Annotated in this window: 103 protein-coding genes and 1 pseudogene (1 of these 104 only partly in view); 61 read left to right on the forward strand and 43 right to left on the reverse strand. The window is 71.7% G+C overall.

All coding sequences use genetic code 11. From position 1 onward, the window contains the following. The first annotated feature begins 42 nt into the window (after window positions 1–42). The 3 genes from ACGFML_RS12680 to ACGFML_RS12690 all read left to right on the forward strand — a co-directional run bounded on the left by ACGFML_RS12680 (window position 43) and on the right by ACGFML_RS12690 (window position 3,795). Window positions 43–1,386 (forward strand): hemolysin family protein, encoded by a 1,344-nt coding sequence (locus ACGFML_RS12680; protein WP_393542859.1) that lies wholly within the window; start codon window positions 43–45, stop codon window positions 1,384–1,386. Further along, window positions 1,383–2,405: a hemolysin family protein gene (locus tag ACGFML_RS12685; RefSeq protein WP_393542861.1), complete on the forward strand. Its 1,023-nt coding sequence runs from the start codon at window positions 1,383–1,385 to the stop codon at window positions 2,403–2,405. The genes ACGFML_RS12680 and ACGFML_RS12685 overlap by 4 nt, the downstream gene beginning before the upstream one ends. A gap of 112 nt (window positions 2,406–2,517) precedes the next feature. Further along, window positions 2,518–3,795, forward strand: a complete 1,278-nt coding sequence (locus ACGFML_RS12690; RefSeq protein WP_393542863.1) for an FAD-dependent oxidoreductase — start codon at window positions 2,518–2,520, stop codon at window positions 3,793–3,795. Here the strand turns inward: ACGFML_RS12690 and ACGFML_RS12695 are convergent. Further along, a complete protein-coding gene (locus tag ACGFML_RS12695) occupies window positions 3,770–4,393 on the reverse strand; it encodes a TetR/AcrR family transcriptional regulator (protein ID WP_393542865.1) in 624 nt (207 codons plus the stop codon). The genes ACGFML_RS12690 and ACGFML_RS12695 overlap by 26 nt on opposite strands. 97 nt (window positions 4,394–4,490) lie before the next feature. On the opposite strand from ACGFML_RS12695, the gene ACGFML_RS12700 reads away from it, so the two are divergent. The 3 genes from ACGFML_RS12700 (at window position 4,491) to mug (ending at window position 7,338) form a co-directional block, all read left to right on the forward strand. Further along, window positions 4,491–5,261, forward strand: coding sequence for an SGNH/GDSL hydrolase family protein (locus tag ACGFML_RS12700; protein ID WP_393542867.1), 771 nt, complete (start codon window positions 4,491–4,493; stop codon window positions 5,259–5,261). Between the two features lie 93 nt (window positions 5,262–5,354). Then, the gene (gene purB / locus ACGFML_RS12705; RefSeq protein WP_393542869.1) at window positions 5,355–6,788 is read left to right on the forward strand and encodes an adenylosuccinate lyase; all 1,434 of its coding nucleotides are present in this window, start codon (window positions 5,355–5,357) and stop codon (window positions 6,786–6,788) included. A 1-nt stretch (window position 6,789) separates the two neighbouring features. Further along, window positions 6,790–7,338, forward strand: coding sequence for a G/U mismatch-specific DNA glycosylase (gene mug / locus ACGFML_RS12710; RefSeq protein ID WP_393542871.1), 549 nt, complete (start codon window positions 6,790–6,792; stop codon window positions 7,336–7,338). On the opposite strand, the gene ACGFML_RS12715 is transcribed toward mug, so the two are convergent. Continuing rightward, window positions 7,325–7,795 carry a hypothetical protein gene (locus tag ACGFML_RS12715; protein ID WP_393542873.1) on the reverse strand — a complete coding sequence of 157 codons (471 nt, stop codon included), beginning with the start codon at window positions 7,793–7,795 and terminating at the stop codon, window positions 7,325–7,327. The two genes, mug and ACGFML_RS12715, sit on opposite strands and share 14 nt — an antisense overlap. Before the next feature lie 227 nt (window positions 7,796–8,022). Between ACGFML_RS12715 and ACGFML_RS12720 the strand changes: the two genes are divergently transcribed. Continuing rightward, window positions 8,023–9,180 (forward strand): ROK family protein, encoded by a 1,158-nt coding sequence (locus ACGFML_RS12720; RefSeq protein ID WP_393542875.1) that lies wholly within the window; start codon window positions 8,023–8,025, stop codon window positions 9,178–9,180. Window positions 9,181–9,240: 60 nt separating this feature from the next. On the opposite strand, the gene ACGFML_RS12725 is transcribed toward ACGFML_RS12720, so the two are convergent. Both ACGFML_RS12725 and ACGFML_RS12730 read right to left on the reverse strand, forming a co-directional pair. Further along, entirely contained in the window at window positions 9,241–9,987 is a 747-nt protein-coding gene (locus ACGFML_RS12725; RefSeq protein ID WP_393542877.1) for a GntR family transcriptional regulator, read from the reverse strand. A gap of 451 nt (window positions 9,988–10,438) precedes the next feature. Continuing rightward, on the reverse strand, window positions 10,439–11,323 hold the full coding sequence (locus ACGFML_RS12730; RefSeq protein ID WP_393542879.1) for an RNA polymerase sigma-70 factor: 885 nt from the start codon (window positions 11,321–11,323) through the stop codon (window positions 10,439–10,441). A gap of 252 nt (window positions 11,324–11,575) precedes the next feature. On the opposite strand from ACGFML_RS12730, the gene ACGFML_RS12735 reads away from it, so the two are divergent. From ACGFML_RS12735 to ACGFML_RS12750, 4 genes are all read left to right on the forward strand, one after another. After that, complete coding sequence (locus ACGFML_RS12735) at window positions 11,576–12,406, forward strand: alpha/beta fold hydrolase (RefSeq protein ID WP_393542881.1); 831 nt, start codon at window positions 11,576–11,578, stop codon at window positions 12,404–12,406. A gap of 127 nt (window positions 12,407–12,533) precedes the next feature. Beyond that, window positions 12,534–14,105 carry an alkaline phosphatase D family protein gene (locus tag ACGFML_RS12740; protein ID WP_393542883.1) on the forward strand — a complete coding sequence of 524 codons (1,572 nt, stop codon included), beginning with the start codon at window positions 12,534–12,536 and terminating at the stop codon, window positions 14,103–14,105. A gap of 83 nt (window positions 14,106–14,188) precedes the next feature. After that, window positions 14,189–15,586, forward strand: a complete 1,398-nt coding sequence (locus tag ACGFML_RS12745) for a GNAT family N-acetyltransferase (RefSeq protein WP_393542884.1) — start codon at window positions 14,189–14,191, stop codon at window positions 15,584–15,586. A gap of 137 nt (window positions 15,587–15,723) precedes the next feature. Continuing rightward, window positions 15,724–17,418, forward strand: a complete 1,695-nt coding sequence (locus tag ACGFML_RS12750) for a DUF885 domain-containing protein (protein ID WP_393542886.1) — start codon at window positions 15,724–15,726, stop codon at window positions 17,416–17,418. A gap of 52 nt (window positions 17,419–17,470) precedes the next feature. Here ACGFML_RS12750 and ACGFML_RS12755 read toward each other — a convergent pair whose 3' ends face one another. Next, a complete protein-coding gene (locus ACGFML_RS12755) occupies window positions 17,471–18,301 on the reverse strand; it encodes a class I SAM-dependent methyltransferase (RefSeq protein WP_393542888.1) in 831 nt (276 codons plus the stop codon). Between the two features lie 379 nt (window positions 18,302–18,680). On the opposite strand from ACGFML_RS12755, the gene ACGFML_RS12760 reads away from it, so the two are divergent. Beyond that, window positions 18,681–19,127: an Lrp/AsnC family transcriptional regulator gene (locus tag ACGFML_RS12760; protein ID WP_393542890.1), complete on the forward strand. Its 447-nt coding sequence runs from the start codon at window positions 18,681–18,683 to the stop codon at window positions 19,125–19,127. Between the two features lie 5 nt (window positions 19,128–19,132). Here the strand turns inward: ACGFML_RS12760 and ACGFML_RS12765 are convergent, their stop codons facing one another. The 3 genes from ACGFML_RS12765 to ACGFML_RS12775 form a co-directional block, all read right to left on the reverse strand. Further along, window positions 19,133–22,243 carry an AAA family ATPase gene (locus ACGFML_RS12765; protein ID WP_393542892.1) on the reverse strand — a complete coding sequence of 1,037 codons (3,111 nt, stop codon included), beginning with the start codon at window positions 22,241–22,243 and terminating at the stop codon, window positions 19,133–19,135. A 28-nt stretch (window positions 22,244–22,271) separates the two neighbouring features. Further along, complete coding sequence (locus ACGFML_RS12770; RefSeq protein WP_393542894.1) at window positions 22,272–23,438, reverse strand: exonuclease SbcCD subunit D; 1,167 nt, start codon at window positions 23,436–23,438, stop codon at window positions 22,272–22,274. 305 nt (window positions 23,439–23,743) lie between these two features. Next, the gene (locus tag ACGFML_RS12775) at window positions 23,744–25,189 is read right to left on the reverse strand and encodes a glyceraldehyde-3-phosphate dehydrogenase (protein ID WP_393542896.1); all 1,446 of its coding nucleotides are present in this window, start codon (window positions 25,187–25,189) and stop codon (window positions 23,744–23,746) included. A 644-nt stretch (window positions 25,190–25,833) separates the two neighbouring features. Between ACGFML_RS12775 and ACGFML_RS12780 the strand changes: the two genes are divergently transcribed. Continuing rightward, window positions 25,834–26,346 (forward strand): hypothetical protein, encoded by a 513-nt coding sequence (locus ACGFML_RS12780; protein WP_393542898.1) that lies wholly within the window; start codon window positions 25,834–25,836, stop codon window positions 26,344–26,346. A gap of 475 nt (window positions 26,347–26,821) precedes the next feature. Continuing rightward, window positions 26,822–28,333 carry a glycine betaine/L-proline transporter ProP gene (gene proP / locus ACGFML_RS12785; protein ID WP_393542899.1) on the forward strand — a complete coding sequence of 504 codons (1,512 nt, stop codon included), beginning with the start codon at window positions 26,822–26,824 and terminating at the stop codon, window positions 28,331–28,333. A 496-nt stretch (window positions 28,334–28,829) separates the two neighbouring features. Here proP and ACGFML_RS12790 read toward each other — a convergent pair. Together ACGFML_RS12790 and ACGFML_RS12795 are read right to left on the reverse strand one after the other, a co-directional pair. Continuing rightward, window positions 28,830–29,420: pseudogene (locus ACGFML_RS12790) on the reverse strand (CBS domain-containing protein); the annotation flags it as partial. Window positions 29,421–29,780: 360 nt separating this feature from the next. Then, window positions 29,781–30,239, reverse strand: a complete 459-nt coding sequence (locus ACGFML_RS12795; protein ID WP_393542901.1) for an SRPBCC family protein — start codon at window positions 30,237–30,239, stop codon at window positions 29,781–29,783. A gap of 279 nt (window positions 30,240–30,518) precedes the next feature. Here ACGFML_RS12795 and ACGFML_RS12800 point away from each other — a divergent pair, with 279 nt between their 5' ends. Then, window positions 30,519–31,007 carry an ATP-binding protein gene (locus ACGFML_RS12800; protein ID WP_393542903.1) on the forward strand — a complete coding sequence of 163 codons (489 nt, stop codon included), beginning with the start codon at window positions 30,519–30,521 and terminating at the stop codon, window positions 31,005–31,007. 142 nt (window positions 31,008–31,149) lie between these two features. Here the strand turns inward: ACGFML_RS12800 and ACGFML_RS12805 are convergent, their stop codons facing one another. The 4 genes from ACGFML_RS12805 to ACGFML_RS12820 all read right to left on the reverse strand — a co-directional run bounded on the left by ACGFML_RS12805 (window position 31,150) and on the right by ACGFML_RS12820 (window position 36,598). Next, window positions 31,150–32,523, reverse strand: a complete 1,374-nt coding sequence (locus tag ACGFML_RS12805; RefSeq protein ID WP_393542905.1) for a cryptochrome/photolyase family protein — start codon at window positions 32,521–32,523, stop codon at window positions 31,150–31,152. A gap of 79 nt (window positions 32,524–32,602) precedes the next feature. Continuing rightward, the gene (locus tag ACGFML_RS12810) at window positions 32,603–34,129 is read right to left on the reverse strand and encodes an SDR family oxidoreductase (RefSeq protein ID WP_393542907.1); all 1,527 of its coding nucleotides are present in this window, start codon (window positions 34,127–34,129) and stop codon (window positions 32,603–32,605) included. A 222-nt stretch (window positions 34,130–34,351) separates the two neighbouring features. After that, window positions 34,352–35,830: an APC family permease gene (locus ACGFML_RS12815; protein ID WP_393542909.1), complete on the reverse strand. Its 1,479-nt coding sequence runs from the start codon at window positions 35,828–35,830 to the stop codon at window positions 34,352–34,354. Between the two features lie 141 nt (window positions 35,831–35,971). Then, entirely contained in the window at window positions 35,972–36,598 is a 627-nt protein-coding gene (locus ACGFML_RS12820) for a YigZ family protein (RefSeq protein ID WP_393542911.1), read from the reverse strand. A gap of 245 nt (window positions 36,599–36,843) precedes the next feature. Here ACGFML_RS12820 and ACGFML_RS12825 point away from each other — a divergent pair, with 245 nt between their 5' ends. The 3 genes from ACGFML_RS12825 to ACGFML_RS12835 all read left to right on the forward strand — a co-directional run bounded on the left by ACGFML_RS12825 (window position 36,844) and on the right by ACGFML_RS12835 (window position 38,955). Then, the gene (locus ACGFML_RS12825) at window positions 36,844–37,629 is read left to right on the forward strand and encodes a type VII secretion system-associated protein (RefSeq protein WP_393542913.1); all 786 of its coding nucleotides are present in this window, start codon (window positions 36,844–36,846) and stop codon (window positions 37,627–37,629) included. 350 nt (window positions 37,630–37,979) lie between these two features. After that, window positions 37,980–38,387, forward strand: a complete 408-nt coding sequence (locus ACGFML_RS12830) for a CoA-binding protein (RefSeq protein ID WP_393542915.1) — start codon at window positions 37,980–37,982, stop codon at window positions 38,385–38,387. Between the two features lie 25 nt (window positions 38,388–38,412). Continuing rightward, the gene (locus ACGFML_RS12835) at window positions 38,413–38,955 is read left to right on the forward strand and encodes a GNAT family N-acetyltransferase (protein ID WP_393542916.1); all 543 of its coding nucleotides are present in this window, start codon (window positions 38,413–38,415) and stop codon (window positions 38,953–38,955) included. On the opposite strand, the gene ACGFML_RS12840 is transcribed toward ACGFML_RS12835, so the two are convergent. Beyond that, on the reverse strand, window positions 38,915–39,712 hold the full coding sequence (locus ACGFML_RS12840; protein ID WP_393543745.1) for a MerR family transcriptional regulator: 798 nt from the start codon (window positions 39,710–39,712) through the stop codon (window positions 38,915–38,917). The genes ACGFML_RS12835 and ACGFML_RS12840 overlap by 41 nt on opposite strands. A gap of 32 nt (window positions 39,713–39,744) precedes the next feature. Here ACGFML_RS12840 and ACGFML_RS12845 point away from each other — a divergent pair, with 32 nt between their 5' ends. After that, window positions 39,745–40,224: a DUF6194 family protein gene (locus ACGFML_RS12845; RefSeq protein ID WP_393543747.1), complete on the forward strand. Its 480-nt coding sequence runs from the start codon at window positions 39,745–39,747 to the stop codon at window positions 40,222–40,224. Window positions 40,225–40,399: 175 nt separating this feature from the next. On the opposite strand, the gene ACGFML_RS12850 is transcribed toward ACGFML_RS12845, so the two are convergent. Further along, window positions 40,400–41,113 carry a TetR family transcriptional regulator gene (locus ACGFML_RS12850; protein WP_393542918.1) on the reverse strand — a complete coding sequence of 238 codons (714 nt, stop codon included), beginning with the start codon at window positions 41,111–41,113 and terminating at the stop codon, window positions 40,400–40,402. Window positions 41,114–41,211: 98 nt separating this feature from the next. Between ACGFML_RS12850 and ACGFML_RS12855 the strand changes: the two genes are divergently transcribed. Beyond that, window positions 41,212–42,933 carry a hypothetical protein gene (locus ACGFML_RS12855; RefSeq protein ID WP_393542920.1) on the forward strand — a complete coding sequence of 574 codons (1,722 nt, stop codon included), beginning with the start codon at window positions 41,212–41,214 and terminating at the stop codon, window positions 42,931–42,933. A gap of 25 nt (window positions 42,934–42,958) precedes the next feature. On the opposite strand, the gene ACGFML_RS12860 is transcribed toward ACGFML_RS12855, so the two are convergent. Both ACGFML_RS12860 and ACGFML_RS12865 read right to left on the reverse strand, forming a co-directional pair. Continuing rightward, on the reverse strand, window positions 42,959–43,516 hold the full coding sequence (locus ACGFML_RS12860; protein WP_393542922.1) for a YbaK/EbsC family protein: 558 nt from the start codon (window positions 43,514–43,516) through the stop codon (window positions 42,959–42,961). 54 nt (window positions 43,517–43,570) lie between these two features. Continuing rightward, window positions 43,571–44,143, reverse strand: coding sequence for a helix-turn-helix domain-containing protein (locus tag ACGFML_RS12865; protein ID WP_393542924.1), 573 nt, complete (start codon window positions 44,141–44,143; stop codon window positions 43,571–43,573). Window positions 44,144–44,259: 116 nt separating this feature from the next. On the opposite strand from ACGFML_RS12865, the gene ACGFML_RS12870 reads away from it, so the two are divergent. Further along, window positions 44,260–45,129, forward strand: a complete 870-nt coding sequence (locus tag ACGFML_RS12870; RefSeq protein ID WP_393542926.1) for an EamA family transporter — start codon at window positions 44,260–44,262, stop codon at window positions 45,127–45,129. 68 nt (window positions 45,130–45,197) lie between these two features. On the opposite strand, the gene ACGFML_RS12875 is transcribed toward ACGFML_RS12870, so the two are convergent. Next, window positions 45,198–45,983: an acyltransferase gene (locus ACGFML_RS12875; protein ID WP_393542928.1), complete on the reverse strand. Its 786-nt coding sequence runs from the start codon at window positions 45,981–45,983 to the stop codon at window positions 45,198–45,200. 144 nt (window positions 45,984–46,127) lie between these two features. On the opposite strand from ACGFML_RS12875, the gene ACGFML_RS12880 reads away from it, so the two are divergent. From ACGFML_RS12880 to ACGFML_RS12895, 4 genes are all read left to right on the forward strand, one after another. Beyond that, entirely contained in the window at window positions 46,128–46,667 is a 540-nt protein-coding gene (locus tag ACGFML_RS12880; protein ID WP_393542930.1) for a gamma carbonic anhydrase family protein, read from the forward strand. Between the two features lie 149 nt (window positions 46,668–46,816). Further along, window positions 46,817–48,832, forward strand: coding sequence for an ATP-binding protein (locus tag ACGFML_RS12885; protein ID WP_393542931.1), 2,016 nt, complete (start codon window positions 46,817–46,819; stop codon window positions 48,830–48,832). 111 nt (window positions 48,833–48,943) lie between these two features. Continuing rightward, window positions 48,944–49,153 (forward strand): hypothetical protein, encoded by a 210-nt coding sequence (locus tag ACGFML_RS12890; RefSeq protein WP_393542933.1) that lies wholly within the window; start codon window positions 48,944–48,946, stop codon window positions 49,151–49,153. Window positions 49,154–49,293: 140 nt separating this feature from the next. Then, the gene (locus ACGFML_RS12895) at window positions 49,294–50,010 is read left to right on the forward strand and encodes a hypothetical protein (RefSeq protein ID WP_393542935.1); all 717 of its coding nucleotides are present in this window, start codon (window positions 49,294–49,296) and stop codon (window positions 50,008–50,010) included. 85 nt (window positions 50,011–50,095) lie between these two features. Here the strand turns inward: ACGFML_RS12895 and ACGFML_RS12900 are convergent, their stop codons facing one another. Next, the gene (locus ACGFML_RS12900; protein WP_393542937.1) at window positions 50,096–50,743 is read right to left on the reverse strand and encodes a DedA family protein; all 648 of its coding nucleotides are present in this window, start codon (window positions 50,741–50,743) and stop codon (window positions 50,096–50,098) included. A gap of 194 nt (window positions 50,744–50,937) precedes the next feature. Next, window positions 50,938–51,393, reverse strand: coding sequence for a DUF4442 domain-containing protein (locus ACGFML_RS12905; protein ID WP_393542939.1), 456 nt, complete (start codon window positions 51,391–51,393; stop codon window positions 50,938–50,940). 295 nt (window positions 51,394–51,688) lie between these two features. On the opposite strand from ACGFML_RS12905, the gene ACGFML_RS12910 reads away from it, so the two are divergent. After that, window positions 51,689–52,966 (forward strand): MFS transporter, encoded by a 1,278-nt coding sequence (locus ACGFML_RS12910; protein ID WP_393542941.1) that lies wholly within the window; start codon window positions 51,689–51,691, stop codon window positions 52,964–52,966. A 102-nt stretch (window positions 52,967–53,068) separates the two neighbouring features. On the opposite strand, the gene ACGFML_RS12915 is transcribed toward ACGFML_RS12910, so the two are convergent. The 3 genes from ACGFML_RS12915 to tuf all read right to left on the reverse strand — a co-directional run bounded on the left by ACGFML_RS12915 (window position 53,069) and on the right by tuf (window position 56,231). Next, window positions 53,069–53,860 carry a spermidine synthase gene (locus ACGFML_RS12915; RefSeq protein ID WP_393543749.1) on the reverse strand — a complete coding sequence of 264 codons (792 nt, stop codon included), beginning with the start codon at window positions 53,858–53,860 and terminating at the stop codon, window positions 53,069–53,071. 164 nt (window positions 53,861–54,024) lie between these two features. Further along, on the reverse strand, window positions 54,025–54,867 hold the full coding sequence (locus ACGFML_RS12920; protein WP_393542942.1) for a patatin-like phospholipase family protein: 843 nt from the start codon (window positions 54,865–54,867) through the stop codon (window positions 54,025–54,027). A 191-nt stretch (window positions 54,868–55,058) separates the two neighbouring features. Beyond that, window positions 55,059–56,231 carry an elongation factor Tu gene (gene tuf, locus ACGFML_RS12925; RefSeq protein WP_393542944.1) on the reverse strand — a complete coding sequence of 391 codons (1,173 nt, stop codon included), beginning with the start codon at window positions 56,229–56,231 and terminating at the stop codon, window positions 55,059–55,061. Window positions 56,232–56,661: 430 nt separating this feature from the next. Here tuf and ACGFML_RS12930 point away from each other — a divergent pair, with 430 nt between their 5' ends. After that, complete coding sequence (locus ACGFML_RS12930; RefSeq protein ID WP_393542946.1) at window positions 56,662–57,363, forward strand: TVP38/TMEM64 family protein; 702 nt, start codon at window positions 56,662–56,664, stop codon at window positions 57,361–57,363. Window positions 57,364–57,483: 120 nt separating this feature from the next. Beyond that, a complete protein-coding gene (locus ACGFML_RS12935; protein WP_393542948.1) occupies window positions 57,484–58,356 on the forward strand; it encodes an undecaprenyl-diphosphate phosphatase in 873 nt (290 codons plus the stop codon). Window positions 58,357–58,849: 493 nt separating this feature from the next. On the opposite strand, the gene ACGFML_RS12940 is transcribed toward ACGFML_RS12935, so the two are convergent. After that, a complete protein-coding gene (locus ACGFML_RS12940) occupies window positions 58,850–59,134 on the reverse strand; it encodes a hypothetical protein (protein ID WP_393542950.1) in 285 nt (94 codons plus the stop codon). A 14-nt stretch (window positions 59,135–59,148) separates the two neighbouring features. Between ACGFML_RS12940 and ACGFML_RS12945 the strand changes: the two genes are divergently transcribed. Further along, complete coding sequence (locus ACGFML_RS12945) at window positions 59,149–59,478, forward strand: hypothetical protein (RefSeq protein WP_393542952.1); 330 nt, start codon at window positions 59,149–59,151, stop codon at window positions 59,476–59,478. 261 nt (window positions 59,479–59,739) lie between these two features. Here ACGFML_RS12945 and ACGFML_RS12950 read toward each other — a convergent pair whose 3' ends face one another. After that, complete coding sequence (locus ACGFML_RS12950) at window positions 59,740–61,026, reverse strand: tetratricopeptide repeat protein (RefSeq protein WP_393542954.1); 1,287 nt, start codon at window positions 61,024–61,026, stop codon at window positions 59,740–59,742. A gap of 517 nt (window positions 61,027–61,543) precedes the next feature. On the opposite strand from ACGFML_RS12950, the gene ACGFML_RS12955 reads away from it, so the two are divergent. The 3 genes from ACGFML_RS12955 (at window position 61,544) to ACGFML_RS12965 (ending at window position 66,277) form a co-directional block, all read left to right on the forward strand. Next, the gene (locus ACGFML_RS12955) at window positions 61,544–62,866 is read left to right on the forward strand and encodes a M64 family metallopeptidase (protein WP_393542956.1); all 1,323 of its coding nucleotides are present in this window, start codon (window positions 61,544–61,546) and stop codon (window positions 62,864–62,866) included. 85 nt (window positions 62,867–62,951) lie between these two features. Then, window positions 62,952–63,449 carry a MarR family winged helix-turn-helix transcriptional regulator gene (locus ACGFML_RS12960; protein ID WP_393542958.1) on the forward strand — a complete coding sequence of 166 codons (498 nt, stop codon included), beginning with the start codon at window positions 62,952–62,954 and terminating at the stop codon, window positions 63,447–63,449. Beyond that, on the forward strand, window positions 63,446–66,277 hold the full coding sequence (locus ACGFML_RS12965; RefSeq protein ID WP_393542959.1) for an FUSC family protein: 2,832 nt from the start codon (window positions 63,446–63,448) through the stop codon (window positions 66,275–66,277). Before ACGFML_RS12960 ends, ACGFML_RS12965 begins: the two co-directional genes overlap by 4 nt. 98 nt (window positions 66,278–66,375) lie before the next feature. On the opposite strand, the gene ACGFML_RS12970 is transcribed toward ACGFML_RS12965, so the two are convergent. Together ACGFML_RS12970 and ACGFML_RS12975 are read right to left on the reverse strand one after the other, a co-directional pair. Beyond that, the gene (locus ACGFML_RS12970; RefSeq protein WP_393542961.1) at window positions 66,376–67,314 is read right to left on the reverse strand and encodes an SDR family oxidoreductase; all 939 of its coding nucleotides are present in this window, start codon (window positions 67,312–67,314) and stop codon (window positions 66,376–66,378) included. 176 nt (window positions 67,315–67,490) lie between these two features. Continuing rightward, a complete protein-coding gene (locus ACGFML_RS12975; RefSeq protein WP_393542963.1) occupies window positions 67,491–68,315 on the reverse strand; it encodes a hypothetical protein in 825 nt (274 codons plus the stop codon). Window positions 68,316–68,705: 390 nt separating this feature from the next. Here ACGFML_RS12975 and ACGFML_RS12980 point away from each other — a divergent pair, with 390 nt between their 5' ends. Continuing rightward, complete coding sequence (locus ACGFML_RS12980) at window positions 68,706–69,626, forward strand: hypothetical protein (protein WP_393542965.1); 921 nt, start codon at window positions 68,706–68,708, stop codon at window positions 69,624–69,626. 76 nt (window positions 69,627–69,702) lie between these two features. Here ACGFML_RS12980 and ACGFML_RS12985 read toward each other — a convergent pair whose 3' ends face one another. After that, window positions 69,703–70,587: a hypothetical protein gene (locus tag ACGFML_RS12985; protein WP_393542967.1), complete on the reverse strand. Its 885-nt coding sequence runs from the start codon at window positions 70,585–70,587 to the stop codon at window positions 69,703–69,705. A 33-nt stretch (window positions 70,588–70,620) separates the two neighbouring features. Here ACGFML_RS12985 and ACGFML_RS12990 point away from each other — a divergent pair, with 33 nt between their 5' ends. Continuing rightward, complete coding sequence (locus tag ACGFML_RS12990; protein WP_393542969.1) at window positions 70,621–71,217, forward strand: S41 family peptidase; 597 nt, start codon at window positions 70,621–70,623, stop codon at window positions 71,215–71,217. 4 nt (window positions 71,218–71,221) lie between these two features. Here ACGFML_RS12990 and ACGFML_RS12995 read toward each other — a convergent pair whose 3' ends face one another. Both ACGFML_RS12995 and ACGFML_RS13000 read right to left on the reverse strand, forming a co-directional pair. Continuing rightward, window positions 71,222–71,458, reverse strand: a complete 237-nt coding sequence (locus ACGFML_RS12995) for a hypothetical protein (protein ID WP_393543751.1) — start codon at window positions 71,456–71,458, stop codon at window positions 71,222–71,224. Window positions 71,459–71,460: 2 nt separating this feature from the next. After that, window positions 71,461–71,697, reverse strand: coding sequence for a DUF6400 family protein (locus ACGFML_RS13000; RefSeq protein WP_393542971.1), 237 nt, complete (start codon window positions 71,695–71,697; stop codon window positions 71,461–71,463). 483 nt (window positions 71,698–72,180) lie between these two features. Between ACGFML_RS13000 and ACGFML_RS13005 the strand changes: the two genes are divergently transcribed. Beyond that, the gene (locus tag ACGFML_RS13005; protein ID WP_393542973.1) at window positions 72,181–72,696 is read left to right on the forward strand and encodes a hypothetical protein; all 516 of its coding nucleotides are present in this window, start codon (window positions 72,181–72,183) and stop codon (window positions 72,694–72,696) included. On the opposite strand, the gene ACGFML_RS13010 is transcribed toward ACGFML_RS13005, so the two are convergent. Next, the gene (locus ACGFML_RS13010) at window positions 72,684–73,913 is read right to left on the reverse strand and encodes a PP2C family protein-serine/threonine phosphatase (RefSeq protein WP_393542975.1); all 1,230 of its coding nucleotides are present in this window, start codon (window positions 73,911–73,913) and stop codon (window positions 72,684–72,686) included. The genes ACGFML_RS13005 and ACGFML_RS13010 overlap by 13 nt on opposite strands. A gap of 185 nt (window positions 73,914–74,098) precedes the next feature. Further along, on the reverse strand, window positions 74,099–74,788 hold the full coding sequence (locus ACGFML_RS13015) for a helix-turn-helix domain-containing protein (protein WP_393542977.1): 690 nt from the start codon (window positions 74,786–74,788) through the stop codon (window positions 74,099–74,101). A 180-nt stretch (window positions 74,789–74,968) separates the two neighbouring features. Here ACGFML_RS13015 and ACGFML_RS13020 point away from each other — a divergent pair, with 180 nt between their 5' ends. After that, entirely contained in the window at window positions 74,969–76,492 is a 1,524-nt protein-coding gene (locus tag ACGFML_RS13020; protein WP_393542979.1) for an APC family permease, read from the forward strand. Between the two features lie 113 nt (window positions 76,493–76,605). Further along, complete coding sequence (locus tag ACGFML_RS13025) at window positions 76,606–78,279, forward strand: amidohydrolase (protein ID WP_393542981.1); 1,674 nt, start codon at window positions 76,606–76,608, stop codon at window positions 78,277–78,279. 51 nt (window positions 78,280–78,330) lie between these two features. Here ACGFML_RS13025 and ACGFML_RS13030 read toward each other — a convergent pair whose 3' ends face one another. After that, the gene (locus ACGFML_RS13030) at window positions 78,331–79,647 is read right to left on the reverse strand and encodes an ROK family protein (protein ID WP_393542983.1); all 1,317 of its coding nucleotides are present in this window, start codon (window positions 79,645–79,647) and stop codon (window positions 78,331–78,333) included. A 152-nt stretch (window positions 79,648–79,799) separates the two neighbouring features. Between ACGFML_RS13030 and ACGFML_RS13035 the strand changes: the two genes are divergently transcribed. From ACGFML_RS13035 to ACGFML_RS13050, 4 genes are read left to right on the forward strand one after another with little or no spacing between them, the layout of a single operon-like run. After that, complete coding sequence (locus ACGFML_RS13035; protein WP_393542985.1) at window positions 79,800–81,116, forward strand: ABC transporter substrate-binding protein; 1,317 nt, start codon at window positions 79,800–79,802, stop codon at window positions 81,114–81,116. 9 nt (window positions 81,117–81,125) lie between these two features. Continuing rightward, window positions 81,126–82,052: a carbohydrate ABC transporter permease gene (locus ACGFML_RS13040; protein ID WP_393542987.1), complete on the forward strand. Its 927-nt coding sequence runs from the start codon at window positions 81,126–81,128 to the stop codon at window positions 82,050–82,052. Next, window positions 82,045–82,932 carry a carbohydrate ABC transporter permease gene (locus ACGFML_RS13045; RefSeq protein ID WP_393542989.1) on the forward strand — a complete coding sequence of 296 codons (888 nt, stop codon included), beginning with the start codon at window positions 82,045–82,047 and terminating at the stop codon, window positions 82,930–82,932. The genes ACGFML_RS13040 and ACGFML_RS13045 overlap by 8 nt, the downstream gene beginning before the upstream one ends. A gap of 34 nt (window positions 82,933–82,966) precedes the next feature. Then, the gene (locus ACGFML_RS13050; RefSeq protein ID WP_393542991.1) at window positions 82,967–84,331 is read left to right on the forward strand and encodes a GH1 family beta-glucosidase; all 1,365 of its coding nucleotides are present in this window, start codon (window positions 82,967–82,969) and stop codon (window positions 84,329–84,331) included. Here the strand turns inward: ACGFML_RS13050 and ACGFML_RS13055 are convergent. After that, window positions 84,321–84,731 (reverse strand): organic hydroperoxide resistance protein, encoded by a 411-nt coding sequence (locus tag ACGFML_RS13055; RefSeq protein WP_393542993.1) that lies wholly within the window; start codon window positions 84,729–84,731, stop codon window positions 84,321–84,323. The genes ACGFML_RS13050 and ACGFML_RS13055 overlap by 11 nt on opposite strands. A gap of 148 nt (window positions 84,732–84,879) precedes the next feature. Here ACGFML_RS13055 and ACGFML_RS13060 point away from each other — a divergent pair, with 148 nt between their 5' ends. The 7 genes from ACGFML_RS13060 (at window position 84,880) to ACGFML_RS13090 (ending at window position 90,363) form a co-directional block, all read left to right on the forward strand. Next, on the forward strand, window positions 84,880–85,332 hold the full coding sequence (locus ACGFML_RS13060; protein ID WP_393542995.1) for a MarR family winged helix-turn-helix transcriptional regulator: 453 nt from the start codon (window positions 84,880–84,882) through the stop codon (window positions 85,330–85,332). A gap of 306 nt (window positions 85,333–85,638) precedes the next feature. Continuing rightward, a complete protein-coding gene (locus tag ACGFML_RS13065) occupies window positions 85,639–85,872 on the forward strand; it encodes an acyl carrier protein (RefSeq protein WP_393542997.1) in 234 nt (77 codons plus the stop codon). Continuing rightward, window positions 85,869–87,110, forward strand: coding sequence for a beta-ketoacyl-[acyl-carrier-protein] synthase family protein (locus ACGFML_RS13070; protein WP_393542999.1), 1,242 nt, complete (start codon window positions 85,869–85,871; stop codon window positions 87,108–87,110). The genes ACGFML_RS13065 and ACGFML_RS13070 overlap by 4 nt, the downstream gene beginning before the upstream one ends. A gap of 91 nt (window positions 87,111–87,201) precedes the next feature. Then, window positions 87,202–88,101, forward strand: a complete 900-nt coding sequence (locus ACGFML_RS13075) for an alpha/beta fold hydrolase (protein WP_393543001.1) — start codon at window positions 87,202–87,204, stop codon at window positions 88,099–88,101. 101 nt (window positions 88,102–88,202) lie between these two features. Further along, complete coding sequence (locus ACGFML_RS13080; RefSeq protein WP_393543003.1) at window positions 88,203–88,520, forward strand: ArsR/SmtB family transcription factor; 318 nt, start codon at window positions 88,203–88,205, stop codon at window positions 88,518–88,520. After that, on the forward strand, window positions 88,517–89,365 hold the full coding sequence (locus tag ACGFML_RS13085) for an SRPBCC family protein (protein ID WP_393543005.1): 849 nt from the start codon (window positions 88,517–88,519) through the stop codon (window positions 89,363–89,365). Before ACGFML_RS13080 ends, ACGFML_RS13085 begins: the two co-directional genes overlap by 4 nt. A gap of 437 nt (window positions 89,366–89,802) precedes the next feature. Further along, window positions 89,803–90,363 (forward strand): transglycosylase SLT domain-containing protein, encoded by a 561-nt coding sequence (locus ACGFML_RS13090; protein WP_393543007.1) that lies wholly within the window; start codon window positions 89,803–89,805, stop codon window positions 90,361–90,363. A 97-nt stretch (window positions 90,364–90,460) separates the two neighbouring features. Here ACGFML_RS13090 and ACGFML_RS13095 read toward each other — a convergent pair whose 3' ends face one another. Beyond that, on the reverse strand, window positions 90,461–90,769 hold the full coding sequence (locus tag ACGFML_RS13095) for a hypothetical protein (protein ID WP_393543009.1): 309 nt from the start codon (window positions 90,767–90,769) through the stop codon (window positions 90,461–90,463). A gap of 991 nt (window positions 90,770–91,760) precedes the next feature. Between ACGFML_RS13095 and ACGFML_RS13100 the strand changes: the two genes are divergently transcribed. The 3 genes from ACGFML_RS13100 to ACGFML_RS13110 all read left to right on the forward strand — a co-directional run bounded on the left by ACGFML_RS13100 (window position 91,761) and on the right by ACGFML_RS13110 (window position 94,217). Then, the gene (locus tag ACGFML_RS13100; RefSeq protein ID WP_393543011.1) at window positions 91,761–92,408 is read left to right on the forward strand and encodes a transglycosylase SLT domain-containing protein; all 648 of its coding nucleotides are present in this window, start codon (window positions 91,761–91,763) and stop codon (window positions 92,406–92,408) included. 325 nt (window positions 92,409–92,733) lie between these two features. Then, window positions 92,734–93,591, forward strand: a complete 858-nt coding sequence (locus ACGFML_RS13105) for a lysozyme (protein WP_393543013.1) — start codon at window positions 92,734–92,736, stop codon at window positions 93,589–93,591. A 176-nt stretch (window positions 93,592–93,767) separates the two neighbouring features. Then, a complete protein-coding gene (locus ACGFML_RS13110) occupies window positions 93,768–94,217 on the forward strand; it encodes a spore-associated protein A (RefSeq protein WP_393543015.1) in 450 nt (149 codons plus the stop codon). Between the two features lie 138 nt (window positions 94,218–94,355). Here ACGFML_RS13110 and ACGFML_RS13115 read toward each other — a convergent pair whose 3' ends face one another. Next, a complete protein-coding gene (locus ACGFML_RS13115; RefSeq protein WP_393543016.1) occupies window positions 94,356–94,745 on the reverse strand; it encodes a VOC family protein in 390 nt (129 codons plus the stop codon). Between the two features lie 107 nt (window positions 94,746–94,852). Then, on the reverse strand, window positions 94,853–95,992 hold the full coding sequence (locus ACGFML_RS13120; protein ID WP_393543017.1) for a LacI family DNA-binding transcriptional regulator: 1,140 nt from the start codon (window positions 95,990–95,992) through the stop codon (window positions 94,853–94,855). 232 nt (window positions 95,993–96,224) lie between these two features. Here ACGFML_RS13120 and ACGFML_RS13125 point away from each other — a divergent pair, with 232 nt between their 5' ends. From ACGFML_RS13125 to ACGFML_RS13150, 6 genes are all read left to right on the forward strand, one after another. After that, the gene (locus ACGFML_RS13125; RefSeq protein ID WP_393543019.1) at window positions 96,225–97,517 is read left to right on the forward strand and encodes an ABC transporter substrate-binding protein; all 1,293 of its coding nucleotides are present in this window, start codon (window positions 96,225–96,227) and stop codon (window positions 97,515–97,517) included. A 32-nt stretch (window positions 97,518–97,549) separates the two neighbouring features. Next, window positions 97,550–98,449, forward strand: a complete 900-nt coding sequence (locus tag ACGFML_RS13130; protein ID WP_393543753.1) for a carbohydrate ABC transporter permease — start codon at window positions 97,550–97,552, stop codon at window positions 98,447–98,449. After that, window positions 98,446–99,306 (forward strand): carbohydrate ABC transporter permease, encoded by an 861-nt coding sequence (locus ACGFML_RS13135; protein ID WP_393543021.1) that lies wholly within the window; start codon window positions 98,446–98,448, stop codon window positions 99,304–99,306. Before ACGFML_RS13130 ends, ACGFML_RS13135 begins: the two co-directional genes overlap by 4 nt. A gap of 64 nt (window positions 99,307–99,370) precedes the next feature. After that, complete coding sequence (locus ACGFML_RS13140) at window positions 99,371–100,678, forward strand: glycosyl hydrolase (protein WP_393543754.1); 1,308 nt, start codon at window positions 99,371–99,373, stop codon at window positions 100,676–100,678. Window positions 100,679–100,708: 30 nt separating this feature from the next. Then, the gene (locus ACGFML_RS13145) at window positions 100,709–100,840 is read left to right on the forward strand and encodes a hypothetical protein (RefSeq protein WP_393543023.1); all 132 of its coding nucleotides are present in this window, start codon (window positions 100,709–100,711) and stop codon (window positions 100,838–100,840) included. A 75-nt stretch (window positions 100,841–100,915) separates the two neighbouring features. Further along, window positions 100,916–103,975 carry an alpha-mannosidase gene (locus ACGFML_RS13150; protein WP_393543025.1) on the forward strand — a complete coding sequence of 1,020 codons (3,060 nt, stop codon included), beginning with the start codon at window positions 100,916–100,918 and terminating at the stop codon, window positions 103,973–103,975. Between the two features lie 105 nt (window positions 103,976–104,080). On the opposite strand, the gene ACGFML_RS13155 is transcribed toward ACGFML_RS13150, so the two are convergent. Further along, the gene (locus ACGFML_RS13155) at window positions 104,081–104,365 is read right to left on the reverse strand and encodes a hypothetical protein (protein WP_393543027.1); all 285 of its coding nucleotides are present in this window, start codon (window positions 104,363–104,365) and stop codon (window positions 104,081–104,083) included. Between the two features lie 204 nt (window positions 104,366–104,569). Between ACGFML_RS13155 and ACGFML_RS13160 the strand changes: the two genes are divergently transcribed. Both ACGFML_RS13160 and ACGFML_RS13165 read left to right on the forward strand, forming a co-directional pair. Further along, the gene (locus tag ACGFML_RS13160) at window positions 104,570–104,764 is read left to right on the forward strand and encodes an antitoxin (RefSeq protein WP_393543029.1); all 195 of its coding nucleotides are present in this window, start codon (window positions 104,570–104,572) and stop codon (window positions 104,762–104,764) included. A 102-nt stretch (window positions 104,765–104,866) separates the two neighbouring features. Beyond that, entirely contained in the window at window positions 104,867–105,436 is a 570-nt protein-coding gene (locus ACGFML_RS13165; RefSeq protein ID WP_393543031.1) for a GNAT family N-acetyltransferase, read from the forward strand. A 58-nt stretch (window positions 105,437–105,494) separates the two neighbouring features. Here the strand turns inward: ACGFML_RS13165 and ACGFML_RS13170 are convergent, their stop codons facing one another. The 4 genes from ACGFML_RS13170 to ligD all read right to left on the reverse strand — a co-directional run bounded on the left by ACGFML_RS13170 (window position 105,495) and on the right by ligD (window position 109,931). Beyond that, window positions 105,495–105,698 (reverse strand): cold-shock protein, encoded by a 204-nt coding sequence (locus ACGFML_RS13170; RefSeq protein WP_393543033.1) that lies wholly within the window; start codon window positions 105,696–105,698, stop codon window positions 105,495–105,497. Between the two features lie 487 nt (window positions 105,699–106,185). Then, on the reverse strand, window positions 106,186–107,061 hold the full coding sequence (locus ACGFML_RS13175) for an endonuclease I family protein (RefSeq protein WP_393543035.1): 876 nt from the start codon (window positions 107,059–107,061) through the stop codon (window positions 106,186–106,188). 245 nt (window positions 107,062–107,306) lie between these two features. Continuing rightward, a complete protein-coding gene (gene murJ, locus ACGFML_RS13180) occupies window positions 107,307–108,866 on the reverse strand; it encodes a murein biosynthesis integral membrane protein MurJ (RefSeq protein ID WP_393543756.1) in 1,560 nt (519 codons plus the stop codon). Window positions 108,867–109,034: 168 nt separating this feature from the next. After that, window positions 109,035–109,931, reverse strand: a complete 897-nt coding sequence (ligD, locus tag ACGFML_RS13185) for a non-homologous end-joining DNA ligase (protein WP_393543037.1) — start codon at window positions 109,929–109,931, stop codon at window positions 109,035–109,037. Between the two features lie 40 nt (window positions 109,932–109,971). Between ligD and ACGFML_RS13190 the strand changes: the two genes are divergently transcribed. Next, the gene (locus tag ACGFML_RS13190) at window positions 109,972–111,120 is read left to right on the forward strand and encodes a Ku protein (RefSeq protein ID WP_393543039.1); all 1,149 of its coding nucleotides are present in this window, start codon (window positions 109,972–109,974) and stop codon (window positions 111,118–111,120) included. Window positions 111,121–111,160: 40 nt separating this feature from the next. After that, window positions 111,161–111,433, forward strand: partial view of an RNA-binding S4 domain-containing protein gene (locus ACGFML_RS13195; protein WP_393543041.1) — the 5' portion only. The gene runs 111 nt beyond the window's last position; 273 of the gene's 384 nt are visible here — the first part of the coding sequence; its start codon is at window positions 111,161–111,163; its stop codon lies beyond the right edge, outside the window.

A 111,433-nucleotide genomic window follows, 5' to 3' on the forward strand; every position in this document is an offset into this window, starting at 1 on the left:
GAACCTTCCGATCCTGTTCGATCATGGGACGGAGGTGACCCGATGACCGACCTGCTTCTGCTGGGCGTGGCCCTCCTGCTGACTCTGGCCTGCGGCGTCTTCGTGGCGGCCGAGTTCTCCCTGACGACGGTCGAGCGCAGCGACCTCGAACGCGCCGTCGAGCGCGGCGAGCGCGGCGCGGACAGCGCCCTCAGGGCCGTCCGCGGCCTGACCTTCCAGCTCTCCGGTGCACAGCTCGGCATCACCGTCACCGGCCTGGTCATCGGCATGCTGTCCAAACCGGCCATCGCCACCCTGCTGGCGGGGCCGCTCGCCGCGATGGGCCTGTCGAGCTCCGGCGCCGATTCGGTGGCCCTGGTCCTCGGTACGGCCATCTCCACGGTCGCCCTGATGGTGATCGGGGAACTGGTCCCGAAGAACTGGGCGATTTCCAGCCCGCTGGCCGTCGCCAAGAATGTCGCCACCGCCCAGCGCGGCTTCAGCGCCGCCTTCAAACCGTTCATCCGGCACCTGAACAACACCGCGAACCACATGGTCCGGCGGATGGGCCTGGAGCCCGCCGAGGAGCTGGCCTCCGCCCGCGGCCCCCAGGAGCTGGTGGCGCTGGCCCGGCATTCCGCCAAGGAGGGCGCGCTGGAGCCGGACACCGCCGAGCTGTTCGTCCGTACGCTCAACCTCGCCGACCTGACGGCGGAGAACGTCATGACGCCGCGGGTGCAGGTGGTGGCCCTGGAGGTGCAGTCCACGGCCGAGGACGTCGCCAATGCGACGCGGGCGACCGGCCTGTCCCGCTTCCCCGTCTACCGCGGCAGCCTCGACGCCGTCGTCGGCGTCGCGCACATCAAGGACGTGCTGGCCGTCCCGGCCGAGCGCCGCCCCCGCCATCCCGTCTCCGAACTGCTGCGCGAGCCGCTGCTGGTCCCCGAGACGCTGCCGGTGAACCGGCTGCTGGACCGGCTGTCCGGCAGGCGCACGATGGCCGTGGTCATCGACGAGTACGGCGGCACGGCCGGTGTGGCGACGCTGGAGGACATCGTCGAGGAGGTGGTCGGCGAGGTTCGCGACGAGCACGACCCGCTGGAGACCCCCGACCTCGCACCCGCCGGGGCGGACGCCGACGGCCGCAGCGTCTACCAGGCCGACGGCGCCGCGCGTACGGACCAGCTCCAGCGGATCGGCCTGCGACTGCCGGAAGGCCCGTACGAAACGCTGGCCGGGCTGATCGCCACCGAGCTCGGCCGGATCCCGGTGCCCGGTGACACCCTGCACGTGGCCGGCTGGTCGATGGACGTGCTCGACGCGTCCGGCCATCGCGCCGCGCGGGTGCTGCTGCACGCACCGCCGCCCGGCAGCACCGACGACACGAGGGCGGAGGCAGGCCGATGACCGCCCTCCAGCTCTTCGTGGGCCTGCTGACGCTGGTCGTCAACGCGTTCTTCGTGGGTGCCGAGTTCGCGTTGATCTCGGTGCGCCGAAGCCAGATCGAACCGCACTCCGAGCGCGGTGACCGCCGCGCCACCAGCGTGCTGTGGGGCCTGCAGCACGTCTCGGCACTGCTGGCCGCCGCCCAGCTGGGCATCACGCTCTGCACCCTCGTGCTGGGCGCGGTCGCCGAGCCGGCCATCGCGCACCTCCTGGAGCCGGTGTTCCACGCCGTGGGCGTTCCGGAGGCCCTCACCCACCCCATCTCGTTCGTGATCGCACTGGCCCTGGCCACCTACCTGCACATGCTCTTCGGCGAGATGGTGCCGAAGAACGTCGCCCTTGCCGAGCCGGTGCGCAGCGCGCTCGCGCTGGGTCCGCCGCTGGTCGCGCTGACCCGGGCGCTGCGGCCGGTGATCTTCGCGATCAACGCCCTCGCCACCGCGCTGCTGAAGCTGCTGCGGGTGGAGACCAGGGACGAGGTGGCCGCGACGTTCTCGGACGATCAGCTGGCGAAGATGGTCGAGGACTCCCGGGCCGCCGGCCTGCTGGACGAACGGGCCAAGGAGCGGCTGCGGGACGCCCTGGAGTTGGGCCGCCGCCCGGTGCGGGACGTGGTGCTGCCGGCCGAGCGCGTCGTCGCCGCGCGCATCGGGGTCACCCCCGAGGACCTGGAGAGACTGGCCGCCCGGTCCGGTTTCTCGCGCTTCCCGGTCGTCGACGACAACAGCCGCATCCTGGGCTATCTGCACGTCAAGGACGCGCTGGACGCCGCCCCGCGCGATCTGCCGTTCCCCGTCGGCGCCCTGCGTCCGATCGCCCGCATCAAGGCCGCGACACCGCTCGACGACGTCCTGACGGCGATGCGCGGCTCCCGTACCCATCTGGCGGCCGCGATCGGCGACGACGGAACGCTGGCCGGGATGGTGACCATGGAGGACGTACTGCGGGAGCTGGTGCTGCAACGGCCGCCCGCCGCCTGACCCGCACCCCCCGGAAACGACGACTGACCGATCGGTTAGATTGCTGACCGATCGGTAGGTCGCGCATGCGCGCTCCGGTCGCCGTGTCCGTATGCGCTGAGGGGGCAAGAGCATGGACCGTACGACGTGCTGCATCGTGGGCGGCGGCCCGGCCGGAACGATGCTGGGGCTGCTGCTCGCCAGGGCCGGGGTCGAGGTGACCGTCCTGGAGAAACACGGCGACTTCCTGCGGGACTTCCGCGGGGACACCGTTCATCCGTCGACGCTGCGCCTGCTGGACGAGCTGGGCCTGGGCGAGGCGTTCGCGCGGCTGCCGTTTCCCAGGATGGAGGAGATGCGGGCGCAGATCGGCGGCACCACGGTGGTGATGGCCGACATGCGGAGGATCCCGGGCCGGCACAAGTACTTCGCGATGGTCCCGCAATGGGACTTTCTCCAGCTGATCACCGGCGCCGCCGCCGAGGAGCCGTCCTTCACCCTGCGGATGCGCACCGAGGTCACCGGACTGCGTACCGAGGGCGGCAGGGTGACCGGGGTGCGCTTCGTCGACGAGCACGGCGCACCGGGAGAGCTCGCCGCCGATCTGACGGTCGCCTGCGACGGCCGGGAATCGATGGCCGCCCGCGCGGCCGGCCTGCGGCAGGACCGGTTCGAGGTGCCGATGGACGTCTGGCAGATACGGGTGGACGCTCCGCCACGCTCTCCACTGCGTTCGAGCAGGGGTGACGCCCATTCCGACGCCCTCACGGACGGCCGGGTCCTCGCCCGGTTCGGCGGCGGCCAGGCGGCGGTCACCATGGACCGGGGCACGTACTACCAGACGGCGTATCTGATCGAGAAGGGCAAGGACGCGGAGCTGCGCGCCCACGACGTCCAGTGGCTGCGGGACCGGCTCGGCGCGCTGTTCGGCTGGGACGGCGCGGTGACCGACGCGATCGAATGGGACGGCGTGAAGCTGCTGGAGGTGGCCTTCGGGCGGCTGCGGCGGTGGCACCGGCCCGGCCTGCTGTGCATCGGCGACGCGGCGCACACCATGTCGCCGGTCGGCGGGGTGGGCGTCAACCTCGCGCTGCAGGACGCGGTGGCGGCGGCCCGGATCCTGGCGGAGCCACTGCGCCGGGGCGCGGTCACCGCCGCCGACCTGGCCCGCGTGCAGCGGCGCCGGCGGCTGCCGGTGGCGGTGGTGCAGAAGTCGCAGCAGGGCGAGCACGCCATGATCCGGTCCGCGCTGGCGGACACCCTCGACGAGAACCGGCTGCCGGTGCCGATGCGGCTGCTGCGACGGGTGCCGGCACTGCGTACCGTCACCGGCATCCTGGGCGGGATCGGCATACGCCCCGAGCGCGCCCCGGCGTTCGCCCGTGTCAGTCCCGGCGGTCGATCGCGTTGAGGGTGAAGGTCACCATCTCGGCGGTCGCGGCGTCCAGGTCGAGGTCGGGGTGGACGAGCCAGTGGGCGATCACCGCGTCGATCGCCCCGCCGATCGCCAGGGCCACCGTCTGCGGGGTGAACTCCCGCAGCACGCCCGCTTCTTGGCCTTCGGCGAGCAGAGCGGCGAGGGCCTGCCAACGGCCATTGGTGTCGTGCGAGGAGGGGTTCTTGAGCGTGGTGCCGCCGTGGTCGTCGAGCAGGATCTCGGTGATCACCCGGACGTGCCGGCGGTTGGCCTGCTGGTAGCCGATCATCGCCCGCACATAGGCGACGACGGCGTCCCGGGGGCCTTCCGCCGACGCCAGCCGCTCGGTGACATACGCGCCGAACTCCGCCATCACCTGCTCGAGAGCGGCGCGGGTGAGGTTGTCCTTGGACGCGAAGTGGTAGAGCACCGCGGCCTTGGACAGGCCCGCCCGCTCGGCGATCGCGGAGAGCGAGGTGCCGGGGTAGCCCCGGGTGGAGATCAGGTCGATGGTGCATTCGACGAGCTGCCGCCGGCGGGCCTGCTCGGTGAATGTCGGCGCGGCGGGGCCGTCCCCCCGGCGTGGAGTCATCGCGCGCCCACCCTCGCCCTTCCTCGCCCTGGCCTTCCGGGTCAGAACCGTACACGGCGGATCCGGGCCGGGCGCCGCGGGATAGGATCACCGCGCCATGGAGATGAATGCCCGTTACACCAGTTTCGTCGCGGTCGGCGACAGCTTCACCGAGGGAATGTCGGACGCCCTGCCCGACGGCTCCTACCGCGGCTGGGCCGACCTGCTCGCCGCCCGCCTCGCCGCACACGCACCCGGCTTCCGCTACGCCAACCTCGCGGTGCGCGGGAAGCTCATCGGCCAGATCGCCGACGAGCAGTGCGGGCCCGCCGCCGCGATGGGCGCCGATCTGGTGACGCTGGTCGGCGGGCTCAACGACGTCCTGCGGCCGAGCTGCGATGTGGACCGGGTGTGCGCACAGCTCTCGGACGCCGCCGGGCGACTGGCGCAGGGCGGCGGGCAGCTGGTGCTGATGCGCAGCCCGGGGCGGGAGGGGCCGGTGCTGGAGCGGTTCCGGCCGCGCATGGAGCAGCTGTTCGCCCACCTCGACGAGGTGGCGGCGCGCCACGACGCCGTGGTCGTGGACCTGTACACGTCCAGGGCGCTCGCCGACCCGCGCCTGTGGGCGGACGACCGGCTGCACCTCAACGCCGAGGGACACCGGCGAGTGGCGGAGGCCGTCTGGCAGGCGCTGGGGCTGGCCGCCGAGTCGGACTGGGACACGCCGCTGCCGGCCGCGGCGCCGCCGGGCTGGGGCGCGCGACGGACCGCGGACCTGCGGTTCGCGCGCGAACATCTGGTGCCGTGGATAGGACGCCGGCTCACCGGCCGGTCCTCGGGCGACGGCCGCCCGGCGAAGCGGCCCGAGCTCCTGCCGTACGAAGGCTGACGCCGCGGCGCACACCCCGGTCATCCGGCTGTAGGAAAGCACAGTCCGGGCCGGGGCGCCGGCCTGCGTGAACCGCCAGTAGAATCTGGCCATGTGACTGCTAAGCCTCGCATCCCCAACGTTTTGGCCGGCCGCTACGCCTCCACGGAGCTGGCCGTGCTCTGGTCCCCCGAATACAAGGTGAAGCTGGAGCGGAAGCTGTGGCTTGCCGTACTCCGTGCGCAGAAGGACCTGGGGGTGCAGGTCCCCGAGGAGGCCCTGGCCGACTACGAGCGGGTCCTGGAGAACGTCGACCTGGCCTCCATCGCCGAGCGCGAGAAGGTCACCCGGCACGACGTCAAGGCCCGGATCGAGGAGTTCAACGCCCTCGCCGGCCATGAGCAGGTCCACAAGGGCATGACCTCCCGCGACCTGACGGAGAACGTCGAGCAGCTGCAGGTGCGGCTGTCGCTGGAGCTGATGCGGGACCGCACGGTCGCCGTGCTGGCGCGCCTGGGCTCGCTGGCCGCACAGCACGCCGAGCTGGTCATGGCGGGCCGCTCGCACAATGTCGCCGCGCAGGCCACGACGCTGGGCAAGCGGTTCGCCACCGCGGCGGACGAGCTGCTCGTGGCGTACGGGCGGCTGGCGGACCTGCTGTCCCGCTACCCGCTGCGCGGCATCAAGGGCCCCGTCGGCACCGCCCAGGACATGCTCGACCTGCTGGGCGGCGACGCGTCCAAGCTCGCCGACCTGGAACAGCGGATCGCCGCGCACCTCGGCTTCGGCCAGGCGTTCACCTCCGTCGGCCAGGTCTACCCGCGCTCCCTCGACTACGACGTGGTGACCGCGCTGGTGCAGTTGGCCGCCGCCCCGTCGTCGATCGCCAAGACCATCCGGCTGATGGCCGGGCACGAGCTGGTGACCGAGGGCTTCAAGCCCGGCCAGGTCGGCTCCTCCGCCATGCCGCACAAGATGAACACCCGCTCCTGCGAGCGCGTCAACGGCCTGATGGTGATCCTGCGCGGCTACGCCTCCATGGCCGGCGAGCTCTCCGGCGACCAGTGGAACGAGGGCGACGTCTCCTGCTCCGTCGTCCGCCGCGTCGCCCTGCCCGACTCCTTCTTCGCCCTGGACGGCCTGCTGGAGACGTTCTTGACCGTGCTCGACGAGTTCGGCGCCTTCCCCGCCGTCGTCGCCCGCGAGCTGGACCGCTACCTCCCCTTCCTGGCCACCACCAAGGTCCTGATGGGTGCCGTACGCGCCGGTGTGGGCCGCGAGGAGGCGCACGAGGCCATCAAGGAGAACGCGGTGGCGTCGGCGCTGGCGATGCGCGAACAGGGCGCGGAGCGCAACGAACTCCTCGACAAGCTGGCCGCGGACACCCGGATCCCGCTGGACAAGGCGCAGCTGGACGACCTGATGGCGGACAAGCTGTCCTTCACGGGCGCGGCGGCCGACCAGGTGGCGTCCGTCGTCGGCCGGATCGAGGAGATTGCCAAGCAGCACCCCGAGGCCGCGGCGTACACCCCGGGCTCGATCCTCTGACATGCGCTTCACGCCCGAGGAACTGCAGGCCGCTCGCGACCGCGTCGTCCCGGACGTGGCCGCGAGCGGCCTGCGGGTGCTCTTCTGCGGTATCAACCCCGGGCTGATGACGGCTGCCACCGGCCACCACTTCGCCCGGCCCGGCAACCGCTTCTGGCCCGTCCTGCACGCCTCCGGCTTCACCCCCCGGCAGTTGAGGCCCGACGAGCAGGAGGAACTGCTCGCGCACGGCCTCGGCATCACCAACGTCGTGGCCCGGCCCACCGCCAAGGCGGACGAGCTGACCGCCGAGGAATACCGCGAGGGCGGCCGCCTGCTGGCCGAGAAGGTGGCGCGGCTGCGTCCACGCTGGCTCGCCGTCGCGGGCGTCACGGCCTACCGCGTCGCCTTCGGTGACAAGCACGCCGCGATCGGCCCCCAGGAACGCACCCTCGGCGCCACCCGTATCTGGGCACTGCCCAACCCCAGCGGCCTCAACGCCCATTGGACGCTCGCGACCATGGCGCAGGAGTACGGCCGACTGCGCGCGGCCGCCCTCAAGGACGCCTGACCCCGCGGCCGTCGCCCTCCTCGACCGGCCGCTCCTCGGCCATCGCCGCCAGCACCTGCCAGGGCTGGTCCGGCCCGCCCTGCCCCGCGCCGACCGCCACCCAGGGGCCGTCGGTCCGCCAGCTGTACAGCCGGGGCACCAGACCGCACAGCAGGTCCAGCGGCGGACGGACGGGCAGCCCCATCGCCACCCGCTCCAGCGGGCCGCCGAGATCGAGGACCGCGGGCTCGCCCCACCGTAAGGACAGCACCGCGGTCAGCGCCGTCAGTTCGGCCGCGCAGTCCGCGCGTATCTCCGCCGCCTCCGCCGGGTCGACGTCCCACAGCGGGGCGCTCCGCCACAGCCGCACCACATGGAACCCCGGCCCGCTCTCCCCGGACGCGGACCGCTCCCGCCGGGCCGGGAAGGCCCGCCCGCGCCATGCGTCGATCACCGCCAGCCGCTCAACCGTCGTCATACCGTCAGTAAACCGCTGGGGTCTGACAATTGGCCGCCCGTCAGGCGCCCCGCCGCACACACCCGGCCGCCGGGTCCGGTCGGTCCACCGGGCCCGGGCGGTTCGCCACGGACCGCATCCCGGCGCCCACCGCCCTCCCTCGCCCTCGTCCGGTGCCGTTCGGGTCTCGCCGCACACCCGCTGACCGGCTACGATCCGCCAGAGATGCGACGCGAGGGAGAGTGACGGTGGGGCGGCTCACAGGTGGCGATCCCTCGCTGCTGCGGCGGATCAACTCCGCGGTGGTGCTGCAGGCGCTGCGCGCCGCCGACGCCGCCACCCTCACCCACCTCGTCCAGGTGACCGGCCTGTCCCGACCGACGGTCGAGGGCGTGGTCGAAGGGCTCATCGAGACCGGACTGGTGGCCGAGGCGGCTCCCGAGGAGGGCGAGGCGAGGCGCCAGGGGCGGCCGGCCCGCCGGTTCCGGTTCCGTACCGAGGCAGGCCATCTGCTGGGCATCGAGATCGGTCCGCACCGCGTCGCCGTGCAGCTCTCCGACCTGGCCGGGCAGGTGCTGGGCTCGGCGCAGCGCCCGGTGGCGGAGACCGCGCCGGCCGACGAGCGGCTGGAGCGGGTGCGTGGCGTGGTGGCCGACCTGCTGCGCCGGGCGGGGGTGCCGCGCAGCGCGCTGCGGGCGGTCGGGGTGGGCAGCCCGGGAATCGTGGAGGCGGACGGCACCGTACGGCTGGGGACGGCACTGCCCGGATGGACGGGGCTGCCGCTGGGGGAACGGCTGCGGCGGTCGTTCCGCTGTCCGGTGCTGGTCGAGAACGACGCGAACGCCGCGGCGGTGGCGGAGCACTGGAAGGGCGCTGCGACGGCGTCCGACGATGTGGTGTTCGTGCTGGCGGGGCTGAGTCCGGGCGCTGGTTCGCTGATCGGCGGGCGGCTGCACCGGGGGTTCGGCGGGGCCGCCGGGGAGATCGGCGCGCTGCATCTGCTGGGGCGGGAGGCGACGCCGGAGACCCTGCTGTCGACGACCGGGAAACCGCTGCACCCGCTGGACGAGGCACAGGTCGCGGCGGTGTTCGCGCTGGCCCGGGACGGCGAGGCTCGGGCGCGGGAGGCGGTGGACCGTTTCATCCGGCGGCTGGTGCACGACGTCGCGGCGCTGGTGCTGGCGCTGGACCCGGAGCTGGTGGTGATCGGCGGCTGGGCAGCGGGCCTGGCCGGTGTGCTGGAGCCGCTGCGTGCGGAGTTGGCGCGCTACTGCCTGCGTCCGCCGCAGGTCGCGCTGTCGCAGCTGGGCGAGGCGGCGGTCGCCACCGGGGCGCTGCGGCTGGCGCTCGATCATGTGGAGGGCGAGCTCTTCGCGGTGGAGAGCACGGTGACGGGCCGCCGGTGAGCGTGGGTACGCGACGGGCCCGCGCCGGCGTCCGGCACGGGCCCCTGGGGCGCAGCGGGCTCAGCCCGCGAGCAGCGCGACGGCGTCGCTCTCCCCGAACGTGAGGCGGCAGGTGTCGGCGCGGTACGTCGAGACCGCCACCGCGGCCGTCCGGCCGTCGGCGACATAACGAGTGGTGACGACGAGCACCGGTGCGCCGGGCAGCCGGTCCAGCTGCTTGGCGTCCTCAGCGCGGGCCGAGCCCAGTTCGACGGTGCGGTCCTGGCCTTCCAGCTCGCGCCCTTGGAGTGCGCTCAGCACCGCACGGGCGCGGCCCTGGGCGTGGAGCGAGGCCACCGTGGCGCTGCCGGGGACGACGGCGGACGGGACGTAGAGCAGCTCGGCGGCGACGGGGTGACCGCCCGTGACCCGGCTGCGGTGGACGATGTGCACCCGCTCACCGGGGGCGGTCTCCAGGAGGCGGGCGACGGCGGCGGGCACCGTCTCGGTCTCGGTGGCGTCCAGCGGCTGCCAGTCGTCGCCCGGGGCGCCGGGCCAGGTGTGCCGGGCGGGATCGACGGCGACGCCGACCCGGGGCGGGGCGACGGTGGTGCCCACACCGCGGCGGCGCTGCAGCCGGCCTTCCAGCTCGAGCTGTTCGAGCGCCTGGCGGAGCGTGGCCCGGGCGACGCCGAACCGCGCGGCCAGCGCACGCTCGTTGGGCAGGATCTCGCCGACCGCGAACTCCGAGTCCAGCGCGTCGCTGAGCACGGTCTTGAGGTGCCAGTACTTCGGCTCCGGCGCCGATTCGAGCTGCGTGGTCCCCACCGTGTCCTCCGCACTGGCCGTTGCCCCTTGGGCCCCGCCCCATGGAACGGGCCGCTCCGGACCCGCCGGCAATCCCGTTTATGAGCGCTTCTTTATTAAAGGTTGTTGCAGTATCCCGACGATATGGCCGGCCGAAACCTTGGTCAAGACCAATCCCCGTCCGGTCTCGCCCCGAGGCACCCGACGCCGTCGCCGCGCCGTTCGCCACTCTCGCGGCCATGCTTGTCCGGCCGGCCGGTGCGGGTGGGCACCGTGGTCGTGGCGGGCGCCTGGGAACGGTTCGAGGCGGGTGACCGGGAGGGCTCGGCGCCGCGGTGGCCGCAGCGGCACGGGAGGTGTCGGCCGCCGACGCGATCGTGCCGGCGCAGGCGTCGACCGCGCCCGCGGCAGAGCTTGCGACGGGTGTCGTTCCGGCGCTGTCGAGCCCGCGGTCCGGCCTGCGGGCCGCCGCTCAACTCGTCGCCAGTGTCCGCAACTTGTCGGGGTTGCGCACGATGTAGACGGTCTGGACACGGCCGTCCGCGACATCGAGCTGGATGACGGTGTCCGGCGTGCCGCCGACGCGCACCAACAGCGCGACGCCGCCGTTGAGTTCGAGGAGGGTGAACTCCGTCCCGGGGAGCGTGGGCCGGGCCACGGCGGCCAGGAACCGGGCGATCTTGCCGGCGGACTCGATGATCCGCAGCGGGGCCTTGGCCTTGCCGCCGCTGTCGCCGACCAGCCGCGCATCGGCCGCCAGCATGGCGAGCAGGCCGTCGATGTCGTCGCCGGCCGCGGCCGCCAGGAACCGTTCGGTCAGATCGCGCTGGCGGTCCGGGTCCACCTCGAAGCGCGGCCGGCCCTCCTCGACGTGCCGGCGGGCCCGCCCGGCGAGTTGGCGAACCGCGGCCTCGCTGCGGTCGAGGGTGCCGGCGATCTCCGCGTACGCGTAGCCGAACGCCTCGCGCAGGACGAACACGGCGCGCTCCAGGGGGGAGAGCGACTCCAGGACGACGAGGACGGCGAGCGTGACCGTCTCGGTGAACACGGCCCGCTCGGCGGTGTCGGGAGCGGTGGCGCCGATGTCCGTGGCGAGGGGTTCGGGGAGCCAGGGCCCCACGTACGACTCGCGGCGGGAGCGGAGCTGGCGGAGCCGGTCGATGGCCAGTCGGGTCGTGATGCGGACCAGATAGGCACGCGGTTCACGCACCTCGCTGCGGTCGGCGGACGACCAGCGCAGCCACGCGTCCTGGACGACGTCCTCGGCGTCGGCCACCCGGCCGAGCATGCGGTAGGCCACGCCCTGGAGTACGGGGCGGTGCGCTTCGAAGACATCGGTCGCGGAATCCGTCAGCACCCTCCTATCCCACCCGGCCGCCGCGTGGTTGTCCAGCGATCACGGGACCCGGCGGCGGACCGGCGGCGTGGTGTGCGGCACACCGCGGGGCGGCCGGGTGGGACAGGGCAGGGGGGAGGGGCCCGGCTCGTCCCGGCCGCCCCATACCCCTCAGTAGCCATTGCTGGCATCGTGACGGTGACCGGTCCGGGAGCCGCTCGGCGACCGCGTCCGCATGCCCGTCCACACCGCCGTCCCAGGGAGTCCCCCTTCATGACCGCCTCGGTCTCCTTCGCCCGTGTCCGCCCCGCCGGCCGGCCGCCGTTCTCGGTCGCCTACGAACGCAAGGGCGCGGGCGAGCCCGTCGTCCTGCTGCACGGCATCGGCCACCATCTCCAGGCCTGGCGCCCGGTCTGCGACATCCTCGCCGCCTCCCACGAGGTGATCGCCCTGGACCTGCCGGGTTTCGGCGCCTCCCCCGCGCTGCCCGGCGGTTCTTCCTACGACCTGTCGACGGTGGTCCCGCTGCTCGCCGCCGCCTTCGCCGAGCTCGGCCTCGACCGGCCGCACGTCGTGGGCAACTCGCTGGGCGGGCTGCTGGCCCTGGAGCTGGCCCGCGCCCACGCCGTACGGTCCGTCACCGCCCTCTCCCCCGCGGGCTTCTGGACGCCTGCCGAGCGCCGGTACGCCTTCGGGGTCCTGCGCGGCATGTACGCGGGGGCGCAGGCGCTGCCGGAGCCGGTGGTGGCGTCGCTGGCCCGCTCGGCGCTCGGCCGGGCCTCGCTGACCGGCACCATCTATGCCCATCCCGGCCGCCGTTCGGCCGAAGCGGTCGTGGCGGAGACCCGAGCCCTGCGCGACGCCGCCGGGTTCGCGCCGACGCTGGAGGCCGGGCGCGGGGTGCGGTTCACCTCCGACGTGCCGGACGTTCCGGTGACCATCGGCTGGGGCAGCCGGGACCGCCTGCTGCTGCGCCGTCAGGGCGTGCGGGCCAAGCACACGATCCCGGGCGCCCGGCTGGTCCGGCTGCCCGGATGCGGCCACGTTCCGATGAACGACGATCCGGCACTGGTGGCCCGTGTCATCCTCGACACGGTGAGCTGACGCGGGCTCCCGCGCCCGCGGCGCACCCGGCGTTCGGGCCCTCGACACCGTGTGTTCGGGCGCCCGGCATCGGCCCGCGATACGAACAGAACGTCACCCCGACTCGGTCCCACGATGGAGGTCTCACATGGCGCAGGGAAACGACGGCTTCGGACGGCGGTCGTTGTTGCGGGGAGCGGCGGCGGGCTCCGGAGCGCTGGCCCTGCCCGCGCTCGCGTGCGCCGCGCCCGCCCAGGCCCGCAGCGGGCGGCCGGGTGCCGACTGGGGTGCCCAGGTCGGGGATGTGACGACCTCCTCGGGGCTGGTGTGGGTGCGGTCCGACCGGCGGGCCCGGATGACCGTGCAGACCGCGGCCACCGAGTCCTTCCGCAACGCCAGGACCTGGCACGGCCCGGTGCTGGGGGCCGGCAGCGACTTCACCGGGGTCACCTCGCTGCACGGGCTGCCGCCCGGTGAGCAGGTCCACTACCGGGTGCTGCTCGCCGACCCGGACGACCCCCGGCGCAGCGGCGAACCGGTCACCGGGACCTTCCGTACGGCACCGCAGCGGCGCGGCGAGAAGGTGCGCTTCCACTGGTCGGGTGACCTGGCCGGGCAGGGCTGGGGAATCAATCCGGATCTCGGCGGCTACCGCATCTACGACGAAATGCGGCGCCGTGACCCGGACTTCTTCCTGTGCAGTGGCGACAACATCTACGCGGACAGTCCGATCACCGAGCGGGTGACCCTGCCGGACGGGCGGATCTGGCGGAATGTGACGACCGAGGAGAAGGCGAAGGTCGCCGAGACCCTCGCGGAGTTCCGGGGGGCGTTCCGTTACAACCTCCTGGACGACAATCTGCGCCGGTTCAACGCCCAGGTGCCCACGATCACCCAGTGGGACGACCACGAGGTGCACAACAACTGGTATCCCGGTCAGCTGCTGGACGACGACCGGTACACCGTCAAGGACGCGGACGTGCTGTCGGCGCGCTCGCTGCGCGCGTTCGGCGAGTACTTCCCGATCCGTACCCTGCGGCCCGACCGGGGCGGCCGGGTCTACCGAGTGGTTCACCACGGACCGCTGCTGGATGTGTTCGTCCTGGACATGCGGCGGTACCGCAACGCCAACTCGCCGGGCCGGCAGACCGACGACCCGCAGGGCATCCTCGGTGCGGAGCAGCTGCGCTGGCTCAAGCGAGAGCTGTCGCGCTCGCGTGCGGTGTGGAAGGTGATCGCCTCCGACATGCCGCTGGGGTTGGTCGTCCCGGACGGCAAGACGAACTTCGAGGCAGTGGCACAGGGCGATCCGGGCGCTCCGCTGGGGCGCGAGCTGCAGCTGGCCGAGCTGCTGCGGCACATCAAGCACGCCCGGGTGACCGGCACCGTATGGCTGACGACGGACGTGCACTACACGTCGGCGCAGCACTACGCGCCGGAGCGGGCCGCGTTCAAAGACTTCGCGCCCTTCTGGGAGTTCGTGTCCGGGCCGCTGAACGCGGGCGGCTTCCAGGCGCTGAAACTGGACGGAACCTTCGGGCCCGATCAGCCGTTCATCAAGGCACCGGACCGTGCGAACACCTCCCCTGCGGAGACTCCGCAGTACTTCGGCGAGATCGACATCGACGGGGGCAGCGGGGAGCTGACGGTGCGGCTGCGCCAGGAGGGGGGCCAGGTGTTGTTCAGCAAGGTGCTCGAACCAGGACGGGTGGGGCAGTAGGTGCCAATGCGTCGATTGCGTCTTTTACCCGTCGGACACAATGTGTTGGCGGTCAGGCAACACCGGTCGGCGAGGCTGTCTGCATGACTGATGCAACCTCTGCCCGTTCCTCCCGCCGTCAACACTGGCGCAGGGAGATCGTCGAGCTCGCCGCCCTGTTCACAGCCGTGGCCGTGGCGGACGTCGTCGCCAACACCGTCGCCCACGGGCCCTCGGGTCCGATGCTGCTGTGCGCCTCGGCGGTGGCCCTGGTGGCCACGGCCGGCTTCCACGTCTGGTGGTCACGCCGCCACGAAAGCGCTCCGCCGCCGACCGATACCGGCGCCACAGCGCAGCCCTCCGCCGACCGGGCCCCCGCGGCCGGCCGGCAGGAGTCGGCGCTGTGGCGGATGCGGACCACGGTCCTGGACGAACCGGGCAGCCTGGCCGCCCTGTGCACGGCGCTGGCAGCTCGGCAGGTGGACATACTCAGCCTGCAGGCACACCCGCTCTCGGCCGGGACGGTCGACGAGTTCCTGCTGCGCGCACCGGCCACCCTGCTGCCCGCGGAGCTGACCCGTACGGTGGCCGGCGCCGGCGGCACCCACACCTGGCTGGAGCGGGCGGACACCCACGACCTCGTCGACGCGCCGACCCGGATGCTGGGCCTGGCGACCCGCACGGCCCTGGATTCCGCCGAACTCCCCCTCGCCCTGAGGCAGTTGCTGGGCCGCTGCACGATTCATTCGGTACCGGCGCGCTCGCTGCGCGGACAGCCGCTCGCCGAGCAGGTGCCCACCGAGGGCGTGCTGGCCGAGCACACCATGAAGTTCCGCGACCCCTCGGGGGGCTCGCTCACCATCGAAAGGCCGCAGTTGCCGTTCACGCCCACCGAGTTCGCCCGGGTGCGCGCGCTGGTCGACCTGGACACCAGGCTCGGCCAGCGGGTGCCGCCACGGCGTGATGTGCTGACGCTGCCCGAGGGCAACGAAATCACCATCCGCCGCGCCGACACCACCGACCAGGCCGCCGCCCGCGAGATGCACGACCGCTGCTCCCCGGCGACTCTCGGGCTGCGGTACCACGGCCCGGTCGCCGACGCGGACCGCTACCTGGGACATCTGCTCAGCCCGCGGTTCGGCCGCACGCTCGCGGTGGAGACCGCGTCCGGGCGGCTGGTGGCCCTCGGTCACCTGCTCTGGGACGGCGACGAGACCGAGGTCGCCCTCCTGGTCGAGGACGCCTGGCAGCAGCGCGGAATCGGCTCGGAACTGCTGCGCCGATTGGTGGCCATGGCCGCCGAGGCGGGCTGCGGGAGCGTCTACGCCATCACCCAGGCGTCCAACACCGGCATGGTCGCCGCGATGCGCGGTCTGGGGCTGCCGCTGGACTACCAGATCGAGGAGGGCACGCTGGTGATCACCGCGCGTCCCGCGGGGCTGCCCGCGCAGACGGCCGCCCTCGAGACGGTACGGACCCAGGACGGCTCCGGCCGGCGCTGAACGGCGGTATCGGGGGGTCGGCCGCGCGGGGTACCGCCCGGCCGGCCCGCGCCGTTGGGCAAGGTCACGGCAAAGCGACAGGAACGTCCGGCCTATTGTTGGTGACGCGGCGGGTGATCCGTTGGAGGATGGACCGCATGTCCAACACCACTTCTTCCGGCGAAGGCCCGCTGCCTCGCCAGATCGCCGATGCCTACGTCGACGCCCTCGTCGCCCTGGACCCCATCACCGGCACCTACCTCGGCATCACCGAGAGCTCCGGCAAGCTTCCCGACTTCTCGCCCACCGGCCAGGAGGCACTGGCCCAACTGGCCCGTACGACACTGGACAAGCTCACCGAGTCGGAGGGCCGTCCGGGCGCCGACGCGGCCGCCGAGCAGGTCTGCGCGCGGCTGCTGCGCGAGCGGCTGACCGCCGAGCTGGCGGTGCACGAGGCGGGCGAGGGCCTGCGCACGGTGAGCAACCTCAGCTCGCCGCTGCACCACGTCCGCGAGGTCTTCACGATCACCCCCACCGAGACCGAGGCGGACTGGGCGGCGCTCGCGCAGCGGCTGCGGGCGGTGCCTGCGGCACTGGAGGGCTACCGTGCCTCGCTCGACGCCGGCCTCCGGCGCGAACTGCCCGCGGGGCCGCTCCAGGTCGCGACGGTCATCGGGCAGTTGGACGAATGGATCGGCACGGACCGCAGCTGGTTCGCCGAGTTCACCGCCCCGGGCCCGGACGCGCTGCGCACCGAGCTGACCGAGGCGGCCGAGGTCGCCACCGGCGCGCTGGTGGAGCTGCGCGACTGGTTCCGGGACAGCTACGCCCCGGCCGTCGCGGGCGCCCCCGACGTGGTGGGCCGCGAGCGCTATGCGCGGCTCGCCCGCTACTACAACGGCGCCAACCTCGACCTGGACGAGGCGTACGCGTACGGCTGGTCGGAGTTCCATCGGCTGCTGGCCGAGATGGAGACCGAGGCCGAGAAGGTCCGGCCGGGCGCGAAGACGCCGTGGGAGGCGCTGGCCTGGTGTGACGAGCACGGCGAGGCCGTCGAGGGTGTCGAGGAGACCCGGCAGTGGCTCCAGTCGCTGATGGACGAGGCCATCGACGCGCTGGACGGCACCCACTTCGAGCTCGCCGAGCGGGTACGCCGGGTGGAGTCCCGGATCGCCCCGCCGGGCAGCGCCGCGGCCCCGTACTACACGCAGCCGTCGCTGGACTTCTCCCGCCCCGGCCGTACCTGGCTGCCGACGATGGGGGAGACCCGCTTCCCCGCGTACGACCTGGTCTCCACCTGGTACCACGAGGGGGTGCCGGGCCATCACCTCCAGCTGGCGCAGTGGGCACATGTCGCCGACCGGCTCTCGCGCTACCAGACGACGGTGGGCATCGTCAGTGCCAACGCCGAGGGCTGGGCGCTGTACGCCGAGCGGCTGATGGACGAGCTGGGCTTCCTGACCAACGCCGAGCGGCGGCTGGGCTACCTGGACGCCCAGATGATGCGCGCGGTCCGGGTCATCATCGACATCGGGATGCATCTGGAGCTGGCGATCCCGGCGGACTCCCCCTTCCATCCGGGCGAGCTCTGGACGCCCCAGCTGGCGCACGAGTTCTTCGCGCGCCACAGCAGTCGCCCGGCCGACTTCGTCGAGAGCGAGATCGTCCGCTACCAGGGCATGGCCGGCCAGGCGATCGGCTACAAGCTCGGTGAGCGGGTCTGGCTCCAGGGCCGCGAGGCGGCGCGCGCCCGGCACGGCGCGGCGTTCGACCTCAAGTCGTGGCACATGGCGGCGCTCTCCCAGGGGTCGCTGGGGCTGGACGATCTGCTGAGTGAGCTGTCGGCGCTCTGAGGCGGCGCCGGTAGGGCGGCCGGCCACCCGGTTGACCGTGGTGGCCGGCCGCTCACTTCACGGCCCCGTAGATTTCGTAGCGCCAGAATGCGCGGTATCGCCAGAACTCCACGGCCGCCATGGAATTCACCATCCGCGCGCTCCTGCCCATCGACCTGCCCGCCGCATACGGCACGCGCCCGATGGCCGCAAAGCAGCGCAGCATCGGCCACATGTGGTGCGAGATGTCGTCGACGGTCACGGCGGAGAATCCGGTGTCCGCGACGAGGCGGCGCAGTGTTCCGTAGTCGAAACGCTGGAAGGACGGCATCGCGGCCCACTCGTTCAATTGCCGGAATGTCTCCGCGGCCGGGGGCGGCATGTGCGCCGCCGGTTCTCTGGCGTATTCGAACATCACCAGCCGTCCACCCGGTCGCAGGACGCGGTGGAACTCCCGCAGCACGGTTTCGGCCGCGGCCGCGTGCACGAGGGTCTCCATGGTGTAGACGGCATCGAAGCTCCCGGCCGGAAAGGGCAGGTCCGTGTAGTTCCCGGGGCGGAAGGTGAGCAGGTCCGAAAGCCCGCGCCGCCGGGCGCGCCGCCGGGCCACCGCGATATCGCGGTCGAGGACGTCCACCCCGCAGACCCGCAGCCCGAAATGGCGGGCCAGATGCCCGGCCACGTCACCGACTCCGCAGCCGGCGTCCAGCACCCGCGCCCCGGGCGGTTGTCCGAGAGCGTCCGCCAGTTTGTCCTCCATGCGGCGCAGTGCCGTCGGCCAGGCCCAGGCGCTCTCGCCGTGGCGGTAGTACCCGAAGTGTTTGGTCCCCCGCAGGAAGAGGCGGTAGCCCAGTCGCGATCCGGCCTGTTCGTAATACTTGATCACGTCGAGTTCATTGCTCACGCTCAGCAAAGTGCCCGTCGGCGGCGGAAATCACCCTCGGAATTGGTGAATTCACAGTGGGTGTTCCTGGCCCGCCCCTTTGCCCGTCGCAAAAGGGCACCGGGACCTCAACAGCCGCAGTCCGCCGCCCCGGCCGGTGCGGTCGGCGGGTCGGCCGGGTGCCGCCGGATGCCTTGCGGGGCGGCCACGTCATAGCCCTCGCCGATCCGGTACTCGATGCCGCCGAGCCTCGCCTTGACCGGGTGACCGCGCCGGGCCGGCGCGCGGCGCCGTCTGCATGATCATGGCCGACAACTCACGGTTCGCGGGGTCGGCCGAGAAGTGATGATCAGCGGCAGAACCCTTGATCTGCCGGGGATTCCGCTGCTAGACAGCGGGGATGACCGGCTATTCCCCCGACGCCACCGACTGGCGCATCCTCGACGTCCTGCAGCGCAACGGCCGCGCGGGCTACGCCGAGCTGGCGCGCGCCGTGAACATGTCCGCGAGCGCCGTCACGGAGCGGGTGCGCCGCCTGGAGGAGGCCGGGGTGATCTCGGGGTACGCGGCGGTGATCGAGCCGGAGCGGATCGGCCTGCCGGTCCTGGCCTTTGTGCGCCTGAGCTGTCCGAACGGCAACTACAAGCCGTTCCACGACCTGCTGGAGAACACGCCGGAGATCCTGGAGGCCCATCACGTCACGGGCGACGACTGCTTCGTCATCAAGGTCACCGCCCGCTCGATGCGACATCTCGAGGAGGTCTCGGGCCGGATCGGGGGGCTCGGCACGGTGACGACCAGCGTCGTCTACTCCTCGCCGCTCCCCCGCCGACCCGTCGGCCACTGACCGGCTCAGCCCGGCACGCGGTGCCGCACCGTCGAGCCGGACCGGTCCTTGACGACCTCCAGCTGCGCGGGGATGCGCGCCTTCAGGTCCGCGACATGGCTGACGATGCCGACGCTGCGGTCGCGTTCGCGCAGCCCGTCGAGGACGTCGAGGACCTCGTCGAGGGTCTGCTCGTCGAGGCTGCCGAAGCCCTCGTCGATGAAGAGGGTGTCCAGGCGGGTGCCGCCCGCCTCGTCGGTGACGACATCGGCCAGGCCGAGTGCGAGGGCCAGCGAGGCGAAGAAGGTCTCCCCGCCGGAGAGGCTGGAGGTGTCCCGCTCGTGGCCGGTCCAGGCATCGATGACGTGCAGGCCGAGGCCGGAGCGCCGGGTGCCGCCGGCGCGTTCGTCGGAGTGGACGAGGGTGTAGCGGCCGGACGACATGCGGTGCAGCCGGGCGCTGGCAGCCGCCGCGACCTGTTCGAGCCGGGCGGCCAGCACGTACGACTCCAGGCGCATCCGCCGTTCGTTCTCGCTGGAGGTGCCCGCGGTGAGGCCGGCGAGCCGGGCGATGCGGTCGTAGGCGGCCCGCAGCGGAGCCAGCTCCCGGGCGTCGCTCCCGGCGCGGGCGGAGAGCCCGTCGAGCTCGGCGCAGCGGTCGAGGGCCGCCGCCTGGGACGCGGCGGCGGCGCGCAGGCGTTGCCCGGCGGCCTCGTGCGCACCGCGCGCGGACTCGGGATCGGCGGGCGGCAGGGCCGCCGCGGCGATCCCCTCGGGGCGGGCCAGTTCCGCCTCCACCGCCGCCGCCTCGGCCTGCCACTCATCGAGCCGCTGCTGCAGTGCACGCCATTCGCCGTCGCGCAGTTGGGCGTCGGCGGCGGACCGCGGGCCGTCGAACCCGGCGCGGTGGGCGGCGTCGGACAGCCTCGCCTCGGCCTCCGCGTGGCGCTCGGCGCAGGTGTGTGCCGTACGGGCCGCCTCCGCGGCGCCGGCGAGCAGCGTCGCCTGCCGCTCCAGCCGCGCGGCGCGCTCGGCGACGCTGGCGCAGTCGGCCCGCGCCCGGGTCAACTCCTCCTCCAGCACGGTCCGTTCGCGGTCCAGTGCCTCGCGGTGTGACGTACGGGCGGCGGCCCGGCGCTCGGCCTGCTGCCGTTCGGTGCGGCGCCGCTCGTACTCCCGCTCGGCCCGCCCGAGCGCCTCGCGCGCGGCGTGCAGATCGGCACCGGCCGCGTGATCGCGCGCTTGGTCACGGCCCAACTCCTCGACGTGCTCGGCGAGTTCGGCGGCCAGCGCGTCACCCGCCGTGGCCACGGCGCCGGCCATCGCCTCCTTGGCCGTCTGGCAGCCGTCCTCCGCCTGCCGGCGGGCGTCCTCGGCGCGGCGGTAGGTGTCGAGGGCGGCTTCCTCGTGCGCCCGGTCGACGTGTCCGGCGCCCGCCCGGGCCGGAGCGGGGTGGTCGGTCCCGCCGCACACCGCGCACGCCTCGCCGTCCCGCAGCTCGTGCGCGAGTTCGGCGGCGATGCCGCGCAGCCGCCGGTCCTTCAGGTCGAGCCAGCTCTCGTGGGCGGCCGCGGCGTGCTCCCTGGAGTGCAGCAACTCCACTTCGGCGGAGCGCACTTCGACGCTGAGGCGGTCGCGCCGGTGGGCCGCCGCCAGACGTTCGGCGGCCGGCTGGAGCTGCGCGGCGAGGTGTTCGGCGCGGGTCGCGGCCTCCTGGGCCGTCTCGATGCGCCGCTGATGGGCCTCGCGTGTGGTGTCCCAGCCCGCCAGCCACTCCTCGGCGTCCAGCAGTGTCTGGTCGTCGGCACGTCCCTCGCGGTCGAGTCCGGCGCGCTCCCGGGCGATGTCGGCGGCCCGCCGCTCGGCCCGCCCGGCCGCCGTCAGGGACCCGAGGTCGCCCCGCAATTCCCGTTCCAGAGCGGCGAGCCGGTCGGCGCCGGCCTCCGCGAGTTCGGCCGGCAGGACGGCCCTGGCCTGCCGCTCCGCGGACTGCGCCGCGTCCCGTTCGCGCCGGGCGGCGTCACGCAGCGCGAGTGCGGGGGCGACATCGGCGGCGGCTCTGGCCAGTTCCAGCCGCTGCCGGGTGCCGTCCCGCTCCTCGGCGTGGGCCTCGAGGCGGGCTGCCCGCTCGCGGGCGTCCTCGTGGCGCCGCTGGAGCCGGTCCCGCTCGTGCGCCTCCTCCAGCCGCCCGGCGGCGAGCCGCTCCGCCGCCTCGGCGGCCCGCACCGCGGCCCGGGCGATCTCCAGCTGCTCGCGGGCGCCGACCCGGGCCACGGCGGCCCGGGCCAGCACCACGTCGGCGAATCCGGGTTCACCCGGACCGGGCACCGGGGCCGGCCCGGCGCCCCTGTTCTGCTGCGGTACCGTGCCCGCCGCTCTGCTCCGCCGGCGGCCCGCTCCGCTCTGCTCCGCCGGATCGTCCCGCTCCAGTGCGGGAACCGCGGGGTCGTCGAGGTCGGAGTGCGCCCCGGCGGCCTGCGCCATCCGGTGGGCCAGTGCCAGCAGCCGTTCGTCGCCCGCCGCGACCCGGTCGGCGGCGGCCTTGCGGCGCGCGGTGAGCCGGTCCTCCAGGGCGGCGAACCTACGGGTGTCGAAGAGCCGTCCCAGGAGCCGCGAGCGAGCCTCCGCGTCGGCCCGCAGAAAGCGCGCGAAGTCGCCCTGCGGCAGCAGCACCACCTGGCAGAACTGTTCCTTGCTCATGCCGAGCAGCTGGCCGATCTCCTCACCGATCTCGTGGTGCGAGCGGCTCAGCGCCTGCCACTCGCCGCCGTGCGCGGCGAACTCCCGCAGCCGGCTCTGCGCCTTCTCCCGGGTCGTCCCGCTGCCCCGCTTCTTGGGGCGCGACTGCTCGGGCAGCCGGGTGATCTCCAACCGCCGCCCGGCCACGGTCAGTTCGAGGACGACCTCGGTCAGGGTCAGCGGTTCCGCCAGATCACTGCGCAGCGCCTGGCCGCTCCCCCGCGCCCCGGGAACCGACCCGTACAGCGCGAAGCACACGGCGTCCAGGACGGAGGTCTTACCCGCCCCGGTGGGGCCGTGCAGCAGGAAGAGGCCGTCGCGGGACAGCCGGTCGAAGTCGACGACCTGAGTGCGGCCGAAGGGGCCGAAGGCGGTGACGGACAGCTTGTGCAGCCTCATCGCGCCACCTCGGACAGCTCGTACGGGCTCATCGCGCCACCTCGCGCTCGGCGTCGTCCAGGCGGACGTCGTCGAGGGCCGAGCGCAGTTCGGCGCGCTCGTCCGCATCGACCGCGCGTCCGGCTCGTACGTGTTCCACGAAGTCCTCGGCGATCTCCTGGTCGCTGCGCCCGCGCAGCCGCTGGGCATAGGAGGCCAGGGTGCGGGCGGGGCCCTCGTCGGGGTCGAAGACGAGGCTGACGACGTGCGGGAACCGCTCGGCGAGGCGGGCCATCGGCTCGTGCGGGCGGAAGCTGTCGGTGAGCGTCGCCTCCACCCAGGCCGCTTCGTGCTCGGCCAGCGCGGGGTCGTCGAGCAGCCGCTCCAGCGGCCCCCGGATCCGGGCGAGCGGGCGCGGCACCGGGCAGTCCACCCGCTCGGCGTGAACCGCGCCCGCCGCGTCGAGGTCGACGAGCCACGACGACTTGCGGTGACCGGCCTCGGAGAAGGAGTAGGCGAGCGGCGAGCCGGAGTAGCGGACCCGATCGGTCAGGGTCTGGCAGCCGTGCAGGTGGCCGAGCGCGGCGTAGTCGACACCGTCGAACACGGCCGCGGGCACCGAGGCCACCCCGCCGACCGTGATGTCACGCTCGCTGTCGCTCACCGCGCCCCCGGTCACGAAGGCGTGCGCCAGGACCACGGAGCGGGTGCCCGCGGGCCGTTCGGCCAGGTCGGCGCGGACGCGGTCCATCGCGGCGCCCAGCACCTCGGCGTGCTCGGCGCGCCGGGCGCCGAGCTTGTCGCGGACCATGGCGGGCTCGAGATACGGCAGTCCGTAGAGCGCCACCGGACCGTGCGCGTCCGCCAGCAGCACCGGGGCAGCGCAGTCGGCGGGATCGGTGCGCAGATGGATGCCGGCGTGGCCCATCAGTCCGGCTCCGACGCCGAGGCGCCGGGCGGAGTCGTGGTTGCCGGAGATCATGACCGTCGGGACGCCGAGTTCGGCGAGTCGGTGCAGGGCTTCGTCGAAGAGCTGGACGGCGGCGAGCGGCGGCACCGCACGGTCGTAGACGTCGCCCGCGACGAGCACCGCCTCGACCTGCCGGGCCCGGACCGTCTCGACGAGGTGATCGATGAACGCTCGCTGGGCGCCGAGCAGACCCACCCGGTGGAACGACCGCCCCAGATGCCAGTCGGAGGTGTGCAGAAGCCTCACGAGACGGCTCCGACCTGCATGTTCTTCCCCTCGGTAGGCTACGCGTCAGCGCGGGTTCCCGAGTCGGCACGGCCGCCGCCGGCCGCTGCACGCGCCCCGCCCCTAGGGGCGACATTCTCGCACCCGCAACGACGGGCGGCCACGGTGGGTAGCCATGCGGCCGCACAGCGCGCGACCCCGCTCCGCCTGGGCGTCCTCACCGGCCGGGCGAAACGGGGTCTGCCGTGCGGCGCCGCGCAACGGCGCGCCGCACGGCCGTAGCACCCGCGAAGGCGGGGCTCCGCGGATCGGGTGGTGCGCCCGGGTCAGACCACCGGCGCCGGGTAGGTCGGGTACTCCACCCCGGAGACGTGCTGGACGACGCGGATGACCTGGCACGAGTAGCCGAACTCGTTGTCGTACCACAGGTAGAGGATCGCGTTGTCGCCGTCGACCTTCGTGGCACCGGCGTCCACGATGGAGGCGTGGCGCGAGCCGACGAAGTCCATGGAGACGGCGTCGGGAGCGGTGGTGAAGTCGATCTGGCGCTTGAGCGGCGAGTTCAGCGAGACGTCGCGGAGATGGTCGAGCACTTCCTCGCGGGTGGTCTCGCGGCCGAGGCGCAGGCTGAGGATCGCGATCGACACGTCCGGCACGGGCACGCGGATCGAGCTGCCGGTGATCGGCGCCTTCAGGTCGGGCAGCGCCTTGGCGACGGCGGAGGCGGCGCCGGTCTCGGTGATGACCATGTTGAGCGGCGCGGAGCGGCCGCGGCGGTCGGCCTTGTGGTAATTGTCCAGCAGGTTCTGGTCGTTGGTGAACGAGTGGACGGTCTCCACGTGGCCGCGGAGCACCCCGTACTCGTCATCCATCGCCTTCAGCGGCGGGACGATCGCGTTGGTGGTGCAGGACGCACAGGACAGGATCTGCTCGTCCGGCTTGATCATGTCGTGGTTGACGCCGTGGACGATGTTCGGGACGTCGCCCTTGCCCGGGGCGGTCAGAACGACCTTCTCGACGCCGGGGCGGAGGTGCTTCGAAAGTCCCTCGCGGTCACGCCACTTGCCGGTGTTGTCGATCAGGATGGCGTCGTTGATGCCGTACGCCGTGTAGTCGACCTCGGACGGGTCGTTGGCGTAGATCACCTTGATCTCGTTGCCGTTGGCGACGATCGTGCTGTTCGCCTCGTCGACCGTGATCGTGCCGTTGAACTGGCCGTGGATGGAGTCGCGGCGCAGCAGCGAGGCGCGCTTGACGAGATCCTGGTCGCCACCGCCGCGGACGACGATGGCGCGCAGGCGCAGACCGTTGCCGGAGCCGGCCTTCTCGATGAGCAGGCGGGCGACGAGGCGGCCGATGCGACCGAAGCCGTAGAGGACGACGTCACGCGCCTGGCGGCGCTCGATCTTGTTCTCACCCGTGGCGCCGGAGACGGCCTCGGCGGTGAACTCCGCCACCGACAGACCGCGGTCGTCGGTCCTGTGCGCCTCGGCGAGCAGGCCGATGTCGATCTGCGACGGACCGAGGTCGAGCGCGGCGAGCGCCTGCAGGAACGGCAGCGTCTCGGTGACCGAGAGCTCCTCACCGGCGATCTGCCGGGCGAAGCGGTGGGTCTTGAGGATGCTGACCACCGACTTGTTCACCAAGGAGCGGCTGTGCAGCAGGACCGTGACGTCCCGCTCCCGGTGCAGCTTCCCGATGATCGGGATCATCGACTCCGCGATCTCCTCGCGGGTCTTCCAGTTGGTGAACGAGTCGTCATTGACAGTCACAGGCTTATCTTTCGAGCTAGGCGGTGCTCATATGCTAACCCGCTCCACTTTTGATCCCCCAATCGGGCCAGGCCGGACGCGAAGCCGTGACCGACCCCACAGCCCCCGCCCGGCCGGGAAGGAACCGCCGCACGGAACAAGGATGGAGAGATATATGGAGATTTACCCGATTTGATGTATCTGCGCGACGCTCGCTCCGTCGGAAGCTCTGCACTCACCCCGCACAGCGCCGGATCCCCCGCACGGCATCAGGCTCTCGCCGACGGTCCGGCCCCGTCCGGCAACGGCCAGCGGTGGCCGCGTGCCGCTCGGGGGCCGACCGCGTCCTGCCGCGACCGCGCCCGCGAACGGAAGAAGGTCACGCCGCCCCTCCCCCGAAGTGCGACGTGACCACGTCAATACTATCGGTTCCGCCGATGGCCGCCCGGCCCCGGCCGGAGCGCGATCCGCGGCACGCATTAGCGAGGCGTTGGCACGGCATTAGCGGGCGCGAGCAAGGTGTTTCGTGTGCCGTCGGCCTGTGCCGTTCGCCCGTTCGGGAGGCGCTGGCAGGCCGTGGCGGTGGCTCTTGGGGGTGAGTCCTCCTTTCGGAGCGGCCGCGGCAGTCCACGGCCCAACCCCTCTCCGCAGAAAGGCACTTCAGCATGTCGTGCGACAACAACTGGTTGGCCCGCCCCGACGTCACCGCGGCCTTCGCCCGCCTCGACATCCACTACGCCGTCCTGGGAGTGGACACCCGCGGTGGCAGCCGACTCGACGGCTTCCTGAAGGACATCGCGCCGTACCAGACCACGGAGGCACACGAGACCCTCCGCCCGGCGTTCGAGGCCGTCGCCACCAAGGGCGGCACCTCGGCGGCGTTGGGCGCCCTGGCCCGCGGGACCTGGATGACCTTCCTGACACCGCCTCAGGGTCTGGCAGAGGTCATCGACAGCTATGGCGTCACCGGCAAACCGGTCGGCCGTCCCGGCACCTTCGGGCGCCACTGGGCCCGCCACGCCGGCGGCGTCGCCTGGCGGATCTGGGTCGCCTCCCGTGAACGCACGGTCCCAGGCGGCGCAGGACGGCCCGGCTTGAGCGCCGTCCGCGCCGGATCCGCCCGACCGCTCCCCAGCCGCGCAGGCGACCGGGGGCAGTACGGGGGGCAGTGCGCCTGAGGACCACGTCCGCCGAGGGTCGGCCGGCCGAGTGCGCTCGGCCGCGCAACCCGCCGATCACCCTGTCGGCACGTCGGTACGTCGGTACGTCGGCAGATCAGCACGTCGGCACGTCGGCACATGCCGGGCGGTACCGGCCGTCAGCTCCGGGTCGCGGCCCGAGTCGTGGCCCGGGTCGTCCGTTCCGGCTGTGCGACACGCGGTGCCCCTGATCCTTCTTCCGACCGGGAACACCGGGAGAATAGTGAGCCGCCGAGGAAACCGATGAAACCATTGGCCCGCCCCTGATGCGCCAATGGTGCACCGACGGTGCGCCAGAGAGGCATTCATGGCATTCATGAGGCATTCACGAGGTATTCATGAGGAACCGAATCCGCCGTGTTGACGGGATGAAATGAGCCCTGGACGCCAAAAGCCATCGAAGCCACGACGGATCCGGAAGCCGGCCCGTGGTGGTACCGCCGCCACCGACCGTATGCTCCGCATTCTGCTGCGCCGCCGCAAACAGCCGCTGAGCGCCGAGGATGTGACGGTCACCGATCGTCCCGCGGTGCGCAAGGCGGTTTCGGCGGCGGCCCTGGGCAACACCATGGAGTGGTTCGACTTCGGTGTCTACGCCTACCTGGCAGGCACCTTGGGGAAGGTGTTCTTCCCGTCGAGTTCGCCCGGCGCCCAAGTGGTCTCGACGTTCGCCACATTTGCCGCGGCGTTTCTTGTCCGCCCCCTGGGCGGTTTGGTGTTCGGCCCGCTCGGTGACCGTATCGGCCGCAAACGTGTGCTCGCCGCCACCATGATCATGATGGCGATCAGCACCTTCGCCGTCGGTTTTCTGCCCAGTTACGACACGATCGGCTTCGCCGCGCCCATTCTGCTGCTGATCTGCCGGCTGGTGCAGGGCTTCTCCACCGGCGGCGAATACGCCGGAGCCACCACCTACATCGCCGAATACGCGCCGGACACCCGGCGTGGATTCCTCGGCAGCTGGCTCGACTTCGGCACCTTCGTCGGCTACTCGCTCGGCTCCGGACTGGTGACCGTGCTCACGGCCGTACTCGGCGACGACGGACTGGTGGACTGGGGCTGGCGGCTGCCGTTCCTCGTCGCCGGACCGCTGGGACTGATCGGCCTGTACATGCGACTGCGGCTGGAGGAGACCCCGGCCTTCCAGCGCGAGTCCGAACAGGCGCACCACGATGCCGAGGAGGCCCGCGCCGCGGGCGGCGAGGACCCGGTGGAGGACGCCCGGCAATCGGGCAAGGGCCGACTCAAGGAGATCTTCACCCGGCACTGGGAAGCGGTGCTGATCTGCATGGGGCTGGTGCTGCTCTACAACGTCACCAACTACATGGTGACCTCGTACCTGCCGACGTTCATGACCGAGACCCTCGGCGAGGATGCCCTCACCGCCCAGTTGCTGGTACTCGGCACCATGATCGTCGTGGTGCTCACCATCACCACCGTGGGCCGCACCTCCGACCGGTGGGGCCGCCGGCCCGTCTTCCTGGCGGGCAGTGCCGCGATGATCGTTCTCGCGGCGCCCGCGGTGCTCCTCATCCGCGCCGGAGGCATTCTGCTGCCGGCCTTCGGGTGCCTGATCCTGGGGCTCCTGCTGGTGTGCTTCGCCGGCACCTCCGCGTCCACACTGCCCGCGCTGTTCCCGACCCGGCTGCGCTACGGCGCGCTGTCGATCGCGTTCAACCTCTCGGTCTCCCTCTTCGGGGGTACGACGCCGCTCATCGCGTCCGCACTGGTGCAGGCGACCGGCAGCGAGATGGTTCCCGCGTACTACCTGATGGCCGCGGGCGTGATCGGGCTCATCGCCACCTTCTTCCTGCACGAGACGGCGGGCAAGCCGCTGCGTGGCTCCGGTCCGATGGTGGAGAGCGAGGAGCAGGCGCAGGAACTGGTCGCCAGGAGTCGCACCGAAGCGGGACGGCGGGCCAGGGACCTCTGGATCCGGCTGCGGCACCCCTGGACCCGGCACTGAGCAGGGCCCCGGGCAACGGCTCCCCGACGTGCCCCCGGGGTTCGACCCCGCGGCCGGCTCTTCGGTGCCCGGGAAGCCGGGCCGGGGTGACCAGGGCCTCGAGGGAGCGCAGCCACGAGCCCCACGCCCGCGCCCTCCTCCCCTCCCCCGGCCGGCACGGACCCCTCGGTCGGCGAACAGCGCGCCCTGGCCGACGCGTTGGCCCCTTGGCGGGCGAAGTTCCCCGCGGTCGGCGTGGCCGAGCAGACGGCGCCCGGCAGAGCCGTCCCCGTGCTGCCGGGCTCCTGCTCACGGGCGGGTCTGCTGGTCATCGGCCGTCGTTGCGGGCCGTTCGCCGATGCGTCCGGGCCCCGTCGCGCTCGCCGCTCTGCACCATGCCCGATGTCCGGTGGCGGTCGTCCCCCGGCGGCGGGTCCGCGGCTGCTCCTCCTCGTTCCGGCGGCAGGTCCGCGGCGTTCGGGGGCCGTTCCGCCGCCTGCCGCCGTCGCGGGGCGGCGTCGTCCTGCGCGTAGCCGAGCCGGTCGACCACCTCCACCACGCCGTCGACGCTTTCGCACAGCCGCACGGCGATGGTGACCAGGCTCCTGCGCTCCAGGGTGCCGCTGAGCGTCACGGTGCCGTCGGCGACGTCGACCGTGACGGCAGAGGGGGGCACCCCCAGCGTCCGGGTCAGCACCTCCTCCAGGATCTCCTCCTGGATGGCGCGGTCGCGCCGCAGGAAGAGCCGGACGAGATCGCTGCGGCTGATCACCCCGATGAGCCGGCCGGAGTCGTCGACCACCGGCAGGCGCTTGATGTTCTTCTCCTGCATACTCCTGGCCGCGCGGACCGCGCTCCACTCGGGGCGCCCCACGACGGCGGGGCTCGTCATGAGCGCATCGGCCGTGCTGGGTCCGTTCTTCGCGGTGTGCCGACGCAGCAGATCGGCTTCCGAGACCACACCCACCGGTCGGTCGTTCTCGTCGACGACCGGTACGGCCGTGATGTCGAATTCGTCGAGCAGGCGGGCGATCTCCCTGAACTGCGTGCCGCGCTGGACGGCCACGGCGTTCGGCGTCATCAGGTCGGCAACGCTGCGATGCCTCATGCGATGGGTTCCCTCGGGGTTGTGCGGAACGGCTTCTCGGGCAGCCGTGGACCGTTTGTACTCCCGAGGATGCCTCGCCCGGCCGCTCCCGCGTAGGGCCGTAAGGCCCGTGGCGGAACCGGTGGCCCCGTGTCCCTCCTACGGACGTGTGGCCGCCCGCTCCGGCGGGACGCCCGAAGGCCACCGGCGCGCCCCGCGTCAGAAGGGGGGACGGGCGGCAGGTCGTCCACCGGTCGGGCCTTGAGCGGGCTCAACCCACCGCCGGGACAGGGGAGTCACCGAAGGCACCGCAAAGGGGCCTCCCCGCCCACACGGCGGGGAGGCCCGGACACGAGCTCGGTTTCGGCGGCCGACGGCTGCTCAGCCGGGCGTGATGCGGCCCCGCCAGGCCCCGGTCTCGGCACCTCGGTGCTCGATGTAGTCCTTGAAGCGGCGCATATCGCCCTTGACCCGCCGGGCGACGGTTCCCGTCATGTCGGCGGTCTTCTCCGCCGCGCCGTTGGGCTCGAAGTCCATCACCAGTTCCACCCGCGTGTGCGCGTCGTCGAGCGGGCGGAAGCTGACCAAGCCCCTCTGCTGCGTGTCGCCGCCGGTCGTACGCCAGGCGATCCGACCGTCCGGAAGCTGGTCGACGATCTCGGTGTCGAACTCCCTCCGGACCCCGCCGATCCTGGTGGTCCAGTGGTTGTGCCGGTCATCGAGCTGGGTGATCTTCTCGACGCCCTCCATGAACTTCGGAAACTCCTCGAACTGCGTCCACTGGTTGTAGGCGGTGTGGACCGGGACCTCGACGTCCACCGTCTCCTTCACCGTGCTCATTGTTTCGCCTCCTCAGTAGTGGACTTCGCGGGCACCACACCCGCGGCGCGCGTCTCGCTGCCCACCGCGTGCCCGATCGTCCGCCCCTCACTCGACCCGGTCGCAGACGATTTCCCGGCGCCGGGAATGCGGCGCGGTGTCCGGCTCATCCGTCCGCGCGGCATAACGGAACGTGACTGGGGTAGATGGCCGCTGCGACCGGGACGCACGTCGCGCGGCAGGTCAACGCCGTCGGCCGGGCGCCGCCCGGCAGTGAACGTGAGAAGGGATTGACGCTACGTGAACAGCATCTGGGCGACGAACCTGCTGAGCAGCCCCGCGGCCCTTCGTCCGAACCCGTCACCGGCGACGCACGCGGTGACGCTGAAGGGCTCCCCCAGGGCGGCAGCCACCGCGCGGGAGGCCGCCGGGGAGTTCCTGGCGGCGCTGCGGCCGCCGATGTGTGACGACGCCGCCGACACCGTGGTGCTCGTCGTCTCCGAACTCGTCACGAACGCGGTCCGGCATGCGGGCGGCGGCGCCTGCACACTGCGGCTGGCCGTCTGCGGGGACGCCGTGGTGGTGTCCGTCAGCGACTCCAGCCCCGCCGGGCCGGTGGGGCGCAGTCCGGACACCGACGGGGAAGGGGGCGGTTTCGGGTGGCCGATGGTGCGCCGGCTGGCCCTCGCCACCTCCGTCTGCGCCACCCCGCAGGGCAAGACGGTGCACGCGCTGATGCCCTGCCGCCCTCTGAGCAGATACGGGCAGCCGCCCCGGCCGGTCGCGTGACGAGCGCGGGTCCGGCGTCCGTGGGAGCCGCTCTCGCCGGGCCCGGTGAAGCGGGGGGCCGGGCAGGGGGCGAGGCAGGAGGCGAAGCGGGCGGCCCGGGCTGGTCACCGAACGGCCGGTGCGGGCGCTCATCGGGCGTCGTTCAGTCCTTGCCGCGGGCCCGCCTGAAGCGGGCCAGGCCGTCGGGGAGGTCGAGGAGCGGTTCGGGGTATTCCAGGCGCGCCCGGTCGGGCCCCTGAAGCTTCCAGGGTTCGTGGACGGCGGGCCCCTCGATGTCCCGCAGTTCGGGGACCCAGCGGCGTACGTAGTCCCCGGCGGGGTCGTAGCGCTTGGCCTGGGTCACGGGGTTGAGGACCCGGTTGGGCCGGGTGTCCGTGCCGGTCCCGGCCATCCACTGCCAGTTGAGTTGGTTGTTGGCGATGTCGCCGTCGACGAGCAGCTCCAGGAAGTGCCGGGCGCCGATCCGCCAGTCGACGTAGAGCGTCTTCGCGAGGAAGCTCGCGGTGAGCAGCCGACCGCGGTTGTGCATCCAGCCCTCGTGCGCCAGTTGCCGCATGGCGGCGTCGACGACGGGATAGCCGGTGCGGCCTTCCCGCCAGGCCGCGATCTCCTCGGCGGCCGTCCGCTCGTCGCGCCAGCGGTCGTGCCGGGTGCGGTAGTCGGCGGCCGCCGTGTCCGGGCGCGCGGCCAGCACCTGGTGGTGGAAGTCGCGCCAGCACAGCTGCCGCACGAAGGACTCGGCGCCGGGTCCGCCCCGCTCGCGGGCACGGTGGACGAGTTCCACCGGGGAGAGGGTGCCGAAGTGCAGATGCGGGGAGAGCCGGGAGGTCGCGTCGCCGGGGAGGTCGTCGTGCCGGTCCTCGTAGTCGGCCAGCGCGCCGCGCTGCCAGGCCGCGAACCGCTTGCGCCCCTCGCTCTCCCCGCCCGCGGCGAGCCCCGGCGAGACGCCCCGTACGCCCTTGCCGGACGGCACCTTCTGGGAGGTGACGCGCTCCGGGACCCGCACGACGCGGGGTGCGCGCAGCGGCGTCCGGTGGTGCCGCTGCGACCAGTGCCGGAAGTACGGCGTGAAGACCGCGAAGTGGTCCGACGAGGCGGGCGTCACGGCGCCCGGCGCGACGGCGGTGAGCACCGCGTCGTGGACCCGCAGGGCGCGGCCGTCCGCCTCCAGCGCCGCGCGCAGCCGCTCCTCCCTGCGCTGCGCGTAGCCGCTGACGCCGGCCGCCAGGTGCACGGTGCCCGCGTCCGCCTCGGCGGCGACCCTGCACACCTGCTCGACCACGTCCCCGGACCGCACCACCAGGCGGCCGCCGCGCTCGCGCAGTGCGCTGTCGAGGTCGGTCAGACAGTCGCCGAGGAACGCCTCCCGGTTGGGCGCGGTGAAGCCGGCGGCGGCGATGGCGTCGTCGCGGACGAAGAGCGGCACCACCTCGTGGGAGCTGTCCAGGGCTGCCCGCAGCGGCGGATGGTCGTGCAGCCGCAGATCGGAGGTGTAGAGGACGACGGAGACACTCATGGTGCGCCCCTCCTGTTCGCGGCGATCGGGCCTGACGGTGCTTCGGCGCGCGGGCCGCCGCCGGATGCACCTCGCCGGATCACTTCCGCCGCCGCCCCGTGCGGCCGGGCGGCGTGCCGGTGGCGGCGGTCCGCGTGATGTTGCGCGCCATGCCGCCGAAGACAAGTGTGTGGAACGGCGAGATGGCCCACCAGTACACATGGCCCAGCAGTCCGTGCGGGTGGAACACCGCCCGCTGCCGGTAGTGGGTCCCGCCCGACGCGCCCTGGTCCACCCGCATTTCGAGCCAGGCCAGCCCCGGCAGCCGCATCTCGGCGCGCAGCCGCAGCAGCCGGCCCGGTTCGATCTCCTCGACGCGCCAGAAGTCCAGCGAGTCACCCACCCGCAGCCGTTCGGCGTCACGCCGGCCGCGACGCAGCCCGACCCCGCCGACCAGCCGGTCGAGCCAGCCGCGCACCGCCCAGGCGAGCGGGAAGGAGTACCAGCCGTTGTCGCCGCCGATGGCTTCGATGACCCGCCACAGTGCGTCCGGTGAGGCGTCGGCGGCCAGTTCGCGACGATCGGTGTAGAGGCTGCCGCCGGCCCAGTCGGGATCGGTGGGGAGCGGGTCGCTCGGCGCGCCCGGTACGGCCGCGGACGACCAGCGGGTGGTGACCTTGGCGTCGCGCACCCGTTGCAGGGCCAGCGACAGCGCGGCGGGGAACGCGATCGGGCGCCCGGGCCGATCGGGGACGTAGCGCGCGATGTCGTGTTCGCGGCAGACGACCTCGTGTCGCAGGGATTCCGTCAGCGGTCGGGCGATCGCCCGCGGTACGGGCGTGACCAGGCCGACCCAGTGGCTGGACAGCCGCGGGGTGAGCACCGGCACCGGCAGGATCAGCCGTTGCGGCAGACCGGAGATCTCCGCGTAGTGCTGCATCATCTCGACATAGGTGACGACGTCCGGGCCGCCGATGTCGAAGGAACGGTTCACGTCGTCGGGCATCCCTGCGGCGCCGACGAGATACCGCAGCACGTCGCGGACGGCGATCGGCTGGATCCTGGTCCGCACCCAGCTGGGGGTGACCATGACCGGCAGCCGCTCGGTGAGATAGCGCAGCATTTCGAAGGACGCCGAGCCGGAGCCGATGATGACCGCAGCGCGCAGCTCGGTCGTCGGGACACCCGAGGTGCGCAGGAGGCGCCCCACCTCCGCACGCGAGCGCAGATGCGGCGACAGCTCCCGCTCGGGGACGCCCGCCGGGGTCAGGCCGCCCAGGTAGACGATGCGCCGGACGCCCGCCGCGCGGGCCTGCTCGCCGAAGGTCCGGGCCGCCCGGCGGTCGGTCTCCTCGAAGCCGGAGCCGGTGCCGAGGGCGTGCACCAGGTAGTACGCGACGTCGATGTCCGCCATCGCCGAGCCCACGGAGGCCGCGTCGGTGACGTCGCCGCGCACCACTTCGGCGCGACCGGCCCAGGGGTGGTCGCGCAGTTTCTCCGGGGAGCGGGCCAGACACCGCACCCGGTGTCCGGCGTCCAGCAGTTCCGGCACCAGCCGGCCGCCGATATAGCCGGTGGCGCCGGCCACCAGGCACCGGTCTCCTGTCCGCTCGCCGTTCTTCGTCATGCCGTGCCTCCGCCCCGCCCGGGCCGTACGCCCGCTCGCGCCTGCACCTGTTCTTCCCCCGCGACGGCGCAGACGGACGCACCGGCGCGCAGGCATTCCGCCAATGGGCCCGGGTCTGTCCCCCTATGGGCCCATCACCGGGTGACGCGGCGCGGACCGCCCTCGTCGGGGGCGTGGCGGCCGACGGACGTCACCGATCCGCCGGCGGGCCGCCGCCCGTGCTCACGCCGGCTCGGTATCGACGTCCGGCGGCTGCGGCTGCGGCTGCGGCTGCGGCTGCGGGGCCAGGTATTCCTCGCTGATCCGCTTCGGGCCGAACGGCCACTCCTTCTCGTGTCGCGCCCACAGCACAAAGGCCACGAGGCCCGCCGCGACCCAGGCCAGCGACCATTCGACGGGGTGCCTGCCGGGCGAGTTGCGGTCCGCGCAGCCGTAGATGACCAGCCAGCCGGCCAGCGCCACGATGCTCGGCAGCGGGTAGAGCCACATCCGGTAGGGGCGGTGCAGCCCCGGCTGGCGGCGACGCAGCACCGTGACGGCCGCCACCTGGGCCAGGGCCTGCACGATCACCATGACGGTGGTCAGCAGCTGGATGACGGTGGCCAGGTCCGTGTGCCGCCCCAGGAGGAAGCCGGCGGCCATGACGACACCCATGGTCAGCAGCCCCAGGACGGGGAAGCGGTGGCGCGGGTGGAGGGTGCCGTACGGCCGGAAGAAGACCCGGTCGCGGGCCGCGTCATAGGGAATCCGGGAGCCGCCGAGCAGTCCGGCGAGGACGGAGGCGACGGCGGTGACGAGGATGAGCACGGTGACCGCCTCGGCGGGTCCCCTGCCCCAGGTCTGCTCCAGGACGGCGGACGCGACGGAGGAGGACGCCGTCTTGTCCGGGTCGAGCATGTCCCGCCAGTCGACGACGCCCAGAGTGCCGATCTGCAGCAGCAGGTAGATCGTCATGATGCCGAGGACGGACCGGATGACGGCCCGCGGAATGGTCCGGCCGGGCCGTCGGATCTCGGCGCCCATGTAGGCGATGGTGTTGTAACCGAGGTAGTCGTAGATGCCGATGGTCAGGCCCGCCGCGAAACCGGCCCAGAAGTGACTGGACGTCAGCTCGAAGGCGCCCGCCGGGTAGGAGAAGGCGCGCTCCGGGCTGAAGTGGGTGAAGGCGGCGACGATGACGAGGCCGACGGAGGCGATCATCACCGTCCACAGCACGACGGTGAGCCGGGCGATGCTCTCCACCCGCCGCCACAGCAGCACGACGATGCCCGCGGTGACGACGAGACCGACACCGTCGCCCTGCCCCGGCGTCATGTCCGGCCAGAGGTAGCCCAGATACTGGACGAAGCCGATGACACCGGTGGACATGCCCAGCGGGACGAAGAGCATGGCCGTCCAGACGAACAGAAACGGCATCAGCTTGCCGGTGCGGTACTGGAACGCCTGCCGCAGATAGACGTAGCTGCCGCCCGCGCCCGGTAGAGAGGCGCCCAGTTCGGCCCAGATCAGCCCGTCGGCCAGCGCCAGGACCGCGCCGGCGAGGAACCCGATGACGGCCTGGGGCCCGCCGAACGCCGCCACCATCAAGGGGATGGTCACGAACGGGCCGATGCCGCACATCTGGCTCATGTTGATGGCGGTGGCCTGGAACAGTCCGATCCGGCGGACGAATCCCACCCGCTCGTCGAGGAGTTCAGGCATGGGGCGGCCCCTTCCCGTACCGGCACCGCCACCCGGTCGCGGCCGTGCCCGCCGCGCCACAGGCTGGCATGTCCGGCGGCCGCCGCGCACCGGTCGGGACGGGAATTCCTCGCGGCCCGCATCACCGGGGCCGCTCGTCCCTCACAGCTCCCCGTACGCCTCGCTGCCGAGCTCCAGCACCGCCGTACCGGCAGTGGCGTCGGCCAGCCACGCGCGAAAGGCGTCCAGCTCGGCTTCCGGCAGCCCGACCTGGATGGTCACCTCGGCCCCGTACGTCACCTCGCGCACCGCCCGCCCCGTCGTGCGCAGGTCGTTCTCGACCCGGCCGGCGCGCTGGTGGTCGACGCTGATGCTGACCAGCCGGTAGCGCCGCCGGACGACGGTGCCCAGCGTGTCCAGCGCCTCGCCCACGACACCGCCGTAGGCGCGGATCAGCCCGCCGGCACCGAGCTTGACGCCGCCGAAGTACCGGGTGACCACGGCGACCACATAGCGCACCTCGCGCCGCACCAGCATCTGCAGCATGGGCACGCCCGCCGTGCCGCCCGGCTCGCCGTCGTCGCTGGCCTTCTGGACACCGCCGTCGGCGCCGAGGACGTAGGCGAAGCAGTGATGCCGGGCGCCGGGGTGCTCCTTGCGGATACGCGCGATGAAGTCCTGGGCCTCGGTTTCGCTCGCGACGGGCGCGAGCGCACAGAGGAAGCGGGACTTGTTGATCTCGATCTCGTGGACACCCTCGTGCGCGAGCGTCCGGTACTGCTCCTGCATCGCACCAGCCTATGCGGCGCCGCCGAGCCGCGGACACCGGCCGCTCCCCGGGCCGCGCCGCGCTGCGGTGTCCGCCGTACGGACGCAGGTCGCACGGCCAGGCGGCGTACCCCTGGGCTCCCTACGGTGCGTCGGGAGGACGACCGCCCCGGCCGTGGGCAGGGTGAGCACAGGGCGCAGGCCTTTGTGATTTCGGGGCCCGCCCGTGCACGCAGGAACGGAACGGCGGGTTGGCGGAGGGCTTCATGGACAAGAGCACACAGTCGGCGATGACGGCAGGCGTTCCGGTGACGGGCGACGAGATGCCCGAGCCGCCGCCGGAGGTCGTCGAGGCGGCGCGCACCGCACCCGATCACTGGTTGGCCATGGTCGACCTGACCTGGCAGGGCGAGGGGGCGCCGCCCCTGTGGGCGCTGATCGGCCAGTGGCGGTCGGGCCCGACCGGCGAGATCGAGGAGTGGCGGGACAACCCCGAGTACCGGCCCTCACCCCAGGCACTGGACTGGCCGGACCCGGCCGACCCCGTCGACCTCGCGGTCCAGCTCGCCGCCACCGGGTACGGCCCGGCCGGGGACGTCCACACGACGCTGGCCCGTGCGGAGGTGTCGGTCCTGGTGACCACGACCGGCACACCGCTGGCCGCGGCCTCGCCTGAGGGCACCCCGGTCATTCCCGTCTACACCTCCCCGGGCTACCTCGAGTCCGTGGGACGGCTGCTGTACGACCGACGGCCGGTGGCCGAGCTCGTCGAGCAGCTGCCGCCGGGGCATGCCCTGTACCTGAACCCGACCGGGCCGGTGAGCATGCTGGTGGAGACCGAGCCGCTGCGGGCGGCGATCGAGGCGGCCGGTACCGGGACCGGGCAGCAGGCGGACGAGGCGCGCGAGCCGGCCGTCGCGGGTGCGCTGCGCCCCGGTACGGCGGCCGTCGGGATCGAGCCGGTGAGCGGCGGTGCGGCGATCGGCAAGCCGGCCCGGACCGCGAACGACGGTTCGGTCGTCGGTGCCGGGGTGGTCGGCGGCGCCAACTGACCCTGCGCGTATGGACTCGCCCCGCCCGCCTTCCCCTTCGGGCGGGGCGTCTGCGTGTGTGTGCGTATGCGTATGTGTATGGGTGTGTATGGGTGTGTATGCGTGTGCGTGTGTGTATGCGTGTGCGGCCCGGAGGGCTCGCCGCCCTGCCCGGTGGCCTCGGTTCGTTCCGCCCCGGCCGCGTTTCCCGCCCCGTTCACCGACCCGCTGCAGCCTGGTCGACCTCACTGCTCGGATTCCCCGTCCTGATCGGAATCCCCGCCCCCGCGGCGGGAATCTCCGGCGGTCGGTGGCCGTTGGTCACACGAGACGCTTCTCGTCCGAGGCGTTCCATCCGCAGGAGGCAGTGCGTGTACGGCGACCGCGACACGATCCGGAGAATTCTCACCGAGCTCGGCGACACCTGGGCCGTCGTGGGCCTGTCCCACAACGAACAGCGCGCGGCGTACGGCGTCGCAGAGGTCCTGCAGCGGTACGGCAAACGCATCGTGCCGGTGCATCCCAAGGCCGAGACGGTCCACGGCGAGCAGGGATACCCCTCACTCGCGGCCGTTCCCTTCCCGGTCGATGTGGTCGATGTGTTCGTCAACAGCGAGCTGGCCGGGGGCATCGCCGACGAAGCGGTGGCGATCGGGGCGAAGGCCGTGTGGTTCCAGCTCGGCGTGGTCGACGAGGCGGCGTGGGACCGGGTGCACGACTCCGGCCGGGACATGGTGATGGACCGCTGTCCGGCCATTGAGATACCCCGTTTGGGCTGAGCGGCGGCTGCGTTAGCGTCCCTGCATGATCACGCCGCGTGCCGCCCTCGCCGAGGACGCCGCCGAGCTCGTACGGCTGCGTCGCCTGATGTTCTGCGCCATGAACGGCCTTGACGAGCCCGGCGGTTGGGAGCTGGAGGCGGAGGCCGTGGCGCGTCGGCAGCTGGCCGGAGCGGACGCGCCGCTGGTCGCTTACGTGGTGGACGGCGATGCGTCCGGGGCGCCGCATCTGGCGGCGTGCGCGGTCGGGCGGATCGAGGAACGGCTGCCCGCGCCCGGACATCCGACGGGGCGGTTCGCCTTCATCTTCAACGTCTGTACGGACCCGCGCTATCGGGGCCGCGGCTGTGCGCGGGCCACGACCGAGGCGTTGCTGACCCATTTCGCACAGCGCGGCGTCACCCGGGTCGATCTGCATGCCACGGACGACGCCGAACCGCTCTACCGGAGCCTTGGCTTCACCGAGCACTCCACGCCACTGTCGCTGGATCTGCGCTTGCGCGCGGGGGCCGGGAAGACGACAGGGCTCAGCCGGCGCCCCGACCGGGAGGGTTCGCCGGGTCGGTGACCGCCGACTCCTGGGCGGACGCGACGACGGCGGCGAGGTCCGTGCCCGCTCGGAGCAGGACCACGGTTCGTGTGGCGATCTGGTCGAGCCGTTGCCGGAGGATGCGTTGCGTCTCCCCCAGGCCGTCGAGCCGGTGCAGGGAGTCCATGGTTTCGCGCACTGCGGGAATGCTGTAGCCGGCGCCGCGGAGAGCCACCACGATGCGTGCCGCGCTGATGGCCGGCAGACCGTAGCGACGTGCGCGCAGTGACGTCACTCGCTCGGGGGTGACGAGCCCTTCCTGTTCCCAGAACCGCAGGGTCGAGGGGCGCACCTGGAGCGCTCCGGCGAGCTCCGTGATCGTCATCGCGTCGCTCCCGTGCTCGAACTCGGTTGTGCTCGCTTCGGCCTGGATCGCCCGCAACGCGCGCTGAGCGCGCAGAACCTCCTCCCGCTCCCGAGCGAGCCGGACATGGACCGCGTTGATCGCCGAAGCTGCCTCCGCAATCGTCTCCGTTCGCAGCTCCGCGAGCATTCGCCGGGCTTCGACGGGCCCCACGGCGCCGGCGAGCCCCCGGTAGGCGCGAAGGGCCTGCACATGGATCGCCGTGTAGGAGCGGTAGCCGTTGCGCGATCGAGCGGCTGCGGGAATGACCCCCAGTCGCTCCAGGTCGCGCACCTGTTGCACCGAGTAGCCCGACTCTCCGGCGACATCGACGGTGCGGAGCATCCCGCGTGGCGCACCGTCCACCAGCTCGCCCATCAGCCGACCCCACATAAGCACTTGAAGGTGATGCTTGAACCATGAGTATGGAACAGATCACCGCATCCGTGCGCGGATTCGACGGCGCGCTCGTAGTCGCCCCGGAGCCGGGCGACGACTTCCCCGAGCTCACCTGGGGAGACGCCTTCTTCTACTACGCCCCCGACGGCCAGATGCCTCAGCACGTCCAGCCTTACGGAACGATCGTCACCAAGGACTATCCCGACGACGACGCTTGTGACCTGGACGCTCCGGGCCGGTGGCGGGTGAACATCCATGTCGACCGTGCGACGTTCCGGGAGCTCACGGGGGAGGAGCCACACCACCTCACCCGACCCCGCGACCCCGCGGCCGCCGACCGTGTGATCCCGCACCCGCTCTACGGCGCACTCGGCTGGATCGCGGTCGTCAATCCCGGCGAGAGGACGACGGACACGGTGGTGCAGCTTCTGCGCGGCGCCCACGAAGCGGCTCGTGCCCGGTTCGCACGGCGACACGAGCCGGGAGGCTCACCGGAGGACGTCTGACACCGTTCCGGACCAGGCGGACCTGGCCCTCGGCGCGTACTCGACCCGGTGCGCACGCCTCGCGGCCAGGCTGCAGCACAGCGACGCGGGGGCGGCACGGAGGTATGCCGCCCCCGCGTCGCCGGGTGGACACCCATGGACCTCCGGGAGGCTTGGGGGGGGAGGTGCGGCAGCGTCAGACTCCGGCTTCCGCGTCCAGGAGCAGGTGCCAGGGCCAGCCGTCGTCGGTGATCGGCTTCGAGGTCTTGGGGAGGAGTTTCCTCGTCGCGTCGGAAACGGGGGCGCGCAGTATGCCGACGGTGCTGTCGACGAGGTTTGCGGTGAGCAGCGCCACGCGCCGCGTACCGTCGGGCCTGTCGGATTCCATGCTGTGCTCGCATGCGGCCAGCGCACGGACGGTGAGCATCATGCTCAGCGCCAGGCGGGTGCGCAGGACGGACTCCGGGAGGTCGTCCAGGAGCCGGGCCATGGCGGTGAACACGGTCTGCACGCTCCGTGTTGCCGTGGGGTCGGCGTGGACGAGGGTGCCGATCCAGGGGGTCGTCGACACCTGGGCGAGGAAGCGCGCGTAGTGGCTGTTCTCGTCGACCGTCTCGGCCAGCGGGCGAATGAGCGTGTCGACCAGTTCGTCCAGCGCAGGCTCCCCGCCGTGCTCGTACAGGGCGGCCAGCAGACCGTGGCGGTGGGTGTTCACGCGTCCGGTGTGCCGCTCGAAGATCTCGCGGACCAGGTGTTCCTTGCTGCCGAAGTGGTACTGGGCCGCTGATTTGTTGCGCTGGCCCGACGCGGCGGTGATCTCCCGGAGCGAGACGGCGTCGATGCCCCGCTCGGCGAACATCCGCAGGGCCACCTCCGCCATGAGCTCGCGCGTTGTGCTCCCTCTGGTCATGGGTCCATAGTAAGGCACCTAACTTAATAAGGCAGGCGCCTTAATGGGTGCCTCAATGAGCCTGTCGCGTCTCCCGAGGCAAGGGAAGGACCCCAGAGATGCCCCGCACCACGAAGCCGCGCCGCGTGGCGATACCGGCCGTCGCGTTCGCCGCGGCCGCCGCGCTGACGTCGGCCGGCGTCGGCCCGGCACAGGCCACGCCCCTCCCGACCGGCCCCGGCACGGGCGAGGTACCCCACTTCACCGGCCGTCCCGCCGACCCCCGACCGGTCCCAGGCAGCGCGGTCCGCAACCGCCACATGGCACCGGACGGGCTCAGCGCCATGCACGGCGACAGCTACGCCAGCAACACCCAGCCCCAGCGCGGCCCGTTGGGACACCACCCTCAGGTGACCGGAGCCGGCAAAGTCACCGATCCCAAGGAGCCGGCCCAGTGCGCCACGGCCACCTTCCTGCACAACGGACTGATGGTCCTCAACTGCGGCGGCGCCTCGCACCGGCCGACCCCGCGGCTGGAAGATCCCGACACCCTCGAGGACCTGGCTTCGTACCGGCTCCCGGTAAGGCCCTCCACCTACGAGGCAGCCGCGACCCGCAATCCCGCCCTGATGTTTTCCGACACCTCGGGCTCCTACTACTACCTGGACAACCAGGACCGGATCGTCATCGCCGGCGCCGACCAGCACATCCGGCGACTGAAGGTGCAGCGCACGAACTCGGGGCGCTGGGGGTTCGAGAAGGTCGACGACTGGAGCCTGCGCCCGTACCTGCCGCACGCCTGCGCCACCGCCACCGACCCGGATCCGAAGGGCGAGTGCGACCCGGTGACCGCGGTCCAGGCGGACTACGACGGGCTGATGTGGTGGGTGAGCGACCACGGCCGCGTCGGCACCCTCAACCCTGACACCGGCACGGTCAAGACCGTCGACCTGGCCGGCGAGCGGATCGAGAACTCCTTCTCCACCGGCCCCGATGGTGCCTTCATCGCCACCGACCACGCCCTGTACAAGATGCGGGCCGAGTCGGACGGCACACCCCGGATCACGTGGCGCGAGAGGTACGACCGCGGCAACCGACCCAAGCCCGGCCAGATCAACCAGGGCACCGGTGCCACCCCCGCACTGCTGGGCAACACCTACGTCGGCATCACCGACAACGCCGACCCGCGCATGCACGTCCTGGTCTACCAGCGCGGCAACCGCATCAAGGGTGACCGCCTGGTCTGCTCCGTCCCCGTCTTCCGGCGCGGCGCGAGCGCCACCGAGAACTCGCTGACCGCCTGGGGAAACGGCTTCTCGGTGGAGAACGACTACGGCTGCACGTCGACCAGGACCACCGAGGGCGGCAGGAGCATCACCGGCGGCATCACCAAGATCGAGGTCAACAAGGCAGGTACCGGCTGCAGGACCAGCTGGACCAGCAAAGAGCAGTCCCCCACCGTCGTCACCAAGCTGTCCCGCGCCAACGGACTGCTGTACGCCTACTCCAAGCCGTCCCGCAGCACAGGCACCGACGCCTGGTACCTCACCGCCATCGACTGGCGCACCGGCAGAACCCGCTTCCGCATCCTGACCGGCACCGGCGACGCCTACAACAACAATTGGTCACCCATCACCCTCGGCCCCGACGGCTCCGCCTACATCTCCACGTACGGCGGAATCGTCCGCGTCCACGACGAGACCGGCCCGGACGCCGACCGCGCGGACACCGGCTCCGGCACGCCTGCCGCGCCGATCGCTTCCCTCGCCGCGGCCCTGGCCGCAGCGGGCGGTGGACTGACCTGGTGGTGGCTGCGCCGCAAGAAGGCCCTTGAGAGGTGACCCGGGAAACCGGGGGTCGCCGGCGTCACCCGACGCCGAGCCCGTCCAGGACGGTGGCGCCGGGGAGTTCGGCCAGCGCCTTGCCCGGCACGATGAGTTTTCCACGGCGGCTGCCGCTGCCGATCAGCGCGTAGGGCATGTCGGCGACGGCGGCGTCCACCAGCACCGGCCAGTTGGCGGGCAGGCCGATCGGCGTGATGCCGCCGTACTCCATGCTGCTGTCGCCCACCGCGGTGTCCATCGGCGCGAACGACGCCTTGCGAGCGCCCAGTTGGCGACGGACGGTGCCGTTGACGTCGACCCGGGTGTGCGAGAGGACCAGACAGGCGGCCAGGGTGACCTCGCCGCCCCGCTTGCCCGCCACCACGACGCAGTTGGCCGACTGCTCCAGCAGCCAACCGCCGTAGTGCTCGACGAGGAGCTCGGTGTCCGCGATCGCCGGATCGGTGTCCACGTAGCGGAGTTCGTGCACCGGTACGGATCCCCGCCAGTCGCGGATCGCCGCGGCCACCGGCCCGGCCAGCAGTTCCAGGCAGTCGGCGGCGGGGCGGACATCGTCGAAGGCATCCATGGGAACGCGCATGACGGCAAGCTAACAGGCACGGACCGCCCGGCGGCGGCCCGTCTCACGTTCGGGTCAGCGCCCGAGCGGAATGATCACCGACATGGTCATCTCGACGGGATCCGTCCCGTCGTTGCGGTAACCGTGGGACGCCTTGGCCTCGAAGCTCACCGAGGCCCCGGTGTCCACCTTGTACTCCTCGCCGTCCACGATGAGGGTGAGCCTGCCGGCCCGCACATGGATCAGCTCCACGGTGCCGGGGGGATGTGGATCCGAGGCGCTGTGGTCGCCGGGCATCAACCGCCAGTCCCACATCTCGAAGGGGCCGGGCGCCTCCGCACCGACCAGGAGCGTGGTGTGGCTGCCGGCGTCGGTGGACCACATCCGCACGGCCTCTCCGGGGGAGACGATCCGCACCTGCGGGCCCTGTTCGTAGTCCAGGAGCGTGGTGATGCTGACACCCAGGGCGTCGGCGATCTTGACGGTGGTCCCCACGCTCGGGTTCGTGCGGGCCTGCTCGATCTGGATGATCATGCCGCGGCTGACCCCCGCCCGCGCCGCCAACGCGTCCAGGGTGTAGCCGCGTTCGGTCCGCCAGTGCTTGAGATTGCGGGCGAGCGACTGCGTGAGCTGATCGAGATCCGTCACGGTCCGTCCAGGTCGAAGGCGATCGAGGTGAAATATATTGAATTCCGGAGTCCAGCATAATGAACTACGCTGTACTGCACTCCAGCGTTCACGTCACTGTACTGCGAGGTTTCATCATGACTGCGGTCTTCGCCCTGGCCACCAGCCTCCTCTGGGGGCTCGCCGACTTCGGCGGAGGACTGCTCACCCGACGACTGAACGCACTGACCGTCGTGGTCGTCTCGCAGACCCTGGCCGCCGTCGCGCTGGGCGCCATCGTGCTGGCCACCGGCGGCTGGCGGGAGGCCGGTCCGCAGCTGTGGTTCGCGGTCGCGGCCGGTGTCGTCGGCCCCGCCGCCATGCTCTGCTTCTACCGCGCGCTGGCGCTCGGGCCGATGGGCGTCGTCTCCCCGCTCGGCTCCCTCGGCACCGTCCTGGTCCCCCTCGGCGTCGGTGTCGTGGCGGGTGAACGGCCGGGCCTGCTCCAGGTCGCGGGCATGTTCGTCGCCGTGATCGGCGTCCTCCTGGCAGGTGGACCGCGGCTCAGCGGGGAATCCGTGGCACGCCAGACGATCGTGCTCACACTCGTCTCGGCGCTCGGGTTCGGTGCGGTGATGTCACTGATCGCGGAGGCCTCCACGACCGTCACCGGCCTCTTCCTCGCCCTGTTCGTCCAGCGGATGTGCAATGTCGCGGTGGGCGGCGCCGCGCTGTACGCATCGGTGCGGCGCGGCACGCCCGCACTGCCCGAGGGCGGCCTCGCGTCGCTGCGCGGCTCGCTGCCCGCACTGGCCTTCATCGGGATCGCCGACGTCGCCGCCAACGGCACCTACGCCCTGGCCGCCCAGAACGGCCCGGTGACCGTCGCCGCCGTCCTCGCCTCGCTCTACCCCGTCGTCACGGCGCTCGCCGCGCTCGGCCTGCTCAAGGAGCGGCTGCGTGCCATCCAGGCGGCGGGCGCCTCGCTCGCGCTGGTCGGCTCGGTCCTGCTCGCCTCGGGCGGCTGACGGCGCGCCGCCGGCGGACGGCCGACGTTCAGGGGCCGACGGCGGACGGTCAGGGGGCCGACGGCGGCTCAGGACCGCTCGTACGCCTCGTCGGCCGGGCCGGCCGGTTCGGCCGCCGCTTCGCCCACCCAGCCCCGCAGCGCGAGCAGCTGCTCGGGGGTGACGCCCTCGGGAATCGGCACCGGGGCGGGCGTACGCAGCGGCGGCTGCCAGCCCGCCTCGGGGTCCCAGCTCCGGACGACCCTGGCGGGCGCGCCCGCGACCACCGCATGGTCGGGCACCTCGCCACGGACCACCGCGCCGGCCGCGACCACCACATTCCGGCCCAACCGCGCGCCGGGCAGGATGACCGCCCCGGTCCCGATCCAGCTGCCGGCGCCGATGCTGACCGGCTCGGTGCGCGGCCACTGCTTCCCGACCGGCACCTCGGGATCGTCGTAGCTGTGGTTGGTGGTGGTGACATACACCCCGGGGCCGAAGAAGCAGTCGTCACCGATCGTCAGCCGGACATCCGCGATCACATGGCTGCCGCGCCCCAGGACGACGCCATTGCCCAGGGTGAGGATGGGCTCCGGGCCGAGATCGAGGTCCGGCATCATCCCCGCCGTCAGGGTCACGTCCTGCGCGATGATGCAGTGGTCGCCGATCTCGATCCACGGGTCGCCGAAGACCGTGCCCTGCGGGAAGGCCAGCCGGCTGCCCCCGCCGAGCGTCCGGAAGCGGTACGGACCGGGGCGCTCGGCCGTGACGGCCGCCGCCCGCCTCACCCAGCGCACGCCCCGGTGGACGGCACGCGATACGGCCCGGCGCCGCCAGGCCGCGAGAGATGAGAACACGTTCTGGTTCGTCGGCACCCGCACACCGTACTCAGCGCTCCGCTCCACCGGACGCACGGTGTGCTGTGATCTTCGCCCCACCGGCGGCCGCCCCTGCCCGTCCGAGCGGCCGTCGTCTACGGTGCTGTTGGCGCGGCACAGCACTGGCGAGGAGATACCGACATGGCAGGACGGGCAGTGATTTCCGGGGTGTCCGGCGAGGAGCCGAAGATCGACCCGGCGGCCTTCACGGCACCCACGTCCGTCGTGCTCGGCGACGTCACGATGGCCTCGGGGGCGAGCGTCTGGTACCACGCGGTGCTGCGCGCCGACTGCGGCCCGATCGTGCTCGGCGCCGACAGCAACATCCAGGACAACTGCACGGTCCATGTGGACCCCGGCTTCCCGGTGACCGTCGGCGAGCGGGTCTCCGTCGGCCACAACGCGGTCCTGCACGGCTGCACCGTCGAGGACGACGTCCTGGTCGGCATGGGCGCAACGGTCCTCAACGGCGCCCACATCGGCGCCGGTTCCCTGGTCGCGGCGCAGGCGCTGGTCCCGCAGGGCATGCAGGTGCCGCCCGGTTCGCTCGTCGCCGGGGTCCCCGCAAAGGTCAAGCGGCAGCTGACCGACGAGGAACGCGAGACGATCAAGCTGAACGCCGCGATGTACCTCGAACTGGCCGCGCGGCACCGCGAATCGGTCCCGGACTCCGAGGGCTGAGCGGGCCGGGTCCCGACCGTCGCGTCAAGCTCCCCCACCGCGTTTCCCCCAATAGATAAGGGAACTCGCCTGTTTGTAGGGCGGTCGGTTCTGGCATCGTTGAACGTCCATAGCGACGGCGCGGGGCTGTGCCGTGGACGGGATGACGGATGAGCGCGTGGGCCGATCACCGGTCACTGCCCGAGGTGGTGGGACGGACCGTGGAGCACGAGCAGGTGTCCGGGCTGCTGGACGGCCCGGCCCCGGTGACCCTCACCGGGGCGGCGGGGGTGGGCAAGAGCGTCCTGGCACGTGCCGTGCTGGACACCCACCACGCGCGCCGCGGCGGCCGGGTCATCCGGATCGGCTGCTGGGACGGCCCTACCGACGGCGGTCCCGCCGAAGCACTGCGGCGCGCGGCGGAGCTTCCCGGTCCGGCGCGCGCCGCAGGCCGGGACACCACCACTCCCCCGTTCCCGCACACGGACGCAGGCGCCCGGACCGCGCCGCCCGGCCCCGGCGTCATCGCGGCCCTCGCGGCACACTGCGTCCGCCACCGGGCGACCCTGCTGCTGGACGACTGCGACCCGGTGCTCGACGAATGCGCGCAGCTGGTGCGGCGGCTGCTGCGGGCCGAGCCGGAGCTGCGGATCGTGACGACGTCGCGCCGTTCGCTGGGGCTGCCCGGGGAGCGGATCGTCGAGATCGGCCCGCTCCCGGTGACCCTGGACGAGGGGGTGGCGGGGCCGGCGGTCGCCCTGCTGGCCGCGCGCACCGGGGCAGCCGCTCCCGAGCTGCTCGTGGCCGTGTGCGAAGCCCTGGAGGGATCGCCACTGGCAATCGAGCTGGCCGCCCGCCAGCTGGACCGGATGTCCCTGCCACAGCTGGCGGCACGGGTGGGCGCGGACGGCCCGCTGTACTACTCGGGACCGGCGTCGACCGCGCGGCACACCTCGCTCTACGCGGCACACGCCGCCGGCTACGCGCTCTGCTCACCCACCGACCGGCGGGTGTGGGCACGACTCTCGGTGCTTCCCGGGGACTTCGACCCCTGGCTCGCGGGCTGTGTGTGCGCCAGCAGTGACGTTCCTGCGCCGGAGATCGACGCGGCGCTGGAGCGGCTCCGGCTGGCCTCCGTACTGGAGCGCACCGGTGACGGGAGCGGGATCCCGCCCGCCGCTCCGCCCGATACCCCGGCCGCTCTGCCGCCGCGCTACCGACTCCCGCGCGGTGCCCGGGACTTCGGGCGGACCCAGCTGCGCGAGGCGGGCGAGGAGGCCGCCGCACTGCGCCGGTTCCGGCAGGCGTGCGCGGCGCTCGCGGCCGAGGCGCAGATCGCCTGGCAGGGTCCCGACCAACAGATCGCCGTCCGGCTCGTCGAGGACGAACGACACCACCTCGACGCCGCGCTGACCCGGCCGCCGCAGGACGCGGACGACGCGCTCGGCGCGCTGGAGATCGCGGTCTCGCTCTGGTTCCGCTGGGGCGCCTGCGGCTTCCGCCGGGAGGGGCGGGCACATCTGGACCGGCTGCTGCTGCTTTCCCGCAGCGACACCCCGCTGCGCGCACGAGCCCTGTGGCTGGCCGGGTGGCTCGCGGCCCAGGAGCACTCCCCCGCCGCCGCGGCGCTGCTGGACCAGGCATGGGAGGCGGCCGTGATGCACGCGGACGCCGACGGCCTGGCCCGTGTCGCGCACGCCCACGGCGTTCTCGCGCTGCACCGGCAGGACACCGGGACGGCGGTGGCGTGCCTGGAGGAGGCGGCCGGGCACCGGTCGAGGGATCCATGGTTCGGCCCCGGGCCGGCGCACAGCTGGGCACTGCTCGCCATCGCGCTGGCGGTGCCGGACGCACAGGGGGCGGCCGCGGCCGCGCACCGGGCCTGGGAGTCCCGGCGCTGCGACGGCGACTTCTGGCTCTACTCCACCGTCCTGTACGCCCGCGCCCTCACCGAACGCGCGCACGGCCGACCGGAAGCGGCACTGCGCGCCTGCCGCAAGGCGCTGGCGGCCAAGAAGCTCGTCGGCGATCCGCTGTTCATCGCGGGCGCCCGCGGTCTGCTGGCCGGCCTGCGCCGCGAGGTGCCCGCGGGGGCGGCGGCGCGCACCGGCGCGGGCGCCCGGTGGTGGCAGCGCGGCGGGGTACGGACCGCCCCGCTCTTCTCCCGACTGCGAACGGGGTCCTGACAGCGCCGATGCGCGCGGTGGTCCTCGCGCCATCGAGCGGCGGCCACCGAGGGTGACCGAACGGACGCGTTCGGGATGCGGGAACGTCGGGCCGACCGCATCCTGAAGGGCATGAAGCGTGCCCCCGTGATCGTGCACCCGCCCTGCACCGGCGGTCGCCGCGTCACGCTCTACGGACAGGACCTCGGCCGCGCGCTGCGCCCGGGGGACGTGGCCGCGTATCTGCGCCGGGCCGGCTTCTCCACGGCGGAGTTCGCCTGGGACGACACCGGCCTGATCGAATGGCGCGACGGCGGCCCCGATGTCTGGTCGATGCCCTGACGGGCACCATCCCGCACGCCCACCTCGCCGGCTCTCCCCCGAACGCTCAAAACAATCAATTCCGTTGCCCCACTTGAGCGTTTGACGCCTCGTATGTACAAACCGTTCAGCACCTTCGCTTCCGACCGAAGGGAACGGCAATGCGCAAGCGCACGGGCGTCATCGGCGCCCTCCCCGTCATCGGTTCGGCACTGACGCTCCTGGTGGCCTCCCCCGCCGGTGCGTCGGTCATCTGGAACGGCGACGCCGCCGGCGGGACGGCGGTGTTCTCCTCGATCCTGTGTGACGCGCCCGGCAGCGTCACGGCCCAGGACAACCACGACGGCCGGGGCGAGGTCTTCAAGTTCAACAAGCCGCTCGGCCTCAAACGCTGCGAGGCACACGGCCTCACGGTGGCCGGCTCGCGCTACATCTTCCGCAACGACCACACCTACTACCTGGGCTGGGACACCTCCACCAACAGCCCGGACGCGGCAACGGTCTTCCAGTGGAAGTCGTACGGCACGGGCGATCAGCAACAGCAGAACTACCCGGTGCTGATGAAGGTCGAGGGCGGCGTCCTCAAGCTGTTCCACATCGCGGCCGGCGAGAGGTGGACGCTGAAGTGGAGCACCCCGGTGGCGACCGGTACGTACAAGCGCATCGTGCTCGGGATCCACACCTCCGACGACGCCGCCACCGGCTGGGTGGAGGCGTACTACAACGGCACCAAGGTGGCGTCGTTCTCCGGGCGGACCTGGGACGACCTGGGCAACGACGCCCGGTGGGGCACGTACGGCACCGAGGTGACGGACAAGCGGGTCATCAACTGGATCGACGGGCTGAAGGTCGGCACGAGTTACGCGGACGTCGCGTAGACGGCGGCCGAACGGCGCCGGCCCGGCAGCGACTGCTCGCTGCCGGGCCGGTTTCCCCTCGGCGCACCGCCGATGTGACGCTCCGTCAGTCCACCGCTACCGGAACCTGGGCCTTCGCCTCACGCTCGGCCGCCGCCTTCTTCGCGCGGCGCTTCATGATCAGGAAGGAGCCGACGCCAAAGAGGAACGCGGCGACCAGACCGAGCCACGAGAAGCGCGACAACCACGGTTCGGCGACGATGCCGACGCTGTAGATGAGCGCCGTGGTACCGCCGGCCCAGACGATGCCGCCGAGGACGTTGGCGATCAGGAACTTCCAGTACGGCATCTTCAGCACGCCCGCGAGCGGGCCGGCGAAGATCCGCAGCAAGGCGATGAAGCGGCCGAAGAACACCGCCCACATACCCCACTTCTCGAACTTCTCCTCGGCCATCGCCACATGGTCGGGGCCGAAGTGCTTGGGGAACCTCCGGCCGGCCCAGTTCAGCAGGGGCTGGCCCCCTTTGCGTCCGATCATGTACCCGATGGAGTCACCGATGATCGCGCCACCGGACGCGCAGGCGCCCAGCACGAACGGGTTGATGTGGTCCTGGGTCGCGGCCAGGATCGCCGCGCTGACGAGGACGATCTCACCGGGCAGCGGAATGCCCAGGCTCTCCACCCCGATGACCACCCCCACCAGGAGGTAGACGCTCACGGCCGGTACCGTCTCGAGCCACTCCTGGATGTGCAAAGCAGCTTCCTCCGCTTGATGTAGGGCCCCCGTGGGCCGCTGCCCGGCCGCCCGTGCCGCCGGACCGGTCGATCCCCCTGGCGCGCCGCAACAGCGCGCCCGGGAAGCGTACTCGATCGCCCGTCCCGGAAGCGGATCGACGACGGCCCGCCGCGCAGTGCGCGACGGGCCGGAAACGGTGTTGGCCTACTGGCTCACTTGCTGGGACGCAGCGTCCACACAATGGTCATCTCGCCGGTGACCGCGCCGTCCTCGCGGGTGATCGCCACATTCACCGGGAACTCGGGACGCTCACCGGCATCCAGCTCGGCGACCACCTCGGCCACCGGGCGGCCGAGCTCGGCGGTCGCCGTGACGGGGCCCATCGCGAGCTTCTTGTAGCCGATCTCGGCGCGCACGGCGAGCGGCACCGCACGACCGAGCTGGTCGCCGAAGGCGGTCATCACGATCGCGCCGCTCGCGGACTCGGCGAGGGTGAACATCGCTCCGGCGTGCGGCCCGCCGACGTGGTTGTGGAAGTCGGACTGATCGGGCATGCGGACCACGGCGCGCTCGGCGGTGGTCTCGGTGAACTCGAGGTTCAGGGTGCGGACCATCGGCACGGAGGCCGCCATCATTTCGCCGATCGACGGCAGGGTCTCGGAGGACATGGAGGCATGTTACCTATCAGTAGCTTGGATTGGGAAGGGCCCGCACCACCGGGCACACCCCCGCCGGACGCCCGCCGCGCCACCGCCGGACGGCCGCGGGACGCGTGCCGGACGAGTACCGGACGCGTGCCGGACGGCCGCTCCCGGCACTGCGCTCCTCCCGTACCGCCGGAAACCGCCGTGCCCCGTCCGCCCGGCTCCGCATATCGTTGACGGCCATGTGCCCAGGACGACCACTCCGACGAATAGCGCAGCAGCGGCCGCGTCAGATACGACGCCGACCGGTGCGGTCTTGGTGACTGCCCGCCCCGCTTGGGCGGGGCGCAATTACCTGCTGCTCACCGGCGCCACCGTGATCGCCGGCCTCGGCAGCTCCGGCGCCATGATCGCCGGCGCCTTCGCGGTGCTCGCATCCGGTGGCTCGCCCACCGATGTCGGGCTGGTCGCCGCCGCCCGCACGATCCCGCTCGTCCTGTTCCTGCTGATCGGCGGCGCACTCGCCGACCGGCTCCCCCGCCATCGCGTGATGGTCGCCGCGAACGCCCTCAACTGTGCCTCCCAGGGCCTGTTCGCGCTGCTCGTCCTGACCGGGGACCCACGGCTGTGGCAGATGGCGCTGCTGGCCGCGCTCGGCGGCACCGGGCAGGCGTTCTTCGCGCCGGCCTCCGAGGGCATGGTGCTCGCCAGCGTGTCCGGCGAGCACGCGGGACGCGCATTCGCCGTGTTCCGGATGGGCATGAACGGCGCGAACATCGGCGGCGCCGCGCTCGGCGGAGCCCTGGTCGCCGCCGTCGGCCCGGGCTGGGTGCTGGCGATCGACGCCGCCTCCTTCGCCCTCGCCGGCGCGCTCCGGGCGTTCCTCGACGTCAGCGAAGTCCCCGCCCGCACACCCGGTGGCGGGATACTCCACGACCTGCGGGACGGCTGGCGAGAAGTCGCCGGGCGGCCGTGGCTGTGGTCCGTGGTGGTGCAGTTCTCCGTCGTCAACGCCGTGATCACGGCGGCCGAGGCGGTCTACGGGCCCCTGGTGGCCGAGGAGCATCTGGGCGGCGCCGGACCGTGGGGGCTTGCGCTGGCGGCGTTCGGCGCGGGCACGGTGGGTGGCGCGCTGCTGATGACCCGTGCCAAGCCGCGCCGCCTCCTGCGCACCGGCACGCTCTGCGTCTTCCCCCTCGCACTGCCTTCGGCCGCGCTGGCCGTACCCGTGTCGGCCACCACTCTGACCGTGATCATGTTCGGCACCGGCATCGCCGTCGAGGTCTTCGCGGTGATGTGGATGACGGCGCTCCACCAGGAGATCCCCGAGGAGAAGTTCTCCCGGGTCTCCGCCTACGACTGGTTCGGCTCCGTGGCCGTCGTCCCGGTGGCCACGGCCCTGGCCGGCCCCGTGCAGGACCTCGTCGGCCGGCCGGCCGCGCTGTGGGGCTGCTCCGCGCTGGTCGCGCTCCTGACAGCGGGAGTGCTCTGCGTCCCCTCCGTACGCCACCTGACACGGCGGGACACAGCCCCGTCCGGCCTACCGGCGGCCACGCCGGCCGTCGAGCACTCACCACCGAGCGGCGTCGCCGAGTGATCCATGTGTCCGATCCACGTGATCGGTCACCTGTCGAGGCGGCACCCCCGGCCCTCGACCCGCCGCTTCGCGCTTGTCATCCGCCGCCTGGTGTCCGCCACGTCAGCCGATGCTGAACGCGCCATCCGGCGGCACCGGGGACGCCACCGCCTCCGCGTCCCGTACGGGAGCGGCGCCCGCCGTCAGCCGCCGGAGCGCCGCGCCGTGTTCGATCCGGGCCGGGAACGCGTCGCCTGCGACCCGTCGGGCCAGTGGGGCGAGCGGCAGGTCCGTACGCGAGGCGAGCAGGATCGCGTTGCCGAAACGGCGGCCGCGCAGCACCGAGGGCTCAGCGATCAAGGCCAAGTGGCCGAAGACCGTGGCGAAATTGGCCAATTGGCCGCGCAGGAAGCCGAAGGGCGCGCTGTCGGCGAGGTTGGCGGCGTAGATGCCGTCCGGCCGCAGCACCCGGGCTGCGGCCCGCGTGTACTCGACCGAAGTGAGGTGCGCCGGCACCCGCGAGCCGCCGAAGACGTCCGCCACGATGACGTCGGCGCTGTGCTCCGGTGCTTCCTCCAACGCCTCACGCGCGTCCCGGGCGTGCACCTGGATGCCGGAGCCGGCGGGGAGCGGCAGGTGTTCCGTCACCAGGGAGAGCAGGGCGAGATCCGCGTCGATCACGTCCTGCCGGGAGTGCGGGCGGGTGGCGGCCAGATAGCGGGGCAGGGTCAGCGCGCCGCCGCCGAGGTGAAGTGCGTCGAGCGGCTGCCCGGGGGCCGCGGCCTCGTCCAGGACGTGGGCCAGCCTGCCCACGTACTCGAACTCCAGGTGGGTGGGTGTGTCGAGATCCACGTACGACTGTGGCGCACCGTCCACGGTCAGCAGCCATGCGCGGGGGCGGTCGACGTCCGGCATGAGCTTGGCGGTGCCGTGGTCCACGGTCCGGGTGACCGGTATCGGCTCGGGTGCTTCATCCACGGTCCCATTGTGACGGGCGGAGCGGGGGCGAAGACAGCCCGGCCGGCGTCTCGGCCCGACCCGGGTCTCAGCCCGGCCTGCGTCTCCATCCCGCCCGGGTCTCAGCCCGACCAGACGCGTGCGACGTCCCGTGTGTGGGCGGATGACTGGCGGCGGCCCGCGCGGGCCGCGTCGGCGCGTTTGGCGGGGTCCAGGACGTTGCGGCCGAACGCCGCTCTGGCCTCCCGGTCGGGAGTGATCACACAGACCCGGGCGCCCTGGCGTGCCAGCGTCTCGCCCTGGGTGCGCGGCGCGGCGATCGGCCCGCCGCTGACCGCCATCGGCGCCACCACGACCACCCGGCGGTAGCCGGCGGCGAGATCGGCGTTGGCGCTGGAGTGCACGCCGCCGTCGATCCACCGTTTGCCGTCGATGGTGACCGGCGGAAAGACGCCGGGTACGGCGCAGCTGGCGGTGACCGCGTCGACGAGTGGGACCCCGCTGGCGTTGTCGAAGGCGGTCCGCTCCCCCGTCGTGGAGTCCACGGCCGTGATCACCAGTCGTCGTGGGGGCCACTGCGCGTGGCCCAGGGTACGGGCGATCACCGCACGCTGTTCGGCCTCCGGGACGGTGCGGGCGGCCACCGCGAGCCGCCCCATCCGGGCCCCGAAGGAGACCGCGTCCCGCGAGCGCAGTGCGATGGCCGCGAAGCGTGCCATCGCCGCCGGGCCCATCCGTGCGCCCGACCTGCCTTCGGGTGCGGCCAGCTGGTGCTCGTACATCTCCTCCAGCGTGAGGTGTTCGGCGGTGAGGTGGGCGCCGACGATCGATCCGGCGGAGGTCCCGATGACGACGTCGGCTCCGGCGAGGTCGATGCCCGCCTCCGCGAGGCCGGTGAGCATGCCGATCTCCCAGCCGATTCCGGTGAGTCCTCCACCGCCCAGGACCAGTGCCGTGCCCGCCATCGGACGTCCCTCCCCTGTCCTGCCTCGCCCGTGTGTCCTGCTTCACCCGTACGTCCTGGCGCACCCGTACGCCGTGGCTCATCCGTACGTCGTGGCTCATCCGTGTGTCCGGGCGAGCAGTCTCGCACTGAGCACGCGGATCGGGACAGAGCGCCGTAGCGCCCCGCACTGGGGGTGCGGGGCGCCACGGGTCAGTCCTCGACGGTGCGTACCGTGCCCGCGGCGACGGTCCGGCCACCCTCGCGGACGGCGAAGCCGAGGCCGCGCTCGAGCGGTACCGCGCGGCCCAGCTCGACGGTCGCCGTGACCGTCTCCCCTGGGCGGGCCGTGCCGCGTTCGCCGAGGTCGAGGTCGCCGACCACGTCCGCGGTGCGGATGTAGAACTGCGGCCGGTAGCCGGTGGACAGCGGCGTCCGGCGGCCACCCTCCTCCGTCGAGAGCACGTACACCTCGGCGGTGAAGCGGCGTCGCGGGGTGACGCTGCCCGGTGCCGCGACCACATGTCCTCGGCGCACCTGGTCACGGTGGAGCCCGCGCAGCAGCAGCGCCACGTTGTCTCCGGCCTCGGCGCTCTCCATCGGTTTCCCGAACGTCTCCAGCCCGGTGACCGTGGTCTCGGCCTCGGCACCGAGCACCTCGACCCGGTCGCCGACGCGTACGGTGCCGCGTTCGACGGCTCCGGTGACGACGGTGCCGCGTCCGGTGATGGTCAGTACGTTCTCCACCGGCAGCAGGAAGGGCGCGTCGACGTACCGCTCGGGCGTCGGGACGTAGGTGTCCACCGCGTCCAGCAGGGCCTCGATCGCCGCGGTCCAGCGTGGGTCGCCTTCCAGCGCCCGCAGCCCCGAGACCCTGACGACGGGTACGTGTTCCCCGTCGTAGCCGTGGGCGCTCAGCAGCTCGCGTACCTCCAGCTCGACCAGGTCGGTGAGCTCCGGGTCGCCGGCGTCGGCCTTGTTGAGGGCGACGACGAGGTGCCGCACGCCGACCTGCTTGGCGAGCAGGACGTGTTCGGCGGTCTGCGGCATGATCCCGTCGAGCGCGGAGACGACCAGGATCGCGCCGTCGAGCTGGGCTGCTCCGGTGACCATGTTCTTGATGAAGTCGGCGTGGCCGGGCATGTCGACATGGGCGTAGTGCCGGGTGTCGGTCTCGTACTCGACATGCGAGATGTTGATGGTGATACCGCGGGCGGCCTCTTCCGGTGCCCGGTCGATCCGGTCGAACGGTACGAACGTCCCGGTTCCCCGGTCACTGAGGACCTTGGTGATGGCCGCGGTCAGGGTGGTCTTGCCGTGGTCGACGTGGCCCATCGTCCCGATGTTCAGATGCGGCTTGGTGCGTACGTATGCCGTCTTGGGCATGGTGTGCTTCCTCGCAATGATGCGGTGAGAACGGCGACTTGGCGCCGTGGGGACCCCTGAGCCACTCCGACCCTCCCCCTGTGGGGTCCGCCGGACGATCCGGGGAGAGTCAGCTTCGTGCGCCGTCAGTGACTGCAGCGGCCGCGGTGATTGCGGGGGCTGCGGTGGCCGCAGCGGCTGCGGTGGCCGCGGTGGCGAGGAGATCGACGGCAGCCTTCGGCGCGTCCGCGACTGCGGACGACAGCGAGAGGAAGGCGTGCCGGAACATGCGTCATATGGTGCCGGGTGGCGGTCACGGCGTCGAACGATTTATCCGCTGGGGCCGTTGGCCCAGGGGTGTCCGCGAAGGCGCTCGGCGGGGCGGAGGGCGGCCGGCCGACCGTGCGGCCGGGTTGCGGGTCTGGGCGCCCTCCTCGGATACGCTCCCGGAATGCTCGAAACCGCCGCGACGCCCACCGGTCTCGCCGCGCGCTGCACGCGGGTGCTGTTCTCTCCCTGGTGCCGGCTGGTTCTCCTGCTCGTCGTGCTGGCCTGCGCCGCGGGCGCGATGCTGGTGTGGCGGCCGCAGCGGCTGCTGGCCGAGGGCTGGCCCGTGGAGCTGTCCGGCCCGGCGGCCGTGGTGGTCTTCGCGCTGGCGTACGGGGTGTGCACAACGGCGTTCGTGCCGCGGCCGATTCTCAATATCGCCGCGGGGGCTCTCTTCGGGAGCCAGGCCGGACTGGTGTCCGCGCTCGCCGGTACGGTGCTGGGCGCCGGGGTGGCCTTCGGGCTCGGGCGCCTGCTGGGCCAGGATGCGCTGCGTCCGTTGCTGCGTGCCCGCTGGCTCGCGGCCGCGGATCGGCAGTTGAGTGAGCACGGATTCCGTTCGATGCTGGCGATCCGGCTCTTTCCCGGGCTGCCGTTCTGTGCCACGAACTACTGCGCCGCGGTCTCCCGTATGCGCTGGATGCCGTATCTGTTGGCGACCGGACTCGGCAGCATCCCCAACACCGCGGCGTACGTCGTGGCGGGCGCGCGGGCCTCGGCGCCCACCTCGCCCGCTTTCCTTCTGGCCATGGGGTTCATCGCGCTCAGCGGGCTCGGGGCGCTGGTCGTGGCCTGGTGCAAACGCAAGGCGCTGCGCGGACGCTGAGTGCGTCCCGGTATGTCCGGTACTGGTGGCGGGGTGGTCATCTTCGGACGTTACGCTGCCCCCGTCCCCCTTGTCCCGCGCGCCGGCAGGCGCTCGATCACCCCTGGATACGTCGTTCCCATGACTTGGTTTGAATCTTTCGTCCTCGGACTCGTCCAAGGGTTGACGGAGTTTCTGCCCGTCTCCTCCAGCGCGCATCTCCGTCTGACCGCGGCGTTCGCGGGCTGGAACGACCCCGGTGCGGCCTTCACGGCGATCACGCAGATAGGCACCGAGGCCGCCGTCATCATCTATTTCCGCAAGGACATCGCGCGGATCATCTCGACCTGGGCGCGTTCGCTGTTCAACCGGGAGCTGCGTCGTGATCACGATGCCCAGATGGGCTGGCTGGTGATCGTCGGGTCCATCCCGATCGGGGTGCTGGGCATCACGCTCAAGGACGCGATCGAGGGCCCGTTCCGTGATCTGCGGCTGATCGCGACCACGCTGATCGTGATGGGCGTCGTGCTCGGAATCGCGGACCGGCTGGCCGCCCGTGACGAGGCGGGCGGCCGCCACCGCGCCGCCAAGCAGCGCAAGAACCTCGACGATCTCACCGTCAAGGACGGCCTGCTGTACGGCATCTGCCAGGCCATGGCGCTGATCCCCGGCGTCTCCCGCTCCGGCGCCACGATCAGCGGTGGCCTCCTGATGGGTTACACCCGGGAGTCCGCCGCCCGCTATTCCTTCCTGCTGGCGATTCCCGCCGTGCTCGCCTCGGGCGTCTTCGAGCTCAAGGACGCCGGTGAGGGGCATACGGCCTGGGGGCCGACCCTGTTCGCCACGGTCATCGCCTTTGTCGTCGGATACGTGGTGATCGCGTGGTTCATGAAGTTCATTTCGAACAAGAGCTTCATGCCGTTCGTCGTCTACCGGATCCTGCTGGGGATCGCCCTGTTCGCCCTGGTCGGCGCTGGTGTACTGACAGCGGATGCAGGCGAGACGGCCGGATGAAGAAGCCAGGAACCACGCACCGGACCAACGGTTCCTGGCTTCATGGCCGGCGCGCACCAGCGGCTCATGGAGACTGATCACGAAGATCATCTCCCACCCGTCTCCCACCCGTCTCCCACCCGTCTCCCACCCGCCTTCTCCCCGTGGGAACGCGCACTGCACACAAGCCGGCCCCGGATCACCCCACTTGGAAGTGGGACGGCGATCCGGGGCCGACGCTTTGACAACGAACTACCGGCGAGAACAACGCAAGAGCACCTCGAGAGCACCTCGAGAGCACCTCGAGAGCACCTCGAGAGCACCTCGAGCGCGCCTTTGAGCGAGTTGCCGCCGGACCCGCCCCGTCTCCGCGTACCGGAGACCCGGCTGCAGCTCGACGTCGACCGCGACGCCCACCCCGTCGCGGGGGAGGCGGCAGGGCTTCAGCCCGGTCTGGCGGGCGGCTCCGGCAGTGGACGACGGGAAACGCGCGGACGACCTCGTCGTCCCCCGCTCAGTTCCCGCCCCCGATGACATCGTCGAGCAACTTGTCCTTGTCGAACTTGCCGTCTTCGCCCGTCCAGCCCAGGTCGTCGATGGCGACGCTCATCACCAGATCCAGGTAGTCCGATGTCTTCACCCCTTCGCACTCGTCCGGCTTGCCCTTGTCGCCTTCGTCTCGATCCTTCAGCGCTTGCAGGCAGTCCTCCGTGAGGTCCTCGTAGCTCTGGCTGCAGCCGGCGAGCCCGGAGAGACCCGCCAGGACGGCGACAGCAACAACGGTGGTGCGGATGCGCATGAATCCCCCAAGGGGTGAGTTGTCCCGACATCATCCCGGATGCCGGGCAGCCGCGGCACAGGGTCACGGACATCGCCGCGCACAGCGGCCCCCGGGAGGGCGGGGAGCTGGACGCCCGCCTGCCCCAGCGTGGGCGGGGGGACGACCGTCCGACCGAGATGGTCCGCAAGCGCGCCGTACGGCTGCGGGATCTGGTGGAGGACGTCCTAGAGGTGGCTCGGATCGACAATGGAGGCGAGCACGCCGAGCCGAGGCAGGTGGAACTCGCCACGCTCGCCCGGCGCGTGGTCACGGGTGTGCGGGCCGACCGGCCGCAGGCGGCGGTGGCCTCAGCCTGGGCCTGAGCCTCGGCCTGGGCCCGGCCCTCGTCACCGGGCAGGCTGGAGTGTTCGGTGCCCGTCCGAGGTGGCACAACCCGCCCGGGGGGCGGCGCCGTCGCCCTCCCCCGGACACCCCCGCCAGCCGTGTCACCGACCTCTCCGAACGGCACACCTCACGCGGTCGTCCCGGGAGGACCTGCTGGGCGACCTCGGTGGTGTCCGGGGCAACGGTGGAGCCGGGCTGGGAACTCTCCGGATGCCTTGCTCACCCGTCTCCGAGGTCGGTCAGTTCGTGGAGCTTTCGGCAGCTGCGCAGAGAGCGCGCGCTTCACGGAGGGCGTCACCCGCCATCGAGTTCGAGCCGGTGACCAGGTGCCCAACGGCTTGGTCGGTCAGGGATCGGATCAACCGCCGAGGGCCGCTGGTGGGACGAGCGGCAGCGAGCCGGCGTTCGAGGGTGACGCTCTCGCCCAGGGCCGGAATGATCTTCTCTAGGAACTGCGGCGGAAGGCAGTCGAAGGCAACCGATTGACGGACGGTGCGGCGGCGCAGGAGGGTCCCGAGCTCGGCCAACCCCGTGGGATCGAGTGCGGACCCATCTCCTGTCGTGGCTATCGCGTCGTCGATGGCCTCGCATCCGGCGCGGTAGGTCTGCCTGACGCTGAAGGCCCACCAGTGAAAGCTCACGCCGAGTACTGGTTGGAGAGCCTGGGGATGGGGATTGGCCCCGATCGGCATTTCCCCGCCGCCGTCGGTCCGCTCGTCTCGGGCGCCGGATCTGGCGAACAAGGCGGCCTGTACGGCCTGATGGAATCCGAAATTCCTGAGGTCCCCGTCGGACGGAAGCCGGTCGCAGACGGCGATGGCCTCGTCCAGGATCTCCCTCGCCTCCTGTGGATGCCCGGTGTCGGCGAACCGGGGCGAGACACCCGCCAGCCAGATCGCCAGTCCGGGAAGGCGCCGTGGTTCGGCTTCGGCCATCCGGCGCTTGAGCGTGAGCGCCTCGCGCTCGATCTCCAGGCTCGCGTCGGTCTGTTCGGCCCGATCAAGGTAGATCGCCAGGGCGAGGAGCGACCATATGACGCTGTCGGGTGAGGGGTAGCCCTCCGGGCCCTCCGTCGCGCGGTAGAGGTCGACCACCTCGCGTTGAGCGGTCACGGCCTGCGCGAACCGGCCGGCCTCGGCGAGGCCGTGTGCGAGCCTGCCGAGGATCTGCACCTCCTTCCCGGTGTCCGTACGGTGCCGGTTCATCCGCCGGGTGAGCGCTGCGGCCTCGGTCTTCGCAGCCAGGGAACGCTCGTCGGTGTGTGCGAGCGAGTACTGCAGGCCGAGCGAGGAGATCGCATGTGCCGCGGCTCCGAGGTGTTCATCGGATCCGCCGGCGAGGAGGCCCCGATAGATCGCCGCGGCCTCCTCGAAGTACGGGATGCGTGCTGAGGGGCTCTCGCGATCGACTCGCCATCCGAACTCCAGCAGGGACCGGGCCAGCTTCGGGAGCCCGGTGGTCGGCTGCTCGCGAGCCAACGTCCGTGCCTCGACGATTGATTCCTCGGTGACCGGCTCATTCCTCATCGAACCCCTCTTTCGCTGTTGTACAACTGGTGATCTGGGAAACGTACGGACTTCGCTCCGGACCGTCGCCACGAGCGCGCGGGTTGCGGCCGGCGACGACCGCGCGACCACAGAAGCCCCTCCCGCGCCCCCGACTCGCCCCGCTCGCCCACTTCCCGGCACTCGTGATCAATGAGGAACATAAACGATCAAGAAAGTGGACGATCGGAACACGCAGCAAGAATGCACACAACCCGCCACTCCAACACCCCGCATCTGCAGGGCCTTGGCCGCCTGGGCACGGTCGGCGGTCAGCAGCCACCGGTGCTCGGCCGTGACCCCATCGGCGGCGGCTTCCCACCTCCCGGCCACCGTCGTGGAGTGACCATCGCGGAGGGCCGGTGGCGCGAACCGCCCCTCATCAAGAGCCACTTGAGCAACACCCGTTGTCCACCGCCTCCCCAGCCCATACATTGAGCCGCGCCAAAATCTGGCTCAACTCGCCGCCGTCGCGGCGAGCTTCGGGAGGACCCCCCACATGCGTAGACGCACCTCCATATCCGGACGCACCGCAGCGGCCATCGGGACAACCCTCGCGGCCGTGGTCGCCGCGACAGCCGCCGCGACCACGGCCCAGGGCGCGACCCCGGCGTCGACCCCCCGCCCCCGTGAGACGCAGCAGCCGGTCGAGTACTTCACCGGCCCCGACGGTCACCCTCGGCACACCACCGTTCCGGCATCGAAGCCACTGTCACCGGCCGACAAGGCGGCCATCACCGCCGACGGGGACGTCACCCCGATCGTGCAGAGCGGCCCCGTCGGCAGCAAGCTCGACGTCGTCTTCGTCGGCGACGGTTACACCGAGGCGCAGCAGGAGGACTTCCACGCGGACATCCGTGCCAAGTGGGCCAAGATGACCGAGGTCGAGCCGTACGCCTCGTACACCGACCTGTTCAACGTCTGGGCCGTCGACGCCGTCTCCCGCGACTCCGGCGTCTCCGGCGATCCGACCCAGGACGTGGTCCGCGACACCGCCCTCGGCTCGGCGTTCTTCTGCGACGGCACCGAGCGGCTGCTCTGCGTCGACACCAACAAGGTCGAGTCGTACGCGGCCAAGGCCCCCGCCGCCGACCTCGTGGTCGTGCTGTCCAACTCCACCAAGTACGGCGGCGCGGGCTACAACGACGTCTCGTCGCAGGTCGGTTACGACGGCATCGCCACCGCCTCGTCCGACAACGCCCAGTCCGACCAGATCGCGGTGCACGAGACGGGCCACTCGCTCGGCAAGCTCGCCGACGAATACGACTACGGGCAGCCGGGGACGTACTCCGGCCCCGAGCCCGCCGAGGTCAACCTCTCCACCCTCTCCGCCGACGAGATGACCGGCCGGCAGCAGAAGTGGTACCGCTGGATCGGGCAGGAGTCGCCGGACGGCGGTACGGTCGGGGCCTACGAGGGCGGCGGCTACTACCAGTTCGGGCTCAACCGCCCCACCGAGAACTCGATCATGCGCACGCTCGGCCGCGAGTTCAACCTCCCCGGCCGCGAGGCCATGATCGCCGGCTTCTACCGCCACGCGAGCGTGCTGACCAGCCGGGTCGGCACCGCGCGCACCCTGTCCCGCGACGACCGGATCCGTGTCACCCCGGCCACCCGCGCGCGGGTGACGTGGTACGTCGACGGCCATGAGGCCACCGCCGCCCGCGGCCGGACCACGGTCGAGCCCGGATCCCTCGGCGTCCCCGCCGACGGCCGCACCCACACCGTCACCGCCAAGGCCGTCGACCCCACGCGCGCGGTCCGCACCCCGGCCCTGCGCAAGCCTCTGTCCGCAGCGCTGACCTGGCACGTCACGAGCTGACCCGCAGCCCGCCGGTACGGGCGGGGGCCCCACCCCCGGGACCCCCGCCCGTACGTCTCGCCACCCCTCCCCATATAATTGCGGTATGCATCTATCGTCGCGGCCGGCGCAGCACCCGACTCCGTCGGTGCCCGCACCGGCATCCGACGAGCAGCGCATCGAGGCCGCCGCCCGAGGGCTCCTCCGCGGCATCGGCAAGCTCTCCCGAACCCTCTTCCGGGCCGGCGGGTTCGGACTGCCGCGCGGCCATGTGTCCGTACTGGACGCGCTCGCGGACCGTTCGCGGCGGGTCACCGAACTCGCCGCCTGCACCGGACTCACCCAGCCGCGCGTCACCGTCGTCCTCCAGGAACTGGAGGGGCGCGGACTCGTCGAGCGGACGCGGTGCGCGCGGGACCGGCGCGCCGTCGAGACCTCGCTCACGCCGGCCGGCCACGAGCTCCTGGAGCGGGCCCGGCAGCGGATGGCCACCGCGCTGCTCGAAGGGCTCCGTGCGCACGTCGACGATCCGCACCGCACGGCCGGCGAGGCCCGCGACGCCGTGGCAGTCCTGTTGAACGCCATCGAACCGGAGGTCAGTTGACCACCCCAGCCAGCCCGGAAGCCACCGCCGAATCCGCGTCCGAGCCCTCGGGCGGGACCGCCGTCGGCCCGACGGAGCGGGAGCAGCCCCGTAGGCGGGAGCAGCGCCGTAAGAGTGCGGGCGCCTTCGCCCCGCACCGCGTCGGAGGGCCGAGACGCTGGTGGGACGGGGTGCTCGCCGCCGACCCCGGACTCGGCCAGCTGCAGGCCGGCTGGCGTTCGCTGGTCTCCATGGTCACCGCGCTGGCCGTCGGCTACGGAATGTCCGTCGCGCTGGAACTGCCCGCCATGCTCGGCATGATGGTGGGCGGCATGATGGGGCTGATGAGCGCCTTCGTGGTCGCCGAGAACACCCCGTTCCGGCTGGCCCGCGCCATCCTGTGGATGCCGATCCCGTACTCCGCCGTCCTGCCCGTCGCCGCCTGGCTGCACCAGGACCGGGTGCTGGAGCTGAGCCTGATGGTGGCAGCCCTGGCGGTGGCGTTCCTCCTCGCCCGCTTCGGCGCCCTCGCCCTGCTCACGGGCATGATGCTGTTCAACGCGTTCATGGTCGGCATGATGGCCGACATCCCGTTGAACCTCTGCGGCGAACTGTTCGTCGTCGCCCTGGTGTCCTCCGTGGCCGTCCTCCTCGCCCGCCTGGTCCTCTGCTACCCGATGCCGCGCGAGGACCTGCTGCGTACGCAGCGGGCCTTCGTCGTCGAGGCGCGTCGGGTCGCCGACGCCGCCTCCGCCGCCCTCGACCCGGACGCCGACCACCGGATCGCCGTCACGCGCATGCGGCGCAGCCTGCGCCGGCTCAACGTCACCACGGTCACCATCGACGGGCGGCTCGCCCAGCCCGAGGTCGCCGCCGACCCCGACACCGCCGAGCTTCTCCACCGGCACCTCTTCGACGCCGAACTCGCGCTGCGCGGCATCGGCCAGGCCGTGCAGCAGCTCACCGCCCTCCGAGTGCCGGCCCAGTTGCGCGAGGCGGTGGTCGTGGGGCTCGTCATCGCCCGGGACACCCCACTGGGCCGGGCCGACGCCCTGCACTCGACCGCCGAACTCATCCGCCGGCAAGCCGAGTCCGTGCTCAACGGCGACAACTCGAGCCCCGCCACGGCGGAGGCCGCGGCCCTCGCCCGCCGCGTCGGGCACCTCCTGGACTCGCTCGCCGACAGCCTCGCCCACTGGCTCGACCTCGGCCGGCAGGCGCCGACGTCCCGCGCCAACGTGCCGTTCCAGCCCACCGTCGCACTGGAGCAGAACCGCCCGGCCGGCTCCGCAGCGGTCGCCCGCCGCGTCGCCGCCGCCCAGAACGTCCAGGGCTGGCGCCGCGCCATCCCCTATCTGCGCGTCCCGCTGCACGCCGCGGTCGCCTCCGCCATCGTCTGCCCGATCACCGACGCCATCGACCCGCAGCGCTTCTACTGGGGTCTGGTCGGCGTCATGATCACGCTGTTCGGCACCAACACCACCAACGAGCGGCTGCGCAAGCTCGCCCACCGCATGGCCGGCACCGTCGCCGGCGCGGTCCTCGGCATCCTCCTGCTGCACCTGATCGGCCACGGCCACGTCTACTGGACCCTGACCGTCATCGTCGCCGGACTCGCCATCGGCGCCTGGGGCATGCAACGCCAGTACGCCTACTGGGTCGTCGGCCTCGTCACCGCCCTCACCCAGCTGTACGGCATGTCCACCCCGTACAGCGGCATGGACCACCTGCTGACCGAACGCCTGCTGGACAACGGCATCGGCATCCTCGTCGCCACCGCCTGCGCCGCGCTGATCTTCCCCGTCTCCAGCGGGAAGATCGCCCGCGAGGCCGAACGCGGCTACGTCTCCGCCCTGGAACACCTCATCTCCCAGATCGTGCTGCGCTGGGAGAACCCGGAAACACCGGTCCGGCTGCGCGGCGCGGCGCGCGGCATCGACGCGGCCCTCTTCCAAGTGCGCGGCGTCCTGCGGCCCCTGGTCCGCATGCCCCTCGGCATCCGCGGCCGCGGCCCCGAGAACCGCCTCGCCCTGCTCGCCACCGCCACCGGCCATGCCCGCGCCGTCGCTGCGGCCGCCGACATCGACATCGACCTCGCCCCGCACCTGAGCGCCCGCGTCCGCCACATCACCGACACCCTCACCACGTCCCTGCACGCCCTTGACCACCACACCGCGAGTGGCACCCTCACCGCCCCCACCGGCACCTGGGCCCGCGTCAGCCCCCTCATCCGCGAACTCCAATCCCATCTCCAGGCCCCCTCCGGCCCCCGCGGCACCCGTCTGCACACCGCCCTCCACGAACTCGCCGCCCTGGACGAGGCGTTGGCCGCCTACGCCGAACAGCGCGGCCTGACCCTCACATCGGCTTCACCCGCCCCGCCCGGCACGAAGGACACCCCGCCCGCCCCCGCCACCACCCCGCTCGACCGCCGGACGCAGACAGCGCTGGCGGCCTGGGCGGCCCGCAACCAGCAGCCCCTCCAGCAGGCCCCCACACACCGGCCCGCACCTACCCCGGCATCCACCCCCCAACAGGGCGCCACACCCACCTCCCAACGGGCACCGGCGCAGGAATCCAAGGCCACCGTCACCGTCACCGGCACCCTCCACTGCCCCGACGGCCACCCCGGCGGCTGTGACGCCTGGATCACCATCGTCAACGCCCGGGGCAAGCGCCGCGCCACCAGCCGAGCCGTCGGCGGCCGCTACCGCATCCCCGACCTGCCCCCCGGCAGCTACACCGTCATCGCCTCCGGCCCGGCCCACCCACCCCGCGCCGCATTCCTGTCGGTCCGACAGACGACGGGGGAGATGCGGCACGACATCTCGCTGGAGCGGAGCCGATGAGGGCTGCGGCGTCGGCGGGCAGCCGGGCCGCGCGAACCGCACGAGGTCCTGACCCCGCGGTGGAGGCGGACGCCCCGCCGGCCTCTCCTCGCCTCTCCTCAGCGGTATCCGCTGTCCCCAGCGGGGCGTCCCGTGTCCTGGACCTCCACGACATAGCGCCAGCAGTCCGGCTGGGTGCCGTCGGTGTCGGTGAAGCCGTAGAGAGGAGCCAGTTGCCCGCTCGAGACCACCTTGCCCGTCCAGCGGGCGGCGTCGGGGTCGGCGGCGAGCGCCGTCACGGCGCGGGCGACGTAGGTGGGCGACTCCGAGATGCAGAAGTGCGGTACCCGGGCCGTGGCGTCACGCCAGGTCGCCTCGGTCACACCGAACGCCTCCAGCATCTTCTCCGAGCGCAACCAGCCGGGGGTGACGGCGACGGTCGCGCAGCCGTACGGGGCGAGTTCATGGCTCTGGGCGAGCGTCATGCGCTGGACGGCGGCCTTCACCAGGTCGTAGAAGAAGCCCTCGTGGTGGCGGTAGGAGGCGTTGTATTCCGCGGTGCCATCGGTCATCTCGACGACCAGGCCGCCGGGGCGGCGGATGAGGAGCGGCAGCGCGTGATGGCTGGTGATCGCGTGGGTGTCGATTCCCATCCGCAGCATCCGCAGCCCACCGGGGAGGTCGTGCTCCCACAGCGTGGTGCCGAACTGGGCGTAGGCATCGCCGCCGAAGATGTCGTTGACCAGGATGTCGAGGCGACCGTGGTCGCGGTCGATGCGCTGGACGAGGTCGCGGACCTGGTCGGTGTCGAGGTGGTCCACCCGCAGGGCCGTGCCGGTGCCCCCGGTGGCGGCGAGGAGTTCGCCGGTCTCCTCGATGGTCTCCGGCCGGTCGATCTCCGAGCGGCCGGCCGTCCGGCTGCTGCGCCCGGTGGCGTAGACGGTGGCGCCCGCGCGGGCCAGCTCCACCGCAATCGCGCGCCCGGCGCCGCGGGTCGCGCCGGCCACCAGTGCCACCTTGCCGTGGAGCGCCCCCGGGGAGGCTGCGCGGTCCGTCATCGCTTCACTTGCTCCTTACTCCGTGCCCCGTGTCTGTGCCCGTGCTCACTTTCGCCTGCGACTGACCGTTCGCCGACCGTTCCCGCTCGCCGGCCGTGCCGTCCGCCAGGTCGGCAAAGCCCCGCCGGTCGGTGACGGGGGCGGGGCGGGTTACGCCTCTCGGCGAAGGGAGTGGGTCAGGAGCTGAGGTGATATTGGGTCCAGGGCTGGTGGGAGGGCTCCGGCTCCTCGTGCGGCTGGGCGATGGTGCCCCACGGAGCGAGAGCACTGTCCCAGTCGGGGGCGAGGGTGGTCATGTCAGCGACGGTGTCGGCCGTTTGTGTCGCGCCGGGGTGCCAGGCGGACCCCATGGCGTGCCCGGACGGCGCGCCGTTCCAGGCCGCGGTCTGCTGTGCGGGAATGCTGTATTCGGTCTCGTGCAGGTCGCCGGGGCCGCGGCGGTGGCGACCCCCGTAGCTCTCGCCGGTGTGACCGTGATGGAACCGGCCCTGGGCCGCGAGCTGTTGGGCGCGGGCGAGCAGCCGATTGAAGTCGAGCCCGAATTCGGTGGCCAGTTCGCGCAGGTCGACACCGGTCTGCCAGCTGCCGACCAGCACCGCGTCCAACGCCGCGGACCAGGACGGCTCCGATGCGGGATTCGGGCTCGGGCCGGGGTTCGGGGCCGGGGCCTCGCGGGGGTCGCGCGAGGTGGCCGTCGGCCGAGGAGCGGAGGGATAGGACGCCGAGCCGGCATCGGCAGGGGGCTCGGAGCCGGGCTCGGGCGACGGTGCCGCGCCCTCGGGGTCCCCGGGCACCGCGTTGGGGACGGCGGAGAGCAACTGCTCGGCCACGGCGCGCGCGTCGTCCTTGCCCACCGTGCGCCGGGCGATGCGCACTTCGCGTTCGTTCAGCCCGAACAGTCCGGCGACCGCCCCCGTGCTGCCCACGGTCACCGCAAACGCCGCCAGGACACGCGACCGGTCGGCCTGCGCCTCATCCAGTCTGGCCTGCGCCTCGCGCACGCGCTCGTCCCCAAGGCAAAACGCTTCTGCCAGTACGGCGTTGCGGTCCCACAGCTCTCTAGGCTCCATACCCTGACAACGCCGCACCTCCACAGGTGATCCGATCTTGTCTCATAAAGCACCCCAAAGCACGCATTCACACACCAACTGAAAATAACCCTGCAAGCTTCTCCCCGGGTTGAGGGGGGCGTCGCACGGTTTCGGCAGTGCCTCCGAGCTGCAACTCCGCCTCGATGACCGTAATGGCACGGAACGCGGGGTGTCGGTAGGGTGAGCTACTGTCTCCCTCAGACACGTTTTCGACTGTTCGCCGATTCGCGCCTCGTTCCGAGCGCCATGTTTCGTGCGGCAGACGGGGCGTTTCCTGTTCGCACTTCATGGGGGGGGGCCATGACTCACCGTTCTTCGCCTGCGCATACGCATACGCCTGCGCTGCTCTCGCGATCCCGCTCCTCGGCCCGCGCCGTGGGGGCCGCGCTCGTCGGTGTGCTGCTGTGCGGCACGGCGGCGTGTGCGTCGCCCGGCGGCTCCTCGCGGGGCGACGCGGCCGGGCCGCAGACGCTGCGTGCCGCGCCGGTCGCCGCGGTGCGGAAGGCCGTCGACAAGGGCGCCGCGCTCCACTCGATGTCGTACCGCATCGACGGCCGGCTCGGCAGCCGGGGAAACGTCGAGGGCAAGGTGTCCTTCAGCCTTCGTCCGCGGGCCGTCGACATGCGGATGAAGACGTCCGGCGGCGCGCAGGAAGGGGAGTTCTCGGTCCGGCTCGTCGGTGACGCGGTGTATGTCGGCGGGGGCGAGCGCGCGGCCGCGGCGCTGCAGGGCAGGCATTGGGTGAAGTTCCCGATGAAGGGCAAGGGTGCCGGCGGCGCCGGCGGCCTCGGGGGGATGCAGCAGCAGGCGGACCAGGACCCGGCGGCGCAGGCGGCGCTGCTGGCCCAGTCCGATGACGTCAAGAAGATCGGCCAGGAGACCGTCGACGGCGTGCGGACGACGCATTACGCCGGGACGGTGTCGGTGGACGAGCTGCTGAAGCGATCGAACGCCAAGGGGGCGCTGAGTGCCGAGCGCCGGGAGCGGACGGTCCGGCGGTACCGGCAGCTCGGGGTGGATGCGCTCACGCTCGACCTGTGGGTCGGGCCCGACGACCGTACGGTCAAGTTCCGCGAGCGGGCGCGGACCGGCCAGGGTCCGCTGGATCTGAGCATCCACTTCTACGACGTCAACAAGCCGGTCACCGTCCAGGCGCCGGCCGCGTCCGACACGCTCGACCTGGCCCAGCGGTTCAAGGGCCGCGAGGGCACTCGGATATGACCCGGTGCCGGCGAGCGGCACGGCCGCCGGGCCGGTCTGGTCCGGGGTCTGCGGTCGCCCAGGTCCGGGCCTGCGGTCAAGGGGAATCGCTCCGGTCGCCGGGACCGCTCCGGTAGGGGTGCGGCAGACCGATCGGGTTGGGGAACGGCAACACGTCCGCAGCCAGGATCCGTCGTACGACGTCCTCCAGCCCCTCCAGGAGCCGATCGGTCTGCGGGGTGGTGAGCGGGCGGAGCAGGTGTGCCGCCAGGCGGTCGGTCTCGTCCTCGATGCGGGTGCGCTCCTGCCGGCCGCGCTCGGTCGCCTCGCCCCGCTCGTCCACCAGCCCGCGGGAGCGCAGCCGGTCGGCTGCGGCCGCCCATGCCTCCTCGCTCCAGCCGCGGTCCTGCCGCATGGTGTCCTTGGGAACCCGGCCGGAGGCGGTGGCCAGGACGAGGGCCTCGCAGCCGTCGAGCCCTTCGCCGGCGAGTACGGCGAGGTGCGCGTCGCCTCTGAACTCCCTCAGTGCGGTGCTCAGTTGCCACAGTCGCTCGATCGGGTCGGCGTGGTCGCACAGGGCGCGGTTCGCGGCGAAGAGCGGCCGGGCGACGTCGGGTGCGGCCTCGGCGATCGTCAGGAGGGGGGCCGACAGTTCGGCGGCCGTCCCGTCCAGCCCGGGATGGATGCTGCGCAGTGCGGCGGCGGCTCGGCGGGCACGCTCGTCGAGGACGTGCGCCGGGCTGACGACCGTCCAGGCAGCGGGCAGCGCACGCGCGATCATGCCGGGCGCGAACACCCCGAGTACGGCGGTGGCGAGCGCGGGTTCCACTGCGCCCAGCGGCGCGGTGCGGGAGGCGAAGTAACCCATCCAGAAGCCCTTGAGGCCGAGGTCTTCGCCCAGCGCACGGCAGTGCTCGTCGAAGTAGGTGACGGCGTGCAGTGGTTCGGTCAGCAGCCAAAGCGATCGTGCGCGCAGCTCCATGCACGGCACGGTACCGCTCCAGGATCGCCGGTCATGCCTACCAACGCGCACATCATCGACGGTGCCCTCGGCCACCTCGACATCCGCAGGATCGCGGACGCCGGGGAGGGCGCCCGCGCGATCGGCGCCGCGATGGAGCTGGTCGCCGGCACCGACACGCTCGTCCTCGACCTGCGGGAGTGCAGGGGCGGTGCGCCCACCGGCGCCGCCATGTGGTGCAGCTCTTTCTTCCCCGACGACCAGGTGCACCTCAACGACCTCTACGAGCGCTCGACGGACGCCACCCGGCAGTACTGGACCGCTTCGCAGCTGCCCGCACCGCGCTATCTCGACCGCCCGGTGTACGTCCTGACCAGCGCCCGTACCTTCTCGGGCGGGGAGGACGTGGCGTACACCCTGCAGGCGCACGGGCGGGCGGTGGTGGCCGGAGAGACCAGCCGGGGCGGTGCCCATCCCACCGCACGTCACCCGGTGGCGGAGCACATCACGGTCACCGTGCCGACCGCGCGGACGATCAGCCGCGTCACAGGAACGAACCGGGAAGGTGTCGGCGTGGTGCCGGACGTCGCGGTGCCCGCGGAGCGGGCTCTCGGGACCGTCCGTGAAGAGCGGGCGCGGCGCGGCGCGTAGCCGGTCAGGGGCCGGTGCGGCCGCCGTCGCCCGCCCCGAAGCCCGACTGCCAGGCCCAGAGGTGGGTGCAGTTGGGGCACTGGAGGTGCAGCAGGCTGCCCTTGTTGGACAGGAGGTAGCGCCAGTGATCGGTGCAGGTCCGGCCGTCGCGGCAGGTGGCGCAGTCCCGGTCGTCCCGGCATCCCGGACACGGGACCCAGGCCCGGCGGCCGATGTCGGCGGTGGGGTCGAGCGGCAGCATGGTCATGCCTGCCCGGTGGGCGGCAGGATGTGCGCGGCGACCAGCATGTCGTAGGTGGCCTGCTGCTCGGGGTCCAGCCCGGAGTAGAGGAGGCGCCGGGCTTCCGCCTCGGCCTCCATCACCTCGATCGGGTTCCAGGTGTCGCCGAGCGCCGCGAGGACTTCGGTCCGGCGTCGCGTTTCGTGCTCGGCGAGGTCGAACTCGACTATGTGGTGGTCCGAGGTGTTCCGGTCGATCATGGTGCGCGTCCCATGCCACTTGGGGATGATTCGGACGTGTCTACCAAGAGGGACGCGATTGAGGAAGCGTCAGGTGAGGTTGATGGGGCGCGAGGGCGTCATGGGCGAGAGAGGGGGATCACTCGCAGATGGCGCTTAATGCCCCATCGGCATCATTTCGGACAGTGTTTTTGATGCGTTATGTCTGATATGTGGCCGCATGAGCGGGCGTGACGCATCTCATCGCTCCGCCTCCGGCGGGACCTCGACGTCACGGGATCGGCCGCGTCCGACAGGCAACCCGCCGACGATCGGCCGGCAGCCGGCGGATGACCGGCGCGGGCAGCCTGCCGGCGCACCGCAAGACGCCTCGCCACCGCAACTCCTTTGCCGCACCCCTTTGCCGCAACGCCCTTGCCACAACACCCTTGCCACAACGCGTAGTTGACGCCATCGGTGGGCCGGGCCAGGCTCGGGGCCCTGTCTTTCCTCCAGGAGGTTTCCATGCTCCGACGTACGGCCGCACTCGGCGCCGGGATGGTCATGCTCACGGCGGGCGCCCTGATGGGTGGCACCGCCACCTCGTACGCCGCCACCCCCTCGCCGCTAGCCAAGCTCAGCCACGCCCAGGCCACCGGCAAGTTCCGCGCGGCCGGCGTCAGCTGGTCCTCCAGCGGCGGCTGCTCCGACCGGAACAACGCCAGATGCACCTCGTTCGACCAGATCAACTCCGCCACCGTGGACGGCGTGATCACGCTCAAGGGCGCCACCGGCTGTGCGGTCAACCTCACCGGCGGCACCGAGACCGGCCACGCCGACGGCACCTACAGCCACTGGAACGGCTACAAGGTCGACTTCAGCCTCTCCTCCTGCCTGACCGACTACATCACCGGAACCTTCACCTCCATCGGCGGCTCCAAGTGGAAGTCCGGCAGCGGAAACGTCTACTACAAGGAGGGCGACCACTGGGACGTGACGTACTACAACTGCGGCGGCTGCCTCACGGCTCAGCGCCCCTGAGACGTGCCCGGGCCGCACGCGACCGCGCGAGTCGTCCGGGGGCCGGCGGGCGCGGAACGGCTGGGCAGGCGGCGTACCGCGACGGCCGCGGCGTCGTCGCTCAGCCGGCCGCCCGTATGCGTCAGCAGCTCCTCCCGCAGGCACCGCAACAGCTGCTGCGGGCTGCACCCGCTCCAGGCGACGGCGCGCTCGGCGAGCGGGTAGAAGGCGCCCTCGCCGTCACGGGCCTCGATCACCCCGTCCGTGTAGAGCAGCAGCAGGTCACCGGGCTCGAAGGGGAAGGTCTCGACCTCGTACTCGGGAGCCCCGGGCAGACCGCCGAGGCCGACGGGCAGGGCGGTCCGCTCGATGTGCAGAGTGCGGGCCTCGCCGTCGCGCAGGAGGAGGGCGGGCGGGTGACCGCAGGTGATGGTGCGCAGCACGGGCCAGCGATCGGGGATGTCGAAGAGGGAGGCGGTCGCGAAGGTCTCGTCGGCGTCGCCCCCGGCGTCCGGCTCGGCCGGCGCGGACTCCGTACCGCGCTCCGCGTCCGCGTTCCCACGGCCCGGATCCGCGCGCCACTGGTCGCCGTCCCAGCGGACGGCGCCGTCGAGGTGGATGGCGAGATTGGGCAGCGTGGCCTGGCGGTGCGCGGCCGCCCGGAAGGCGCCCAGGAGGAGGGCGGCTTGGCCGTACGCGGGCAGTCCCTTGCCGCGCACATCGCCGATGATCAGCCGGGTGCTCCGTGAGGTCCGCGCCGCCGCGAACAGGTCGCCCCCCATTTCGGCCTCCTCCTCGGCCGCGAGGTAGAGCGAGGCGATCTCCAGCGTTCCGCTGTAGCGGGGCAGCGGCCGCAGCAGGACCTGCTGGGCGACGCCGGCCACCGAGCGGCTCTTGGTGAGCCGTCGCTCATTGCGGTCGCGTACGACGGTGAAGAGCACGACGAGGGCGGAGACGACCACCAGCGCGGCGATCTGGGTCTGGAGGTTCTCCGTGAACAGCACGCCCCGAGTGACCCCGATGAACACCTGGGCACCGACCGCGAGCACGCCGATGGCGACGGTGAGCCGGGGGCCGGCGAACGCCGCGGTGATGGCGGGTGCCGCGACCAGCAGCGGGCCCAGATGGATGTCGGGCGGGGAGAGTACGTCGACGACGACGACCGCGACGATGAGACCGACCGGGATCAGGGTCAGCACAGGGCTCAGATCGTGCCGTCCGGGCAGTCGTCCAGGCATGTCCACCAGCCGTCGAAGGGGGCATGCACCATATTTGCATCGTTATAGGCGAAACGCCCGGATGGTCGGCTCATTGGTCGCCCGGCCCACCGCGCCGGCCTTCGCCGGCCGGTGACGCCGCCCCGGCCGGTGCCCCGAGGGGCAGCGCGGGGGCGTGCGTCGGCGCCCGGTGGGGGTGCTGCCCGCTACGCGGCGGCCCGCAGCGCGGCGATCAGCAGATCGAGCGCCGCCTCGACCGCCGTGCCGGACATCCGGGGAAGGTGCTCCCGTACCCGGTGGACGTTCGGGTACGCGTCGGCGGGCAGATCGCCGTACGCGGACAGCCAGGCGTGTTCGTCGGCGGCCTGCTGGGCGGGGGCCAGGCACAGGACTCCGGCATCGAGGGCCGCGTGGCCGAGGACTGTGTCGATGAGGGCGTGGTAGTGGCGCACCGCCGTGGCCTCGTCGAAGCCGGCCTCGAGGAGCAGGCCGATGCCGGTGTCGACGGCGCGCTGCTCGTGCGGGCGGCCCGTGACGCGCATGGTGCTGAAGACGGCGATCTGCGGGTGGCGCAGCGCCGAGCGGTAGCCGCGCAGGCCGAAATCACGCAGGTCGGCGGCCCAGTCGCCGGTCCGCGTGAAGCCGGCCATGGCGTCGCCGATCAGGCGGTCGGCGAGCGCCAGCAGCAGGTCCTCGGTGTTGCGGAAGTAGCGGTAGACGGCGGAGGGGTCGGCGCCCAGGGCGGCGCCGAGCTTGCGGACGGTGAATGCCTGTGCGCCCTGTGCGTCGATCAGTCGGCACGCCGCGTCGACGATGAGGTCGGCGGACAGCACCACGCCCGAACTGGTCGGCCGGCGCCGCTTGCGCTCGGCCGGTACGCGTGCGTTCTCCGTCACGCGGATCCCTCCGTTCCGCCCTCCCCGGGCCCTCGACGCGCCACCCCCGGCCGGCATCCGGGCCAGTTAACCACCAGGTTACGTCAACACCGTTGACACAAGGGGGTGCGGACTGTTTCATCGGCGGACACCGGACCGGCCGAGACCGGGCCCCGCCCACCCGTGCAAGGAGTGCGTGCCATGCCCCCCTCCGCAGTGCAGCAGGAACCCGGACCGGCGGGTATGCGCCGCTCGCTGGGGGTGAAGGACGGGGTGGCGATCGCCGCGTCGAGTACCGCGGCGACGACCAGCATCGGCATCGGGATGGGCTCGCTGGCCGCGTACGCCGGACGCCAGACCCCCGCCCTGCTGCTGCTCGCCTTCCTCCCGGTCCTCGGCATCGCGCTGTCGTACGCCCGCCTCAACCGCACGGAGCCGAACTGCGGCAGCGGCTACACCTGGGTGGGCCGCTCCATAGGCCCCTGGCCCGGTTTTCTGACCGGGTGGGTGGTGCTGGTCGGCAACGTGATCTTCATGGCGTACACGGGTGCGGTCACCGGTTCCGTCGTGCTGCAGTTCCTGAACAAGCTCGGGATCCGCAGCGTGCTGGGGCTGCCGCTGGACCCGGACTCGACGGGCCTCGCCACCGCGATCGGTCTGGTCGCGCTCGTCGTCGTCACCGTCACCGCCGTCACGGGTGTGCGTGCCGCGACCCGGATGCAACTGGGCCTGCTGGTCTTCGAGTACGTGGTGCTGCTCGCCTTCTGCGGCTACGCCCTGGTCGTCGGCGACGAGCCGTTCTCGCTCTCCTGGCTCGACCCGTTCGCGATCGGGTCGCCGCAGGCCCTCGCGCAGGGGATGGTGATCGCGGTGTTCATCTTCTGGGGGTGGGACGCGGCGTTCAGCGTGAACGAGGAGACGCGCAGCGCCTCCGACGCCGCCCGCGGCGGCATGATCGCGCTGGTCGCGATGCTCGGGCTCTTCCTCGTCGGCGCGTTCGCCTTCCAGCGGGTGATGAGCACCGACGAACTCATCCGCAACGGGCCGCGGGCGCTCACCTTCCTCGGCAGCCGGCTGGCTCCGGAACCCTGGGCCTCCCTGCCGCTGGCCGCCCTGATGTGCTCCGCGTTCGCCTCACTCCAGTCCAGCGTCATCCCCACCGCCCGCGCCGCCCTGGCCATGGGCCGGGACCGGACCCTGGGCGCGGTGTGGCAGCGGATCCATCCGCGCTACGGGTCCCCGGCGGTCGGCACCCTGCTGATCATGGCCATCGCCGCGCTGCTCGCCGTGCTCGCCGTCGGCATCCCCCGGCTCAACGACATGATCCTCACCGCGGTCAACTCCATCGGGCTCACCGTCGCCCTCTACTACGGACTCACGGCGCTGGCCTGCGCGGTGCGTTTCCGGTCCGCGCTGCGGCAGGGAGTGGTCCGCGCCCTGCGGGACGTGGTCGTCCCGGCGGCCAGTGCGCTCGCGCTGTTCGGGCTGGGCGCGTTCCTCGTCGTGGACTACGCGATGCGGAGCGACCACTTCGAGGCCACCCCGGACAACGGGTGGTTCATGCTCCTGCTGCCCACGCTCTTCGTGCTGGCCGGGCTCGCGGTCGCCGCCTGGGCCAAGTGGGTGCGCCACGCCCCGTACTTCCGGACCGGCCGCGGTACGAATGCCGACGCGATCGCCCTGCCGATGGACGGCGAGAGCGGGCCGCGGCCCTCCGAGGGATGACCCCTCCGCCGCCCCCGCTCCCGTCGGCTCCCCGCCGCCCGCTTCCGCCCCCTCCACCACCGACACCGACACCGACACCGACACCGACCCGACTCACCAGGAGCATCAGCCTTATGGACAGCACCGCCCCCGCCGATCTCGTCTTCCTCTCCGGCCCCGTGCACACCGTCGACCCCGCACGGAGCCGGGCGAGCGCGGTCGCGGTGCGCGGGGACCGTATCGTCGCCGTCGGTCATGAGGCGGAGCGCGGGGCGGGCGGCGTACGCGATCTGATCGGGCCCGCTACGGAGGTCGTCGATCTGCGGGGCAGGCTGCTGATCCCCGGGTTCCAGGACGCCCATGTCCATCCGGTGGGCGGCGGACTGGAGTTGGGGCAGTGCGACCTGAGCTCCGCGGCCACGGCCGACGCGTACCGCGAGCTGATCCGCTCCTATGCTGCCGCCCACCCGGAGGCCCCCTGGATCACCGGCGGCGGCTGGTCGCTCGAGGCGTTTCCCGGCGGCATGCCGACCCGGGAGTTCCTGGACGCCCTCGTGCCGGACCGCCCGGTCTTCCTGGTCAACCGCGATCACCACGGCGGCTGGGCCAACTCCCGTGCCCTGGAACGGGCCGGGCTCACCGCCGGCACACCCGACCCCTCCGACGGGCGCATCGAGCGCGACACCGCCGGCGAGCCGACCGGCATGCTCCAGGAGGGCGCGATGCGGCTGGTGGGCGATCTGGTCCCGGAGCCGACCATCGCCGAACTGACGGAAGGACTGCTCCGGGCGCAGCGGCTGCTGCACGGGTACGGAGTGACGGCCTGGCAGGACGCGATGCTGGGCCGCGGCCCCGGCACCCCCGACCCGGCGCCCGCCTATCTGGCGGCCCGCAGCGACGGCGAGCTGACGGCGCGGGTGACCGGGGCGCTGTGGTGGGACCGGGCCCGCGGGGCCGAGCAGATTCCCGAACTGGTCGCTCGGCGGGCCGAGTTGACCGGCGGACGGCTGCGTGCGACCAGCGTGAAGATCATGCAGGACGGGATCGCGGAGAATCACACGGCGGCCCTGCTCAGCCCGTACCTGACCGCGTGCGGCTGCGCGTCCGACAACAGCGGCATCTCGTTCATCGACCCCGAGAAGCTGCGGGCGTATGTGACCGAGCTGGACGCCGAAGGGTTCCAGGTCCACTTCCACGCCCTGGGCGACCGCGCCGTCCGGGAGGCGCTGAATGCCGTGGAGGCCGCCCGGGCGGCCAACGGACGCCGGGACACCCGACCGCAGTTGGCGCACCTCCAGGTCGTCCACCCCGATGACGTGCGGCGATTTTGCGCGTTGGGCGCGACGGCGAACATCCAGGCGCTGTGGGCCGCACACGAGCCGCAGATGGACGAACTGACCATCCCCTTCCTGGGCGCGCGACGGGCCGGGTGGCAGTACCCGTTCGGCGATCTGCTCCGGTCCGGCGCCACCCTGGCCGCGGGCAGCGACTGGCCGGTGAGCTCGCCGGACCCGATCGCCGCCCTGCACGTCGCGGTCAACCGCCGCGCGCCCCAGGCCCCGGCCTCCGCTCCGGTCTTCCTGCCCGAGCAGCGCATCGACCTCGGCTCGGCCCTGGCCGCATACACGGCGGGCAGCGCCTACGCCAACCACCTCGACGACACCGGCACCATCCAGCCGGGCAAGCTGGCGGATCTGGTGGTGCTGGACCGCGATCCCTTCGACGGCCCGGACGAGGCGATCGCGCAGACCCGGGTGCTGCAGACGTTCGTGGGCGGGCAGCGCGTCTATGCGGCCGGTGACGCCTGAGCCTGCTGCGGCGTGGGAGGCTCCTCGGCCCGGCGCGCCACGCCCGGCCTGTCACGCATCCGCCGCCCGCCGCTCCAGCGCCGTACGCCACCCGGGCGGCGCCGCCGGCCGGGCGGCCTCCGGGGCCGCCGCGCCCCGGCGCCCGCCGCGCGCGAAGAAGTCCGCGAGGGGCAGTGTCGCCGCACCGACCGTGACGGCGTCGGGGCCGAGCATGCCCATGTCGATGGTGACGCGGCCGGCGGGATGGGCGAGGGAGTAGCCGGCGGCGTAGCGGCGTACGGCGGGCAGGATGTGCGGGCCGAGCTGGAGGCCGGCCCAGCCGCCGATCAGGACGCGTTCGGGGCTGAAGAGGTTGATCAGGTCGGAGATGCCGGCGCCGAGGTATTCGGCGGTCTCGTCGAGGACGGCGAGCGCGACCGGGTCGGCGGCGCGACCGTCCGGCGGGTGAGCGGCGGCCACCAGGGCGGTGATCGCCGCCTCCTCGCCGGCGTCGGTGGGGTGCCGCCCGCCCGCCTCCCGCCAGCGTGCCACCAGCGCTTCGGAGCCGGTGTACGCCTCCAGGCAGCCGCGGGCACCGCAGCGGCAGCGCCGGCCGCGGACGCTGACGGTCAGATGGCCCCATTCCCCGGCGCTGTCGCGTGCGCCGCCGTGGATGACGCCGTCGGTGACGATGCACGCCCCGACGCCGGAGCCGAACAGCACGATGACGGCATCCGCGGCGCCGCGCCCGCCGCCGAACCACATCTCGGCCTGGCCGAGCGCCTTGGCTCCGTTGTTGATGAAGAAGCGTACGGAGGAAGGCAGTTGGACGGCCTCGCTCAGCAGGTCCTCCAGGGGGACCGCGTGCCAGCCGATGGTCTGACCGTGGACCACGGCGCCGCCGGGCCCGCTGCGGTCGAGGATTCCGGGGACGCCGACACCGATCCCGAGCAGTCGGCCGGGGTCGGTGTCGCCCTCGCGCAGGACCGTGCCGATGCCGTGGGCGATGTGCCGGACGATCGTGCCGACGTCGTGAGTCTGCTGCGTCAACGGGGCTTCCACCCGGGCCAGTTCGGCCAGGGCGAGGTCGAAGAGCTCGACGCGTACGCGGGTCTCTCCGACGTCGACGCCGATCAGGGCACCGCTCGCCGGGGCGACCCGCAGCAGGGTGCGGGGACGGCCGCCGTCGGATCCGACCACGCCGGCCTCCTCCAGCAGCCCCTCCCCGGCGAGTTCGGCGACGACGTTGCTGATGGATCCTGAACTGAGCCCCGTGGCGGTGAGCAGTTCCTGGCGGCTCAACGGCCCCTCGAAATAAAGCTGTTGCAGAACCTCTGCGCGGTTGGCCCGTCGCAGGTCGCGTACGGTCCGACGGTGCTGTCCGGCCATCTGGCTCCCTCCCCTGACCGCAAGATACCGCCGCGCGATCCCTTGACGCGCCCTTCTCTCGGGCTTTGACTCACGTCCTAAGTTAAGCCATGAGGCCGTTCAGGAAATGAACTCGGCCGCTCTCCGGACCCTCAACGAGAGGCGTATCCGTCATGCGCACACTCCGAGCCACGTCCGCCGCCGCCCTTGCCACCGTTCTCGCCGCCACGGCGTCGGCCTGCGGCGGCGGTACGAGCCCGACCGGTGCGGGCAGCAACGACTCCCCCAGGACGCTGACGTACTGGGCCTCCAACCAGGGCCCCGACATCGAGGCGGACAAGAAGATCCTCGGCCCCGAGCTGCGGAAGTTCGAGAAACGGACCGGGATCAAGGTCAAGCTGGAGGTGGTGCCGTGGTCCGATCTGCTCAACCGGATCCTCGCCGCGACGACATCGGGGCAGGGGCCGGACGTCCTGAACATCGGTAACACCTGGTCCGCCTCGCTCCAGTCCACCGGCGCGCTGCTGCCCTGGGACAAGGCGAACTTCGCCCGCATCGGCGGCCGTGACCGGTTCGTGGCGCCGGCGCTGGGCGCCACCGGGGCGCCCGGCAAGGATCCGGCCGCGGTGCCGCTCTACTCGCTCACCTACGCCCTCTACTACAACAAGCGGATGTTCAAGGACGCCGGGATCGCCCGGCCGCCGGCCACCTGGAAGGAGCTGGTCGCGGACGGCCGGAGGATCTCGAAGGGCGACAAGTGGGGCCTGGGCGCCGAGGGCGGGAATCCGGCCAACAACATTCACCAGGCGTTCGCGCTCGGCAAGCAGCACGGCGCCGACTTCTTCGACGCGTCCGGCAAGCCGGCCTTCACCTCCGAGGGGGCGGTGGCGGCGGTGCAGCAGTACGTCGACTTCATGGCCAAGGACAAGATCATCGCGCCGGGCAACGCCGAGTACGGTCAGAACCAGTCGTTGCGCGATTTCGCCAAGGGCCGTACGGCGATGGTCCTGTGGCAGGCCGCGGCCACCAGCTTCGCAGCGCACGGCATGCAGCCCAAGGACTGGGGCGTCGTGCCGGTGCCCGTGGCCTCCGGCGCCCCGGGCACCGGCCGGCAGACCAATTCCATGATCGCGGGGATCAACATCGCGGTCTTCCGGAACACCCACAACCTCGACGGCGCACGGAAGTTCGTGTCGTTCATGACGGGCGACGCCGAACAGCGCCTGCTCAACGCGGCATACGGCGCGATCCCCCCGGTCAAGACCGCCCAGCAGGACGCGGCGTTCCACCGCCCGGACACCACCGTCCTGCGCCGCACCCTCACCCGCAGCGCCGCGCCGCTCCCCCAGATCCCCGACGAGTCGCAGTTCGAGACGTCCGTGGGCACCGCCATCAAGGACCTGTTCGCGGACGCCGCGGCCGGGCACCCGGTGACCACCGCGTCGGTCCGGGCACGGCTGGCCGAGGCCGAGCAGCAGATGGCCGGGTGAGCGGCGCCCGTGAAGGCCGTCTCCGCCCGGCTGCGCCGTACCGGCCTGCCGTATCTCCTGCTGCTGCCCGCGGTGCTCGCGGAGCTGCTGGTCCACCTCGTGCCGATGGCGATCGGCATCGTCATGAGCTTCAAGGAGCTGACCCGGCTCTACTTGAGCCACTGGGGCGCCGCCCCGTGGCGGGGGCTGGGAAACTACCGGATCAGCGTCGACGTCGATGCCCCGGTGGGCGCGGCGCTGCTGCACTCGTTCTGGGTGACCTGTGCCGTCAGCGTGCTGTCGGTGGCGCTGTGCTGGCTGCTGGGCACCACCGCCGCGATCCTCCTCCAGGAGAACTTCCGGGGCCGCGGCCTGGTGCGGGCACTGTTTCTGACCCCGTACGCGCTGCCCGTCTACGCCGCCGTGATCACCTGGGCGTTTCTGTTCCAGCGGGACAACGGTCTGGTCAATCACCTGCTGCACGACCAGCTGCACCTCACCGACGGCCGCCCCTTCTGGCTGCTGGGCGACAACAGCTTCGTCGCGCTGGTCGTCGTCACGGTGTGGCGGAACTGGCCGTTCGCCTTCCTCGTCGTGATGGCCGCCCTGCAGAACATCCCCCGGGAGCTCTACGAGGCCGCCGCCCTCGACGGGGCGGGCATCCGCCAGCAGATCCGGCGGATCACGCTGCCCGCGCTGCGGCCGGTCAACCAGGTCCTGGTGCTGGTGCTGTTCCTCTGGACGTTCAACGACTTCAACACGCCGTACGTGCTGTTCGGCAGGGCCGCCCCGGAGGCCGCCGACCTGATCTCCCTCCACATCTACCAGTCCTCGTTCGCCACCTGGAACTTCGGCACCGGCTCGGCCATGTCCGTCCTGCTGCTGCTCTTCCTGCTCGTGGTGACGACCGGATACCTGATCGCCACCTCCCGCGGAAGGAGGTCCGCCGATGGTTAGCGCCACGTCCGCCGGCCGGCCGGGCCGCCGGCGCTCCCCCACGGCCCCGCCCCGTTCCTTCGTCTGGACCCGGCGGATCGTCCTGACCGCGCTGGCCGGCTTCGTGCTGCTGCCGGTGTACGTGATGCTCAGCAGCTCGCTCAAGCCGCTGGAAGACATCTCGGGTTCCTTCCAGTGGTTGCCGAGCAGGCTGACGATCCGCCCGTACCTCGACATCTGGAGCACCGTCCCGCTGGCCCGCTACTTCACGAACTCGCTCATCGTGGCGGGCTCCGCCACCGTCTGCTCGGTGGTGATAGCGGTCTTCGCCGCCTACGCCGTCAGCCGTTACCGCTTCCGCGGCAAGCGGGTCTTCACCGTGACGGTCCTGTCCACCCAGATGTTCCCGGGCATCCTCTTCCTGCTGCCGCTCTTCCTGATCTTCGTCAATATCGGCAACTCCACCGGCGTCGCCCTCTACGGCTCCCGCGGCGGCCTCATCCTCACCTATCTGACCTTCTCCCTCCCGTTCTCCATCTGGATGCTGACCGGGTACTTCGCGTCGGTGCCGCGCGAGCTGGACGAAGCCGCCCACGTGGACGGCTGCGGACCACTGGGCACCCTCTTCCGGGTCGTGGTGCCGGCCGCGGCCCCCGGGATCGTCGCCGTCGCCGTCTACGCGTTCATGACGGCCTGGGGCGAGGTGCTGTTCGCGTCCGTGATGACCAACGACACCACCCGCACCCTGTCGGTCGGCCTGCAGGGCTACGCCACGCAGAACGACGTGTACTGGAACCAGGTCATGGCCGCCTCCCTGGTCGTCAGCGTCCCGGTGGTCGCCGGGTTCCTGCTGCTGCAGCGCTATCTGGTCACCGGCCTCACCGCCGGGGCCGTCAAATGACCCGTGCCGAAAGGCCCCCGCCGAAAGGAACGCCGTGACCGATCGGATCGACTTCGCCGCCCTGCCCGACGACTTCGCCTGGGGCGTGGCCACCTCCGCCTACCAGATCGAGGGAGCCGTCGCCGAGGACGGCCGCGCCCCCTCCATCTGGGACACCTTCGCCCGCACCCCCGGCATGACCCACAACGGCGACACCGGCGACCGGGCCTGCGACCACTACCACCGCTGGCGGGAGGACATCGGTCTGATGCGCCAACTGGGCGTCGGCGCCTACCGGTTCTCGCTCGCCTGGCCGCGGATCGTCCCGGACGGCGACGGCCCGGTCAACGCCAAGGGACTGGCCTTCTACGACCGGCTCGTCGACGGACTCCTGGAGGCGGGGATCACCCCGTCCGCCACCCTCTACCACTGGGATCTGCCGCAGGCCCTCCAGGACCGCGGCGGTTGGCCCCGGCGGGAGACCGCGGAGCATCTCGCGGCATACGCGTCGGCCGTGGCCACCAGGCTGGGCGACCGCGTGCACCACTGGGCCACCCTGAACGAGCCGCTGTGCTCCGCCTGGATCGGCCACCTGGAGGGCCGGATGGCCCCGGGCCTGACGGATCCGGCCGCCGCGGTCCGTGCCTCGTACCATCTGCTGCTCGGCCACGGCCTGGCCGTCCAGGCGATCCGGGCCGCCGCCCCCCACGCCGAGGTCGGCATCGTCAACAACCTCAGCACCGTGGCACCGGCCACCGGCTCGCCGGCCGACGCCGAGGCCGCCCGGCGGATGGACGGACACACCAACCGCTGGTGGCTCGACCCCGTGCACGGCCGCGGCTTTCCCGCGGACATGCGCGAGGTGTACGGCGTCGAGCTGCCCGAGCGGGACGGCGACCGGACGATCATGGCCCAGCCCCTGGACTGGCTCGGGCTGAACTACTACTTCCCGTCCGTGGTCACCGCGGACCCGGCCGGCCCGCCGCCGTTCGCCCGCCCGGTGCGCCGGCTGCACGTCCCGCGGACCGGCATGGACTGGGAGATCGACCCGGCCGGCATCGAGACCCTGCTGCTGCGGCTCACCGAGGAGTACGCCCCGCGCAAGATCTACGTCACCGAGAACGGCTCCGCCTACCCCGACGTCGTCACCCCCGAGGGCACCGTGGCGGACACCGAGCGCACCGACTACCTCCACCGGCACGTCGCCGCCTGCGCCCGCGCGGCCCGCAAGGGCGCCCCGCTGGCCGGATATTTCGCCTGGTCCCTGATGGACAACTTCGAGTGGGCGTACGGCTACGACAAGCGCTTCGGCCTGTTCCACGTCGACTACGCGACCCAGCGGCGCACCCTCAAGGACAGCGGCCTGCACTACGCGGGGCTCATCCGGCGCGGGACCAGGGCCGCCCGCTCTACTCGATGACGAGCTCGACGTCGATGTTGCCGCGGGTGGCCTTGGAGTAGGGGCAGTACTGGTGGGTCGCCTCGACCAGCCGGCGTCCGGTTTCGCCGGCGAGGGCGTCCGGCAGCTCCACCCGCATGACCACGCCCAGGCCGAAGCCGGTGTCGTCCTTGCCGATGGAGACCTCGGCGGTCACCGAGACGTCCTTGGTGTCGATCTTCATCTGGCGCCCGACGTTGCCCATGGCGCTGGCGAAGCAGGCCGCGTACCCGGCGGCGAAGAGCTGCTCGGGGTTGGTGCCCCCGCCGCTGCCCCCGAGCGCCGGCGGCATGGCGAGGGCGAGGTCGATCTGCCCGTCGGAGCTGACGGCCCGGCCCTCGCGGCCGTTGGCGGTGGCGACGGCGGTGTACAGCGCGTCCATGGCAATCCCCTTTGTCTCGTCGTTCGGCTCGGCCTTCACCGGCCCGGCGACCGGTTTCCGGTCGCCGACACCCATAAAGATTGCACACACTTAGATTGAGTGCAACTTAGTTGTGCACAACTAAATAGCGGCGAGCTAGCCTGAACCCATGACCACGCTCCCGGTGCCCGACTCCGAACTGCTCCGCCTGGACCACCAGGTCTGCTTCCATCTGCACGCCGCCTCGCGCGCCTTCGGCAGCGTCTACCGGGACGCCCTCAAGGACCTGGGCCTGACCTATCCCCAGTACCTGGCCATGCTGGTCCTGTGGGAGCACGGCCCGCAGCCTGTCAAGGCCATCGGCGAGCGGCTGCGGCTGGATTCCGGCACCCTCTCCCCGCTCCTGAAGCGTCTGGAGACGGCCGGACTGGTGCGCCGCGAGCGCAGCGCCGAGGACGAGCGGTCGGTCACCGTGCACCTGACCGCGGCGGGCGAGGACCTACGGACCGCGGCCCTTCCCGTGCCCCGCCGGATACTGGCCGCCACCGGCCTCACCGTCGACGAACTCCGCACCCTGCGCGGCCTGTTGGGCCGGGTCACCGACGCGCTCGACGAGGCCTGACCGGCGCCGGGCGGACCGATCCGGACAGGGCCCCGGCCGAGTCCGGCGGGGTTCGCCCCGTGCCCTCCGTCGACCCGTGCCGTTAGGACAGGCAGATGCCTTCCGCGATGCGCAATCAGGCCGCGAACGTGCTCGCCCAGCCCGGTGCGCTCATCACTCCATTGAGCTACCGAGGTTGGGGAGATTTCGGGGCCAAGGCGTATAAATGGTGGCCGATCCAGCCGGAGCCGCCGGTGAGCACCCGCCAGGACGCGGTTGGCAGCACGCCTACGAGCAGCACGCCCACGAACAGCGGAGGAGCGCCACGTGAATGCGGCAGAAGTTGTGAACGACCTGCTGGTCCGACGATTCGGGGTCGCGCCGGCCGACATCGGCCAGGAGACGCCGCTGCGCAGTCTGCGGATGGATTCCCTGGCGCTGGAGGAACTCCGGGTGCTCATCGAGGACCGGATGGACATCGACCTCGACGAGGTGGCGCTGACCTCGCGGGACACCGTAGGGGCGCTGGTGGCGGCCGTCGACGGCAAAGTCGCCGCGTGACGGCCCGGCAGCAGCCGTTCTCCGCGGCGGTGACGGGGCTGGGGCTGGTGACCGCGGCGGGCGTGGGGGTGAAGTCCGCCTGGCATTCCCTCACCCATGACACCGTGCCGGGCGGAGTGACCCGGCCGGCGGAACTGACGGATCTGCCCTGCGACTTCATGTACACCATCGCGGACCTGGACCCCGCCGAGGTGCTGGGTGTGGCCACCCAGCGGTTGATGGACCGCTTCTCCCAGCTCGCGGTGATCGCCGCGCGGGAAGCGATCGCCGACGCCGGGCTCGAGCCGGACACCTGGGACAGCGGCCGGGTCGCGGTGGTCATCGGCTCCGCACACGGCGGACTGGCCTTCTACGACCAGCAGCACGCCGCCATGGCCGGGCGCGGCGCGCGGCGGGTCTCCCCCAAGCTCGCGCCGCTGACCGTCATCAACGGCGCGGCCAGCAGCGTCTGCACGGACCTCGGCGTGCACGGCCCCAGCTTCGGCGTGGCGACCGCCTGCTCCTCCGGCACCGTCGCGCTGGGCACGGCACACCAACTGCTGCGGGCCGGGGTCTGCGACATCGCCATCGCCGGCGGCGCCGAGTCGCCCGTCTCCCGGCTGCTGATCGCCAGCGCCTGCCAGATGAAGGCGGTCTCCACCCGCCGGGAGAACCCGGCCGCCGCGTGCCGGCCGTTCGACGCGGCACGGGACGGCTTCGTCGTCGGCGAGGGCGCCGGCCTGCTCGTACTGGAGCGGCCCGAGCACGCCCGCGCCCGTGGGGCCACGATCCGGGCCCACGTCGCCGGGTACGGCGCGTCCAGTGACGCCTATGCGGCGGTGGCCCCGGACCCGGACGGCAGGGGCATCGAGCGGGCGCTGCGGACGGCGCTGGCGGACGCGGACGTGACGGCGGGTGACGTCGGGCACGTCAACGCCCACGGCACCTCGACGGTCGTCAACGACCTCGTCGAGGCCACCGTGCTGGAGCGCGTGCTCGGCGACCACCCCCTCGTCACCTCCACCAAGGCGATGACCGGGCACACGCTGGGGGCCGCCGGCGGCATCGAGACCGCTCTCACCGTGCTCGCCCTGGAGCACCAGCTGGTTCCGCCGACGGCCAATCTCGATGTGCCGGATCCACACGTCCCCGTCGAGGTCGTGCGCTCGGAGGCACGGTCCGCGACGTTCGCGTGTGCGGTCAAGACGTCGCTCGGCTTCGGCGGGCACAATGCCGTGCTCGTGCTGACTCGCGGTTGATCATCCGCACCCCACCGACTGCGACCGGCGGGAGCGTGCGCGCCTCGCCGGCGCAGCCCGTTCCCGCCGGTCTTCCCGAGAAGGAATAGCCATGCACGAGGAAACGATCCGCTCTTTGTCGGTGGGCGGGGTGTCCTATTCGTACCGGCTACTCCGGCAGCCGGACCGGATCACCGAACCCGTCATGGTCCTGGGGGGTGCCCTACAGGGGATGTTCGGCTGGCCGCAGATGGAGGACCATGTCGGGCCGGTGGCGGACGTGGTGACCGCCGACCTGCCCGGTATGGGGAGTGCCGACCCGCTCCCCCCGGGACCGAGCATCGGCATCGTGCGCACGGCGATCGAGCGGATCATCGACGACCTGGACGTCCCGCGCATCAATCTCTTCGGCTTCTCCTACGGCGCGGGCCTGGCCTACGGGTGCGCCCAGCTCTTCCCCCGCCGTATCGCGCGGCTGGTACTCGGCGGCGTACCGGCGCACATCACCGACGCGCAGCTCGACCTCTGGCGGCAGGCCGCCGACCATCTCGCGGAGGGGGACGCGGAGTCGTTCGCAACGCTGGTCACCCAGGGCCTGATGTGTCTCGACGAGCGACGGCACGTGACCAAGCGGCGGCTGGCCTACCGCTATGTCCGGCGTTCGATGCTGCATGCGGCCCGGCACTCACCGCACGCCGTCGAGTCCCTGCGGCGCGCGCTGACCGATCGCCCGGACTTCTCCTCGGGCCTGACCGGCGTGCCGACGCTCGTCTTCAGCGGCGAACACGACACGGTGACGTCCCCAGCCCGCCAGCGTGACTTCGCGGCCCAGATCCACGGCAGCCGCTTTCTGACGATTCCCGACGCCGATCACTGGGTGGTGCTCGAGCGCCCGCAGGACGTCGCCGATCTGGTCGCCCGCTTCTTCACCGACGCGCCCCTGAACTCGGCGCCGTGCATGATTCCGGCGGTGCGCGAGGAGCTGGCCCTGGTGGACCCGGCGTACGCGTGAGGCGTCGCAGCGGCGGGGCTGCCAGCGGCACCGAATCGTCCGAGCTGCGACCCTCCTGACATTCCCTTGCGGTTATATAACCACCGAGGGATACTCTGAGGATGCCCATACCGTTCGACGTACTCGCGGAGCCCAGCCGGCGCAAGATCCTCGATCTGCTCCTGGAGCGGCCCCACCTGGTCGGTGAGCTCACGGAGCGGACCGGACTGAGCCAGCCCGGCACCTCCAAGCACCTGCGGGTACTGCGTGAGGCCGGGCTGGTGCAGGTGCGCCAGGACGCCCAGCGCCGGTGGTACGAGCTGCGCCCCGAACCCCTCGCGGAGCTGGACGCCTGGCTCGCGCACTACCGGCATCTGTGGACCGGGAGCCTCGACGCCCTCGAACGGCATCTCGACGCCATGGAGGACGAACCCCGATGACCCCCCGCTCCGACACCCTCACCACTGCCGACGGCCGCACCGCGCTGCGCATGGAGCGACGACTGGCCCACCCACCGCGCAAGGTGTGGACCGCGATCACGGACCCGGCCCATATCGGACGGTGGTTCCCCGCAGACGTCACCGTCGAGCTCCGCCCCGGCGGGGCGATCCACTTCGCCATGCCCGGTGTGAGCGGCATCGCCATGAGCGGCACGGTCACCGACGCCGACGAGCCCCGCCACTTCGCCTTCACCTGGGGCGAGGACCACCTCAGCTGGGAGATCACCCCGGACGGGGACGGATCACTGCTGACCTTGGTGCACACCTTCGGCGACCGCTTCGGCGCCGCGAGCTTCGCCTCCGGCTGGCATCTGTGCATTAGCGCGCTGTCGCAACTGCTCGACGGCGAGTCGCCGGCCGTCTCCCCCGACTCGGGTGCGCTGCACGAGGCGTATCTGGAGCAGTTCGATCTCGGCCACGGCAGCGTCGAGAACGGCACGGAGGGCCCGCAGGTGCGTTTCGAGCGGCAGCTGGTGCGGCCCGCCGAAGCCGTCTGGGCCGCGCTGACCGCGGGGGACGAACCGTCGCCCGGGGCGCCCGCCCCCGAGGGCTTCACCGCCGAGCAGGCCCCTGGCGGTCCCGTCATCGAGGTAGAGGCACCCGAGGTGCTCGCCTACCGCTGGCACCCGGAGGGCACGGTCCGCTGGGAACTGCGTCCGGGTACCGGCCACGGCCCGCGCCTCGTCCTCACCCAGACCGGGCCGCAGGGATTCGACGCGGAGGCGGCGCTGGCGGCGTGGCACTCCCGTATCGAGCACCTGGCGGCGCGGCTGCTCGAGGACTGAACGGCCCGGACACCCCCGTCATGCGCCCCCTGCCCAGAGGTACGCAGGGGGCGCAGCGACGTTTCCGGAGAAAGCGTCCAATTCGCCCGCTGACCGTGTGAGCCAGGCAACTTTCCGGCCCCCGAAAAGCGGCCCGAGCGCGCCCCACGGGTGATGCCGGGCACAGGGCGTGCGTCACGTACGAGCCCACCTAGTCGAGACGCATCCGGCACAGCGCGCTCGACGCGGACTTTATATCGGGCATTTCTCTCTAACTCACGAAGATAGGTAGTACTCGGCATCATTGCCACCATCCAGGGCGCTCGCTAAACATGGTTTTCGGCAGCACCGAGAACGAGCCGATGACCTCAGCCAGAACGGCGAGCACGGCACTGACCCTCGGCCCGCTGCCAAGCCACCAAAGGCCCCCCGTTCCCCCCTGGAAGAGGTCACCCCGCATGCCCCGTATCACCACGCCCCGCACCGCCCGCATCGGCCGCTCGCACAAGCTCTCCGCGGCGCTGGTGGCCACCGCGAGCTGCGCAGCAGCTGTTGCCATGGCGACGCCGAGCCAGGCTGCGGCGCCCGCCGACCACGCGGCCACCGCGTCCGCCGCCAACCAGATAAAGGTCACGGCCGTCGACACGCAGGCGCACACCGCGAAGCAGGCCGCCGCCAAGGCCGACGGCAACCAGCACGGGAACAACCTGGACGGCTGGATCCGCCAGTCGCTGGACATCATGAAGTCCAAGGGCATCCCCGGCTCCTACGAGGGCCTGCACCGCAACATCATGCGGGAGTCCAGCGGCAACCCGAACGCCGTCAACGGCTACGACGTCAACGCCGTCAACGGTGTGCCGTCCAAGGGCCTGCTCCAGGTGATCCAGCCCACCTTCGACTCGTACCACGTCAAGGGCACGGCCAATAAGCTCACCGACCCGGTCGCCAACATCACCGCCGCGGCCAACTACGCCGCCGACCGCTACGGCTCCATCGACAAGGTCAACTCCGCCTACTGAGTCGGAGCCCACAGCGTCACCACAGCACAGCAACGGCAGTGGCCCTGCCCGCATCGCGCGGGCAGGGCCACTGCCGTTTTTCCTGGCTGAGCAGGCGTCAGTAGCCGCGGCCGCCCAGAATCCCGCCGCCGAGCAGAGCGTGCAGCACCCGCCCGACGACGAACAGGCCGTCCCGGTCCTCGTAGCGGTGGCGGCGGTTGCTCTGACGGCCGTTGTCGCGGCGCTTGTCGAAGCGATTGTCGAGGCGGTTGTGGCGGCGGTCACCGTCGGAGCGCATGTGCTGAGCCTGCCCCTGGTGCATGCGCGGCTGGCCCTGGTCGGGGGCGGGCGCCGCGGCAGCTGCGCCGGTGGCGATGACGCCCGCCACGAGGGCGCCGGTGAGAACGGTGGAAACTCGACGAAGCATGAGCACTTCCCTAACGGTGAGTATGCGGGGGACTACTGCTTGCTGTCTCACCATCAGGCACGCACGCGCCCGCGGCCACACGACAGTCCGGATGCTGCTGCGAACGGACCATCAGCACCGCCGTTTCGCCGTAGTCAAACTCCCTGACGGGCTAGGGGGTGTCGTCACACGCGCGCCGTCCGCCCGCAGGGCGGGGCCTGCGGTGTCCGGCGCCTCGCAAGGCGAAGGGACTCCCGCGAGGGGACACCTCCCATACCCCTAAGGGCCTGGTGGAGGGGGTACGCGGGTGTTCCGACAACGCTGCGAGGTGCCGTGCCGGGCGCCGCAGGCCGGACGGAAGTGTGACGGCACCCCCTAGGGGTGCCCCGGTGGACAGCTCGATTCGCGGCCGGGGGGTGATCCGAGAGGCACACCCCGGAGCCGCCAAGGCGACTGACGGGGCGACATGCCCTTCTGCACCGCCGCACGCCGCAGCGCGAACGCCCGGCAGGCGGGACCGGTGGGGATGGCTCGTGCCACTCCCGCAATGGCCGGCACGGGTGCCGTGCGCCACATTTGCCAATTCCGCGGCGACTCCCCGGGGATTCCGTGCATTCCCCTCCCTTAATGCGGGCATGCGGACCGGGTACGGGAAAGCCCAATTCGCATGTGAGCCAGGCAACTTTGGCTCTCCGGGAGAAGGGCTTTCAGGCCCTCGCCGGGTGATGCCGGGCACAGGGCGCACGTCACTTACGACCTCCGCTAGTGGGAGAAATTCGGGGCCACGGCCGAGAAATGAGGCCGGTCGAAGAAATCTCCGGCGATCTCACGAAGGTGCCTAGTACAGGCCGTCATTGCCATCGACTGGGGCGGTCGCTAACTATGGATTTGCGCCGGGAACGAGCCAGCGAATTCAGCCCCCAAGGGCGAACGCGGCACCTGACTTCCCGACGCAATACGCGCCGCTGAAGGCCGCCTCCCCGTCCCCAGTACCTGGAAGAGGTCACTCCGCATGCCCAGCTTCACTCTGCCCCGCACCGCCCGCATCACCCGCATCACCCGCACCCACAAGGTCGCCACCGCCGTTCTGGTCGCCGCCGGCGCCACCACGGCCCTGGCCGTCACCGCCGAGCCGAGCACCGCCCAGGCCGCCCCCGCGCACGCCTCGGCCGCGGTCAAGCCGGTCAGCGTCAACGGCCTGCCGGCCACCGCGAAGGCCAAGGGCGACGCCCCCAAGGCCGAGCACCCGGCCATCAAGTCCGTCGCCGCCCAGGTGAAGGTCAAGGCAGCCCCCAAGGCCGCGCCGAAGGCCGCCAAGAAGGCCGAGCCGAAGCGCTACGCGAACAACCTGGACGGCTGGATCCGTCAGTCGCTGGACATCATGAAGTCCAAGGGCATCCCCGGCTCCTACGACGGCCTGCACCGCAACATCATTCGGGAGTCCAGCGGCAACCCGAACGCCGTCAACGACTGGGACATCAACGCGATCAACGGCATTCCCTCCAAGGGCCTGCTGCAGGTGATCCAGCCCACCTTCGACACGTACCACGTCAAGGGCACGGCCAATAAGCTCACCGACCCGGTCGCCAACATCACCGCCGCGGCCAACTACGCCGCCGACCGCTACGGCTCCATCGACAACGTCAACTCCGCCTACTGAGCCACGGGCGAAGACCGGCAGTGAGCCGGAAATGCGTACGGTGCGAAACATCGTGAACAAGCCGACTGGATGGTCGGCGGAGGCAGTGCGAAGCGGCTGACTGGCGCGTTCGCCGCTGCGCAGCGAAACGGGTCCCGGCACTTGCCGGGGCCCGTTTCGCATGGGGAATTGACGGCCAGTCGGGTGAGATGCCCCGGCCGGTCGGCGGATGGTTGGCCTGTTGGGCCATAGCTGCGGTCCGATGAGCGTATGAGTCTTTTTATCGGCAGGATTCTGCTCAATTTCCGCCGTACCTGACCCAACCGTAGGACTTCGGAGGCACTCGATGCCCTTGCGCAGATCCGGTCCGGCCCGTCGCACACGCCAGATCGCGGCCGGAACTCTCGTCTCTCTTTTCTCCGTGTTCGCGCTGCCCCTCGCGCTGCCCGGTACCGCTGACGCATCGGATGCCGGAAAGAGACCCTCGCACCCCGAGCAGGACTGGATGGGGTCCACCATCGTGGCCCACGAGGGGGGAAACCGGGCGGGCGGCTCCGAGCCTCGGTCGACCCGGGCCACCGTGTCCGGTGTGGATGTCTCCAGCCACAACGGCAACGTCGGCTGGTCCGCGCTGCGGGAGAGCGGCGTGCGCTTCGCGTACGTCAAGGCGACGGAGGGCACCAACTACCGCAACGCCTACTTTCTCCAGCAGTACAAGGGCGCGTACGACGCCCACCTGATCCATGGGGCGTACCACTTCGCGCTGCCGGATCACTCCACCGGTGCCGTGCAGGCGAACTACTTCGCGACCCACGGCGGCGCCTGGTCCAAGGACGGGAGGACCCTGCCGGGGGCGCTCGACATGGAGTACAACCCCTACGGTTCGACCTGCTACGGCATGAGCTCCGCGGAGATGGTCAACTGGATCGGGGACTTCGTCAAGGCCTACCGGGCGAAGACCGGTCGCGATGCGGTGATCTACACCTCGACCAACTGGTGGAAGCGGTGCACCGGCAACTCGGGGCGGTTCGGCAACACCAACCCGCTGTGGATCCCGCGCTACGGCGGCTCCGTCGGCGCGCTGCCGTCCGGCTGGAAGTTCCACAGCATCTGGCAGCACACCTCCTCCGCACCGGGGATCGGCGACCGCAACCGTTTCAACGGCTCGCTCACCCGTCTGAAGGTTCTCGCGAACGGCGGCTGATGCCGCGGCTCCTCGCGACAACGGCCGGCCCCCGGCGCCCTCTTCGGCGCCGGGGGCCGGCCGTTGTGTCCAACTTGATTGGATCTTCGGGGAATTGAGGTACAACCATCCCGGTACGTCCGGTGTCCAACACTGCGAAACGAACACGCAGCGCCAACACCCGACGGGGGTACACCATGAAGCGTTCACGTGCCATTGCGGCTTCAGCAGCGCTGGCCGTGGCGGGAATCGCCACGATGGCCACAGCCACCACCGCATCGGCCGCCACCACAGCCGCGTCCTACAACGGCGCCTGTGGCAGCGGCTACAGCGTGGTGAATTCCGTACCGGTCACCGGAAAGGGGACCGTCTACCTCACGTACAGCGCGAAGACCGGTAAGAACTGCGTCGTCACGGTGCGGAACACCACCGGCAAGCCCGTGTACATGTACACCTATCTCGCGGCGAGCGACGGAAGTTCCGACCCCGTCTTCGACAGCGGCCTCTACACCTCTTACGCCGGTCCGGTCTATCTGCCGGCCAAGGGCCGGTGCGTCGACTGGGGCGGCACGATCGAATCCGTCAGCGTCAGCGTCTCCGGCTCCAACTGCGGCCGTATGGCGCCGGGCGTCGTGAGGCACCACTGAGCGTGAGTTCCTCATGAGCTCGTGGTGAGCCCTTCATGAGCTCGTCGTGAGTGCGTCGTGAGCTCTTCCGGGGAGCGGGCCCAGCGGCCCGCTCCCCTTTTTCATCGGCAGTGCTCCCGGCGGCTCACCGGGCGCCGCTCACGTGGTGGGACTGCCGTAGGGCTGGGTGAGGATCTCCATGGCGTGGCCGGCAGGGTCGAGGAAATACACGCCCCGGCCGCCGTGGTGGTGATTGATCTCGCCCGGCCGTTCCTGTCGGGGGTCGGCCCAGTACGCCAGGCCGGCCTCCTCGATGCGCGCGAACGACGCGTCGAATTCCTCCTCCGAGACGAGGAAGGCGTAGTGCTGGGTCGTGATCCGCTCCGGGTCGACGGTGGCGTAGTCCAGGGTGACGCCGTTGCCGGTCTCGACCGGGACGAAGAAGCCGGCCTCGGGGCCGACCCGCAAATCCAGGATGTGCGCCAGGAATTCGGCGGAGGCCCGGTTGTCCCGGGCGGAAACGATGGTGTGGTTCAACTCGACTGACACGGTGGAATGCCTCCAACGGGCATCTCCCGGGCACCTCCACGCCTCACCCGGCCGGTGACCGACGCGCGATGCCGTACAGCGATCCTAAGCACGGGTGGGCGCCGCTGTCACGGTGCGCCGGTGCTCTCCCGGGCCTCCAGGTGTGGCAGTTCGCCCTGGACGGTGCGCGGCGGGACGCCGTCGAGGACGGCCAGGAGTTCCTGGGCGGCCAGTCTGCCGAAGCCGGCGGTGTCGCGGACGAGCGCGGTCAGGCGGGGGTGGGTGACCCGGCAGAGCGGGGAGTCGTCCCAGGCCACGATCGACAGCCGGCCCGGCACGGGAATGCCGCGCTCGGCGGCGACCGAGGCACCGGCCACGGCCATGACGTCGTTGTCGTAGATGATCGCGGTGGGCGGCTCGGCGGCGTCGAGAATGCGGCGGGTGGCCTCGGCCCCCTCGGCGTCGGAGTAGTCGGTGGTCACGGAGCGGACATGCCGTTCGTCGAGGCCCCGCCGGTCCGCTTCGGTGCGCAGCGAGTCGATGCGGCGTTCGGTGTGGGCCAGGCCCGGCATACCGGCGACGTGCACGATGCGGCGGTGTCCGAGGCCGTAGAGGTGGTCGAGGACCCGGGCCATGGCCTTGGAGTCGTCGGCCCAGACGGTGGCGAACGGCGGTTGTGCGATGGGCGGTTGCGCGGTGGACGGTTGCGCGGTGGACGGTTCGACGACGGGCGGTGCGGCGGCGAGCGGTTCGGTGGTCTCCGGGCCGGCAACGCCGCCGACGACGACAGCGGGGAGGCCGAGCGAGGCCAGGAGCTGCGGCCGCGGGTCCTGGGTGCGCGGGTCGACGACGAGGACGCCGTCCACCCTGCATTCGGCCCACCATCGGCGGTAGAGCGCGCATTCGCTGTCGAGATCCTCGACGACCTGGAAGAGCAGCGCGATCTTGTGCGCGGAGAAGACTTCCTGGATGCCGGAGACGAGTTGGAGGAAGAACGACTCCACTCCGAGGGTCCGGGCGGGGCGCGCGAGCACCAGCCCCGCGCAGCCCGCGCGTTCACCGGACAGTGCGCGGGCGGCGCTGTTGGCCTGCCAGCCCAGCTCCTGGGCGACGCTCCGGATCCGGGCGCGGGTCTCCTGGGAGACGCCCGGCCGGTCGTTGAGCGCGAAGGACACGGCGCTCTCCGACACTCCGGCCCGACGGGCGATGTCCTTGATCGTCGGCCGACGGGCCGGCTTGCGGCGCGCGGCCCCACCGGGCGCTGTCATGGCGGGCCCTCCTCATGGCCTGAACCGCATTAGTGCGGTCAGTCTGATCAGCGTCGCGGGGGCTGTCAAACGGTTCCGGAGGGGCGGTCCGCCGGACATTGTGGTCGCGGGTATTGACACCCACTAAAACGCATTAGTACGGTCTGCCGCGTCGTCACCCGAGGGTGGCCGTAGTGCAGCGCTTTGGCTCGGTTCCGGTAAAGGAAAAGCAGCGCGAAGGGGTCAGTCAGTCATGCGTATTTCCCGCCGCACGGTCGTCGTAGGTGCGGGTCTGCTCACTTCCGTGCTCGCCGTTTCCGCCTGCGGAGCATCGGAGGGGGCCGGTGGATCCGACAGCGCATCGGGAAAGATCGAGGGACAGGTCACCTTTCAGACCTGGAATCTCAGAGCACATTTCAAGGATTACTTCGAGGGCATTGTCGCGGACTTCCAGAAGAAGTATCCGGACGCCAGGGTGAAGTGGATCGACCAGCCGGCCGAGGGGTATCCGGAGAAGCTCAGCGCCGATGCGGCGGGCGGGACGCTGCCCGACGTGGTCAATGTGTCGCCCGATCTCGCGTATCCGCTGGCGAAGGCCGGGCTCGCGCTCGACCTGGAGAAGGCCGCCGGGAAGTACCGCGGCGAGTATCTCGACGGTGCGTGGCGGAGCCTTCGGATGCCGGGGCTGTCGGGGGTGTACGCCTTCCCGTGGTACCTGAACACCGGCCCGATGTTCTACAACAAGGAGCTCTTCCGGCAGGCCGGACTCGATCCGGACAAGCCGCCGACGACCTACGACTCGCTCTTCCGGGACGCCCTGGTGATGGCGCGGCGGAGCGACCGCAGGACGGCGATGCTGGCGAGCACGCCGGCCATCGAGGATTTCGGCCGGTACGGCGTACGGCTGATGAATGCGCGGGGTACGGAATTCACGTTCAACGAACCGAAGGGTGTCGAGCTGCTGCGGCACTACAAGGAGCTGTACACGGCCGGGGCGCTGGATTCCCAGGCGCTCACCGCGCAGGCCGAGTCCGCGGGGCGGAAGTTTCAGCAGCAGTCGGTGGCGATGAATCCGGGCAGCGCACTCGATCTGCAGAATTTCAAGAAGGACGCGCCGAGCCTCTACCGGCATATCGGGATCACGGACACCGTCAACAACACCGGTAAGGCCAATATGTATGTCCAGGGTCTTATGGTGAATGCGCAGAGCAAGGTCAAACCGGCAGCCGTCGCGTTCGCGCATTTCGTCACGGACAGAAGGAACCAGATGGCCTTCGCCAGAAAGGTCGCGATCTTTCCCAGCACCAGGGGTTCGCTGGACGACCCGTACTTCACCCGGGAGGACGGCACCGACGCGACCCGGGTACGGGTGGCATCGGCCAAGTCCCTCGGGACCGCGGTGAATTACACGCCCGTGGTGCTCAGCGAGCAGATGAAGAACGTGCTGCGCAACGCGGTGGCCAGGGCGGTGCAGGGCAAGCAGTCGCCGAAGGCGGCGCTGGACGGAGCGGTCGCGGCGTGCAACCGCCTGCTCGCGACGGGCTGAGGCACGCCGTGGCGACGTCGAGGTTCCGTGCGATCCGTACCCGGCCGAGGCCCCGCACGGCCCGTACCCATCTGCCGTCGAGCCCTTGGCTGTTCCTGGCTCCGGGGCTGCTGGTCGTGGCCGCGTTCAGTCTGTATCCGTTCGTGAGCACGGTGATGAACTCCTTCACCGACGCGCGCACCCTCACCGCGGGACGGTTCACCGGCGGCGCCAACTACCGGGAGCTGATCCACGACGCGATGTTCTGGACGGGGCTGCGCAACAGCCTGCTGTACGTCCTGGGGGTGGTTCCGCTGCTGGTGATCCTGCCGCTGCTGCTGGCGCTGCTCGTCCAACGGCAGATCCCCGGGATCTCCTTCTTCCGGGCCGCCTTCTACACCCCGGTGGTGGCGTCCGTCGTCGTGGTCGGGCTGATCTGGGTCTGGCTGCTGGACGACCGGGGGCTGATCAACGCGCTGCTGGAGGGCCTCGGCTTCGGCGGGGCCGGCTTTCTGAGCGACCCGTGGCTGCTGTTGCTCAGCGCCATGGCGGTGACCGTGTGGAAGGGCCTCGGCTACTACATGATCATTTATCTGTCGGCGCTGGCCAACGTCCCCCGGGAACTGCACGAGGCCTGCGCGGTCGACGGTGCGGGCGCGGTGCGCCGCTTCCTGACGGTGACGGTCCCCGCGATGCGGTCGACGATGGTGCTGGTGGGTGCGCTCTCCTCGGTGGGCGCCTTCAAGGTGTTCTCCGAGGTGTATCTGATGGCCGGTCCGGCCGGCGGCCCCGGTGGTGAGGACACCACCTTGGTGATGCTCGTCCAGCAGGCCGGCACCGGCCTGAGCGGGCGGGTCGGCTACGCCTCGGCGCTGTCCGTCGTCGTCTTCGTCATGACGCTCGGGCTGATGCTGCTGGTGCTGCGCGCCCATCGCAGGGCGGACGCGGAGTGAGCGCGGGGCGCGGCCGGGAGCAGGCCGGGCGGCGGACGGCGGCCTGGCGGACGGCGCTGCGCTATCTGCTGCTGCTGGCGGTGCTGGCGCTGACGGTCGGGCCGTTCCTGTGGCAGCTCTCGACCTCTCTCAAGGGCCCCGGCGAGGACATCTACCGCTACCCTCCGAGCCTGATCCCCCACCGGCCCACCCTGGCCAACTACGCCGGCGTCGCGGAGATCATCCCGGTCTGGGACTTCGCGCTGAACTCCTTGCGGGTCGCCGCCGCCAATGTGCTCACCAACTGCGTGGGCGCGGCGCTGGCGGGCTACGCCCTCGCCCGGATGCGCTTCGGTGGCCGCCGGGCCGCGCTGGCCGTCTTCCTCATGGCGATGCTGGTGCCGGTCGAGAGCATCATGATCGCCCAGTTCGTGACGATGCGGGAGCTGCAGCTGAACAACACGCTGACCGCCGTGGTGCTGCCCGGCTGCATCGGGGCGATGAATGTGCTGCTGATGCGCAACGCCTTCGCGGCGCTGCCGTACGAAATCGAGGAGGCGGCGTTCGTCGACGGTGCCAACGCCTGGCAGCGGTTCGTGCGCATAGCCCTGCCGTCGGTCAGGGGCACCCTCGCCGTCGTCGCGATCTTCGCCTTCATGGGCGCCTGGGACGACTTCCTGTGGCCGCTGATCGTGCTCAGCGACCAGTCGAAGTTCACCCTGACCATCGGGCTGAACTTCCTGCACGGCACGTTCGCGGACGATCAGCGGCTGGTGGCGGCGGGCACCGTCATCGCCGTCCTCCCGCTGATCGTGATGTTCGCCTGTCTGCAGCGTTACTTCTTCCGCGGTGTCGGCGAAGGCGCCGTCAAGGGCTGATCCGCCATCGCACCCCACTCCCCCGCTGCCTCACCGACCGGAAGCGCAGGACGCCCCCATGCCCATGCCGGACCGCACCGTCCCCCACCCGACGCCCCGCCACGCCGACCGGCCGCCCGGCGCACCGCACCGCGTGCGCTTCGGCGTCAACTACACGCCCGCCGAAGGGTGGTTCCACCACTGGCTGGACTTCGACCTGGACGCCGTGCGGGCCGACCTCGATTCCCTCGCCGGCCTCGGTCTGGACCACATCCGGGTCTTCCCGCTCTGGCCGGTCTTCCAGCCCAACCGCACGCTGATCCGGCCGCGCGCCGTGGACCAGCTCGTCCAGCTCGCCGACGCCGCCGCCGAACGTGACCTGGACGTGAACGTCGACGGTCTCCAGGGCCATCTGTCGAGCTTCGACTTCCTGCCCGCCTGGACGCGGACCTGGCACCGCCGCAGTCTCTTCACCGACCCCGACGTGCTGTCCGGCCAGGCGGAGTATCTGCGCACGCTCGCCGCCGCCCTCGCCGACCGTCCCAACTTCCTCGGCATGACGCTCGGCAACGAGATCAATCAGTTCTCGGACGGCCCGCACCCGGACCCGGACCGCATCACCCACGAGCAGGCCGCCGCCTGGCTGGAGCGGATGCTCGCCGCGTGCGAGCGGGGCGCCCCGGGCCGGCTGCATCTGCACGCCGAGTACGACGCCGCCTGGTACCGCGACGGGCACCCTTTCACGCCCGCTCAGGCCGCCCGGCTCGGCGCCGTGACCGCCGTGCACTCCTGGGTGTTCAACGGCACCGCTCAGCGGCACGGCCCGGCGGGCACCGCCACCGAGCACCACGCCGCGTATTTGATCGAGTTGTCCAAGGCGTGGGCCACCGACCCGCACCGCCCGGTATGGCTCCAGGAGGTCGGCGCCCCCACCTCGCACATCCCCGAGGACGGGGTGGCGCGCTTCACCGAGGCCACCGTGGTCAACGCGCTGGACTGCCCGGATCTGTGGGGCGTGACCTGGTGGTGCTCGCACGACGTCGCGCGGTCGCTGGCAGACTTCCCCGAGCTGGAGTACGGGCTCGGACTGCTGCGCAACGACCGCACGGTCAAGCCCGCGGGGCGGGCCGTCGCCGCGCTGGCCGAGGAGTGGCGCGAGGCCGCCCACCGGCCCCCGGTGCGCGGCACCGCACTGGTCGTCGACGCCGGCGGGGCAGAGGCCGCGCCTCGCCGCTCGGTGTGCGCTCCCGGCGGCGTCGTCTTCGAAGCCTGGGCGAAGCTCGCCGCCCAGGGCGTTCGACCTGCCCTCGTACTGGCAGAACATGCCGACGACACAGCACATCTGAGGTCACGTCGGATCACCGAAGTCCGCACACCCGACGAGGTCGGCTGAGACCGCCGGCCCCCACCGGAGGAGGCCGTCATGCCTCCGTACCCCATCCATCCCGCACTCCCGCCGCCGTGGGCTGCCGGCCGGGGCGGGCGCCGCGAAGTGAACGCGGTGTCCGAGCTGTTCCTCGCCTCGGACCCGGCCAGGGCCGGCCACCCCTGGTAGCCGGCTGTCCGCTCCTCCCGTCTGCCGTCCCGTCCGCACTCCCCATTTCCCGACCCGTCTTTCGGAGTTGCCGCCATGCATGACGACCGCGCACTGATCGAAGCCCGTCTCCAGCGTGTGCTGAACGAGCGCATCCGCCCCGCCCTGTATCCGGAATCGGTGCCCCTGGAGGTCGCGGCGTGGGTCGCGCCGGGTGAACCGGTGCCCGTGGCGGAGGGTCTGGCAGCACCTCACACTCCGGTGGCCGTGGGCGACGCCTGGGGTGCGCCCTGGGGGACGACCTGGTTCAAGGTCACGGGGCAGGTGCCGCGGGAGTGGGCCGGACACACCGTGGAGGCGGTGCTCGACCTCGGATTCGACGAGCGGATGCCGGGCTTCCAGTGCGAGGCACTCGTTCACACCCGCGACGGCAGCCCGATGAAGGCCCTCAACCCGCGCAATCAGTGGGTCCGGGTGGGTGCGCCGGTGCGCGGCGGCGAGCGCGTCGAATGGCATCTGGAGGCCGCGTCCAACCCCGTCATCCTGGACGTCCCGCCGTTCCGGCCCACGCGGCTGGGCGACCTGGAGACGGCGGGCACCGAACCGCTGTACCGGCTCGCGCGGTTGGACCTGGCGGTGTTCGACACCGAGGTGTGGGAGCTGGTCCAGGATCTGGAGGTGCTCGGTGAGCTGATGGCGGAGCTCCCGGTGGACGGTCCGCGGCGCTGGGAGGTGCTGCGGGCGGTGGGCCGGGCGCTGGACACCGTCGATCTGCAGGACGTGGGCGGGTCGGCGCGGGCCGCCCGCGCGCAGCTGCGCGAGGTGCTGGCGGCCCCCGCCGCGGCGTCCGCGCACCGGATCAGCGCGGTGGGGCATGCGCACATCGACTCGGCGTGGCTGTGGCCGCTGCGGGAGACCGTACGGAAGGTGGCGCGTACGACGGCGAACATGACAGCGCTGCTGGAGGACGAGCCGGAGTTCGTCTTCGCCATGTCGCAGGCGCAGCAGTACGCCTGGATCAAGGAGCACCGGCCGGAGGTGTACACGAAGGTCAAGAAGGCGGTCGCGGACGGGCGGTTCGTGCCGGCGGGCGGGATGTGGGTGGAGTCGGACACCAACATGCCGGGGTCGGAGGCGATGGCCCGTCAGTTCGTGCACGGCAAGCGGTTCTTCATGGAGGAGTTCGGTGTCGAGAACGACGAGGCCTGGCTGCCCGACACCTTCGGCTTCGCCGCGGGACTGCCGGGGATCATCCGGGCGGCCGGCTCGAAGTGGCTGCTGACACAGAAGATCTCCTGGAGCCAGGTCAACACCTTCCCGCACCACACCTTCCGCTGGGAGGGCATCGACGGGACCCGGATCTTCACCCACTTCCCGCCGGTGGACACCTACAACTGCCAGATGGCGGGCAGTGAGATCGCCCATGCGGCACGGAACTTCAGGGACAAGGGCGTGGCCCGGCACTCGCTCGCGCCGACCGGCTGGGGCGACGGCGGTGGCGGCACCACCCGCGAGATGATCGCCAAGGCGCGCCGACTGCGCGACCTGGACGGTTCGGCCGTGGTGGAGTGGGAGAAGCCCGCCGACTTCTTCGCCAAGGCGGAGCGCGACCACCCCAACGCGCCGGTCTGGGTCGGTGAGCTGTATCTCGAACTGCACCGTGCGACCCTCACCAGCCAGGCGCGGACCAAGCGCGGCAACCGCCGGAGCGAACAGCTGCTGCACGAGGCCGAGCTCTGGTCGGCCACCGCGGCCGTCGCGGCCGGGCGCCCCTACCCCCACGCCGCTCTGGACCGGCTCTGGAAGACCGTCCTGCTGCACCAGTTCCACGACATCCTGCCCGGTTCCTCCATCGCCTGGGTGCATCGCGAGGCGGAGCGGACGTATGCCGCGGTCGCCGAGGAGCTGGAAGGCATCATCGCGGGCGCCCTGGCGGCGCTGGCCGGCAGCGGTGACGACGACCTGACGGTGAACTCCGCGCCGCACGGCCGCGCCGGGGTGGCGGCCGGGGCCGTCGGCCGGGCGGTGGCGGAGGGCCCGGCCGTGCGTGCCGGGGCCGCACCCGACGGCGGGTTCTTCCTCGACAACGGACTGTTGCGCATCGGGATCGACGCGCGTGGCCTGATCGTCTCCGCGTACGATCTCGTAGCCGGCCGCGAGGCCGTCGCGCCTGGCGGCGCCGCGAACCTGCTGCAGATCCACCCCGACTTCCCGAACATGTGGGACGCCTGGGACGTGGACGCCTTCTACCGCAACGTCGTCACGGACCTCACCGAGGCGGACGAGGTGGCCTGGGGCGCGGTGTCGGCACAGGCCGCGACGCTCCGGGTCAGCCGCTCGTTCGGTGCGTCACGGGTGGTGCAGGACCTGACCCTGGCCCGCGGCGATCGGCGCCTGGACATCGCGACCGAGGTGGACTGGCACGAGACGGAGACGTTCCTCAAGGCCGCCTTCCCCCTGGACCTGCATGCCGAGCGCTGGGCCGCGGAGACCCAGTTCGGGCATCTCCACCGGCCCACGCACACCAACACCAGTTGGGAGGCCGCCAAGTTCGAGGCGTGCGCACACCGCTTCGTCCATGCCGAGGAGCCGGGCTGGGGCGTGGCGCTGGTCAACGACTGCCTTTACGGCCATGACGTCACCCGCACCGTGCGGGAGGACGGCGACCGCGGAACGACCACGACCGTCCGGCTCTCCCTGCTGCGCGCCCCGCGCTTCCCCGACCCGGAGACCGACCAGGGCCGCCACCGTTTCCGCTATGCGCTCGCGCCCGGGTCCACCATCGGCGACGCGGTGCGCGAGGGCCACCGGATCAATCTCCCCGAGCGGCGGATCATGGGGGCCGGGCCCGTCGCGCCGCTGGTCACCGTCGACAACGACGCCACGGTCGTCACGGCCGTCAAGCTCGCCGACGACGCCGGTGGCGATGTGATCGTCCGCCTCCACGAGGCCCACGGCGGCCGTGCCCGAACCACCCTCACCACCGCCTTTGCGCTGGTCGGCGCCCACACCACCGATCTCCTGGAGCGCCCGACGGACGACGGACCGGCGCTGGAGCGGGCCGGGGACACCCTCCGGATGACGCTGCGGCCGTTTCAGATCGTGACGCTGCGCCTGGTCCGGGAAGGCGGGGGCCCGGCCGCGGCGGCTCGGTGACGCCGGGCCTGCGCCCACGCCGGTGAGCCGGCCGAGGGCATGCGTCAACTGCCCTGCCCGGCAAGCCGGTTGACGGCGCCCGCGCCCGGTGGCCGCGGCGGCGCGTCACCCGGGGTCGGACGGGCGCGAGCGGGCCTTGGCGCAGGTGTCCCGGCGCGGAGCGGAACGCCGCTCGCGGCCGGCAACCGGGCCGGGCCCCGGTTCCGGCTCCTGGGCCACGTCATGGCAGGGATCGCCGGCCGGGTCCAGACCCAGCATGTCCATCAGCAGGGACAGGTCGTCCGCGTCGCGTGCGCGGCCGGCCAGCGCCTGGCGGGCACGCCGGCGCTGCTCGCGGGACGGCATACGGCGTGGCGCGGTGTCGTCGGCGGTGCTGTGTTCATCGGTCACCGCTGCATTCTCGGCCGGGTGGCGGCGGTGTGCCCGTCGAGCGGGCCGATGGGTTGTCGTACGAAATTCCCGGGCCCCACTGGGCCGAACGGGTTGCTCCGGAGTGCGTCATCGCCCGCCCGTCGGCCCCGGCGCGCGGATGCAGATCGCGGGGCGGGGGGTGATGCTGGAGTCGCGGGGGACCGTGGTGAGGAGGGTTGTCCCATGTCCATGATGGACAAGATCAAGCAGATGCTGAAGGGCCACGAATCGCAGGCCGACAAGGGCATCGACAAGGCCGGGGACTACGTCGACGGACGGACCCAGGGCAAGTACAAGGGGCAGGTGGACACCGCCCAGGACAAGCTCAGGGAGCAGTACGGCAGGCCCGGCGACCAGGACCGGCCACCGCAGCCCTGACCTCGACGAGCCGCGCCGCTGCGCGGCGGCTCACCACCTCGTCTTCGACGCGGGCACGCCCTCGGGCGCGCCCGCGCCCTGCCCTGCTCGTACGCTGAGCCGATGATCACCGCGTCCGTGCAGCTCACACCCGACGTCGTCCTGCGCCCCGCCGTCCCGGCCGACGCCGCCGGATTCGCCCGCGCCTACCTCCGCAGCCGTGACCACCTCCGGCCGTGGGAGCCGGACCGCGACGACGCGTTCTTCACCGCGGCCGGACAGTCGGAGCGCCTGCGCGTCCTGCTGGCCGAGCGGGACGAGGGGCGCGGGATGCCCTGGGCGCTGGTACGGCAGGAGGCGGGCGCGGAGCGCGACATCGTGGGGGCCATCACACTCTCCGGCATCGTGCTGGGCCCGCTCCGCAGCGCCAACGTCGGCTACTGGATCGATCCGGGCCAGCTGGGCCGCGGTCTGGCGTCGGCGGCCCTGACCGCGGTCTGCGCGGCGGCCGACGGCGAACTGCACCTGCACCGGCTGGCGGCCGGCACACTGCTCGACAACGTCGCCTCGCAGCGGGTGCTGGCCAAGTGCGGTTTCGTCGAGTACGGAGTGGCCGAGGAATACCTGCACATCAATGGCGCCTGGCGCGCGCGTCGCCTGTTCCAGAAGATCCTCAACGACCGGCGCCCGTGAGGACGCGAGGACGCCCGCTCCCGGCGGGGGAACGGGCGCCCCGGGCGGTGCGCGGCGGTCAGGCCGGGCGGATCATTTCCGCCTGAGGGCCCTTGTTGCCCTGGGTGACCTCGAAGGTCACCTTCTGGCCTTCCTGGAGCTCACGGTAGCCCTGCGCGTCGATGTTCGAGTAGTGCGCGAAAACGTCGACGCCGCCACCGTCCTGCGCGATGAACCCGAATCCCTTTTCCGAGTTGAACCACTTCACCGTGCCGCTGGCCATATCCCTGTCTCCTTCGTCAAAAACGGGCTTGAATCGGCTTCCGTCATTGACGGAATCCGGAGGTGATCGCCCTGGTCCGGAGACGCACTGCACAGCAAGAACGCCCGTGAATGCGACACGGGCGTCCGGCACTTCGGAACCACGACAGCTGATCAGGACGCTACACCGACCAACGCCCGGCGGCCACGATCATCATGGCTGACGCGTCACCCTTCACCGGGCAGGGCCATGCCACCTCGCCCGGATCCACGATCGATCGGACGTGCGTACGAGAAATTTCGGCCGGCCCTTCAGGAATGCCGGGCAGGAATGCGCGTTCGGAATGCGGGGCCGCACTGCACGGCCGGCAGACTCTGGCCGAGGCTCCGAAACCGCGGGCCCGAGGGCGCGCCGGAACGAGCCCCGCCGGGCGCCGGTCGACTACTCCGAACGGTGCGCGGCCGGGCCCGGTCACGATCGCACCGGGCCCGGCTCACGCCAGGTACGGCTACCAGATCTCGTTGACCCACTCGGGGTGGTCGATGAACGGGTTCCGGTTGTGCTGGTACTTGTCGAATATCACCTGGTTACGGTGCTTTTCGAAGGTGTCCGGCGGGTCCTGCTTGCTCCACTCCGTAAGGACCGAGAGCCGCCCGATATTCGGCGCGGAGCCGTTGTCCACCTTGTCGTTGGGCTCCAGGTCCGCGAAGCCGCCCTCGCCGTCGTAACGGACGGCCATGTACAGGATCATCCGGGCGACATCGCCCTTGACGGCGTCGCGGGGCTCGAAGGAATCGTCGTCGGTGTAATTGCCCGGCGCCTCACCGACCTCCGTTCCACCGTTGTCGAAGTCCTTGTTGCCGCGGGTGCTGTTGACGGACACATCTGCCGGGCGCAGGTGGTGGATATCGGTGCCCGGCCCGGTGGCCGTACCGAAATCACCGTGCGACTTGGCCCATACGTGCTCGCGGTTCCAGTCGTCCGGATTGCTGCCGTTGGAGTCCTTGCTCTGCGAGCGCCCGGAATACAGCAGAATGACGTTCGCGCTGTTGGCCGGATCCTGGTCGGTTTCCTTGAGGGCGTCCCAGACCTGGGAATAGGACAGTTTCCCGGTCTGGGTGCTGCTGATGATCTGGTGCAGCGAATCCTTGAGGGCCTGGCCGGTCTTTCCTATCGCGTCCTTGTAGTACGTGTCGTCGTACTGCGTGGTGTCGTAGCGCGTCAGGCCGGGGTGCGATGCACCGTGCGCGACGGCGGGTCCGCCGGGAGCCGCCGTACCGGCGGTGGCGGTGGACGAGAGCGGTACGGCCACTGCGACGAGCGCAGCTCCGGCTGCCACGGTCAGCGCGGTTCGGCGCCGACGGGCCGAGCGGGTGTTGTCCACGGATGGTGTCCTCTCCCCGAAATGTGGCACCGGACCGCGAAGTGTGGGGGCACGGCCGGCACCGGCCGTTGGGTACACGGCCGCAGGCAGCCTTCCATCACGGTATTCACATCGGTGTGAACACAGGGCGAGAGTTGTGTGATTACCCGGTGGCGAACGGTCAACTGCGTCTATGGTGCGGTAAAGGCGGCAAGCCGGTGAATTGCTGTTTCGTCGTCAGGAATGACCGCCGCTCCCGTCATCGCTCACCGCAGACCGCGCAGGTTCCGCAACTCCCCGATCCGCAGCAGCCGGGCGAGCCCGAGGAACAACAGGGCCATGGTGCCCCCGCCCACGGCCAGGGCCAGGACCGGGAGCCGGTCCGCCGAGGCGGAACAGGCGCGCGCCACCAGCCAACCGACCCCTCCGGCGACCACCGCGGCGAGGGTCAACTTGCCGTAGGTACGGCACAGTCGGCGCCCGTCGAGACGTCCGGCGAGCCGTCGGCGGAGCAGCAGCGCGGTGGTGAGCATCCCGACGGCGTAGGCGACGGTGTAGGCGGCGGCCATCCAGGTCACCGCCCAGCGGGCCGGCAGGAGGTAGTGACAGGCGGCGGCCAGGCCGATGTTGACGACGCTGATGCAGACGGCCATCCAGAACGGCGTACGGGTGTCCTCGAAGGCGTAGAAGCCGCGCAGCAGCAGGTACTGGGCGGAGAACGGGATCAGGCCCAGGCCGAAGGCCTGGAGCATATGGCCGGTGGGGACGGCCGAGGCGGGGTCGACCGCGCCGTGGGCGATGAAGAGCTGGGCGATCTGCGGGCCGAAGGCGAGGAAGAAGAAGGCGGCGGGAACGATGAGGGCGCCGCTGACCCGCAGCCCGCGCGACAGGTCGTCGCGCAGATCGTCCAGGCGGTGCTCGGTGGCGGCGCGGCTCATCCGCGGCAGCAGCGCCGTCACCAGCGAGACGGTGACGATGGACTGCGGCAGGTTCCAGATGTTCTGGGCGTTGGAATAGGCGGCGTATCCGACGCCGGCGGTGGGCAGTTGCTGGTCCGCGGCGGTGGCGAAGTGCGTGACGACGACCATCGCGACGAGGTTCGCGAACACGAACAGCAGGGTCCAGCGGGCGGCCACGACACTTTTGCGCAGTCCGTGGCCGAGCCAGTCGAACCGCGGCCGGAAGCGGAATCCGGCGGCGCGGACGAAGGGGATCAGGGCCAGGCCCTGGAGGGCGATGCCGCCGGTGGTGGCCAGGCCCAGGAGGTCGATCTGGGCCGGCGTGATGTCCTGGATCCGATCGGGCCCCGCCAGCAGGCCGATGTAGAGGGCGAACATCGTGATCAGCACGACGTTGTTGAGCACAGGTGTCCACATCATCGCGCCGAACTTGCTTCTGGCGTTGAGGACTTGCCCCAGGATGAAGAAGAGCCCGTAGAAGAAGACCTGCGGGAGGAGGAAGCGGGCGAAGACGACCGTGAGCTCGAAGGACGCATGCGACGCGGGGGTGTCCGGGGTGTACACGGCGACGATGGCCGGGGCGGCCCACACCGCGAGCGCCGTACCGGCCGCGAGGACGCTCAGGACGAGGGTGACCAGCCGCTGCTCGAAGGCGCGCCCGCCGTCCGCGTCCTCGGCGCGTGCCCGGACGAGCTGCGGGACCAGCACCGAGTTCAGGGCGCCGCCGATCAACAGCGTGTAGATGCTCATCGGTACGGCGTTGGCGATGCCGTACGAACTCGCGAGCAGGCCGGTGCCCACGGCCCCGGCCTGCAACACCGTCCGGATGAGCCCGGTCGCCCGTGAGATCACCGTCCCCGCGGCCATCAGCAACGACGATCGCGCCAGGCTGCCGCCCTTGCCGCCGCGCTTGCCGCCGTCCGCGGGCGCGACGTCCGCCCGCTGTTCGGCGGGCGTGCCGGTGCCGTGCGATGTGGTGTGGTGTGTGGTCCCCTCGATCATGGCGATCAATCTATGGTGCTGCGCCACGCGCGGTCAGCCGGCCCCCGGCGGGAGCGGTCGGGCGCGGTCCGGGTCGAGGAGCGGGGCGAGCAGATCGCCGTCGCGGGCGAGGCGGGGCGCGATGTCGCCGAAGCGGAAGGTGAGTTGGGCCGGTTCGGTGCAGGCGGCGATCTCGTCCCAGGTGACGGGGGCGGAGACGGTGGGGAGGGAGCGGGCACGCAGGGTGTAGGCGACCGCGGTGGTCTTGGCCGCGGCGTTCTGCGAGAAGTCGATGAAGACCTTGCCGGGGCGCAGTGCCTTGGTCATTTTGTGCAGGACGAGATCCGGCAGGGCCGTCTGCGCCTCGATGGCGAGGCTCCTGGCGTAGGCGGTGGCCCGCTCCGAGGGGGCCGGCTCGATGGGCACGATGAGGTGCAGGCCCTTGGAGCCGCTGGTCTTCGCGTGGGCGTCGAGCCCGTCGGCCGCGAGCCGGTCGCGCAGCCACCGGGCCGCGGTGCAGCACTCGACGACGGTGGCCGGTTCCCCGGGGTCGAGGTCGAACACGAGGCGGTCGGCGGTGCCCGGTGTCCGGCAGGTCCACTGCGGTGCGTGCAGCTCGACGACCAGGTTCGCGGCCCAGACCAGCGCGGCGAGGTCCTGCAGCAGGACCTGGCGGGTGGGGCCGGAGGTCGTATGGGGCACCTCGCAGGTCTGCACCCATGAGGGAGTGCCGGGCGGGACGTTCTTGGTGAAGAAGCGCTGGCCGCCGGGTCCGTCGGGGTAGCGCAGAAAGGAGAGCGGACGGTCGCGGAGGTGCGCGAGGAGCGGGCCGGCGGTGACGGTGCAGTAGTGGACCAGCTCGCCCTTGGTCGTGCCGGTCTCGGGATGGATGACCTTGTCGAGGTTGGTCAGCGAGAGGCGCCGCCCCTCCACATCGGTGATCGGCGACATACGATGAGAATCCCACAGATCCCCACACAAGGGATGACGTATGCGTTCCATCTGGAATGGCTCCATCACCTTTGGCCTGGTCACCATCCCCGTGAAGATGTACAGCGCGACCGAGCGGACCTCCTCGGTCTCCTTCGTACGCATTCACGAGGCGGACGGTGCACAGATCCGGTACCGCAAGATCTGCGAGCTGGACGGGGAAGAGGTGCCGAACGAAGAGGTCGGCAAGGGCTATCAGGCGCCCGGTGACGACACCATCGTGCAGATCACCGACGAGGACCTCGCCCGGCTGCCGATGCCGACCGCCAAGACGCTGGCGATCCTGGCGTTCGTCGACCCCGCCGAGATCGACCCCCTCCAGATGGACAAGGCCTACTACCTGGGGCCGAACGGCTCCTCCGCCGTCAAGCCGTACACGGTGCTGCGGGAGGCCCTGGAGCACCGGCGGAAGGCCGCGATCGGCAAGGTGGCGATCCGCGGCCGGGAGTCGCTGGCCATGCTGCGCGCACACGACGGGGCGCTCGTGATGCATTCGCTGCTGTGGCCCGACCAGCTGCGCCCGGCGGCCGGGGCGGGCCCCGGCGCCGACGTCAGGATCCGCGAGAATGAGCTCACGCTCGCCGAGACGCTGATGGACTCCCTGGGCGAGCTGGACCCCGCCGAGCTCCACGACGAGTACCGCGAGGCCGTCGAACAGCTCGCCGCCCAGAAGCTGTCCGGCAGGACACTGGCCACCGCGGCCACCACGGGCTCCGGCGGCCAGGTCATCGATCTGACGGCCGCGCTGGAGAAGAGCGTCGCGGCGGCCCGGGGCACCGGCGGAGCAGAAGCGGATCGCGAGGCGTCCGTCACGCCGATCCGGGGGCGACGGACGGCGAAGCGGACGGCGGCGAAGAAGACGACGGCGAAGAAGAGCGGCACGGCGGAGGCCGCGGCCGAGAAGAGCGCCCCGAAGAAGACGGCGGCAGCGAAGACCACGGCCAAGAAGGCCGCGGCCGAGAAGACGGGGGCGAGGAGAACGGCGGCGAAGAAGGCCACCGAGAAGATGGCCCCCGAGAAGAAGCCGGCGACGGCCGGGAAGCGCACCGGCAAGTCCGCCGCGAGCTCCGCGAAGGGCACCACCGGGGCGGCTCGGGCCACCGCCAAGAAGGCCCCGGCGAAAAAGACGGGCAAGAAGGCATCGGCGTGATCCGGGGCACCTGGGCTCCCGCCCGGCCTAGAGTCGTGTCATGGCTTCAGACGAGGGGACGACCACCCGCATCGACAGCTGGCTCTGGTCGGTACGGCTCATCAAGACGCGGTCGGCGGCCACCACGGCCTGCCGCGCGGGGCACGTACGCGTCAACGGCGACCGGGTGAAGGCCGCTCATGCGGTGCGCGGCGGCGACGAGGTGCGGCTGCGTCACGGCGGCCGGGAGCGCATCGTGGTCGTTGCCAAGGTGATCCGCAAGCGGGTGGGCGCGTCCGTCGCCGCCGAGTGCTTCGTCGACAACAGCCCGCCG

The sequence above is a fragment of the Streptomyces sp. NPDC048650 genome (genome assembly GCF_043199095.1).
GTDB lineage: Bacteria > Actinomycetota > Actinomycetes > Streptomycetales > Streptomycetaceae > Streptomyces.

What these genes read in the sequence shown, in the direction of transcription:
- ACGFML_RS12680 (WP_393542859.1), top strand. Translation starts at nt 43, where the DNA reads ATGACCGACCTGCTTCTGCTGGGCGTGGCCCTCCTGCTGACTCTGGCC.
- ACGFML_RS12685 (WP_393542861.1), top strand. Translation starts at nt 1,383, where the DNA reads ATGACCGCCCTCCAGCTCTTCGTGGGCCTGCTGACGCTGGTCGTCAAC.
- ACGFML_RS12690 (WP_393542863.1), top strand. Translation starts at nt 2,518, where the DNA reads ATGGACCGTACGACGTGCTGCATCGTGGGCGGCGGCCCGGCCGGAACG.
- ACGFML_RS12695 (WP_393542865.1), bottom strand. Translation starts at nt 4,393, where the DNA reads ATGACTCCACGCCGGGGGGACGGCCCCGCCGCGCCGACATTCACCGAG.
- ACGFML_RS12700 (WP_393542867.1), top strand. Translation starts at nt 4,491, where the DNA reads ATGGAGATGAATGCCCGTTACACCAGTTTCGTCGCGGTCGGCGACAGC.
- mug (WP_393542871.1), top strand. Translation starts at nt 6,790, where the DNA reads ATGCGCTTCACGCCCGAGGAACTGCAGGCCGCTCGCGACCGCGTCGTC.
- ACGFML_RS12715 (WP_393542873.1), bottom strand. Translation starts at nt 7,795, where the DNA reads ATGACGACGGTTGAGCGGCTGGCGGTGATCGACGCATGGCGCGGGCGG.
- ACGFML_RS12735 (WP_393542881.1), top strand. Translation starts at nt 11,576, where the DNA reads ATGACCGCCTCGGTCTCCTTCGCCCGTGTCCGCCCCGCCGGCCGGCCG.
- ACGFML_RS12740 (WP_393542883.1), top strand. Translation starts at nt 12,534, where the DNA reads ATGGCGCAGGGAAACGACGGCTTCGGACGGCGGTCGTTGTTGCGGGGA.
- ACGFML_RS12745 (WP_393542884.1), top strand. Translation starts at nt 14,189, where the DNA reads ATGACTGATGCAACCTCTGCCCGTTCCTCCCGCCGTCAACACTGGCGC.
- ACGFML_RS12750 (WP_393542886.1), top strand. Translation starts at nt 15,724, where the DNA reads ATGTCCAACACCACTTCTTCCGGCGAAGGCCCGCTGCCTCGCCAGATC.
- ACGFML_RS12760 (WP_393542890.1), top strand. Translation starts at nt 18,681, where the DNA reads ATGACCGGCTATTCCCCCGACGCCACCGACTGGCGCATCCTCGACGTC.
- ACGFML_RS12765 (WP_393542892.1), bottom strand. Translation starts at nt 22,243, where the DNA reads ATGAGGCTGCACAAGCTGTCCGTCACCGCCTTCGGCCCCTTCGGCCGC.
- ACGFML_RS12780 (WP_393542898.1), top strand. Translation starts at nt 25,834, where the DNA reads ATGTCGTGCGACAACAACTGGTTGGCCCGCCCCGACGTCACCGCGGCC.
- proP (WP_393542899.1), top strand. Translation starts at nt 26,822, where the DNA reads ATGCTCCGCATTCTGCTGCGCCGCCGCAAACAGCCGCTGAGCGCCGAG.
- ACGFML_RS12795 (WP_393542901.1), bottom strand. Translation starts at nt 30,239, where the DNA reads ATGAGCACGGTGAAGGAGACGGTGGACGTCGAGGTCCCGGTCCACACC.
- ACGFML_RS12805 (WP_393542905.1), bottom strand. Translation starts at nt 32,523, where the DNA reads ATGAGTGTCTCCGTCGTCCTCTACACCTCCGATCTGCGGCTGCACGAC.
- ACGFML_RS12810 (WP_393542907.1), bottom strand. Translation starts at nt 34,129, where the DNA reads ATGACGAAGAACGGCGAGCGGACAGGAGACCGGTGCCTGGTGGCCGGC.
- ACGFML_RS12815 (WP_393542909.1), bottom strand. Translation starts at nt 35,830, where the DNA reads ATGCCTGAACTCCTCGACGAGCGGGTGGGATTCGTCCGCCGGATCGGA.
- ACGFML_RS12820 (WP_393542911.1), bottom strand. Translation starts at nt 36,598, where the DNA reads ATGCAGGAGCAGTACCGGACGCTCGCGCACGAGGGTGTCCACGAGATC.
- ACGFML_RS12825 (WP_393542913.1), top strand. Translation starts at nt 36,844, where the DNA reads ATGGACAAGAGCACACAGTCGGCGATGACGGCAGGCGTTCCGGTGACG.
- ACGFML_RS12835 (WP_393542916.1), top strand. Translation starts at nt 38,413, where the DNA reads ATGATCACGCCGCGTGCCGCCCTCGCCGAGGACGCCGCCGAGCTCGTA.
- ACGFML_RS12840 (WP_393543745.1), bottom strand. Translation starts at nt 39,712, where the DNA reads ATGTGGGGTCGGCTGATGGGCGAGCTGGTGGACGGTGCGCCACGCGGG.
- ACGFML_RS12845 (WP_393543747.1), top strand. Translation starts at nt 39,745, where the DNA reads ATGGAACAGATCACCGCATCCGTGCGCGGATTCGACGGCGCGCTCGTA.
- ACGFML_RS12850 (WP_393542918.1), bottom strand. Translation starts at nt 41,113, where the DNA reads ATGACCAGAGGGAGCACAACGCGCGAGCTCATGGCGGAGGTGGCCCTG.
- ACGFML_RS12855 (WP_393542920.1), top strand. Translation starts at nt 41,212, where the DNA reads ATGCCCCGCACCACGAAGCCGCGCCGCGTGGCGATACCGGCCGTCGCG.
- ACGFML_RS12860 (WP_393542922.1), bottom strand. Translation starts at nt 43,516, where the DNA reads ATGCGCGTTCCCATGGATGCCTTCGACGATGTCCGCCCCGCCGCCGAC.
- ACGFML_RS12870 (WP_393542926.1), top strand. Translation starts at nt 44,260, where the DNA reads ATGACTGCGGTCTTCGCCCTGGCCACCAGCCTCCTCTGGGGGCTCGCC.
- ACGFML_RS12880 (WP_393542930.1), top strand. Translation starts at nt 46,128, where the DNA reads ATGGCAGGACGGGCAGTGATTTCCGGGGTGTCCGGCGAGGAGCCGAAG.
- ACGFML_RS12885 (WP_393542931.1), top strand. Translation starts at nt 46,817, where the DNA reads ATGAGCGCGTGGGCCGATCACCGGTCACTGCCCGAGGTGGTGGGACGG.
- ACGFML_RS12890 (WP_393542933.1), top strand. Translation starts at nt 48,944, where the DNA reads ATGAAGCGTGCCCCCGTGATCGTGCACCCGCCCTGCACCGGCGGTCGC.
- ACGFML_RS12895 (WP_393542935.1), top strand. Translation starts at nt 49,294, where the DNA reads ATGCGCAAGCGCACGGGCGTCATCGGCGCCCTCCCCGTCATCGGTTCG.
- ACGFML_RS12905 (WP_393542939.1), bottom strand. Translation starts at nt 51,393, where the DNA reads ATGTCCTCCGAGACCCTGCCGTCGATCGGCGAAATGATGGCGGCCTCC.
- ACGFML_RS12915 (WP_393543749.1), bottom strand. Translation starts at nt 53,860, where the DNA reads ATGCCGGACGTCGACCGCCCCCGCGCATGGCTGCTGACCGTGGACGGT.
- ACGFML_RS12920 (WP_393542942.1), bottom strand. Translation starts at nt 54,867, where the DNA reads ATGGCGGGCACGGCACTGGTCCTGGGCGGTGGAGGACTCACCGGAATC.
- tuf (WP_393542944.1), bottom strand. Translation starts at nt 56,231, where the DNA reads ATGCCCAAGACGGCATACGTACGCACCAAGCCGCATCTGAACATCGGG.
- ACGFML_RS12930 (WP_393542946.1), top strand. Translation starts at nt 56,662, where the DNA reads ATGCTCGAAACCGCCGCGACGCCCACCGGTCTCGCCGCGCGCTGCACG.
- ACGFML_RS12935 (WP_393542948.1), top strand. Translation starts at nt 57,484, where the DNA reads ATGACTTGGTTTGAATCTTTCGTCCTCGGACTCGTCCAAGGGTTGACG.
- ACGFML_RS12940 (WP_393542950.1), bottom strand. Translation starts at nt 59,134, where the DNA reads ATGCGCATCCGCACCACCGTTGTTGCTGTCGCCGTCCTGGCGGGTCTC.
- ACGFML_RS12950 (WP_393542954.1), bottom strand. Translation starts at nt 61,026, where the DNA reads ATGAGGAATGAGCCGGTCACCGAGGAATCAATCGTCGAGGCACGGACG.
- ACGFML_RS12955 (WP_393542956.1), top strand. Translation starts at nt 61,544, where the DNA reads ATGCGTAGACGCACCTCCATATCCGGACGCACCGCAGCGGCCATCGGG.
- ACGFML_RS12960 (WP_393542958.1), top strand. Translation starts at nt 62,952, where the DNA reads ATGCATCTATCGTCGCGGCCGGCGCAGCACCCGACTCCGTCGGTGCCC.
- ACGFML_RS12970 (WP_393542961.1), bottom strand. Translation starts at nt 67,314, where the DNA reads ATGACGGACCGCGCAGCCTCCCCGGGGGCGCTCCACGGCAAGGTGGCA.
- ACGFML_RS12980 (WP_393542965.1), top strand. Translation starts at nt 68,706, where the DNA reads ATGACTCACCGTTCTTCGCCTGCGCATACGCATACGCCTGCGCTGCTC.
- ACGFML_RS12985 (WP_393542967.1), bottom strand. Translation starts at nt 70,587, where the DNA reads ATGGAGCTGCGCGCACGATCGCTTTGGCTGCTGACCGAACCACTGCAC.
- ACGFML_RS12990 (WP_393542969.1), top strand. Translation starts at nt 70,621, where the DNA reads ATGCCTACCAACGCGCACATCATCGACGGTGCCCTCGGCCACCTCGAC.
- ACGFML_RS12995 (WP_393543751.1), bottom strand. Translation starts at nt 71,458, where the DNA reads ATGCTGCCGCTCGACCCCACCGCCGACATCGGCCGCCGGGCCTGGGTC.
- ACGFML_RS13000 (WP_393542971.1), bottom strand. Translation starts at nt 71,697, where the DNA reads ATGATCGACCGGAACACCTCGGACCACCACATAGTCGAGTTCGACCTC.
- ACGFML_RS13005 (WP_393542973.1), top strand. Translation starts at nt 72,181, where the DNA reads ATGCTCCGACGTACGGCCGCACTCGGCGCCGGGATGGTCATGCTCACG.
- ACGFML_RS13010 (WP_393542975.1), bottom strand. Translation starts at nt 73,913, where the DNA reads ATGCCTGGACGACTGCCCGGACGGCACGATCTGAGCCCTGTGCTGACC.
- ACGFML_RS13020 (WP_393542979.1), top strand. Translation starts at nt 74,969, where the DNA reads ATGCCCCCCTCCGCAGTGCAGCAGGAACCCGGACCGGCGGGTATGCGC.
- ACGFML_RS13025 (WP_393542981.1), top strand. Translation starts at nt 76,606, where the DNA reads ATGGACAGCACCGCCCCCGCCGATCTCGTCTTCCTCTCCGGCCCCGTG.
- ACGFML_RS13030 (WP_393542983.1), bottom strand. Translation starts at nt 79,647, where the DNA reads ATGGCCGGACAGCACCGTCGGACCGTACGCGACCTGCGACGGGCCAAC.
- ACGFML_RS13035 (WP_393542985.1), top strand. Translation starts at nt 79,800, where the DNA reads ATGCGCACACTCCGAGCCACGTCCGCCGCCGCCCTTGCCACCGTTCTC.
- ACGFML_RS13045 (WP_393542989.1), top strand. Translation starts at nt 82,045, where the DNA reads ATGGTTAGCGCCACGTCCGCCGGCCGGCCGGGCCGCCGGCGCTCCCCC.
- ACGFML_RS13055 (WP_393542993.1), bottom strand. Translation starts at nt 84,731, where the DNA reads ATGGACGCGCTGTACACCGCCGTCGCCACCGCCAACGGCCGCGAGGGC.
- ACGFML_RS13060 (WP_393542995.1), top strand. Translation starts at nt 84,880, where the DNA reads ATGACCACGCTCCCGGTGCCCGACTCCGAACTGCTCCGCCTGGACCAC.
- ACGFML_RS13075 (WP_393543001.1), top strand. Translation starts at nt 87,202, where the DNA reads ATGCACGAGGAAACGATCCGCTCTTTGTCGGTGGGCGGGGTGTCCTAT.
- ACGFML_RS13080 (WP_393543003.1), top strand. Translation starts at nt 88,203, where the DNA reads ATGCCCATACCGTTCGACGTACTCGCGGAGCCCAGCCGGCGCAAGATC.
- ACGFML_RS13085 (WP_393543005.1), top strand. Translation starts at nt 88,517, where the DNA reads ATGACCCCCCGCTCCGACACCCTCACCACTGCCGACGGCCGCACCGCG.
- ACGFML_RS13090 (WP_393543007.1), top strand. Translation starts at nt 89,803, where the DNA reads ATGCCCCGTATCACCACGCCCCGCACCGCCCGCATCGGCCGCTCGCAC.
- ACGFML_RS13095 (WP_393543009.1), bottom strand. Translation starts at nt 90,769, where the DNA reads ATGCTTCGTCGAGTTTCCACCGTTCTCACCGGCGCCCTCGTGGCGGGC.
- ACGFML_RS13100 (WP_393543011.1), top strand. Translation starts at nt 91,761, where the DNA reads ATGCCCAGCTTCACTCTGCCCCGCACCGCCCGCATCACCCGCATCACC.
- ACGFML_RS13105 (WP_393543013.1), top strand. Translation starts at nt 92,734, where the DNA reads ATGCCCTTGCGCAGATCCGGTCCGGCCCGTCGCACACGCCAGATCGCG.
- ACGFML_RS13110 (WP_393543015.1), top strand. Translation starts at nt 93,768, where the DNA reads ATGAAGCGTTCACGTGCCATTGCGGCTTCAGCAGCGCTGGCCGTGGCG.
- ACGFML_RS13120 (WP_393543017.1), bottom strand. Translation starts at nt 95,992, where the DNA reads ATGACAGCGCCCGGTGGGGCCGCGCGCCGCAAGCCGGCCCGTCGGCCG.
- ACGFML_RS13125 (WP_393543019.1), top strand. Translation starts at nt 96,225, where the DNA reads ATGCGTATTTCCCGCCGCACGGTCGTCGTAGGTGCGGGTCTGCTCACT.
- ACGFML_RS13140 (WP_393543754.1), top strand. Translation starts at nt 99,371, where the DNA reads ATGCCGGACCGCACCGTCCCCCACCCGACGCCCCGCCACGCCGACCGG.
- ACGFML_RS13145 (WP_393543023.1), top strand. Translation starts at nt 100,709, where the DNA reads ATGCCTCCGTACCCCATCCATCCCGCACTCCCGCCGCCGTGGGCTGCC.
- ACGFML_RS13150 (WP_393543025.1), top strand. Translation starts at nt 100,916, where the DNA reads ATGCATGACGACCGCGCACTGATCGAAGCCCGTCTCCAGCGTGTGCTG.
- ACGFML_RS13160 (WP_393543029.1), top strand. Translation starts at nt 104,570, where the DNA reads ATGTCCATGATGGACAAGATCAAGCAGATGCTGAAGGGCCACGAATCG.
- ACGFML_RS13165 (WP_393543031.1), top strand. Translation starts at nt 104,867, where the DNA reads ATGATCACCGCGTCCGTGCAGCTCACACCCGACGTCGTCCTGCGCCCC.
- ACGFML_RS13170 (WP_393543033.1), bottom strand. Translation starts at nt 105,698, where the DNA reads ATGGCCAGCGGCACGGTGAAGTGGTTCAACTCGGAAAAGGGATTCGGG.
- murJ (WP_393543756.1), bottom strand. Translation starts at nt 108,866, where the DNA reads ATGGCCGCGGGGACGGTGATCTCACGGGCGACCGGGCTCATCCGGACG.
- ligD (WP_393543037.1), bottom strand. Translation starts at nt 109,931, where the DNA reads ATGTCGCCGATCACCGATGTGGAGGGGCGGCGCCTCTCGCTGACCAAC.
- ACGFML_RS13190 (WP_393543039.1), top strand. Translation starts at nt 109,972, where the DNA reads ATGCGTTCCATCTGGAATGGCTCCATCACCTTTGGCCTGGTCACCATC.